Annotated in this window: 104 protein-coding genes, 1 tRNA gene, 2 pseudogenes and 1 riboswitch (2 of these 108 running past the window's edge); of the genes and pseudogenes, 69 read left to right on the top strand and 38 right to left on the bottom strand. The window is 62.6% G+C overall.

Translation table 11 applies throughout. The features are described 5' to 3' along the window. A protein-coding gene (locus HB375_RS10780; protein WP_167672985.1) for a DHA2 family efflux MFS transporter permease subunit crosses the window boundary here: on the top strand, positions 1 to 980 show its 3' portion. Its footprint begins 619 nt before the window's first position; only the last 980 of its 1,599 coding nucleotides appear in the window; the start codon falls outside the window, past its left edge; the stop codon is at positions 978 to 980. Positions 981 to 990: 10 nt separating this feature from the next. Here HB375_RS10780 and HB375_RS10785 read toward each other — a convergent pair whose 3' ends face one another. Further along, positions 991 to 1,422, bottom strand: coding sequence for a DUF1801 domain-containing protein (locus tag HB375_RS10785; protein ID WP_167672986.1), 432 nt, complete (start codon positions 1,420 to 1,422; stop codon positions 991 to 993). A 45-nt stretch (positions 1,423 to 1,467) separates the two neighbouring features. Then, complete coding sequence (locus tag HB375_RS10790) at positions 1,468 to 2,145, bottom strand: methyltransferase family protein (RefSeq protein WP_167672987.1); 678 nt, start codon at positions 2,143 to 2,145, stop codon at positions 1,468 to 1,470. Between the two features lie 232 nt (positions 2,146 to 2,377). Here HB375_RS10790 and HB375_RS10795 point away from each other — a divergent pair, with 232 nt between their 5' ends. From HB375_RS10795 to HB375_RS10805, 3 genes are all read left to right on the top strand, one after another. After that, positions 2,378 to 3,607 carry a hypothetical protein gene (locus HB375_RS10795; RefSeq protein WP_167672988.1) on the top strand — a complete coding sequence of 410 codons (1,230 nt, stop codon included), beginning with the start codon at positions 2,378 to 2,380 and terminating at the stop codon, positions 3,605 to 3,607. Further along, positions 3,607 to 4,191: a protein-S-isoprenylcysteine O-methyltransferase gene (locus HB375_RS10800; protein ID WP_167672989.1), complete on the top strand. Its 585-nt coding sequence runs from the start codon at positions 3,607 to 3,609 to the stop codon at positions 4,189 to 4,191. The genes HB375_RS10795 and HB375_RS10800 overlap by 1 nt, the downstream gene beginning before the upstream one ends. A gap of 521 nt (positions 4,192 to 4,712) precedes the next feature. Beyond that, positions 4,713 to 5,354: a hypothetical protein gene (locus HB375_RS10805; protein ID WP_167672990.1), complete on the top strand. Its 642-nt coding sequence runs from the start codon at positions 4,713 to 4,715 to the stop codon at positions 5,352 to 5,354. Between the two features lie 47 nt (positions 5,355 to 5,401). On the opposite strand, the gene HB375_RS10810 is transcribed toward HB375_RS10805, so the two are convergent. Then, positions 5,402 to 5,899, bottom strand: a complete 498-nt coding sequence (locus HB375_RS10810) for a 6,7-dimethyl-8-ribityllumazine synthase (RefSeq protein WP_167672991.1) — start codon at positions 5,897 to 5,899, stop codon at positions 5,402 to 5,404. Positions 5,900 to 5,986: 87 nt separating this feature from the next. Then, positions 5,987 to 6,138: riboswitch (FMN riboswitch) on the bottom strand. A 138-nt stretch (positions 6,139 to 6,276) separates the two neighbouring features. Between HB375_RS10810 and HB375_RS10815 the strand changes: the two genes are divergently transcribed. The 4 genes from HB375_RS10815 to HB375_RS10830 all read left to right on the top strand — a co-directional run bounded on the left by HB375_RS10815 (position 6,277) and on the right by HB375_RS10830 (position 9,656). Beyond that, entirely contained in the window at positions 6,277 to 6,642 is a 366-nt protein-coding gene (locus HB375_RS10815) for a hypothetical protein (RefSeq protein WP_167672992.1), read from the top strand. A 175-nt stretch (positions 6,643 to 6,817) separates the two neighbouring features. Further along, positions 6,818 to 7,948 carry an ABC transporter ATP-binding protein gene (locus tag HB375_RS10820; RefSeq protein ID WP_343232392.1) on the top strand — a complete coding sequence of 377 codons (1,131 nt, stop codon included), beginning with the start codon at positions 6,818 to 6,820 and terminating at the stop codon, positions 7,946 to 7,948. A gap of 2 nt (positions 7,949 to 7,950) precedes the next feature. Next, a complete protein-coding gene (locus HB375_RS10825; protein ID WP_167672994.1) occupies positions 7,951 to 8,856 on the top strand; it encodes an ABC transporter permease in 906 nt (301 codons plus the stop codon). Next, the gene (locus HB375_RS10830; RefSeq protein ID WP_167672995.1) at positions 8,853 to 9,656 is read left to right on the top strand and encodes an ABC transporter permease; all 804 of its coding nucleotides are present in this window, start codon (positions 8,853 to 8,855) and stop codon (positions 9,654 to 9,656) included. Before HB375_RS10825 ends, HB375_RS10830 begins: the two co-directional genes overlap by 4 nt. Here the strand turns inward: HB375_RS10830 and HB375_RS10835 are convergent. Then, positions 9,650 to 11,461 (bottom strand): AsmA family protein, encoded by a 1,812-nt coding sequence (locus HB375_RS10835; RefSeq protein ID WP_167672996.1) that lies wholly within the window; start codon positions 11,459 to 11,461, stop codon positions 9,650 to 9,652. The two genes, HB375_RS10830 and HB375_RS10835, sit on opposite strands and share 7 nt — an antisense overlap. 208 nt (positions 11,462 to 11,669) lie before the next feature. Between HB375_RS10835 and HB375_RS10840 the strand changes: the two genes are divergently transcribed. Continuing rightward, entirely contained in the window at positions 11,670 to 12,401 is a 732-nt protein-coding gene (locus tag HB375_RS10840) for a CoA transferase subunit A (protein ID WP_167672997.1), read from the top strand. 1 nt (position 12,402) lies between these two features. Further along, on the top strand, positions 12,403 to 13,065 hold the full coding sequence (locus HB375_RS10845) for a 3-oxoacid CoA-transferase subunit B (RefSeq protein WP_167672998.1): 663 nt from the start codon (positions 12,403 to 12,405) through the stop codon (positions 13,063 to 13,065). Between the two features lie 59 nt (positions 13,066 to 13,124). On the opposite strand, the gene HB375_RS10850 is transcribed toward HB375_RS10845, so the two are convergent. From HB375_RS10850 to HB375_RS10860, 3 genes are all read right to left on the bottom strand, one after another. Then, positions 13,125 to 14,849 (bottom strand): ABC transporter permease, encoded by a 1,725-nt coding sequence (locus tag HB375_RS10850; protein WP_167672999.1) that lies wholly within the window; start codon positions 14,847 to 14,849, stop codon positions 13,125 to 13,127. 64 nt (positions 14,850 to 14,913) lie between these two features. After that, the gene (locus HB375_RS10855; protein ID WP_167673000.1) at positions 14,914 to 15,954 is read right to left on the bottom strand and encodes a Fe(3+) ABC transporter substrate-binding protein; all 1,041 of its coding nucleotides are present in this window, start codon (positions 15,952 to 15,954) and stop codon (positions 14,914 to 14,916) included. A gap of 143 nt (positions 15,955 to 16,097) precedes the next feature. Next, positions 16,098 to 16,760, bottom strand: a complete 663-nt coding sequence (locus HB375_RS10860; RefSeq protein WP_167673001.1) for a Crp/Fnr family transcriptional regulator — start codon at positions 16,758 to 16,760, stop codon at positions 16,098 to 16,100. A 321-nt stretch (positions 16,761 to 17,081) separates the two neighbouring features. Between HB375_RS10860 and HB375_RS10865 the strand changes: the two genes are divergently transcribed. From HB375_RS10865 to HB375_RS10910, 10 genes are all read left to right on the top strand, one after another. Continuing rightward, on the top strand, positions 17,082 to 17,993 hold the full coding sequence (locus HB375_RS10865; protein WP_205800139.1) for a LysR family transcriptional regulator: 912 nt from the start codon (positions 17,082 to 17,084) through the stop codon (positions 17,991 to 17,993). 137 nt (positions 17,994 to 18,130) lie between these two features. Next, on the top strand, positions 18,131 to 18,937 hold the full coding sequence (locus HB375_RS10870; RefSeq protein ID WP_167673003.1) for a nitrilase-related carbon-nitrogen hydrolase: 807 nt from the start codon (positions 18,131 to 18,133) through the stop codon (positions 18,935 to 18,937). Positions 18,938 to 18,948: 11 nt separating this feature from the next. Then, positions 18,949 to 19,623 (top strand): RraA family protein, encoded by a 675-nt coding sequence (locus HB375_RS10875; RefSeq protein ID WP_167673004.1) that lies wholly within the window; start codon positions 18,949 to 18,951, stop codon positions 19,621 to 19,623. A gap of 48 nt (positions 19,624 to 19,671) precedes the next feature. After that, positions 19,672 to 20,691: an ABC transporter substrate-binding protein gene (locus tag HB375_RS10880; protein WP_167673005.1), complete on the top strand. Its 1,020-nt coding sequence runs from the start codon at positions 19,672 to 19,674 to the stop codon at positions 20,689 to 20,691. Positions 20,692 to 20,816: 125 nt separating this feature from the next. After that, a complete protein-coding gene (locus HB375_RS10885; protein ID WP_167673006.1) occupies positions 20,817 to 21,935 on the top strand; it encodes an ABC transporter ATP-binding protein in 1,119 nt (372 codons plus the stop codon). Positions 21,936 to 21,967: 32 nt separating this feature from the next. Further along, positions 21,968 to 22,816, top strand: a complete 849-nt coding sequence (locus HB375_RS10890; protein WP_246728471.1) for an ABC transporter permease — start codon at positions 21,968 to 21,970, stop codon at positions 22,814 to 22,816. 10 nt (positions 22,817 to 22,826) lie between these two features. After that, entirely contained in the window at positions 22,827 to 23,621 is a 795-nt protein-coding gene (locus HB375_RS10895) for an ABC transporter permease (protein WP_167673008.1), read from the top strand. A 468-nt stretch (positions 23,622 to 24,089) separates the two neighbouring features. Continuing rightward, complete coding sequence (locus HB375_RS10900; RefSeq protein WP_167673009.1) at positions 24,090 to 24,863, top strand: pentapeptide repeat-containing protein; 774 nt, start codon at positions 24,090 to 24,092, stop codon at positions 24,861 to 24,863. Positions 24,864 to 24,950: 87 nt separating this feature from the next. After that, the gene (locus HB375_RS10905) at positions 24,951 to 25,145 is read left to right on the top strand and encodes a DUF1059 domain-containing protein (protein ID WP_167673010.1); all 195 of its coding nucleotides are present in this window, start codon (positions 24,951 to 24,953) and stop codon (positions 25,143 to 25,145) included. A 64-nt stretch (positions 25,146 to 25,209) separates the two neighbouring features. Further along, positions 25,210 to 25,434, top strand: a complete 225-nt coding sequence (locus HB375_RS10910) for a hypothetical protein (RefSeq protein ID WP_167673011.1) — start codon at positions 25,210 to 25,212, stop codon at positions 25,432 to 25,434. A gap of 21 nt (positions 25,435 to 25,455) precedes the next feature. Here the strand turns inward: HB375_RS10910 and HB375_RS10915 are convergent, their stop codons facing one another. The 5 genes from HB375_RS10915 to HB375_RS10935 all read right to left on the bottom strand — a co-directional run bounded on the left by HB375_RS10915 (position 25,456) and on the right by HB375_RS10935 (position 30,368). Then, entirely contained in the window at positions 25,456 to 26,256 is an 801-nt protein-coding gene (locus tag HB375_RS10915; RefSeq protein ID WP_167673012.1) for a calcium-binding protein, read from the bottom strand. Continuing rightward, positions 26,202 to 26,750, bottom strand: a complete 549-nt coding sequence (locus HB375_RS10920; protein ID WP_167673013.1) for a hypothetical protein — start codon at positions 26,748 to 26,750, stop codon at positions 26,202 to 26,204. The genes HB375_RS10915 and HB375_RS10920 overlap by 55 nt, the downstream gene beginning before the upstream one ends. Positions 26,751 to 27,162: 412 nt before the next feature. Beyond that, positions 27,163 to 28,308, bottom strand: a complete 1,146-nt coding sequence (locus HB375_RS18410) for a calcium-binding protein (RefSeq protein ID WP_167673014.1) — start codon at positions 28,306 to 28,308, stop codon at positions 27,163 to 27,165. A gap of 317 nt (positions 28,309 to 28,625) precedes the next feature. Then, positions 28,626 to 29,567, bottom strand: a complete 942-nt coding sequence (locus tag HB375_RS10930) for an FkbM family methyltransferase (protein WP_167673015.1) — start codon at positions 29,565 to 29,567, stop codon at positions 28,626 to 28,628. Positions 29,568 to 29,873: 306 nt separating this feature from the next. Continuing rightward, positions 29,874 to 30,368: a GNAT family N-acetyltransferase gene (locus tag HB375_RS10935; RefSeq protein WP_205800140.1), complete on the bottom strand. Its 495-nt coding sequence runs from the start codon at positions 30,366 to 30,368 to the stop codon at positions 29,874 to 29,876. A 600-nt stretch (positions 30,369 to 30,968) separates the two neighbouring features. Here HB375_RS10935 and HB375_RS10940 point away from each other — a divergent pair. Continuing rightward, positions 30,969 to 34,109: pseudogene (locus HB375_RS10940) on the top strand (DUF4082 domain-containing protein); the annotation flags it as partial. Between the two features lie 357 nt (positions 34,110 to 34,466). Here the strand turns inward: HB375_RS10940 and HB375_RS10945 are convergent. The 3 genes from HB375_RS10945 to HB375_RS10955 form a co-directional block, all read right to left on the bottom strand. Continuing rightward, on the bottom strand, positions 34,467 to 34,889 hold the full coding sequence (locus HB375_RS10945) for a VOC family protein (RefSeq protein WP_167673017.1): 423 nt from the start codon (positions 34,887 to 34,889) through the stop codon (positions 34,467 to 34,469). Positions 34,890 to 34,984: 95 nt separating this feature from the next. Beyond that, complete coding sequence (locus HB375_RS10950) at positions 34,985 to 35,767, bottom strand: helix-turn-helix domain-containing protein (RefSeq protein WP_343232394.1); 783 nt, start codon at positions 35,765 to 35,767, stop codon at positions 34,985 to 34,987. Positions 35,768 to 36,317: 550 nt separating this feature from the next. Continuing rightward, a tRNA-Gln gene (locus HB375_RS10955) sits at positions 36,318 to 36,391 on the bottom strand. 221 nt (positions 36,392 to 36,612) lie between these two features. Here HB375_RS10955 and folP point away from each other — a divergent pair. The 4 genes from folP to HB375_RS10975 all read left to right on the top strand — a co-directional run bounded on the left by folP (position 36,613) and on the right by HB375_RS10975 (position 38,767). After that, positions 36,613 to 37,440, top strand: coding sequence for a dihydropteroate synthase (gene folP, locus HB375_RS10960; protein WP_167673268.1), 828 nt, complete (start codon positions 36,613 to 36,615; stop codon positions 37,438 to 37,440). After that, entirely contained in the window at positions 37,437 to 37,805 is a 369-nt protein-coding gene (gene folB, locus HB375_RS10965; protein ID WP_167673019.1) for a dihydroneopterin aldolase, read from the top strand. The genes folP and folB overlap by 4 nt, the downstream gene beginning before the upstream one ends. Further along, a complete protein-coding gene (gene folK, locus HB375_RS10970; protein ID WP_167673020.1) occupies positions 37,798 to 38,271 on the top strand; it encodes a 2-amino-4-hydroxy-6-hydroxymethyldihydropteridine diphosphokinase in 474 nt (157 codons plus the stop codon). Before folB ends, folK begins: the two co-directional genes overlap by 8 nt. Positions 38,272 to 38,374: 103 nt before the next feature. After that, positions 38,375 to 38,767: a hypothetical protein gene (locus HB375_RS10975; protein WP_167672551.1), complete on the top strand. Its 393-nt coding sequence runs from the start codon at positions 38,375 to 38,377 to the stop codon at positions 38,765 to 38,767. Between the two features lie 16 nt (positions 38,768 to 38,783). Here HB375_RS10975 and ruvX read toward each other — a convergent pair whose 3' ends face one another. Next, positions 38,784 to 39,311, bottom strand: coding sequence for a Holliday junction resolvase RuvX (gene ruvX / locus HB375_RS10980; protein ID WP_167673269.1), 528 nt, complete (start codon positions 39,309 to 39,311; stop codon positions 38,784 to 38,786). 122 nt (positions 39,312 to 39,433) lie between these two features. Between ruvX and HB375_RS10985 the strand changes: the two genes are divergently transcribed. From HB375_RS10985 to HB375_RS11075, 19 genes are all read left to right on the top strand, one after another. Then, positions 39,434 to 40,132 (top strand): metal-dependent hydrolase, encoded by a 699-nt coding sequence (locus HB375_RS10985; RefSeq protein ID WP_167673021.1) that lies wholly within the window; start codon positions 39,434 to 39,436, stop codon positions 40,130 to 40,132. 421 nt (positions 40,133 to 40,553) lie between these two features. Then, positions 40,554 to 44,027, top strand: coding sequence for a DNA polymerase III subunit alpha (gene dnaE / locus HB375_RS10990; protein WP_167673022.1), 3,474 nt, complete (start codon positions 40,554 to 40,556; stop codon positions 44,025 to 44,027). 109 nt (positions 44,028 to 44,136) lie between these two features. After that, the gene (locus tag HB375_RS10995; RefSeq protein ID WP_167673023.1) at positions 44,137 to 45,108 is read left to right on the top strand and encodes an ABC transporter ATP-binding protein; all 972 of its coding nucleotides are present in this window, start codon (positions 44,137 to 44,139) and stop codon (positions 45,106 to 45,108) included. Beyond that, positions 45,105 to 45,866, top strand: a complete 762-nt coding sequence (locus HB375_RS11000) for an ABC transporter permease (protein ID WP_167673024.1) — start codon at positions 45,105 to 45,107, stop codon at positions 45,864 to 45,866. The genes HB375_RS10995 and HB375_RS11000 overlap by 4 nt, the downstream gene beginning before the upstream one ends. A gap of 159 nt (positions 45,867 to 46,025) precedes the next feature. After that, on the top strand, positions 46,026 to 47,039 hold the full coding sequence (locus HB375_RS11005) for a 30S ribosomal protein S2 (protein WP_167673025.1): 1,014 nt from the start codon (positions 46,026 to 46,028) through the stop codon (positions 47,037 to 47,039). 110 nt (positions 47,040 to 47,149) lie between these two features. Beyond that, positions 47,150 to 48,079, top strand: coding sequence for a translation elongation factor Ts (gene tsf, locus HB375_RS11010; protein WP_167673026.1), 930 nt, complete (start codon positions 47,150 to 47,152; stop codon positions 48,077 to 48,079). Between the two features lie 70 nt (positions 48,080 to 48,149). Further along, complete coding sequence (gene pyrH / locus HB375_RS11015; protein ID WP_167673027.1) at positions 48,150 to 48,863, top strand: UMP kinase; 714 nt, start codon at positions 48,150 to 48,152, stop codon at positions 48,861 to 48,863. A 68-nt stretch (positions 48,864 to 48,931) separates the two neighbouring features. Further along, positions 48,932 to 49,492 (top strand): ribosome recycling factor, encoded by a 561-nt coding sequence (frr, locus tag HB375_RS11020; RefSeq protein WP_167673028.1) that lies wholly within the window; start codon positions 48,932 to 48,934, stop codon positions 49,490 to 49,492. A 27-nt stretch (positions 49,493 to 49,519) separates the two neighbouring features. Further along, on the top strand, positions 49,520 to 50,287 hold the full coding sequence (locus tag HB375_RS11025; RefSeq protein ID WP_167673029.1) for an isoprenyl transferase: 768 nt from the start codon (positions 49,520 to 49,522) through the stop codon (positions 50,285 to 50,287). A gap of 2 nt (positions 50,288 to 50,289) precedes the next feature. Next, the gene (locus tag HB375_RS11030) at positions 50,290 to 51,147 is read left to right on the top strand and encodes a phosphatidate cytidylyltransferase (RefSeq protein WP_167673030.1); all 858 of its coding nucleotides are present in this window, start codon (positions 50,290 to 50,292) and stop codon (positions 51,145 to 51,147) included. Positions 51,148 to 51,157: 10 nt separating this feature from the next. Beyond that, a complete protein-coding gene (dxr, locus tag HB375_RS11035; RefSeq protein ID WP_167673031.1) occupies positions 51,158 to 52,324 on the top strand; it encodes a 1-deoxy-D-xylulose-5-phosphate reductoisomerase in 1,167 nt (388 codons plus the stop codon). A 36-nt stretch (positions 52,325 to 52,360) separates the two neighbouring features. Next, complete coding sequence (rseP, locus tag HB375_RS11040; RefSeq protein WP_167673032.1) at positions 52,361 to 53,524, top strand: RIP metalloprotease RseP; 1,164 nt, start codon at positions 52,361 to 52,363, stop codon at positions 53,522 to 53,524. 170 nt (positions 53,525 to 53,694) lie between these two features. Continuing rightward, the gene (gene bamA, locus HB375_RS11045) at positions 53,695 to 56,091 is read left to right on the top strand and encodes an outer membrane protein assembly factor BamA (protein WP_167673033.1); all 2,397 of its coding nucleotides are present in this window, start codon (positions 53,695 to 53,697) and stop codon (positions 56,089 to 56,091) included. 39 nt (positions 56,092 to 56,130) lie between these two features. Continuing rightward, positions 56,131 to 57,210 (top strand): UDP-3-O-(3-hydroxymyristoyl)glucosamine N-acyltransferase, encoded by a 1,080-nt coding sequence (gene lpxD / locus HB375_RS11050; RefSeq protein ID WP_167673034.1) that lies wholly within the window; start codon positions 56,131 to 56,133, stop codon positions 57,208 to 57,210. A 27-nt stretch (positions 57,211 to 57,237) separates the two neighbouring features. Next, the gene (gene fabZ, locus HB375_RS11055; protein WP_167673035.1) at positions 57,238 to 57,702 is read left to right on the top strand and encodes a 3-hydroxyacyl-ACP dehydratase FabZ; all 465 of its coding nucleotides are present in this window, start codon (positions 57,238 to 57,240) and stop codon (positions 57,700 to 57,702) included. Then, complete coding sequence (lpxA, locus tag HB375_RS11060; RefSeq protein ID WP_167673036.1) at positions 57,702 to 58,508, top strand: acyl-ACP--UDP-N-acetylglucosamine O-acyltransferase; 807 nt, start codon at positions 57,702 to 57,704, stop codon at positions 58,506 to 58,508. The genes fabZ and lpxA overlap by 1 nt, the downstream gene beginning before the upstream one ends. A 1-nt stretch (position 58,509) precedes the next feature. Beyond that, a complete protein-coding gene (locus HB375_RS11065) occupies positions 58,510 to 59,355 on the top strand; it encodes an LpxI family protein (RefSeq protein WP_167673037.1) in 846 nt (281 codons plus the stop codon). Between the two features lie 7 nt (positions 59,356 to 59,362). Continuing rightward, entirely contained in the window at positions 59,363 to 60,541 is a 1,179-nt protein-coding gene (gene lpxB / locus HB375_RS11070) for a lipid-A-disaccharide synthase (RefSeq protein WP_167673038.1), read from the top strand. 11 nt (positions 60,542 to 60,552) lie between these two features. Then, positions 60,553 to 61,161 (top strand): hypothetical protein, encoded by a 609-nt coding sequence (locus HB375_RS11075; RefSeq protein WP_167673039.1) that lies wholly within the window; start codon positions 60,553 to 60,555, stop codon positions 61,159 to 61,161. A gap of 77 nt (positions 61,162 to 61,238) precedes the next feature. Here the strand turns inward: HB375_RS11075 and gltA are convergent, their stop codons facing one another. Both gltA and gltX read right to left on the bottom strand, forming a co-directional pair. After that, positions 61,239 to 62,531 (bottom strand): citrate synthase, encoded by a 1,293-nt coding sequence (gene gltA / locus HB375_RS11080; RefSeq protein ID WP_167673040.1) that lies wholly within the window; start codon positions 62,529 to 62,531, stop codon positions 61,239 to 61,241. A 176-nt stretch (positions 62,532 to 62,707) separates the two neighbouring features. Continuing rightward, positions 62,708 to 64,135, bottom strand: a complete 1,428-nt coding sequence (gene gltX / locus HB375_RS11085) for a glutamate--tRNA ligase (protein WP_167673041.1) — start codon at positions 64,133 to 64,135, stop codon at positions 62,708 to 62,710. Positions 64,136 to 64,272: 137 nt separating this feature from the next. Between gltX and HB375_RS11090 the strand changes: the two genes are divergently transcribed. After that, a complete protein-coding gene (locus tag HB375_RS11090) occupies positions 64,273 to 66,549 on the top strand; it encodes a ComEC/Rec2 family competence protein (RefSeq protein WP_167673042.1) in 2,277 nt (758 codons plus the stop codon). Here the strand turns inward: HB375_RS11090 and lexA are convergent. Further along, the gene (gene lexA / locus HB375_RS11095) at positions 66,527 to 67,231 is read right to left on the bottom strand and encodes a transcriptional repressor LexA (protein ID WP_167673043.1); all 705 of its coding nucleotides are present in this window, start codon (positions 67,229 to 67,231) and stop codon (positions 66,527 to 66,529) included. The genes HB375_RS11090 and lexA overlap by 23 nt on opposite strands. A 556-nt stretch (positions 67,232 to 67,787) precedes the next feature. On the opposite strand from lexA, the gene HB375_RS18415 reads away from it, so the two are divergent. Then, complete coding sequence (locus tag HB375_RS18415) at positions 67,788 to 71,987, top strand: calcium-binding protein (RefSeq protein WP_281409342.1); 4,200 nt, start codon at positions 67,788 to 67,790, stop codon at positions 71,985 to 71,987. Positions 71,988 to 72,067: 80 nt separating this feature from the next. Next, positions 72,068 to 75,352 carry a cadherin domain-containing protein gene (locus HB375_RS11130; RefSeq protein ID WP_167673044.1) on the top strand — a complete coding sequence of 1,095 codons (3,285 nt, stop codon included), beginning with the start codon at positions 72,068 to 72,070 and terminating at the stop codon, positions 75,350 to 75,352. Between the two features lie 350 nt (positions 75,353 to 75,702). Here the strand turns inward: HB375_RS11130 and HB375_RS11135 are convergent, their stop codons facing one another. The 7 genes from HB375_RS11135 to HB375_RS11165 are packed head-to-tail and all read right to left on the bottom strand — an operon-like array spanning position 75,703 to position 83,336. Continuing rightward, positions 75,703 to 76,950 carry a molybdopterin molybdotransferase MoeA gene (locus HB375_RS11135; protein ID WP_167673045.1) on the bottom strand — a complete coding sequence of 416 codons (1,248 nt, stop codon included), beginning with the start codon at positions 76,948 to 76,950 and terminating at the stop codon, positions 75,703 to 75,705. Next, positions 76,947 to 77,423, bottom strand: coding sequence for a cyclic pyranopterin monophosphate synthase MoaC (gene moaC / locus HB375_RS11140; RefSeq protein WP_167673046.1), 477 nt, complete (start codon positions 77,421 to 77,423; stop codon positions 76,947 to 76,949). The genes HB375_RS11135 and moaC overlap by 4 nt, the downstream gene beginning before the upstream one ends. Next, a complete protein-coding gene (gene trpC / locus HB375_RS11145) occupies positions 77,420 to 78,220 on the bottom strand; it encodes an indole-3-glycerol phosphate synthase TrpC (RefSeq protein ID WP_167673047.1) in 801 nt (266 codons plus the stop codon). The genes moaC and trpC overlap by 4 nt, the downstream gene beginning before the upstream one ends. Before the next feature lie 14 nt (positions 78,221 to 78,234). After that, positions 78,235 to 79,248: an anthranilate phosphoribosyltransferase gene (gene trpD / locus HB375_RS11150; RefSeq protein WP_167673048.1), complete on the bottom strand. Its 1,014-nt coding sequence runs from the start codon at positions 79,246 to 79,248 to the stop codon at positions 78,235 to 78,237. A 13-nt stretch (positions 79,249 to 79,261) separates the two neighbouring features. Beyond that, complete coding sequence (locus tag HB375_RS11155) at positions 79,262 to 79,870, bottom strand: anthranilate synthase component II (RefSeq protein ID WP_167673049.1); 609 nt, start codon at positions 79,868 to 79,870, stop codon at positions 79,262 to 79,264. Positions 79,871 to 79,913: 43 nt separating this feature from the next. Beyond that, positions 79,914 to 81,434, bottom strand: coding sequence for an anthranilate synthase component I (trpE, locus tag HB375_RS11160; RefSeq protein ID WP_167673050.1), 1,521 nt, complete (start codon positions 81,432 to 81,434; stop codon positions 79,914 to 79,916). 3 nt (positions 81,435 to 81,437) lie between these two features. Continuing rightward, positions 81,438 to 83,336 carry a SurA N-terminal domain-containing protein gene (locus tag HB375_RS11165; protein WP_167673051.1) on the bottom strand — a complete coding sequence of 633 codons (1,899 nt, stop codon included), beginning with the start codon at positions 83,334 to 83,336 and terminating at the stop codon, positions 81,438 to 81,440. A gap of 137 nt (positions 83,337 to 83,473) precedes the next feature. Between HB375_RS11165 and tpiA the strand changes: the two genes are divergently transcribed. From tpiA to HB375_RS11190, 5 genes are all read left to right on the top strand, one after another. After that, positions 83,474 to 84,241 (top strand): triose-phosphate isomerase, encoded by a 768-nt coding sequence (gene tpiA, locus HB375_RS11170; RefSeq protein ID WP_167673052.1) that lies wholly within the window; start codon positions 83,474 to 83,476, stop codon positions 84,239 to 84,241. 159 nt (positions 84,242 to 84,400) lie between these two features. After that, complete coding sequence (gene secG / locus HB375_RS11175; protein WP_167673053.1) at positions 84,401 to 84,814, top strand: preprotein translocase subunit SecG; 414 nt, start codon at positions 84,401 to 84,403, stop codon at positions 84,812 to 84,814. Positions 84,815 to 84,920: 106 nt separating this feature from the next. After that, positions 84,921 to 86,549 (top strand): CTP synthase, encoded by a 1,629-nt coding sequence (gene pyrG, locus HB375_RS11180; protein WP_167673054.1) that lies wholly within the window; start codon positions 84,921 to 84,923, stop codon positions 86,547 to 86,549. A gap of 117 nt (positions 86,550 to 86,666) precedes the next feature. Next, a complete protein-coding gene (locus tag HB375_RS11185) occupies positions 86,667 to 87,530 on the top strand; it encodes a VOC family protein (RefSeq protein ID WP_167673055.1) in 864 nt (287 codons plus the stop codon). 39 nt (positions 87,531 to 87,569) lie between these two features. Further along, positions 87,570 to 87,971, top strand: coding sequence for a DUF350 domain-containing protein (locus HB375_RS11190; RefSeq protein ID WP_167673056.1), 402 nt, complete (start codon positions 87,570 to 87,572; stop codon positions 87,969 to 87,971). A gap of 10 nt (positions 87,972 to 87,981) precedes the next feature. On the opposite strand, the gene HB375_RS11195 is transcribed toward HB375_RS11190, so the two are convergent. Continuing rightward, the gene (locus HB375_RS11195) at positions 87,982 to 88,299 is read right to left on the bottom strand and encodes a porin (RefSeq protein WP_167673057.1); all 318 of its coding nucleotides are present in this window, start codon (positions 88,297 to 88,299) and stop codon (positions 87,982 to 87,984) included. A gap of 154 nt (positions 88,300 to 88,453) precedes the next feature. Here HB375_RS11195 and HB375_RS11200 point away from each other — a divergent pair, with 154 nt between their 5' ends. Continuing rightward, entirely contained in the window at positions 88,454 to 88,954 is a 501-nt protein-coding gene (locus HB375_RS11200; protein ID WP_167673058.1) for a hypothetical protein, read from the top strand. A 95-nt stretch (positions 88,955 to 89,049) separates the two neighbouring features. Further along, positions 89,050 to 89,820 (top strand): polyphosphate kinase 2, encoded by a 771-nt coding sequence (gene ppk2 / locus HB375_RS11205; RefSeq protein ID WP_167673270.1) that lies wholly within the window; start codon positions 89,050 to 89,052, stop codon positions 89,818 to 89,820. A gap of 101 nt (positions 89,821 to 89,921) precedes the next feature. Here ppk2 and HB375_RS11210 read toward each other — a convergent pair whose 3' ends face one another. From HB375_RS11210 to HB375_RS18585, 3 genes and pseudogenes are all read right to left on the bottom strand, one after another. Continuing rightward, complete coding sequence (locus tag HB375_RS11210) at positions 89,922 to 90,731, bottom strand: class I SAM-dependent methyltransferase (protein WP_167673059.1); 810 nt, start codon at positions 90,729 to 90,731, stop codon at positions 89,922 to 89,924. A gap of 198 nt (positions 90,732 to 90,929) precedes the next feature. Continuing rightward, positions 90,930 to 91,610: a LysR substrate-binding domain-containing protein gene (locus HB375_RS11215; protein WP_343232395.1), complete on the bottom strand. Its 681-nt coding sequence runs from the start codon at positions 91,608 to 91,610 to the stop codon at positions 90,930 to 90,932. 18 nt (positions 91,611 to 91,628) lie between these two features. Then, positions 91,629 to 91,931 (bottom strand): annotated as a pseudogene (locus tag HB375_RS18585) (helix-turn-helix domain-containing protein); the annotation flags it as partial. On the opposite strand from HB375_RS18585, the gene HB375_RS11220 reads away from it, so the two are divergent. Then, the gene (locus HB375_RS11220) at positions 91,894 to 92,187 is read left to right on the top strand and encodes a putative quinol monooxygenase (protein WP_167673060.1); all 294 of its coding nucleotides are present in this window, start codon (positions 91,894 to 91,896) and stop codon (positions 92,185 to 92,187) included. The pseudogene HB375_RS18585 and the gene HB375_RS11220 sit on opposite strands and share 38 nt — an antisense overlap. Next, positions 92,184 to 92,474, top strand: a complete 291-nt coding sequence (locus HB375_RS11225; protein ID WP_343232396.1) for a DUF2798 domain-containing protein — start codon at positions 92,184 to 92,186, stop codon at positions 92,472 to 92,474. Before HB375_RS11220 ends, HB375_RS11225 begins: the two co-directional genes overlap by 4 nt. A 67-nt stretch (positions 92,475 to 92,541) precedes the next feature. Here the strand turns inward: HB375_RS11225 and uvrA are convergent, their stop codons facing one another. Further along, positions 92,542 to 95,490, bottom strand: a complete 2,949-nt coding sequence (gene uvrA / locus HB375_RS11230; RefSeq protein ID WP_167673061.1) for an excinuclease ABC subunit UvrA — start codon at positions 95,488 to 95,490, stop codon at positions 92,542 to 92,544. A gap of 206 nt (positions 95,491 to 95,696) precedes the next feature. On the opposite strand from uvrA, the gene HB375_RS11235 reads away from it, so the two are divergent. Together HB375_RS11235 and HB375_RS11240 are read left to right on the top strand one after the other, a co-directional pair. Further along, positions 95,697 to 97,079: a calcium-binding protein gene (locus HB375_RS11235; protein WP_205800142.1), complete on the top strand. Its 1,383-nt coding sequence runs from the start codon at positions 95,697 to 95,699 to the stop codon at positions 97,077 to 97,079. A gap of 110 nt (positions 97,080 to 97,189) precedes the next feature. Continuing rightward, positions 97,190 to 97,537: a hypothetical protein gene (locus tag HB375_RS11240; RefSeq protein WP_167673063.1), complete on the top strand. Its 348-nt coding sequence runs from the start codon at positions 97,190 to 97,192 to the stop codon at positions 97,535 to 97,537. 6 nt (positions 97,538 to 97,543) lie between these two features. On the opposite strand, the gene HB375_RS11245 is transcribed toward HB375_RS11240, so the two are convergent. Continuing rightward, a complete protein-coding gene (locus HB375_RS11245) occupies positions 97,544 to 99,022 on the bottom strand; it encodes a DUF1254 domain-containing protein (protein WP_167673064.1) in 1,479 nt (492 codons plus the stop codon). Positions 99,023 to 99,338: 316 nt separating this feature from the next. Between HB375_RS11245 and HB375_RS11250 the strand changes: the two genes are divergently transcribed. Together HB375_RS11250 and HB375_RS18420 are read left to right on the top strand one after the other, a co-directional pair. Continuing rightward, positions 99,339 to 99,860 (top strand): single-stranded DNA-binding protein, encoded by a 522-nt coding sequence (locus HB375_RS11250; RefSeq protein WP_167673065.1) that lies wholly within the window; start codon positions 99,339 to 99,341, stop codon positions 99,858 to 99,860. A 357-nt stretch (positions 99,861 to 100,217) separates the two neighbouring features. After that, positions 100,218 to 102,239 (top strand): PD40 domain-containing protein, encoded by a 2,022-nt coding sequence (locus HB375_RS18420; protein WP_167673066.1) that lies wholly within the window; start codon positions 100,218 to 100,220, stop codon positions 102,237 to 102,239. 22 nt (positions 102,240 to 102,261) lie between these two features. Here HB375_RS18420 and HB375_RS11260 read toward each other — a convergent pair whose 3' ends face one another. Next, the gene (locus tag HB375_RS11260) at positions 102,262 to 102,939 is read right to left on the bottom strand and encodes a hypothetical protein (RefSeq protein WP_167673067.1); all 678 of its coding nucleotides are present in this window, start codon (positions 102,937 to 102,939) and stop codon (positions 102,262 to 102,264) included. A 165-nt stretch (positions 102,940 to 103,104) separates the two neighbouring features. On the opposite strand from HB375_RS11260, the gene HB375_RS11265 reads away from it, so the two are divergent. The 3 genes from HB375_RS11265 (at position 103,105) to HB375_RS11275 (ending at position 105,239) form a co-directional block, all read left to right on the top strand. Beyond that, positions 103,105 to 104,220, top strand: coding sequence for a M20 family metallopeptidase (locus HB375_RS11265; protein ID WP_167673068.1), 1,116 nt, complete (start codon positions 103,105 to 103,107; stop codon positions 104,218 to 104,220). A 146-nt stretch (positions 104,221 to 104,366) separates the two neighbouring features. Then, positions 104,367 to 104,684, top strand: a complete 318-nt coding sequence (locus tag HB375_RS11270; protein WP_343232406.1) for a GNAT family N-acetyltransferase — start codon at positions 104,367 to 104,369, stop codon at positions 104,682 to 104,684. A 9-nt stretch (positions 104,685 to 104,693) separates the two neighbouring features. Further along, a complete protein-coding gene (locus tag HB375_RS11275; RefSeq protein WP_205800143.1) occupies positions 104,694 to 105,239 on the top strand; it encodes a GNAT family N-acetyltransferase in 546 nt (181 codons plus the stop codon). On the opposite strand, the gene HB375_RS11280 is transcribed toward HB375_RS11275, so the two are convergent. Beyond that, entirely contained in the window at positions 105,236 to 105,874 is a 639-nt protein-coding gene (locus HB375_RS11280; RefSeq protein ID WP_167673069.1) for a MarC family protein, read from the bottom strand. The two genes, HB375_RS11275 and HB375_RS11280, sit on opposite strands and share 4 nt — an antisense overlap. A 131-nt stretch (positions 105,875 to 106,005) precedes the next feature. Here HB375_RS11280 and HB375_RS11285 point away from each other — a divergent pair, with 131 nt between their 5' ends. From HB375_RS11285 to HB375_RS11295, 3 genes are all read left to right on the top strand, one after another. Continuing rightward, the gene (locus HB375_RS11285; protein ID WP_167673070.1) at positions 106,006 to 106,857 is read left to right on the top strand and encodes a SpoIIE family protein phosphatase; all 852 of its coding nucleotides are present in this window, start codon (positions 106,006 to 106,008) and stop codon (positions 106,855 to 106,857) included. A gap of 120 nt (positions 106,858 to 106,977) precedes the next feature. Further along, positions 106,978 to 107,727: an SIMPL domain-containing protein gene (locus HB375_RS11290; RefSeq protein WP_167673071.1), complete on the top strand. Its 750-nt coding sequence runs from the start codon at positions 106,978 to 106,980 to the stop codon at positions 107,725 to 107,727. A gap of 62 nt (positions 107,728 to 107,789) precedes the next feature. Beyond that, a complete protein-coding gene (locus HB375_RS11295; RefSeq protein ID WP_167673072.1) occupies positions 107,790 to 108,944 on the top strand; it encodes an amidohydrolase in 1,155 nt (384 codons plus the stop codon). 14 nt (positions 108,945 to 108,958) lie between these two features. On the opposite strand, the gene HB375_RS11300 is transcribed toward HB375_RS11295, so the two are convergent. Continuing rightward, complete coding sequence (locus HB375_RS11300) at positions 108,959 to 109,951, bottom strand: M48 family metalloprotease (protein ID WP_167673073.1); 993 nt, start codon at positions 109,949 to 109,951, stop codon at positions 108,959 to 108,961. 4 nt (positions 109,952 to 109,955) lie between these two features. Then, entirely contained in the window at positions 109,956 to 110,519 is a 564-nt protein-coding gene (locus tag HB375_RS11305) for a LemA family protein (RefSeq protein WP_167673275.1), read from the bottom strand. Positions 110,520 to 110,698: 179 nt separating this feature from the next. Between HB375_RS11305 and gatC the strand changes: the two genes are divergently transcribed. The 3 genes from gatC (at position 110,699) to HB375_RS11320 (ending at position 112,894) form a co-directional block, all read left to right on the top strand. Further along, entirely contained in the window at positions 110,699 to 110,986 is a 288-nt protein-coding gene (gene gatC / locus HB375_RS11310; RefSeq protein WP_167673074.1) for an Asp-tRNA(Asn)/Glu-tRNA(Gln) amidotransferase subunit GatC, read from the top strand. 93 nt (positions 110,987 to 111,079) lie between these two features. Beyond that, positions 111,080 to 112,594, top strand: coding sequence for an Asp-tRNA(Asn)/Glu-tRNA(Gln) amidotransferase subunit GatA (gene gatA, locus HB375_RS11315; RefSeq protein ID WP_167673075.1), 1,515 nt, complete (start codon positions 111,080 to 111,082; stop codon positions 112,592 to 112,594). A 6-nt stretch (positions 112,595 to 112,600) separates the two neighbouring features. Continuing rightward, a complete protein-coding gene (locus HB375_RS11320) occupies positions 112,601 to 112,894 on the top strand; it encodes a hypothetical protein (RefSeq protein ID WP_167673076.1) in 294 nt (97 codons plus the stop codon). A gap of 9 nt (positions 112,895 to 112,903) precedes the next feature. Here HB375_RS11320 and HB375_RS11325 read toward each other — a convergent pair whose 3' ends face one another. Together HB375_RS11325 and HB375_RS11330 are read right to left on the bottom strand one after the other, a co-directional pair. Then, positions 112,904 to 113,413, bottom strand: a complete 510-nt coding sequence (locus tag HB375_RS11325; RefSeq protein WP_167673077.1) for a hypothetical protein — start codon at positions 113,411 to 113,413, stop codon at positions 112,904 to 112,906. A gap of 50 nt (positions 113,414 to 113,463) precedes the next feature. Next, positions 113,464 to 114,167 carry the 3' portion of an ArsR/SmtB family transcription factor gene (locus HB375_RS11330; protein ID WP_246728445.1) on the bottom strand. Its footprint extends 1 nt past the window's final position, so the window shows 704 of its 705 coding nt (coding positions 2-705); the start codon is cut by the window's right edge — 2 of its three bases fall inside, at positions 114,166 to 114,167; its stop codon occupies positions 113,464 to 113,466.

The raw sequence follows: 114,167 nt of genomic DNA on the forward strand, positions 1-114,167 counted from the left end.
ACGAGCCGAATTTCGATCTGTTCAAGACCTTCGACTGGGCGGGTCTTGGCTTCATGGCGCTCTTCCTCGGCAGTCTCGAATACGTGCTGGAAGAGGGGCCGATCAACGACTGGTTCCAGGACGATATGGTGCTGGTGCTGACCGTTTTGTGTGTGGTGGCGGCACTGGCCTTCTTCTATCGCGTCTTCACCGCAAGGCACCCGATCGTGGACCTGCGCGCTTTCGCCGACCGCAACTTCATGGCCGGTTCCGGATTCAGTTTCATCATGGGTATCGGCCTTTACGGCCTGACCTATCTCTACCCGGTCTATCTCGGACGAGTGCGCGGATATTCATCGCTGCAGATCGGCGAGACCATGTTCGTGTCGGGCGCGTGCATGTTCCTCACCGCACCCATCGCGGGCATGCTATCGCGCAAACTCGATCCGCGCGTCATGATGGCGATGGGCTTTACGTCGTTCGCCATCGGCACCTGGATCATGTCCGGGCTGACGAAGGACTGGGACTTTTGGGAACTCTTCCTGCCGCAGATCTTCCGCGGCGTTGGCCTGATGATCTGCATGGTGCCGATCAACAACATCGCGCTCGGCACTTTGCCGCCGGAGCGCATCAAGAACGCGTCGGGTCTCTACAATCTCACCCGCAATCTCGGTGGTGCAGTTGGGCTGGCGTTGATCAACACCATGATCAACGACCGTTGGGACCTCCACCTCACACGCCTGCGCGAGAACGTGAGCTGGGACCGCTGGACGGCCGTCGAGACCCTGAACAACATGACCACGAAGTTTCAGAGTCTCGGCTCGGACGCGCAAGCGGCGGCGATCAAGACCATGTCGAACATGTTGCGCAAGCAGGCGCTCGTGATGTCGTTCGCGGACGTGTTCCTGCTGCTGACGGTTCTCTTCCTCGGCCTGCTCCTGGCGCTGCCCTTCATCAAGAAACCCCGCGCCGCGCCTGCGGGAGGCGGCGGCGGGCACTAATGGCCCGCTGCTACCGTTTGCCCGCCGACCGCTTTGCGGCTGAGGACGTGTTCAGGGCCGCGGCGGCGCGAATGAGCGTCATTAATGCCTTTTCATCGATCTCGTCGCTCTCATGAAGGTCGATGGCGCGTCTGGTGTTGCCTTCAAGGCTGGAGTTGAAGAGGCGCGAAGGGTCCTCCAACGAGGCGCCCTTGGCAAAGGTCAGCTTCACGACATTCTTATACGTCTCACCGGTGCAGATGATTCCGGCGTGTGACCACACCGGAATCCCTCTCCACTTCCACTCCTCGACCACTTCGGGATCAGCTTGCTTGATGAGAGCGCGGACCCGGGCGAGCGTCTCGCCCCGCCAATCACCCAACTCCTTGATTCTCGCATTGATCAGCTGAGAGGGAGAGTCTCCTCCGGTTCCTTCTGCCGAGCCGCTCTTCGCCTTCTGCATGGTCGTTGTCGCTCCCCGTCATTTGAGTATCGTCTAGGCCCAATCTTACCACAGGCCCGGGATGAACCGCGACGTGCGGCGGCAATAGGCGTCGTATTCCGCTCCGAACTGCTGCCGCAGCAATCGCTCCTCAGCGCGGATGCGCGCCAGAAGCGGCACAAGCAAAAGCGCGGTGAGCAGCACGCCGACGCCTGAGCGGAAGGCCAGTGCCCATCCGAGCGAATTGATCAAAAGTCCCAGATAGCTCGGATGACGGATGATTCCGTAGATGCCGGTCGTGACTAGCTCATGCCCCGGCTGGATGGCCACAAGCCCGCTGAAACGGCGACCGAGCACGAAGACCGGCCAGATCCGCAAAACGCCGCCGAGCGCGAAGAGAACGACGCCGACCCAACGGACGGCTTCTCCATCCAGAACCCAAAAGTCCTTCTGGTCCGTATAGGCGGGGAGAATGGCGATCAGCAGGCCGAGCACCCCAAACGCCGCGAGCACCCCAAACGCCGCGAGCACCCAGCGATTGGCGCGGTCCTCACACACGCCGGGGCTGAGATTCCCGCTCGTAAACAGAGCTGCGATGGTCAGCGCGAAGAGAACGACGGTGAGGGCGATGAGGGGAGGGTGCGAGAAGAAGGCTCCGAGGCCGCCTGCGCCGAGGATGGCAAGCCCGAGATAGGCCAGCGTTCCGACGATGGCCAAAAGGGCCATTCCGGGTGTGAGCTGCATCGGTCGCCTCACTCAAGACACATCTGTCGTCCTGATATCGGCCTCTCGGCGGAGCGGCTCAAGGGAGACCCTTGGCCGAGTTTCCACAGCCGTGGCTTGCCGATAAAATTTTTGGTGTCACACTTGCCGGACGGTGCATCATCACCGTTCGACTACTCTGGCGTGTCCTCCAAACAACATTAGAACAATCGCGCCGGAGCCCATCGTGGCGGGCCTGCAATCTGGGGAAGGAATGGCGGAGCCTTCGATCACCAAGCGTCTCGTCTACCATGTGGGCGGATATGACCCCACCGAGCCTCGCGCGGTCCATCAGCGATTCGCGCGGGAGTTGAGTCGTTTTCGGACGACATGGTCCGTGACCGCGACCCTGTCCGAGCCCGTCGTTCAGGACGACACCGCCTCCTGGCAGGTGGCGACCTGGGGGCCGAACTGGCGCGTCGAAACAGAATATCGCCTGTTGCGATGGGATGATGTCATCAAGCAAGCCGAGCACCGGCCCATGTGGCGGCGCATCCCGCTTGCGCTCCTAGCCTTCGCGGATTTCGTCGCTTCCGGCGCGCTGTGGGGGTATTTTCGCTTCAATTGGCGCTATGCGGGGTTTTTCCTCTATCCGTTCGTGCTGTTTGCGATGCTCGCGGCCCTGGCCTTCGTTACCGGGCGGCTCGCGGGCGATGCCGCCGGTTCGGTCCTCGTCGGCTGGGGCGTGGGTCTTGCCGCCTTCGCCCTGCTGATGGTCTGGCCCGCGCGGCAGTTCTATCTGCCGCTTCTCTTCGACGACTGGATTTTCTCACGAGGCTACATCCGCGGGCATGAGAAGCTGCTCGAAGCGCGGCTCGACAGGGTCGCCCGCGACCTCGTCACCAGCGCGCGGGACAGTGATGTGGACGAGATTTTGGTGATCGGCCACAGCCTCGGCGCGGTGCTCGCGGTCGATCTGGTCGACCGGGCTCTCCCGCTCGATCCCGCCCTCGGCAAGGGCCGCGCGCGCCTTGCCCTCGCATCGGTCGGCTCGTCGCTCCTGAAGATCGGACTGCATGGGGGCGCCACGCGGTTCCGCGCGGCGGTAGGGCGCGTGGCCTCGGCCTCCCAGGTTTTCTGGGCGGAGTATCAGGCGCTGACCGACGTGATGAATTTCTATAAGACCAACCCGGTCACCGCGATGGGGCTCGCCGTGCCGGGGCGGCCCGTGGTGCGGGTGGCGCGCATCCGCCGCATGGTGCTGCCAGCGCGCTATCGGCGCATGCGTCGTAACTTCTTCAAGGTCCATTGCCAGTTCGTCGCCGGCAACGATCAGCGGGCGTCTTACGACTACTTCATGCTTCTGTGCGGGCCGCTTTCCGTGGAGCGTCAGGTGAGTTATGCGGACGGAGCGGTCTCGGCGATCAACGACGACGGAGCCCTCCGTGAGAGTGCCGATGTCGAACCGCTTGTTTTCGAAGGCACCGTGGAGATGAGCCGTTGATGACGCCGACGATTGCCAAGACTGCGTTCGTTCTGCTCGCGGTCGGCTGGTGGGTGATGCGCATCCCGCATGTCCGGCGCTCGCGGCGTACGCCGGTCGCCCGAAGCGCGCGCGGCTGGCGTGAGATAACGCTTCTGACCATCTCGACGACGGGCCTCGGCATCATTCCGTTTCTCTACATCGCGACGGGCTTTCCGAAAGTCGCCGCCTATCCGTTTCAGCCTGTGCAGGCATCCATCGGCATCGCGGTCGCCATCGCGGCGCTGGTGATGTTCCGCCTCACGCACAAGGCGCTGGGGCGCAATTGGTCGGTCTCTCTCGAAGTCCGCGAGAACCATAAGCTCGTGACCGACGGCATCTATCGGTATGTGCGCCATCCGATGTACACCGCCTTCTGGCTCTGGGCGGTCGCGCAGGCGCTGCTTCTGCCGAATTTTGTGGCGGGTTTTTCGGGCATCGTCGGCTTCGGCACGCTCTACCTCTTCCGGGTGGCGCAGGAGGAGCGCCTCATGATCGAGGCCTTCGGCGAGCCCTATCGCACCTACATGGCCCGGACCTCCCGGCTGATCCCCTGGCTCATCTGAAAACGGCCGCTGGATAGGACAAGAGGGCTCGATCTCGAAGCTCGGCCCCTAGACTTTTCGCAAAGTGACCTATCTTAGAGGAAATACCAGCATTCCTTGAGTTATGACCAAGTGATGGCAGAGTTGCTGCGTATACTATATTCATACTCCAAAGAGTAAATATAGTAATAAGAATAACCTCTTTTTTGATACTAGTGAAAGCTTAGCGTTTATGATAGACTTCGCAAGTTAAAGGAGAGGTGTCGCGATGCAAAAAGTCGCTCTGATCACAGTTGCAACTCTTGTCGTTCTCTCGTCCACCGCTTGCGCAGGTGGTTGGTTAGGTAAGGGAAAGGCCCCGCCGCCGGCGCCCATCGCGCCCGTCATCACGAAGGGTTAATCCCAGCTTGAAGGGTCGGCGAAAGCCGACCCTCTTGCTCTCGCAAATACTAAAATTACTTCGGACTGCTTCTTCGATTATTTGTGCGTCGAGGGGCAAGGCTTGTTATCCGCGGCGCACGCTTCAATAATGGGAGCGAACCTTGCGGTACATCACGAATAAACTGACCTGGATCTTTGCCATATCCGCCGTATTCGCGGTTTCGACAACGACCGCGCAAGCTTCCAACACGAGCAGCGGCCGCATCGAGGTGGCCAGCGCGCAAAACGGCAAGGTCAAGAAACCTGCCCGCGCGGCGACAGGGCAATATTTCATCGAGTTCCGCTCGCGATATGCCCTCAGCTACGGACACACCTTCGCGATGTTCGGACGGCTGAACGCCAAGGGCAGCATCGTCGAGCGCGAAGTGGCCGGCCTTCATCCCAAGGGTGACAGTCCGGTGCCCTGGATGATCGGCCATGTCGTGCCCGTCGCCTCGGAGACGGGCCCGAGCGACGGCGATCTCGAGGAACAATATGTCTCCGCGCGCTATCGCGTGCTGCTCAACGACGCTGAATACGCGAAGGTCATTGCGTTCATCAGGAAATTGCAGGCGAACTCGCCGCTGTGGAGCGCGGTGGCCTACAACTGCAATGCCTTCGTTGCCGATATCGCCCGGTACATGGGGCTGGGAACGCCGTCCTCGACGCTGCTCTATCCGGCGGATTTCATCAACGAGTTGCGCAAAATAAACGGCGGCCGGGACCGCGCGTCGCTCGCCGATACGACTCAGCCCGTGCAGTAGAACGGGCAGGGGAGGACCGTCGCGCGACGCGGCGATCCTCCTCGCGGTTAGCCTTTTACCGGCTGTCCATAGGACGCGTCCGTGACCGCCAAACACGCGGCTGCCGCCTCGCGGCCCTTCACGTCGAAATGCGCCGTGAAGAATTCGCGGTGCGTGTCGTGCTCGTGGAAGTGCTGCGGCGTCAGGACGGCGGAGAGAACGGGGACATCCGTCTCAAGCTGCACGCGCATGAGCGCCGAGATCACCGCATCGGCCACGAATTCATGGCGATAGATGCCGCCGTCCACCACAAGCCCTGAGGCGACGATGGCGTCATATCGGCCGCTTGTTGCGAGCCGCTTCGCGAGAAGCGGGATCTCGAACGCGCCGGGCACCTGATAAAGGTCGATGGCACGGTCTGCGCCGTCTTCCGCCATCGCGGCGAGAAACGCGTCCCGGCAGCGGTCGACGATGTCCTTGTGCCAGCACGATTGAACGAAGGCGATCCGCCCCTGGCGCGCCTGCGCCCCGGAGGAGGTTTTCGAGGGTTGGTTGAGCTGATCCACGTTGGCTTCCTTATCTATGGCCTGAACATGAATCAGGGCATGCGGAAGCAGCGACGGGCCGCGGGTTGAGCGCGCGCGGGTCGCAACGACCAATCTCTTTCATCCGGACTGTGACCGTCGGCTTCGGATTTTCACCGAATCTGCTGACCTCCCCATCGGGTATGGGGAGCGCTCGCGGGCTTGTGGGATCTCGCCCACTTACCGCCGGTGGGGACTTCCACCCCGCCCTGAGATCATCACCCGCCCGGAATGGGCGAGCGGGTTTAAAGTAAGGCGTTGCGCGGGCGGTTTGCAAGCCATAGCGGCAAGCGTTGTTCGGCCTGTGTTGCAGATTAAAACCCCATGATAGGCTAGTCGCACTGAGAGAGCGAAGCGCAATGGCCGAACCGTATTCTCCATTTTCGAAGGACCTCCAGGACGTAGTCGGCCAGCGCCTAAGTATGGTGGTTTTCGTCATGGATTACTGGCAATTGGGTTTCAACGAGCACCACTTCAACGTCTATTCCAGCATCGCGGTCGCGGGGCCGGGTTGGCGGGTTCGCGATGGCGAACCTGGGTTTCGTGACCGCCTTTGCGAGCGGCTGACCTATATTGTCGCCGCTGTGTCTCGCTGTGCCGACGGCCTAACCTTTTCCTTCGATGATGGGTCTCTCATCGAGATCTCTATGCGCGAGGCCGACTATGTAGGGCCGGAGGCTTTTGAATACCGCTCCCCGAACTCAGGTAGGATGTACGTAGGCTAACAGTGGAAGGCGGCTTCTCGCCCTATCCAGTATCCGATTTTATCCATAGGGGATGGGGGTTTTAGACTGTTGTTCTCTTGCGCGGTTCATCCTAGTTTGCGAGCCAGTTTCCTGCTCAGGTTGAAGTGCCGCTACCTTGCCTCCTCCTTCCCGACAATCTGCCTCCGTCGGCGCCGTGCGCCGGTCCTTTGCGCCCTGGGCCGATTCCAGCGCCAGGCCCCTAATCCGTTTCGAGAATATCACGAAGCGGTTTGGCGACGCCGTCGCCGTGGACAACCTGTCCCTGGATATCTTCGAGGGGGAATTCTTCTGCTTGCTTGGCCCTTCAGGCTGCGGCAAGACCACCCTCATGCGGATGCTCGCCGGTTTCGAGCAGCCGACGGCCGGCCGCATTACGCTCGGCAGCGCTGACCTCGCAGGTGTGCCGCCCTACCGCCGGCCCGTGAACATGATGTTCCAGTCCTACGCGCTCTTTCCGCACATGAACGTGGAAAAGAACATCGCCTTCGGCCTGAAGCAGGACGGGCTGCCCAGGGGTGAAATTGCCTCGCGCGTGGAGGAAATGCTCCGCCTCGTGCAGTTGGAGCGCCTCGCCAAGCGTTATCCGAGCCAGCTCTCCGGCGGCCAGCGCCAGCGCGTGGCGCTCGCTCGCGCGCTCGCCAAGCGTCCGAAGCTGCTGCTTCTCGACGAACCCCTCGGCGCGCTCGACAAGAAGCTGCGCGAGGAGACCCAGTTCGAGCTGATGGATATTCAGCACGAACTCGGCATGACCTTCGTCGTCGTCACCCACGACCAGGAAGAGGCCATGACCATGGCCGACCGCATCGCGGTCATGGACCATGGGCATCTGGTGCAGGTCGCGACGCCGGGTGAGATCTACGAGCAGCCGAAGACACGCTTCATCGCGGAATTCGTCGGCGACGTGAACATTCTCGAAGGCAATGTCATGGGCCAGGAAAACGGCCTGTGGCGCGTCGCGACGCCCTCGGCGCAGGCGCCGCTGACCATCGACGACCCCGACGAGGTGCTGAATTCCGGCCAGGCGGTCGCCATCGCCGTGCGGCCGGAAAAAATGCTGATCCAGCGCGATCCTCCGCCCGCCAATGTGCCCAACGTGCTCACCGGCGAGGTGTGGGACATCGGCTATCTCGGCGATTGGACGGTCTACCGCGTCAAGCTCGCCTCGGGCGCCATCGTGCGTGTGACCCGTGCCAACGCCTCGCGCTTCGTCGAGAACCCCATCGACTGGGATGAGCAGGTCTATGTCACCTTCGCGCCGGATGCGGCGGTGATCCTGGCGGAATAGCCATGGCCGGGCGCTCCCTCTCGCGGAAATGGTTGGCCGCTCTCGTCCCCGCCGTGCCTTATCTCTGGCTCGGCGTGTTCTTTCTCGTGCCGTTTCTGATCGTCCTCAAGATCAGCCTGTCGGACACGGCGGTGGCGCAGCCGCCCTACAAGCCGGTGTTCGACTGGAACGACATTGTGGGCTTCTTCTCGCAGCTCGATGTCGAGAATTTCGAGCTGCTCGTCGGAGACGATCTGTACCTGCGCGCGACGCTTTCCTCCGTGCGGATCGCGGCGATCTCGACGATCCTGCTGCTGCTCGTCGGCTTTCCCATCGCCTATGGCATGGCGCGCGCGCCGGAGCGGCACCGCTCGCTGCTGGTTGCTCTCGTCATCCTGCCGTTCTGGACGAGCTTCCTGATCCGCATCTATGCCTGGATCGCGATCCTGAAGCCTGAAGGGTTGCTGACGCAGACGCTGATGGGGCTTGGGCTCATCTCCGAGCCGCTGAACATTCTCAACACCGAAACGGCGGTCTATATCGGCATCGTCTATGCCTATCTGCCGTTCATGGTGCTGCCGCTCTATGCGACGCTGGAGAAGATGGACGACACGCTGCTCGAAGCAGCCCTCGACCTCGGCTCGACGCCCTGGCGCTCCTTCTGGACCATCACCGTGCCGCTTGCCATGCCCGGCATCATCGCGGGCTCGCTTCTCTGCTTCATTCCGGCGGTGGGCGAGTTCGTGATTCCGGATCTGCTCGGCGGGTCGGAAACGCTGATGATCGGGCGTCAGCTGTGGAGCGAGTTCTTCTCGAACCGCGATTGGCCGCTGGCATCCGCCGTCGCCATTCTGCTTCTCATCATTCTGGTGATGCCCATCGTGATCTATCGCGACGTCGAGGCACGGCGGCTGGAGACGGAACGATGACCCGCCGCCTGAGCCTGTTCAATGTCACCTCGCTGGTTTTCGGCTTCGCGTTTCTCTACCTGCCGATCCTGCTGCTGGTCGTTTATTCGTTCAACGCCTCGCGTCTCGTCACCGTGTGGGGCGGATTTTCGACGCAATGGTATGGCGCGCTGTTCCGCAACGAGGCGCTGATGGAGGCGGCCTGGGTGACGCTGCGCATCGCGCTGCTTTCGGCCGGCCTCTCGACCGTCCTCGGCACGCTGGCCGCGCTGGCGCTGACCCGCTATGGGCGGTTCCTCGGGCGTACGCTGTTCACCGGCATGATCTATGCGCCCATGGTCATGCCGGAGGTCATCACCGGCCTGTCGCTGCTCTTGTTCTTTGTCGCCATTGGCCTCGACCGCGGATTCTGGACCGTCGCGCTCGCGCACACCACGCTCACCATGTGCTTTGTCACGGTGGTGGTGCAGTCGCGGCTCATGACATTTGACCGCTCGCTTGAAGAAGCTGCGATGGATCTCGGCGCTCCGCCGCTGCGCACCTTCTTCGCGGTGACGCTGCCGCTGATCGCGCCGTCTATTGTCGCCGGGTTTTTGCTCGCCTTCACGCTGTCGCTCGACGATCTCGTCATCGCGAGCTTCAACACGGGGCCGGGCGCGACGACGCTGCCGATCAAGATCTACAGTCAAGTGCGCTTAGGATTGTCGCCGGAGGTCAACGCGGCGTCGGCTATTCTCATCGGCATCGTGACGCTGGGCGTGATCGTCGCCACCGTGCTGACCAAGCGTTCAGCAGCGCGCGCGCAACGACAGAGTCACTGAACGACGGCGAGGGGAAGCGGTTCGCTCTGCGGCAGGCCGTTGGGCCCGAAGAGGGGCTTGGCTGCGCCCGAACGCTGGATCAGCGAGCGGGCGTCCGGCGTGACGATCACGTTGTCCCAGCCGCCGTTGACATCGAAGACCATAGCGGGGGCGGCAGCCGGAGCGGGGGTGACGGCCGAAACATCCGCCTTCAGGTTCAGCGTCCGCTCGATCAGCGAAATCTCACCGTTCAGGTTGGTCACGAGGCTCGGTGAACTGAGGCGCGCTTCCGAAACCTCGCCGATCCCATCCTTCACGCTGAGGGTAAACAGGGCCAGATCGAACGGCGTGCGCCCGCCTTTCCAGTTCAACGAGGCGAGGAGAGGGCGCTTTTCCACCCGGCGCAGGGCATCGTTGAGCGCGAGGCCGACAAGTTCGCCCTCCTTCACCGTGATCGAGGTGCGGCCGTGCGACTGGCGGATCACGTCGGCCGGGCTCGTGCCCGTGCCTTCAAACTGGAACTGCCCCTGCGCACGCCCCGTGAGCCAGCGCGGCTCGCCCATGGCGGGCAGGTAGGTCGAGACATCGACGGCGTCGAAGGTGCCCTGCGTCTTGAATTCGCTCACGCCGTTGACGGAGCTGAGGAGAAGGCGGCCCTTCAGCGTGCCGTCGTGGAAACTAGCGCGTCCGATGGATGCTTCGATCCGGCCCGGCCTGACGAGGACGCTCGCCGCCATGTCGTCGAGGCGCACGAGTCCAAGCCGTGCCGCGGTGGCGGAAAGACGCAGGTCGAGGTCGTGCCCCGTCGTGCGCGACAAGTCGATGGCGTCGTCACTCCAGGTGCCCGATGACGTCCGCGTCTGTGCCAGCGGGCGGAAGAAGTCCGACAGGTTCAGGTCGCCCGCCGCCAGCGTCCCGCTGATGACAGGGCGCTCGGCGTCGAAACGCACGGCAAGCGTGCCCTCAAGCTTGTCCGTTCCCAGAGTGACGGCGACCGTCGGCCAAGTGAGGCGGCGGCGGTTCAGCGTCGCGTCGCCCTTGATCGCGAGGGCCTGCATCAGCGAGCCGAAGGGCAGGTCCATCCGGCTCCATCGTGTGAGGTCCCGCACCGACGTCGCCTCGATCAGCGTCTCGCCGGACAGGCGGGGATCGATGCCCCACAGCGCCTCGCCGGTGAGGCTCAGGTGTCCGAACGGCGCCGACAGGGTGAGCGAAACCGGGCTGATCCGGTCAGCCGCCAGGAGGGCGGGATGAAACGACGCCCGATCCAGTGTCACCGGCTCGTTGCGCCAGAAGGCGGAGCCGGCGGCATGAAGCGGCTGATCCGCGCCCGCCCAATTGACGAGGAGGTTGATCTTTTCGAGATCGGCCTCCTTGAAGTCCGTCCAGTGCAGGGACGAGGACATGATGATGAGGCGGCGCGCCTGCCGGGTGTGGGGGCGATCCGCCAGCAGGTCGGCCCAGTTAAGAGCCTGCAGGGCCTGAGAGGACGCGGTGATCGCCGCGTCGCTGAGCGCGATTTCAGAAATTTCGAAGCGCCCCAGGATCAGGGGCAGGATACGCAGTTCGCCGCGCAACGTGCCGCCATCGACGGAAACCGCCCTATTGGAAGCCGTCAGCTTCACATTCTCGAATTTTACGCGCGGCGTTGGCAGCATCGCGAAGGTGCTGCGGCCCTCGACGTTCAACTGCAAGCCGTAACGCTCTCCCAAATGCTCACTGACCGCGCTCGAGAGCCCGGTGCTCGACAGCGTCCAGGGAGCGGCTGCCGCGCCGAGAATGGCGAGCGATATCAGAGCTATGAGAAGAACGACGCGGCGAGACATGAGTTGAAATCGTGACCTTTTGTCCCGCGGCGCGAGCAAAAATGAATGGGACGTCCCCGGACGCCGCCCGGGTACGCTTGAGCTTCGTCATATATCCATACGGAGGGATTGTCTAAAGTAGGGCGAAATTGCAGGGTGCCGCCCAGTCCCATTTTGAGACTTTGAAACAGGTACGATGGTCGATTGAAGAGGCCCGAGAGAGGGGTTGATGGACAAGGTTTATAAAGATGCAGGCACGGCGATGGCCGCGCTTGTGAAGGATGGCATGACCATTATGGCCGGCGGGTTCGGCCTGTGCGGCATCCCCGAGGCGCTGATCGAAGCGATTCGCGAGTCGGGTGCGAAGGACCTGACCTTCATTTCAAACAATGCCGGTGTAGACGGCGTCGGCCTCGGCCGCCTGCTGGAGACGCGCCAGATCCGCAAGATGATTTCGTCCTATGTCGGCGAGAACAAGCTTTTTGCGCAGCAATACCTCTCCGGCGAGCTCGAGCTGGAATTCAATCCTCAAGGCACGCTCGCCGAGCGCATTCGCGCGGGCGGCGCGGGCATTCCGGCGTTCTTCACCAAGACTGGCGTCGGCACCCTGATCGCCGAAGGCAAGGAAGTGCGCGAATTCGACGGCGAGAAATACGTCATGGAGCGCGGCCTTTTTGCCGACATCGCCGTGGTGCACGCCTACAAGGGCGACACGGAAGGCAACCTCGTTTACCGCAAGACCGCCCGCAACTTTAACCCGATGATGGCGACCGCCGCGAAGATCACCATCGCCGAGGTCGAGCATCTGGTTCAGGCGGGCGAGATCGACCCGGATCACATCCACACGCCGGGCATTTTCGTGCAGCGCATCGTGCATGTGCTGAACCCGATGAAGCGCATCGAGCAGCGCACCACCCGCAAGCGCGAAACGGCGTCCGCGGGCGCCGGGGAGGAGAAATAAGATGGCCTGGACCCGTGAACAGATGGCCGCCCGCGCTGCGAAGGAACTGCGCGACGGCTTTTACGTGAACCTCGGCATCGGCATCCCGACGCTGGTGTCCAACTTCATCCCCACTGGCATGCGCGTGCAGCTCCAGTCGGAAAACGGCATGCTCGGCATGGGACCGTTCCCGTATGAGGGCGAGGAAGACGCCGACCTCATCAACGCCGGCAAGCAGACCATCACCGAACTGCCGACGACGAGCTATTTCTCGTCCGCCGATTCCTTCGGCATGATCCGCGGCGGTCACATCGATCTCTCGATCCTCGGCGCGATGCAGGTGGCGCAGAACGGCGACCTCGCCAACTGGATGATCCCCGGCAAGATGGTGAAGGGCATGGGCGGCGCCATGGACCTCGTGGCGGGCGTCAAGCGCGTCGTCGTGGTCATGGAGCATACCGCCAAGGACGAGCCGAAGCTTCTGAAGGCGTGCAACCTGCCGCTGACCGGCCAGGGCGTCGTCGACATGGTCATCACCGATCTCGGCGTCTTCACCATCGACAAGAAGGGCGGCACCGGCATGACCCTGATCGAGCTCGCCGACGGCGTCACGCTCGATGAGATCAAGACCAAGACAGAAGCGGACTTCAAGGTGGCGTTGAACGCGCGGCAATCGGCTGCGTGATCCAGCCGTCATTCCGGGACGGCCTCCGGGCCGTCCCGGCCATTGTCTCTTTGAAAAGCTCAGGAAGACACCGACGCGCTCGCTGACGAAACGCGCGTCGTCTGCCGCCCCTCGGCGCTCCGCACGAGCTGGATTACCGGCACCAATCCGACAAGCACGATGACGAGGGCGGCCAGCGAGCCGTCTTCGAACGCGCCTCGTGACGCGTGACCGTAAACGAGCGTGGCGAGCGTTTCCGTGTTGAGGGGGCGCAGCAGCAGCGTCGCCGACAATTCCTTGATGCAATCGACGAAGACGAGAAGCGCGGCGCTCGCGAGCGCCGGGCGCAGTAGCGGGATCTGGATTTTCAAAACCAGCTCGCGCGGCTTCGCACCAAGGATGCGGCCTGCATCCTCGAGGCCGGGGGAGACGCGATCGAGACCGGCGGAGATGGAGCCCGTTGCGATCGGCAGAAAGCGGATGACATAGGCGACAACGATGCCTGCCGCCGATCCCATGATGATCAGGCCGAGGTGCTGTCCGGTCAGCCAGCGCCAGATGCCGCCGATGACGGAGTCGATGCCGACGAGCGGCGTCAGGAGGCCAAGCGCCAGCACCGTGCCGGGAATTGCATAGCCGATGCCGCTGACCGCCAGCGCGCCGCGGGTCAGGCGCGTGCGCGCCAGGCGTGAGGCCGTCACCAGAACGATGCCGAGGGCGAGTGTTGTCAGGGTGGCCGCGCCCGAGAGCCCAATGGTCGTCAGGAGGTGCGTCAGGAACGCTTCGTCGAGCTGTGCGAACAAGCCACCGCTCGCCACTTCGCGGATCAGAAATGCGAGCGGAAGGATGAAGCCCATCAGCACCGGCACGGCGCAGATGACAGCCGCGAGCCAGCCGCCCGCCGCCGAAAGCCGCACAGGCTGTGTCGTGCGAGGGCGGCGGGTGGAGAGAGCATAACGCCGGTCGCGCCGTCCGCGCCGCTCCAACATGATGAGCAGGATCACGACGGCCAGCATGACGCAGGCGATCTGCGCCGCGCCTGCGAGGCTGCCGCGATTGAGCCAAGTGTTGAACACTGAGACGGTGAGGGTGCGAACGCCGAGATATTCGCTCGCGCCGATGTCATTCAGCGCTTCGAGCAAGGCGAGCGACAGGCCGACCGCCAGGGCGGGGCGGGCCAGCGGAATGGCGATGACGCGAAAGAGCTTGAAGCGGCTGGCGCCGAGCGTACGCGCCACCTCGATCATGCTCGCGCTCTGGGTCAAAAACATCGCTCGCGACGCGATGTAAACATAAGGATAGAGCACGGCGGACATCACGAAGATGCAGCCGTAGATCGAGCGGATTTCGGGGAACCAGTAATCGGCGCGCGAGGTCCAGCCCATCAGGCCGCGCAGGCCCATCTGCACCGGGCCAGCCGCGTCGAAAATCTCTACGTAGATGTAAGCCGTGATGTAGGTCGGCACAGCAAGAGGCAGGGGCAGAAGCCACGCGAGCACATCGCGACCCGGAAAGCGATGAGCGGTGACGAGCCATGCGGTGCCGATACCGATGGTGCCCGCAAGGATCGCGACGCCCGCGAGGAGCATGCCGGTGTCGAGAAGGGCGGCGGGCAGAACGTCCGCAATCAGTTTCGCCCAGAGAGTCGCTTCGCCCTGCGCTGCGATGTGCAGCAGGCTGACAAGGGGAGCGAGCACCAAAGCCGCGACGCCCACCACCACCGCGACAGACCAAAGCGGCGCGCCGTTGAGGGCACGCCGCAGGGCTGTTGCGGAGAAATGGGACGGAAGGGCGATGGTGCTCATGGACCGCGACCGAAACAAAATGAAACGCGCTCCCTGCCGGGGGAAGACTGGGAGCGCTCTCGCCTTAGCGGTCGAAGCCGACCTTGTCGACGAGTTCGCTGGCCTTGGCGCGCGCCTTGCCGACGGCGGAGATGGCCATGGCATCGGGCTTCAGTGCGCCGAAGGACTGGATCAGCGGATTGACCGCGACGCCCGGGCGGATCGGATATTCATAGTTCACATCCGCGAAGACGTGCTGCGCTTCCGGCGTGGTCATGAATTCGATCAGCTTGATGGCGTTGTCCTTGTTCGGCGCATGCTTCATCAGCGCCGCGCCGGAGACGTTCACGTGGGAACCGCCGCCCTGGAAAGTCGGCAGAATGACGTGGATCGCCTCGGCCCACTTCTTCTGCTCGGCGTTCGTGCCGTTGGTCATGAGGCCGACATAGTAGGTGTTGCCGAGGCCGATGTCGCAGACGCCCGCCATGATGTCCTTGGCGACATCGCGGTCGCCGCCGGAGGGCTTCTTGGCGAGATTGGCCTTCACGCCCTTCAGCCATTCCTCGGTCTTGGCCTCACCGTGCTTCACGATCATCGCAGCGGTCAGCGCGAGGTTATACTGGTGCTGGAACGAGCGGGTGCAGATCTTGCCCTTCCACTTGGGGTCGGCAAGGTCTTCATAGGTGATCGCGGTGTCCTTCACCCTGTCCTTCGAGGCATAGACCGCGCGGGCGCGCATGGAGAGGGCAAACCAGCGGCCCTCCGGATCGCGCAGCTGCGCGGGGACAGCGGATTCGATCGCCTGCGACTTCAACGGCTGGGTGATGCCGAGATCGAGCGCTTCCTGCAGACGACCGACATCGACGGTGATGAGAACGTCGGCGGGGCTGTTCTCGCCCTCGGCCTTGATGCGCTCGGCCAGCCCCTGTTCGGAAAAGATGGCGTTGACCTTGATGCCCGTCGCCTTGGTGAACTCGTCGAGGGTCGAGGAATAGAGGCCAGGCTCGCGGTTCGTATAGACGTTCACAACGCCCTGCGCAGAGGCCGAAAAGGCCGACCCGGCCAGCGCTCCGAGAGCGGCGGCGCCGAGAAGCAGGCCGCGAGTCAAATTGGCGTTCACCATCATCAGATCCTTCGCAATTGATCAGGCGCGCGGAATAGCTTTCCGCATGGGAGCCATGAAACACGGCGAGGATCGTGCGTCAATGAAAAAGCGAATTATTTCAATGACTTATAAGAATTCTAAAGTAGGCTTTCCTTGTAATAATTCTAAGCTGAAACCGCGTCTTCGAGCTGGCGCGCGGCGGGGGCTTCGCTTCGCAGGCGGACAATCTCCGCTTCCATCCGCTCCATGTTGTGAAACAGCCGCTCGCTGGCCAAGCGCAGGAAATAGAAGCCGAATTCGGGGTTCTGGAAGTAGAGCTGGCGCACCTCGTCATAGGTGATGCTCAACACCTCGCCGCCCTCCACGCATTCGAGGGTCTGGGTGCGTTTGTTGTCGGGGGACATGAAGCCCATCTCCCCGACCACATGGCCCTGCGGCAGTTCGATGCCGAGTTCCCTCAGGCGATAGTGCCCGGACAGGGTGTAGAACATGCAGGTCGCGGCATCGCCCTTGGCGAACAGTATCTCGCCCGCGGCAACCTTGCGCCGGGCCATAAAGGGCTTGAGCCAGCTCATCGACAGGTCGCTGTTGGAGGCGCGCTTCACCTTGCGGATCAGGCCGAGCATCTCGTAGAGCCGCACGCCGTTGAGCGGCAGCAGGATCAGGTTGACGACCATGCTGGGGTAGAGCCCCATGGAAGTCGCGTAGGTCAGCGATACGATGTTCGTCGCAATGCCGATGCAGCGCAGCGGGATGATGGTCTTCATCGCGCTGCCGGTAATGGCCAGCACCGCGCCCAGCCATCCGATCGCTTCAACCCAAGTCATGAGGTCCCGCCCGTTTATTGGTGCATTCCGTAACGGCACATATACATCAGTTGTTCGGATGTAGCAGATATGCGCCAGCGCACCTTTTCAAGGGCCGCCGACGCTCATCTTCCGGATCGAGTCAGTTCTTGGCAACCGGACCGGATTGCGGCTGGGCGTTCTTGAGAGCCGCTTGATGTCGGTCCGGTTCCCGGCGAGCTCGCCGTTGAAGACCTTGCTTCAAAGTCACGTTTATTTTCGTGGATTCCGCTTCCCCCAGGTCCTATGGTTGGCCGGAACAAAGGCCGAACACTGTTTCGGTCGCGGGAGGATATGCCTCGGATGAACCTGCGCTTTGTGGAGACGTTCATTTGGGTCGCCCGCCTGGGCAGCTTCAGCGCCGCTGCGGAAAAGCTCAACACGACGCAGGCCGCCATCTCAAACCGGATTGCGACGTTGGAGCGCGACCTCGGCATCAGGCTTTTCGAGCGCGACGTGCGCAGTGTGCGGCTGACCATGGTCGGTCAGCAGGCCATCGCGAAGGCCGAGGAGCTGGTGCGCGTCTCCAACGAGTTCCGTGAGGCGGTGAGCGACCCAGGCAGCCTGCGCGGATCCATCCGCATCGGCACTATCGATTCCATTGTGCATGCGTGGCTGCCGCAATTCATCGACAAGTTCCGCAGTCGCTACCCGAGTGTCGCCATCGACCTCAATACCGATACCAGCCTCAACATCGCGCGCGACGTCTCCGACAGGAGGATCGATCTGGCGCTCATCATGGGGCCGGTGATCGCGCCGGATCTCGTCAATCTCGACCTCTGCACCTTCCAATGCACGTGGCTGGCAAGCCCCAAGCTCGGTTTCCCCGACAGGCCGCTGACGCTCGCCGAAATCGCGGACCAGCCGATCCTTGCCTATTCCAAGGACAGCCAGCCCCATCATCGCCTCCTGCGCCAATTGGCGGAGGCAGGGATCGAGGATCCGACGATCTACAATTCCAATTCGCTCGCCACCATCATGCGGCTTGCGCAGGACGGCGTCGGCATCACGCCGCTGCCCAAGGTCATCGTGCGCGACAGGCTTGCTTCAGGGGCGCTGGTGGAACTGGACGTAGCACCCGTTTTCCCGCCTCTGACCTTTCAGGCGGTCTATTACGACCACCCCGACAACCTCATTTCGGCTGTTGCAGCGCAAATGGCGCAGGAGGTCGCACACAAATTTTCGCTCGCCCAACCGGACAAAGCGTCCTGGTAGGAGAAAAATTCCTTGTAAACCCTCATTGTGCAATGCCGAACAAGCAAAACTTGCTCTCCATAAAAAGTATTTCGCGTTTGTGCTGACTTGCCTCCGTCGCCCAACCTGCAGGCCTTAGTTCCAACGGAGGCCGGGACGTGAAAGTCAGTCTAGTCCAAATGAATTCCGGGGATGACAAGGCGGCAAACCTAAAAGCTGCCGCTGCCCTGATCGAGAAAGCCGTGAACGAGGAGGCGCCTGACCTCATCGTTTTGCCTGAATACTTCGCCTACCTCGGGGAAGGGCGTGACAATGTTCACGGCAGCGCGGAGGAGTTTCCGAATGGCGACGCTTATCGCCTGATCTCCCAGCTGGCGGCCAAGCACGGCGTGACGATCCACGCGGGCAGCATGGTCGAGCGCTCGGGCAACAACCACTACAACGCCACCGTGGTCTTCGACCCGAAGGGCAAGGAAATCGCGAAGTACCGCAAGATCCATCTGTTCGATGTCGACACCCCCGGCGGCGTCAGCTACCGCGAGTCCGACACGATCAGCCGCGGCGAGGATGTCGTGACCTACAAGGTCGGCGATGTGACGGTTGGCGCTGCCATCTGCTACGACATTCGCTTCCCCGAGCTCTTTCGCAAGCTACGCGACAAGGGTGCGGACGTGATCGTGCTGCCCGCCGCCTTCACGCTCATGACCGGCAAGGATCACTGGGAAGTGCTGGCTCGCGCCCGCGCCATCGAGACGCAGACCTACTTCCTCGCTGTCGGCCAGGTTGGCGCCCATGCAGGCGGCAAGAAGTGGTGCTGGGGCCATTCCATGGTCATCGATCCGTGGGGTCACATCGTCGCGCAGTGCTCCGACCGCGTGTCCAACACCACCGCCCGTCTCGACCTTTCTTACAACGGCGTTGTGCGCGGCAACGTGCCTGTCGCCAAGCACCACGTTCTTGCTTGAGGATATTGCCGATGTTCACTGTAAACCCCATGCCGAAGCAGATTTCTCAGGAGCTTGTCACGCTGCTTGAGAAGGTCGAAACGGCAACCGTCGGCCACTTCCTCCATTCCGGCTTCCTCGACCGCGAATTGCGCGCCGTGCTGCCGGAGAAGCGTATCGCCGGAACGGCTGTCACCGTGCGCCTGCCGCATGCGGACAGCACGATCCTGCACTATCTGACGAAGCTCGTCCGCCCGGGCGACATCGTGGTGGTGGATCGCTGCGGCGACGACAAGCATGCGTGCTGGGGCGGCGTCGTCACCCACGCCATGAAGATCGCGGGCGTGAAAGCCGGCATCATCGACGGCCCGGCCACCGACTTCTCGGAAATCCGCAAGGTCGAGATGGGCATGTGGTGCCGCGGTCCTTCGCCGATCACCACCAAGATCCTCGGCCTCGAGGGCGCGATCAACGTGCCCGTCACGGTCGGCGGACAGGTGATCGAGCCGGGTGATGCGGTCCTCGCCGACGAGAGCGGCGTGATAGTGCTCAATCCCGCCGACGCCAAGGCCGTGGCCGAGCGCGCTATCGGTATGCAGGAAGCCGAGATCAAGACGCTGGAGCGTCTGCGCAACGGCGAAAAGCTGCCGGACCTGTCTGGCGCGACCCGCATCGTGGAAGAGAAACTCCTCCGCCGCGTCGCCTGACGCGGCGGTCCTGAAGATTAGCAGCACAACTCAGAGGGAACTGAAGTAATGACGAAACTGCAAACTCTTCTCGGCGTGTCGGCGCTGGCTTTCGCTGCGTCGACACCCGCTTTCGCCGAAACGGTGACGCTCGCCGCCTATAGCGGCATCTTCCAGGACCATTACATGAAGGCCGTCGTCGAGCCCTTCATGAAGGCGCATCCGGACATCAAGGTCGAGTTCTACGGCATGCCGAACTCGGCCCAGATGCTCGGCACGCTGCGTGCGCAGAAGGCCGCGCCGCAGATCGACGTGGTCATCATGGACGTGTCGGTGGCGAAGGCCGGGACGGATGAAGGCCTGTTCGACAAGGTGGACGAAAGCGTCTCGAAGAACGTCGCGGATCTCTATCCGGCCGCCCACGCGCAGGGCGTCAACGGCGTCGGCGTGACCTTCGACAACCTCGTTCTGCTCTACAACAAGGATCAGGTGACGACGGAGCCCACCTCCTGGAACGTCCTTTGGGACAAGCAATATGCGGGCAAGGTCGCCATTCCGGCCGTTCCCGACATTCAGGGCACGACGCTGACCATCATCGCCAACAAGATGGCGGGTGGCGGCGACTACAAGAAGAGCGTGGAAGCCGGCATCAAGAAGCTCACCGAACTCGCGCCGAACGTGCAGACCTGGGACCCGAAGCCGGACGTCTATGCGCCCATCGCCAACGGCCAGGCGGCGCTCGGCATCGGCTGGAATGCCCGCGCGCAGGTTTACGCCAAGAGCACCGGCAAGCTCGGCGTGGTGATGCCGCAGGAGGGGAGTGGCTTTCAGATCAACACGATTAACCTCGTGAAGAGCTCGCCCAGCAATAAGGCGGCAAAGACCTTCATCGACTATGCGCTGAGCCCCGAGGCACAGACCGCGTTCAATGAAGAGATGTTCTACGGCCCGACGAACTCCAAGGCGAAGATCGCGAAGACCTCGCGTTCCATGGACAAGATGATCGACATCGACTGGATCGCCGTCGCGGGCATCCGCGATGGCATCACCGAGCAGTGGCGCCGCCGCGTCATCCCGCTCAGCCGCTAAAGCAGGCGTTGCGCCGACCACAGGTCGGCGCAACCGTTTGATCCGATCATCATTCTCCGCATGACCGGGAAGCCGCCTTCGCTCTCCCGGTCATGCCTTCGCCGAAGGCTCGCTTGGAACACGTCATGATGCATCAGAAGATCCTTTCCGGGACCCCGACCGCCTCGACCGACCGCGATGTGCATCTGCGCCTCGACGGGCTCACGAAACGCTATGGCGACTCGGTCGCCGTCGCCGCTTTGGACCTCGCCGTGCCGAAAGGCGAACTGGTCGCGCTCCTCGGCCCCTCAGGCTGCGGCAAGACCACGACCCTGCGCATGATCGCAGGCCTCATCACCCCCAGCGACGGCCGCATTATCGTTGGCGGTAGCGACATCACCGCGTCGCCGACCTACAAGCGCGACATGGGCCTGGTCTTCCAGAGCTACGCGCTGTTCCCGCACATGACGGTGGCGAAGAACGTCGCCTTCGGTCTCGAGATGCGCTCGGTGCCGAAGCACGAAATCGAAAAGCGCGTGAAGGAAGCGCTCGCCATGGTGCGGCTCGAAGCGCTGTCCGAGCGCAAGCCGCGCGAACTTTCCGGCGGCCAGCAGCAGCGGGTGGCGCTGGCACGCGCCCTCGTGATCCGCCCCTCGATCCTGCTTCTCGACGAGCCGCTGTCGAATCTCGACGCGAAGCTGCGCGACGAGATGCGCAATGAAATCCGCGACATTCAGCAGAGCCTCGGCATCACCGCCGTTTTCGTGACGCACGATCAGGTCGAAGCGCTCAGCATGTGCGACAAGGTCGTGGTCATGAAGGGCGGCCAGCTCGAACAGATTGGCACGCCCGTCGATGTGTACGAGACCCCCGCGACGCCGTTCGTGGCCTCGTTCGTCGGCCGCACCAACCGGCTCGAGGGCATGGCGAACGGAGACGGGACCGTGATCGTCGGAACCGGCGGCTTACGCGTGCCGGGCCGCCCCGGCGGCAAGGTGGAAATCTTGATGCGTCCGCATCGCCTCAAGCTCGTCGATGCGAACGCCGCGCCGGAGGGCTCTGCCGAGCGCTTCAATCGCCTCGCCGGAACCCTGACGCGCATCACCTTCGTCGGCGATCTGTTGCAATACCACGTCGATGTGGCGGGTTCGGAAGTCATCGTCGAGGCCGCCTCCGATCATGGGCGCGGATTCTGGCGGGCGGGCGCTCCGGTCGCGATCACCTGGCGCGTGGAGGACACGATGGTGTTCGGGAGGGGCGCATGACCGCCTCCACCACCATCGACGCCGCGCCGGCGATGCCGCGCTTCGCGCTGGGCCGCGCGGGCACGGCTACCGCGCTGCTTCTGCCCATCGCGCTCATCAACGCCATCGGCTTTCTTCTGCCCGTTTTGAACCTGCTGCGTATGTCGTTCAACGAGGCGCTGGCGGGCGGCGGCATACGCGAGACCTTCATTCTCGACAACTGGACCGGGCTGTTCGGGGATTCGTTTTATCTCGAACTCATCATGAACTCGGTCTCGGTGAGCCTCGGCATCACCTTCCTCACCCTCGTGGTGTCATACCCCATCGCCCTTTATCTCCACCGCAGTTCCGGGCGCTGGCGGACTTTTCTCACGGTGCTGGTGATCTCGCCGCTTCTTACCTCGGCGGTCGTGCGCACCTATGGCTGGATCGCGCTGCTCGCCGACCAGGGGCCCATCGTCAAGACCATCGCAGCGCTCGGCATCACACCGCCGCGACTGATGTTCAACACAACCGGCGTCGTGATCGGGCTCACCGAAATTCTCATGCCCTACATGATCCTGTCGCTGCTCGCCGGGTTCGGGCGTCTCGATCCGCGCGTGGAGGAGGCCGCCATGACCCTCGGCGCGCCGCCGTCCAAGACGTTCTGGCGGGTCATCCTGCCCCTGACTCTTCCGGGCATCGCGCTCGGTTGCCTGCTCTGCTTCGTGCTGGCGGTATCGTCCTTCATCACCCCGAAGCTGCTCGGGGGAGGGCGCGTCTTCCTGCTCGCGACGGAAATCTACGACCAAGCCATCGTCACCCTGAACTGGCCGCTCGCCGCGACGCTCTCGATCCTCGTGCTCGTGATCTTCGGTGCGGCGCTCGCCGTCTATGCCCGCGTGCTGCGCGTGATCGAGTAGGAGAGGGACCATGGAAACCAACACCACATCCCTGCCGATGAAGATACTCGTGGCGGTGCTGTTTCTCTTCCTGCTCGGGCCGGTCATCCTCGTGGTGCCGATTTCGTTCAGCGGCGAGCAGATCCTCTCGTTCCCGCCTGCGAGCTGGTCGTTCCGCTGGTACACGGCGCTCTTCAACAACACGCCGATGATCTCCGCCTTCTGGACGAGCCTGCTGCTCGGGGCCATCGTCACCGCGATCTCCCTCGCGGCGGCGATCCCGGCTGCCTATGTCATCGTGCGCATGAGGACGGCGGGCTCAGGGTTCCTCTACAACTTCTTCACCGCGCCGCTGCTGCTGCCGACCATCGTGCTGGGTCTCGCGATCCTCATCGTCTTCGCGTCGATGGGCTTCCTGGGCACCTTTACGGGGCTGGTGATCGGGCATCTTGTCATCACCCTGCCTTATGCGCTGCGCGTGCTGGCGACGACGCTGGGCAACTTGCCGCTTGCCTGCGAGGAAGCCGCATCCACCCTCGGCGGGCGTCCGTTCACGGTGTTTCGCCGCGTGACCCTGCCGATGATGGCGCCCGGCATCGTGGCCGCGACGGCGCTGTGCTTCCTCGTGTCCTTCGATGAGGTGGTGATTACGCTCTTCCTGACGGGGCCGCGCCTGAGCACCTTGCCGGTGCAGCTCTTCCACCACGTGGAAAGCCGGGCCGATCCGCTGGTGGCGAGCGTGTCCGTGCTTTTGATCTTCCTCACCCTCGCGGTGGTGATAATCGTCGACCGCACGGTCGGATTGTCCAAGACCTTCGTGAAGTGACCCGATCCGGGGCGGTGAGACTGCCCCGGAGGCCCGCCTAGAAGCGGAAACCCACGCCGGCGCCGCTGCCGGTCATGACCGGCTCGAAAGCGGGACGTGGCGCCGACATACGCTCGGGCACGCTGAGCGCCCGGCGCGGTGACGGCGCTGTCGATTCCGAGGTCCGGCGTGGTGCTTGCTTAGTCAGATGAGGCGGGGGCGGCACCCCCTCGCGCGGGAGAACGCCGGGCGCTGCGCCGGAACTGCACGCGCCGAGAGTGGTCCCGACAAGGGCGAGGGCGGATAGGAACGCCAACAAACGCATAGAGAGACTCCGCTGGTGACGCAGGGGACCTAGGCCATAAGGCGCAGAAGTCGAGTCTCAGCGGATAGTGTTTCTACTCAGATCGCACCGCCCGCGCCGTGGATCTGCCACGGGCCTGACCTATCATCGAGGGCATCGTGCGGATCGAACGGAGCGTCGGGCCCATGCGGTTTCAAGCAATCTCAAAGAGTGGCCGCGCCGCCGCTCTGGCCCTCGCGACACTTTTAGCGGGTGGCCTTGCCGGTGCAGCGCAGGCCGGGTGCCAGGATGCGCCAGGGCCGGGGGTGGACTGGTCGAATTGCTCAAAGGCGCGGCTCCTGCTGACCAATGACGATCTGACGAAGAGCATTTTTAGCCGGTCGCTCCTGACGCTCAGCGACTTCTCCGGTTCCCTGATGACGGGCGCAAAACTGGAAGAGGCCGAGGTCAGTCGGGCGCGTTTCGATGGCGTCGACCTGGCCCGTGCGGACCTCTCCCGCGCCATCGGCTGGCGAGCGAGTTTCGCGCAGGCCAATCTCTCCGGCGCCAGCTTCGTCTCCGCCGACATGAACCGCTCGGATTTCTCGCAAGCGAAAGCGATGGGCGCGAACTTCACAAAGTCGGAGCTGAACCGGTCCGACTTTTCAGGCGCGGACCTAACCGGAGCAGACATCTCGAAGGCCGAACTGGCGCGGGTGATCTTTCAGAACACCAAGCTGACCGGTGTGAACTTTAGCTACTCGAACCTCTCCCGCGCGAAGCTGATCGACGCGGACCTGCAGGGCGTGAACCTGGCCGGGGCTTATCTCTACCTCACGCAGGTCGGCGGTGCGGATTTGCGAGGAGCGGTCGGCCTGACCCAGACGCAGCTCGACATTGCCTGTGGCACATCGGGGACGCGGTTGCCTCCTGGGCTGGTCAAGCCGCAAGGCTGGCCCTGCACCGAGGATACGGACTGAAGCCGCGACGGCCATGCCGCATTGCCCCGATGGGGGCAGCATTCCAAATAAATGGCGTTGAGGCTCTGTCGCAGTATGGAGGGAGACATGGGACGCAAGTTCATTGATTGCCGTGAAGTTCCCAGTGAAACGCATTGCTCGCTCGCCCTGATGGCAGACACCGAGAGTGAGCTTGTGGAAGCCGCCGTGCAGCACGCTGTGGCGGTCCACAAGCATCAGGACACGCCCGAACTGCGAGAAAACATCAAGCGGGCCATCAAGGACGGCATGCCGCCGGCCTGACCGCGCCGCCTCGCGGAAATGAGGCGCGCTTGCATTTCGGCGCGACACATGAGGTAACAGCCTCATGTACGAGATCTACCACATCGAATCCGTCGGCCCGGAGGCCGAAGGCGGCCACATCATCCGGCGTATTCTCGTCCGGACGGACAGGGTCGAGGTCGCGAAAGAACGCGCGCTCAAGGTGATGCAGAAGGCGAGCCTTCCCCAATCCACCGGCCCGAAGGTGGAGGTGGTGCGGGTGAGGAACGGCGCCGGTCACGAGGTGTTCTCGGTCAGCGCGCGTGACTAAGCGGCGGGGGCGCTTCTTGGCCTAAATGACGAGGAAGTCAGCCGCCGTCAGCTTCAAGCCTTTCTGAAGCTTCGCGATCTCCACTGCCTTGGCTTTCCCCGGGCCATCGGGGTCGTAAGAGAGAATGCCTGTCTTGTTGTTGTAGATCAGGTAGTCGTTTGTATCCTTCGCCTTGTCGCCGACGGTGAAGAAGTTTTTGTTGAGCTTGGCTGGGCTGGCGAGCGTGCCCTTCGCGCCGAGCGATTTGAACACGGCGTTGTCGAGCCAGATGCTGTCGCCGGGTACGGAGAAATCCGTGATGGTATCGAAGTTGGTCTTCTTGTTCGGCTTCGTGTCGAAGATGAAGATGTCGTTTCCTGCGCCGCCGGTAAGCGTGTCATTGCCGAGGCCGCCCTGGAGCCGGTCGTCGCCCGCGTTGCCATTGATGAGATCGTTGCCCGTCCCGCCACTCAAGGTGTCGTTGTTGTCGCCGCCCGAGAGGCTATCGTTTCCGTCGTCGCCCTGAACCCAATCATTGCCCGCGTCACCATTGACGAGATCGTTGCCTGCTCCGCCGCTCACGGTGTCGTTGTTGGTGCTGCCTGAGAGAGTGTCATTGCCGGCATTGCCCTGAAGGAGATCGTCGCCGCTGCCGCCGTTCATCCCTTCGCTGTCCGTTCCGCCGATCAGCGTGTCGTTACCGCTCCCACCCGAGATGCTGCCCTGAACGTGCCCATTGGCTCCGTTATAGAAATCGTTGCCGTTTCCGAGAGAAATGCCGCCCACCATCATCCCGTTATTGGTGACAAGGTCGATGCCTTCGGCAAAGCCATATAGGCCCATTGCCCGCCGCGAGCCGTGCCGTTGTTCACAAAGACGACGGTTTCCATGTTGGTGGTTGAAAAATTGCGGCCGACGGCCGCCCAATCGCTCTCGATGAGCCCATCATTTGTCAGGGTCGATTGACCGGTCGCCGCTACTCCTAAGAAGTTGACGCCGCCGATAATCGTCCCCTTGTTGATGAGCGTCGCTTTTGTGCCCCCGACCTGGATCGCCATGCTGAGGTCGTTGAAGTTCTGCACCAGGGCGCCTGCTTCGATCACGAGGCGGTTGTAGGTATCCATGCTGCCCACGCCGACCCCGATTGCCAAGAAATTGGCAACGACGGTGCCGTAGACGTGCATAGTATGAGCGCTGCCGGAGACTCTGATGGTGTATTGATAATCGTCCGTGGTGCCGACGATGACGTCCGGCGCGATCCAGAGATTTTCTCCAAGCGCGAGATCGACGCGAATACCGGCGCCGACCGAGTCGAAGTTCACGATACGCAGAGTCATTCCCAGTCCCTCTCGTCGTACCCCCCGGAGCCGAAAGACGGCTCAGTATAAGGCCGTCTCAATTCTTTCCTGTCGTATGGGAATATTGACCGAAATGGCCCTTCACTCAAGAGGCGGCGATGGCGCTGCTGTGAGGGGAGGCTCAATGCTTAGGCGGTTAGCGAGAGATGTTCTCGGTTGGCGCGCGACGGTGCGCCGGTGCGGTTGAAAGTCCAAGCCGCACCGCAGCGCTCAGATGACGAAAAAGTCCGCCGCCGTGGCACAGGAAGACGCTCGTAACGCTCCTTCCAGATTGGCCAGTGAATCGTCGGCGAGAGAGCGGGAGGCCGCTACACCTTCTCGCCTTCGCCGCCCGTTCTATCTGTCCTTCCGCGGTGGCTCATATGACCAGCGGACAGTGGAGCATTTATCCTTATACCAACAGGAAGTCGTTGTAGGCGAGATTGGCCGGTTTGTTGGTCAGTGTGGCGAACTTGATTTGCGCCCTCGATCCCGTCCCGTCGGGGTCGTAATAGAGTGCGCCCGTCGCCTTGTCGTAGATGATGCGATCATCGACATCGTGCGCCTTGGTCCCCTTATAGAAGAATTTCGACTGCAGGGCGCCGGTACCTGCCCCCTTAAAGATCCCCTTCGAAAGCCAGATCGTGTCGTCCGCGTGGCTGAAGTCGATGATCTTGTCGACGTTGGTAGTCTTGTTGAGAGCGGTATTGAAGACGAAGATGTCCTTGCCGACTCCACCGGTCAGCAGATCGTTCCCGGCGCCGCCATAGAGAGTGTCGTTGTCGCCGCCGCCGTCTAGCGAGTCGTTGCCCGCATCGCCATAAAGCTTATCGTTTCCCGCTCCGCCAAACACCGTATCGGTCCCGACCCCGCCATAAAGCACATCGTCGCCAAGGCCGCCGTCGAACCAGTCGTTGTCGATGCCACCCATGATCTTGTCGTTGCCGCCAGCGGCAAAGAGCTTTCCGGAGAGGCGCCCCGATGCGCCATTGTAAACATCACTGCCGCTGCCGAGATTGACGGTTCCGGCCATTGTCCCCGTATTGGTGATTGCGATGACGCCCGTGGTGGGGGAGTCGAAGGCATATTGGCCCTGAATGACACCGCTATTGATGATATTCAGGTTGCCGAAGTTGAGTTGGTATACCCCCCTTTGGGTGGCGGAGATCGAGCCTGAATTTGTGAGGGTTGAAGTGGAGCTCGGATCCGAAGCGGAGAAGGCGACGCCCGCGTTAGATCCGAAGATGTTCCCGCCATTGGTAAATTGGGTGCCGTAGCCGGCGGCAAAGAAACCGCTATCCCCGTAGCCGCGAATGAACGCTCCTGCATGGACATCGATCGTATGCCCCTTGCCTGCCGGATCTGCACCGAACCGGATCGCGGTCAAACTTGTACTGACGACGGTGCCGTAAATGTCGGCCACGTCCCCAGCCCCTTCGAAATAAGCGGCACGGGAGCCGGTGACGCTGAGGGTGACGGTGGGACCGATGAAGAGGCTGTCGCCATTGGCGGTGCTATTGACTGCCGTCGTGCCGGAGATGGGAGCGTACCAGACCATGATCTTTCCTCCTTGTGCATCGCCGCGCGGATCGCGGATGCCGTTAGGAAAAAACGACACGGCAGGCGGCAGCTTAGCAGTTGGATCGACCTCGGCGGTCGTCAAGTGGCCGGGCAAGTGCGGTGGCGATCAGTCTGAAGCCGGCTTAGCAGCGTCCCTCCAGAGTACGAAGGTTCCTCGATTAGCGGCAGTAGCTTGCGTACCTAGCCCGCAGTTTGTCCGAAGACGCGACTAACTTCTCCTGGCTCGCCTGTGTCGTGCTTGCGTGAGCCTTGAGCAGCAGGGCTATCTCGCGAGCGGCAGGCCCATCACGACATCTAAACGTTCTGCGTCGGCAAGGGGCAGCAAATCTCAACGCCAGACGTAATGCATGCAGCGATCGCTGAACTGTGAATTGCAATAATGTGACGTGCCGGCCACGGGCGATGGTACAAGACCGACCGCTCATCGAACGATTTTATCTCGTAGAGCTTTTTCTCGAGTGGATGGTAGTAGAAGAACCGGTAACCAGAGGAGGCAATCCTCTCGTACCATTGAAGTGACGGCAGCCCTAGCAGCAGGACAAGAATGTCCACGCGGCCTTCAGCCAAGAACGGCAAAGCTCCCTCTAGCACCTTCGGCTCGAAGCCCGCGACGTTGATCTTGAGAACGGATAGATGGGAAATGCCCGATCGTTCGAGTTCTCCTGTCAATGTGCGAACGGGCACGATTTCCCCGCCTGCCGAACCCGCGCTACTCAGTTGGCTCATCCACGTTTGCTCAGCCGTCTCGAAGACGGCTGAGCCGTCTTCATTCGATAGCGCCATTTGGTTCACGGTGACCTTGCCAGCGACATGATTGCGCTCGATGTTCCGCTTTAGCGTGGCGATATTAGCTCCGCTGGGCTCGTAAGCATGCACGACGGCACAGGGCAGTGTTGCTGCAAAGATCGTAAATTGCCCTATTGCCGCTCCGACGTCGACAACGACCCAGTCCGGACGCGAAACCTGTCGCAAAAAGGAAAATTCGGGATCGATGAAATCGCCGAACATGACTAGGACTGGGGGGGACTGACTCGGGTAGTCAAATTCCAGAACGGGACCAGACCGAAGAGAAACCTCGGAGCGCTTCGGATGCTGTAAACGAAGCTTCATCAACCTTGCCGAGCCGTGGATCGTCTCCGCGATTCCTACGCTGCGGATACCCCAGCGCAGTTTGTGCGCAACTGATTGCACTCTCGCGGACATCCTTTTGAGCGACCCGGAGTTCATGGACACCATTGGAGTGGCTCCTAAGGAGACGGAAAATAGCCAGACCCGAAATTGTTGCCGAGCGTCGCAGGCGCGACCGGTGAGCTTCCTCTGCTGCGCCCATGCAAGGGCTAGATGTGAGGCGGCTGTCTTGTCGACATTCCCTAAAGCGCACTCTCGCAGTTTTGCTTTTCTAGAACGCTCTGCCCCACTGTACGTCATAATGGGGGAATACGTCACTTAACCCGACGTGGGTAACGCTCTCTGGCCCCTGAACGTAAAGGGAGTACAGATATACGGTAGGCGGATCAAAGGCTGAACGGAGCGACCGGGTGGCTAGCGTGGAGGGCCATCTGAGCAGCCCAGATGCTTCTCGAAGAAGACTCGCTTAAAGCCGTCTTCAGTACGACGCTCAACCTCTCTGTATCCGAGATAAGGATACATCGAGAGATTATCTGTCATCTTTTCGTTTGTGTAGAGATGCACGGTGCCAAGACTCAAACGCCGTGCTTCATCCTCGCAGAATGCGATTAGAGACTTGCCGATCCCCCGCCCAGTCGCCGCAGGCTGCACCGCGATATTCTCAAGAAACATATGATCCTCTCGCGGAAAGAATACGATGAAGCCTTGCACGTTGTCCCCGTCATCCGTCGCCAGATAAACCTGACTGGCAGCAATTTGTGATGCGAAGTCGGCGACCATGGGGGCCGGTTTGCGACCGATTGCGGCGACGTAACGGCCATAGGCTTTTTCAGCGCATGCCCGGATAGCCGCTTCATCACTCTTGACTGCTTTGCGGATCATTTCTTCTCTCCGGATCGTGCTCGCCATAAGAGATCTCTCACTTACGGAAAGCGGACGTCTCGTGCTGAGCTTATCGATTATTCTCGCCGCTTAGCTGCCAACGCCGCAAGAGCCGCCTGCCGTTCTCGGCAAGGCCGGCTGGTCTCGAGGGCTATTGGCGTTCTACTAGCCCAGCCCTCTCAAGACACTCCTGAAAATTGCTCCTCATCGATAACCTCGGACTCACGCCCAAGTGGAATCGATGGCGGCCTGATGCGACCTTTGGTTGGGGTCCTCTACCTACTAAGGGTTACAAATTACCTACTAAGAGTTATGTCGTAGGAATGTCCCCTCATTCAATTGCCGTTCTCGTTATGAGAGGCTGAAAGCTAGACGATTAGCCAACCTCCTCTTTCTAAGGAGCCAGCAATGCTTGGGTCGAGCTATCAGTTTTTCCAAAGAATCATAAATCGTCTTCGGATCCTCAAGGGAAGATATGCGGTGGGTCGACAGGGGCCGAGCCTCGCCAATGATCCGCGCTCCGAGACGGCGCCCGGAGCAGTGGATCGCCCGCTCCCGGGTGGCGGACCGGAGATCCCGCAAGCCGGAATTGCCGGCACCATGCAACCTGGCGTCCTTAAGGGGCCGGTGACCACGAGCCGACCGACGACGGCTCTGCGAACCGCAGCGACTGCTTCGGCGTCGAACGCCATTGTTGTCGAAAACCAGAAGCTCGGAAATCCTGAGAGCGAATGGGGCATCGTGGGAGCGGGCAGTTCGAACATCGAGGGTTTCGCGACTGAGATCAGTATCAATCGCGGGCAAAGGGTTGATTTCAAAATCAACACCGACTCGACCAACTACAGGATCGATATCTACCGTCTCGGCTATTACGGCGGGATGGGTGCCAGGAAAGTCGACACGATCCCGCATACGGGACTCCAGGTCCAACCCACTCCCTTACCGGACGGCGCGACGGGAGCCACGGACGCCGGCAATTGGGCCGTCTCGGCGTTCTGGAATATCCCGGCCGATGCGACGTCAGGCATCTACATCGCCAAACTCGTTCGACAGGACGGCGTCACCGGGACAAACCATGTCCCGTTTGTCGTCCGCGACGACAGCAGCACCAGCGACATCATCTTCCAAACCTCCGACATGACGTGGCACGCCTATAACCCTTGGGGCGGTGCGAATTTCTATGGCGGCAACGGCCCAGGGACGGGCCCTTTGGGGAACGGCCGCGCCTACGCGGTGAGCTACAACCGTCCGATCACCACCCGCGGGGGCGGCCTCGCCTCAGGGCCGCAGGATTTCATTTTCGGAGTCGAGTACCCGGCGCTCCTGTGGCTCGAGAAGAACGGCTACGATGTGTCGTACATGGCCGGCGTCGACACGCATCGTTTCGGAAGCTTGCTGACGAACCACAAGATGTTCTTGTCGGTCGGTCACGACGAGTACTGGACAGGCCCGCAGCGCGCGAATGTCGAGGCCGCTCGCGACGCGGGGGTGCATCTCTCGTTCTGGAGCGGCAATGAGATCTACTGGCGGACCAGATGGGCACCGAGTTTCAGCGCTGACGGGACGCCCTATCGCACTCTCGTCTGCTATAAGGAAACCTGGGCCAACGGCGACATCGATCCGAGCAATGAATGGACGGGAACTTTCCGCGATCCGCGTTTCGTGTCGCCAACGGCTCAAGGTGGAGGGCAACCCGAGAACGCGCTGACGGGGACGATCTTCCAGGTCGACTCGTATCGCCGTGACTCCATCACTGTTGGCTCGGAATTCGCCGATCTCCGATTCTGGCGCAACACGAGTATCGCCAACCTGCAACCGGGCGAGACGGCGACGCTGCCAGCGGGCTATCTCGGCTACGAATGGGACGAATCCCCTGACAACGGCTTCCGGCCGGCCGGGCTCATCATGCTTTCCTCGACGACGCTCGCGGTCACGCAATACCTGCTGGACTACGGCAATACGGTCGGGAATGGGGTCGCCACCCATAACCTGACGCTGTATCGCGCGCCGAGCGGCGCCTTGGTGTTTGGCGCCGGCACCGTCTATTGGGCGTGGGCACTTGACGACAATCATGACAACGAAACGACGCCCGTGGATCCCCGGGTCAAGCAGGCGATGGTCAACCTGTTCGCCGATATGGGCATTCAACCCGGCACGCTCGAGGCCGGCCTCGTCCCGGCAACGCAATCGACCGACACCATAAAGCCGGTCTCCACGATCACCTCTCCCAATGTCGGTGCGTCCATTACCGTGGGCCAGACTGTCACGATCACTGGAACAGCCTCCGACAGCGGAGGCGGCGTCGTCGTCGCGGTCGACGTGTCGACGGATTCCGGCGTGACCTGGCACCGGGCGATTGGCCGTGGAAGCTGGACCTACAACTGGATTCCGCTGGCCGCCGGCACCTTCACGATCAAGACCAGAGCCGTGGACGACAGCGTCAACGTGGAGATCCCGGGAGTCGGACGAACGTTTACGGTCTCGGGTCCCAATTTTACGTCGCTTTTCTCACCCACGGCGACGCCCGCAACCCCCTCCGTCGCCGATAACAAAGCGGTCGAAGTCGGAATGAAATTCCAGGTGTCGGTCGCAGGGACGATTGCTGGTGTCCGTTTCTACAAGGGGCTTAACAACACCGGTATTCACACCGGGTCGCTCTGGTCGAGTACAGGAACTTTGCTGGCGACGGTCACCTTCTCGGGAGAGAGCGTCAGCGGATGGCAGACGGCGACGTTCGCCACGCCGGTCTCGGTCTTGCCGGGGGCGACATACGTGGTCTCCTATCACGCCAACGCTGGCAATTATTCGAGCACCGCGAACTATTTCGCAGCGGCGGTCACGACCGGCCAACTGACGGCGCCCTCGAGCGCTGCCGCAGGCGGCAACGGCGTCTTCGCTTATGGAGCGACCAGCACGTTCCCGACCAACACCTACGACGCAACGAACTATTGGGTCGACGTATTGTTCGCCGCGTCCGGCAGCGGGACCAACCAGCCGCCCGTGGCCAACAACGACGCAGACTTCGTGATGAACCAGGATACGTCCCTCACGATTGCTGCAGCGACCCTTCTCGCCAACGACACCGACCCGGACGGCGATCCGTTGACAATCACGGGCGTCAGCGCAGCAACCCATGGCTCGGTCGTGTTCAACGCGAGTACGAACACCATCACGTTCACGCCCGCCGCGGGTTACACCGGTCAAGCAGGCTTCACCTATTCCATCAGCGACGGTCGCGGCGGCACGTCCTCCGCGAATGTGAGCCTTAACGTCATACCGCCTTCGGTCAGCCTGTTCCCGCCATCGGCGACACCGGCGATCCTGTCCGATCCCGACACCAGCTCGGTCGAACTCGGGATGAAGTTTCAATCGTCTGTCGCGGGTACGATTATCGGCATAAAGTTCTACAAGGGTACGGGCGATACCGGCACGCACCAGGGCAGCCTATGGACGGCGACCGGAATGCTGCTCGCCACCGTGACCTTCGCCAACGAAACTGCGAGCGGATGGCAGACTGCGATCCTCTCCACCCCCGTTACACTTAACGCGGGAACAACCTACGTGGTCTCCTATCACAGCAACGGTCACTATGCTGCAACGAGCAGCTACTTCACGGCGGCCACCACGAACGGGCCGCTGACTGCTCCGTCCAGCAGTGCGGCGGGCGGCAACGGCGTCTACAGCTACGGATCGTCCAGTTCGTTCCCGACGAGCTCCTATGGTGCAACGAACTACTGGGTGGACGTGTTGTTTAACCCCTCGAGCGCCTCGTTCGACACGCTCGGCGCTCCCAACAATGAGACCGAGCTCGCGACGAGCCGGGATATGACCCGGGGGGCCGCCGAGTTGGCTCTCAGTGAAGATTCTGACCCATAAGCATGTCGCAGTAGCGGTTGTGTAAAGTTGCATCCCCGGCACACGAGTGCCGGGGACCCATCAATTCACATCCGCATGGCCAGCGCGGATGAGACTGCACTGGCAGCAGCCGACGCTGACAACGTCGGGCTATTGCTGGGCGACCTCCGACATCAAAGGCATGCATGCTCAATAGCAGGGCAACAAGCCGCCAGAGCTGATCTGGGAGGGCGATGCGGCGGCGGTTGCTCGCTAGGACGGGGGCCAGGCTCAGTCCACGGGAATGAAGGCAGGGTTCCACACGATCTCCCAGACGTGCCCGTCGAGATCCTGGAAGTAGCCAGCGTAGCCGCCCCAAAACGTGTCCCAGGCTGGCTTGAGAATCTTGGCTCCGGCCTTGCGGCCTTGCTCCATAATCAGGTCCACCTCGTCCTTGTGGGGGACGTTGTGCCCGATCGTGAAGCCCGTCGGGCACGGGGCCGTCTTCGGCAGGCCTGTGTCATGGGCAAGGTCGTCACGAGCCCACACTGCCAGCTTCACCTGGGACTGGAGGTCGAAGAAGGCAACGGCTCCGTGCTCGAACTCCTTGCCGACGATGCCCTCGGTCGGCAGCCCGAGACCATCGCGGTAGAACGCGACGGCGCGCTCCAGATCCTCGACCCCAAGCGTCAACACCGAAATACGTGGTCTCATTCGTCCTCCGCTCCATGCACGGCCGCCATCGAGACGGCCACTCCAGATCACATCATGGCCGTGTCGGAGGAAGCCGTCTTGAACAAAACGGCCAGTCAGGCTGCCAACTGGTGCACGAACTCGCCTGCCGTCATCCCGCAGAGGGATTGGACCTCACGCGTGAGGTGAGCCTGATCAGCATACCCGGCGCGGAGCGCGAGGAGGGCAAGACCCTCACCCGCTTCCGTTCGCGCAAGAGACTGGAACCTCTGGAAGCGCAGGATCCGGTCGAGGGTCTTCGGGCCGTAGCCGAAGAGCTCATCGCATTGGCGGCGCAAGGTTCGCTCGCTGACCCCAAGGCGTTCCCGCAGCGCCTTGATCTTGTGTCCCTCGGCATTCGCGTCGGCCCTGAGAAACTCGAAGATCATTGTTGCCTCCTGGCGCGGGTGCTCCACCTTCGGCGCCTCGGCGGCCAAAAGCTCCTGGAAGACGCGGAGCTTACCACTCGCCGAGCTCGCCGCTCCAATCCTGTCCGCAACACGGTCGGCCGTGCTGCCCCAGAACTCTGCCATCGGAACTTCACGTCCGACGATCTCCGTCAGGGGCTGTCCCAGCCACTTGGCTGCGGCTCCCGGCATGAAACGAATGCCGAGAACGATGGAGCCGGGTCTCAATTCCGGGGTCGCAGCAGTGATGTCGGGCCCCACGACCGTGAACCGATCTTCCCGCCAGAGGAGATCGACACAGCCATCGGGAACGACGGCAACAGGTCCTGAATGGTTCGGGGAGACTGAGCTCATCCACACACGCTGGAAATGCGGAAGCAGCCGGAGTATCGGAGAGGCCTCGACATATCGCCCGACCCGGCTGGCCAGGATTGGCGCGTGTTTACTCGGCATGACAGCTCAATCCTCCTGAACGGTTCCGGACCCATCGAAAAATGCCATTCGGGACGATCGTCTTCAATGGGCCGAAACCTAGCCCTCCAAAGGAGCGGCCGCTCGATCTTCTGTCCATAAGCGATGCATCGCTACGTTGCGATCTCCCAGAGGTGCCTACGACCATTAACGGTGCCGACCTGGCGCACGCGTTTGCGCTTCTTCAGCGCGTTCAATGCTGCCGAGACATGCGTCACGAAACGGGGAAGGGCTAGGTCATGGGGCACTCGTCGATCACGGTGATCTACGACGTTTACGGGCATCTTTTCGCGGATGAGGAGGCTGATCAAAAGGCCATGCGAGCGATCGAGGCTCGACTTTTAAGCTGAGCCTTTACGGCCGGAAAAGCGCCCATGGACGTGTTGCATCCGTGTTGCATGGAGCCGCCGGGACCCGTTTGTAACTTGTTGTAAAATAAGGGAATGTGTTGCAGAGCGTTGCAACAAATTTTAGAGGCGTTTCGGGCATCAAAAAACCCACTAAGTCGTTGACCTAGCGGGCGAATTTCGATTGGCTGGGGGACCTGGATTCGAACCAAGACTAACGGAGTCAGAGTCCGCTGTTCTACCATTAAACTATCCCCCACCGTAAGTTCTTGAAGCCGCTTACTTTTCCGAAAGGCGTTGCCCGGAGCGCGGCGGCGAACTTGAGTGAGTGGCGGTCAGATAGGCCGCTTTTCCGGGGGCGTCAACCCCATTCGTCGCTATTCCGGGCACCAAGGCCGACGGGGAAGGGCTCTGCCCTGGACTTGGGCTCCCGATTGCGGGAGAACGGCGCGGTTTCTGGCGGGAGTTCGGCCGTTGAGCATGATCGAACGTTTGAAGGATCTTGTGAGGAACCTGGGCTCACGCACCTATGTGATGGGTGTCCTGAACGTCACGCCCGACTCGTTCTCCGATGGCGGTCTGTTTGCCGATCATGCGGCTGCGCTTGAGCACGCGCAGGATATGGAGCGGGAAGGGGCCGACATCATCGATATCGGCGGGGAATCGACGAGACCCGGCTATGTGCCGGTCGGGGTGGAGGAGGAGCAGCGGCGCGTGCTGCCGATCATTCGCGATCTGGCCCCGCTGCTGAACGTGCCGATCTCCATCGACTCCTACCGCGCGGAGACCGCGCGGGCGGCCCTTCAAGCCGGCGCGACGATCGTCAACGACATCTGGGGGCTGCAGCGCGATTCCGACATGGCGGCTGTCGTCGCGGATCACGGTGCTCTCGCAGTGGTGATGCACAACCGGGCAGAGGTCGATCCCAGCCTCGATATCGTTGCCGATATGCTGCGCTTCTTCGATCACTCTCTCGCGCTGGCGCGGCGGGCGGGCATTCCCGACCATCATGTCATTCTCGATCCCGGTATCGGCTTCGGCAAAACGGCGGATCAGAATTTGGAGGCGTTGCGGCGACTTCCCGAATTGAAGGCGCTCGGTTTTCCGTTGCTGGTCGGCGCGTCGCGCAAATCCGTGCTCAGCCGTTTCTACGATCCCGGTGTTCCGCCGCGTGACCGGTTGTTCGGCACGCTCGGCGCACATGTTGCGGCGGTGAGCCGGGGTGCCGACATTATCCGTGCGCACGATGTGCGGGCCCATGTGGAAGCCTGCCGCGTCGCGGACATTCTGCTGAGAGGCCAGCCTTGACCGACACCATCACGCTCACGCGCCTCGCGCTCTACGCGCATCACGGCGTCTTTGCCGAAGAAGCGCGTCTCGGTCAGCGCTTCTATGTCAGCCTGCGCTGCCTGCTTGATTTGAGGGCGGCCGGGCAGGCGGATGACTACCATCAGTCGGTTTGCTACGCGAGGCTTGCCAAGCTGGTTCACACGCTTGGTACCACGCGCCGTTTCCACACCATCGAAGGGTTGGCAGAAGCCATCGCCGCCGGCGTGCTCGAGGGTTTCCCGCCGGTTGAAACCGTCGTCGTGCGAGTGGAAAAGCCCGAGGCTCCGGTTCCATTCATCCTCGACAGCGTGGCGGTTGAAATCGAACGCTCGCGCAATGGCTAAAGTCGCCCTTAGTCTCGGCAGCAATTTGGGCGACAAGAGCGGTACCATTCAAAAGGCGCTCGCGTTGCTGGACGAAGGGGGCGCAACAGTTCTCGCGCGCTCATCCGACTACCGGACGCCGCCCTGGGGGCCTGTGCCGCAGGATTGGTTCGTCAATGCTTGCGCGATTGCGGAAACGGATCTTGCGTCGCGAGATTTCCTGGCGCTGTGCCACCGTGTCGAGCGCGCACTCGGGCGCGTCCGCGAGGTCCGCTGGGGGCCGCGGATCATCGATATCGATATTCTCGCTTACGACGATCTCGCGCTGGAGAGTCCGGAGTTGATGCTGCCGCATCCGCATCTGCACGAGCGCGCCTTTGTCCTTGTACCACTTGCTGAAATCGCCCCGGATCTGATGGTGCGCGGGCGGCGCGTGGCGGATTGGCTTGCACGGGTGGACACCGCCGGCATTGTGAGGATTGACTAGGCCACGCCGAACCAAGCTTGTCAGTTCAGGTGTCATTCAACTATGTCATGACATAGTGACATCATGTCGGCGGGAGAATCACGCCGGTCAGGAGATGACTGAGATGACTTTCGGTAAGTGGGTTCTTGGTGCGGTGGCTGGAGGCTTGGCCCTCGGCGCCGTTAGCGCGCAGGCCGCGCCCTTGCCCTTCGTGGCCGTCGACGCCCCGGCTTCGGTCCAAAACGTGCAGTTCTACTTTTACGCGGAAGATCCGCCTCCGCCGCCGGTCGTCTATTACGATCCGCCGCCGCCGCGGTATTACGCTCCTCCGCCGCGCTATTACCGCCCGGCTCCTCCGCCGCCCCCGACGCCGTTCTATGGCCGGGAGTACGGTCCGCCGCGCTATGGCTACTACAACAAGGAGGCGGCGAAGAACTACGTGAAGGACTATCGCCGCGCGGAGAAGGAAATCTACAAGGAGCGCGTGCGCGCCTGGAACAAGGCCAACGGCTTCTAAAGCTTTCTCGCAGATTTTATTCGTCGAGCGCGCCGCCTCCGGGCGGCGTGTCCTTTTGGAAGTCGGCGCGCAGTTCGGCCTCGTCCTCCGCTTCGGCTGCTTCGAAGGCTAAGCGCTCATAGCGGTCGAGTGCGCCTTGCAGAATGTAGGCCGCCGCCATCTTGTCCACTACATCGGCACGTTTGGCGCGCGAGGTGTCGGCATCGAGCAAGGTGCGCGTCACGACGGCTGTTGAGAGGCGCTCGTCCCAGAACAACACCGGCAGGGCAATCAGAGGCTTGAGGTTGCGCACGAAGGCTCGTGTGGCCTGCGCGCGGGGGCCTTCAGTGCCGTCCATGTTGAGCGGCAGGCCGAAAACGAATCCGCCGACGTCGTATTGCGCCACAAGGTCCTTGATGCGTGCCACATCGGGCGTGAACTTCACCCGTTTGATGGTCTCCAGCGGCGTTGCGATTCGCCGCTCCACATCGGAGAGCGCGAGCCCGATGGTCTTGGTGCCGAGGTCCAGACCCATCAGACGCGCGCGCGGCGGCAATCCGTCCATCAGGGTTAGCAGGTCTTTGTCGCTTTCGTTCACGCGGGGCGTTTCCTTCCGGTTTGTTCCCTTATAGCCAAGAAGCGCGCAATGCCCTAGCTGATGGGTGTCATCGCAGAGAGACCGCCCCCATGAAGATCACTTGGTTCGGCCATTCCGCTTTCCGGCTCGATTTCGCCGACAAGGTCGTGCTCATCGACCCGTTCTTTTCCGGCAACCCGGCGTTCGAGGGCAGCGTGGAAAAGGCCGCCGAGGGCACAACGCACATCCTCATCACCCACGCTCATGGGGATCATGTGGGCGACACGCTCCAGATCGCAAAGGCCACAGGCGCGAAGGTCGTCACCAATTACGACCTGTGCATGTATCTCGTCTCTCAGGGGCTCGAGAATTTCGACCCCATGAACACGGGCGGCACCACCGACCAGGGCGGGTTCACCGTCACCCTCGTGCATGCCGACCATTCCGCCGGGCTCGGCGAGATGGGCGTCAATGTCCCGCTCGGCAGCGCCAACGGCGTCATCGTCAAGGCGCAAGGAGAGCCGACCGTCTATCACATGGGCGATACGGACATCTTCGGCGACATGGCCTTGATCGCTGAAATCCACCGCCCCGACGTGGCGATGGTCCCCATCGGCGACCGCTTCACCATGGGGCCGGAGGTCGCTGCGCTGGCGGTGGACCGCTATTTCAAGCTCAAGGCCGCTATCCCCTGCCACTACGGCTCCTTCCCCGTGCTCGAACCCACCGCCGACAAGTTCGTCGCAGCGCTGGACGGGAAGGGGACGCAAGTGATCGTGCCGCATAAGACGGTGGGGGTGAGGATCTAACGGCCGTTCCGCACTTTTCGCCCCTCGCATTCTCCGAGCCGAGCCGGTTCTCATCGGCCTCGGTTCGGACTGCCGCGTAAGCCGAACGAGACCTGTCGCTGCTGTCGTCTTAATCCTTTATTGACTCCACACTCACCGTACGGCATCCCCACACTTTACACAGAACATACAATGAACAATGATGAACATGTCAGGAACATGGAGATCCGACATGGTTCGCGTCCTTCTTGAAACCACAGCCGAAATCACCTCCCTTGCTCTCTTCGGAAGCATGGTGGCCATATGGGCTCTCGCGTTTTATCCCATGGCATAATTCCCACACTTCACAGGCAAGGGGCCTTGTGCCCCCATGCGGCCCCGTTTGCCGTGGTGAGGAGGGGACGACTCGTGCGAAACTGCGCCATCCCTTGAGTCGAGATTCATGTCGCGCATTCTTCAAGAAATCGGGTTCGTCCACCTGCATGTGCACTCCTCCTATTCGCTGCTCGAGGGGTCGCTGAAGATTGCGCAACTGGCGAAGCTGGCAGCGGCGGACAAGCAGCCGGCGCTCGCTTTGACCGACACCAACAACCTGTTCGGCGCGCTGGAATTTTCCGAAAAGCTCGCAGGCTCCGGCATGCAGCCGATTGCAGGCGTCCAGCTTTCCGTCCTTTTCGAGGAGCCGGACCCGGTGGCGCGCGTCCAGCCGCAGCCGAGTAACATCGTGCTGCTGGCGCAGAACGAAGAGGGCTATCGCAACCTCATGCGGCTCGTGAGCCACGCCTATTTCGGCGTGCCGCTCGGGGAACCGCCGCGCGCCGCGGCATCGCTTTTGGCCAAGCACTGTGAGGGGCTGATTGCGCTGACCGGCGGCTATTCCGGTCCGCTGGACAGCGCCCTGCGCGAGGGCGCGCGGGGAGAACTGGCGCAGGCGCGGCTCGATGTTCTCAAACATGCTTTTGGCCATCAGCTCTATGTCGAAATCCAGCGCCACGGCCTGCCCGACCAGCGGGTCGTCGAGGGTGAGTTGATTGCGCTCGCCGACCGCAACGGCCTGCCCATCGTCGCGGCCAACGAACCGTTCTTCGCCGCGGGGGCGGATTACGAGTCCCATGACGCGCTGCTCGCGATTGCGGACGGGCGCATCGTCTCCGACGACAACCGCCGCCGGCTGACGCCGCAGCACGATTTCAAGACGCGCAAGCAGATGATGGAGCTGTTTGCCGATCTGCCGGATGCGCTTCATGCCAGCGTCGAAATCGCCATGCGCTGCGCGACACGTGTCAGAACGCGCAAGCCCATCCTGCCGAGCTTCGGCGTCGAAACGGATGCGGTGGCGATGGACGAGGGCGAGGAGCTGAAGCGCCAGGCGGAGGAGGGGCTCGCCAGACGCCTTGCCGCGCATGGCCCCGCGCCCGGCCTCACGGAACAGGATTATCACGACCGCCTCGCCTTCGAGGTCGAGGTTATTCGCCGGATGAAATATCCCGGCTACTTCCTCATCGTGTCCGACTTCATCAAATGGGCGAAAGACCACGACATTCCCGTCGGGCCGGGCCGTGGTTCGGGCGCGGGCTCGCTCGTCGCCTATGCGCTGACCATCACCGATCTCGACCCCTTGCGGTTCAGCCTGCTCTTCGAGCGCTTCCTCAACCCGGAACGCGTCTCGATGCCGGACTTCGATATCGACTTCTGCGTCGAGGGGCGCGAGCGCGTCATCGAATACGTGCAGCAGCGCTACGGCGAGGAGCAGGTCGCGCAGATCATCACCTTCGGTACGCTGCTCGCGCGCGGCGTGATGCGCGACGTCGGCCGCGTGCTCGAAATGCCTTATGGCCAGGTGGACAAGCTCACCAAGCTGGTGCCGCAGAACCCGGCGAACCCGGTGACGCTGGATCAGGCCATCGAGGGCGAGCCCAAGCTTCAGGCCGCGCGTGACGAAGAGCCCGTCGTCGCGCGGATGCTCGGCATCGCGCAGAAGTTGGAGGGCCTGCATCGACACGCCTCGACCCACGCGGCGGGCGTGGTGATCGGCGACCGGCCGTTGCAGGAACTGGTGCCGCTCTATCGAGACCCGAAGACCGGCATGCGCGTGACCCAGTTCAACATGAAATGGGTCGAGCAGGCGGGTCTGGTGAAGTTCGACTTCCTCGGCCTGAAAACGCTCACCGTGCTCAACACGGCGGTCTCGCTGATCCGGCGAAAGGGCATCGAGGTCGATCTCTCGGCGCTGCCGCTCGACGACAAGAAAACCTACGAAATGCTCTGCCGTGGTGAGACGGTCGGCGTGTTCCAGGTGGAAAGTGTCGGCATGCGCAAGGCGCTGGTCGAGATGGAGGCCGACCGTTTCGAGGACATCATCGCGCTTGTCGCGCTCTACCGTCCGGGCCCGATGGCGAACATTCCGGTCTATTGCGCGCGCAAGCTCGGCAAGGACGAGCACAACAAGAAGGATTGGTATCCGCACCCCAAGCTCGAGCCGATCCTGAAAGAGACCTTCGGCATCATCGTCTATCAGGAGCAGGTGATGGAGGTGGCAAAGGTCCTCTCCGGCTACTCGCTCGGCGACGCCGACCTTCTGCGCCGCGCTATGGGTAAGAAGATCAAGGCGGAGATGGACGCGCAGCGCGAGCGCTTCGTCTCCGGCGCGGTGGGTAGCGATCTCGACAAGGCGAAGGCCAACGAAATCTTCGACCTTCTGGCGAAGTTCGCGGATTACGGCTTCAACAAGAGCCACGCGGCGGCCTATGCGCTCGTCGCGTTCCAGACCGCTTACCTGAAGGCGAATTATCCGGTCGAGTTCATGGCGGCGTCGATGACGCTCGATCTCGACAACACGGACAAGCTCTCGGAATTTCGGCGCGAGGCTCAGCGCCTCGGCATCCGCGTCGAGCCGCCGTCGATCAACCGCTCCGGCGTCGTGTTCGACGTGAAATACGACGCGGAAGGAAACGGCGCGATCCTCTATGCGCTTGCCGCCGTCAAGGGCGTCGGGCGCCAGGCCATCGAGGCCCTGGTGGAGACACGCGGCGACAAGCCGTTCAAGGATCTTGGCGATTTCGCACGCCGCATCAATCCGCGCGCGGTCAACAAGCGCATTCTCGAAAACCTCGTGGCGGCGGGCGCGTTCGACGAGCTGGAGCCCGACCGCGCGAAGGCTGCGGCCTCCATCGACGCCATGATGAGCCTCGCGCAGCAATCGCATGAGGCGGCGAATGGCGGCATGGCCGATATGTTCGGCGGCGTTGCCTCGGCGGATGTGCAGTTGCGCATTCCGCACTACGAGCCCTGGCCGCCTTCCGAGAAACTGCAGAAGGAATACGACGCGGTCGGCTTCTTCCTTTCGGGCCATCCGCTCGACGAGTATGGCGATCTCTTGAAGAAGCTGCGCGTGCAGACCTGGGTCGATTTCGCGCGCTCGGTGAAGGCGGGCAACTCGGTCGGCCGTGTCGCCGCCACGGTGCTCGACCGGCAGGAGCGCCGGACCAAGACCGGCAACAAGATGGGCATTCTGACCCTCTCCGATCAGACCGGCCATTTCGAGGCAATCATCTTCTCGGAGGGGCTGCAACGTCTGCGCGACGTGCTGGAGCCCGGCAACGCCGTTGTGCTGATGCTTCAGGCGGGCGTTGAAGGCGAAGAAGTCCGCGCGCGCATCGGCATGGCCGAGCCGCTGGAGGAGGCGGTCGCGAAATACCAGAAGGGCATGCGCATCTTCCTGCGTGACGAGCGGCCCATCGCGAGTGTCTATGAACGCCTGCGGGCGCGCGGGGAGGGGGAAGTGTCCCTCGTCCTCATCCTCGACGAGGGCGACCGGGAGGTGGAAGTAAAGCTCCCCGGCAAATACCTCGCCACGCCCCAGATCGCAGGCGCACTCCGCGCTGTGCCGGGCGTGGTGGATGTGCAGATGAGTTGAGGCGGGGCGCAAACGCTTCCCTCGACATGGCCGGATCAAGCCCCGCCATGAAGGCGGGGCCCATCGGAAATGTTTCAGCACAACCGCATTTCATGCTACCAGCGCTTCCATGAAACCGCTCGACAGCTCTCACGCTTCGCCTCCCGCTGCCTCGGAAAGGGCGATCATTTCCGTCTCGGGGCTCAATAAGATTTATGGTTCCGGCTTCCAGGCGCTTCGCAACGTCGATCTGGAGATTAGCCGGGGCGAGATTTTCGCGCTTCTCGGCCCGAACGGGGCGGGGAAGACGACGCTCATCAGCATCATCTGCGGCATCGTCAATCCGAGCATGGGCATCGTGCTGGCCGACGGCCACGACATCGTGCGCGATTATCGGGGCGCCCGCTCCAAGATCGGCCTCGTGCCGCAGGAATTGTCGACGGATGCTTTCGAAAGCGTCTGGGACACGGTGACGTTCAGCCGAGGGCTTTTCGGCAAGGCGCCGAACCCGGCCTATATCGAAAAGATCCTGAAGGACCTCTCCCTCTGGGAGAAGAAGGACAACCGGATCATGACCCTGTCCGGCGGCATGAAGCGCCGGGTCATGATCGCCAAGGCGCTCTCGCACGAACCGACGATCCTCTTCCTCGACGAGCCGACCGCAGGCGTCGATGTGGAGTTGCGGCGCGACATGTGGGAGATGGTCCGGTCGTTGCGGGACAACGGCGTCACCATCATCTTGACCACCCATTACATCGAAGAGGCCGAGGAAATGGCCGACCGGATCGGGGTGATCAACAAGGGCGAGATCGTTCTGGTCGAGGACAAGACCGTGCTGATGCGCAAGCTTGGTCGCAAGCAACTCACGTTGCAGCTTCAGCACCCCTTAAACGCGGTGCCTGCGGCCTTATCCGGCTATGACCTGACGCTCTCGGAAGACGGCCTGCAGCTCATCTATGATTTCGATGCGCAGAGCGAGGAAACCGGCATCGCCGGACTGCTGCGGCTGCTTAGCGAGCAGGGTATCGACTTCAAGGACCTGCATACCTCGCAAAGCTCGCTGGAAGACATCTTTGTCGATCTCGTCAGGGGGCGCGCATGAATTTCTATGCCATCAAGTCCATCTACCTCTTCGAGATGGCGCGCACCTGGCGCACGCTGATGGAAAGCATCGCCTCGCCGGTCCTCTCCACCTCCCTCTATTTCATCGTCTTCGGCTCGGCGATCGGCTCTCGCATCGCCGATGTGGACGGGGTGAGCTACGGCGCATTCATCGTGCCGGGGCTCATCATGCTCTCGATTCTGACGGAGAGCATCTCGAATGCCGCTTTCGGCATCTACATGCCGAAATTCTCCGGCACGATCTACGAACTGCTCTCCGCCCCGGTCTCCGCCCTGGAGACGGTTTTGGGCTATGTGGGCGCGGCGGCCAGCAAGTCGATCATTCTCGGCACCATCATTCTGATCACGGCCCGGTTCTTCGTGGACTTCTCCATCGAGCATCCGGTCTGGATGGTGGCCTTCCTGATCCTGACCTCGGTCACGTTCAGCCTGTTCGGCTTCATCATCGGCATCTGGGCCGATAGCTTCCAGCGGCTCCAGCTCATCCCCCTGATGGTCGTGACGCCGCTCACCTTCCTCGGCGGGAGCTTCTATTCGATCAACATGCTGCCGCCGTTCTGGCAGAAGGTCGCCCTGTTCAACCCCGTGGTCTACCTCGTCAGCGGCTTCCGCTGGAGCTTTTTTGGGGTGGCGGACGTCAACGTGGCGGTGAGCCTCGGCATGACCCTGATCTTCATGGCGGCCTGCCTGACAGGCATCTGGTGGATTTTCCGTACCGGATACAGGCTGAAGGCTTGAGTTTCGCCCGGGGAGGGCCTCAGGCTTGCCATTCCCCGGCTTTTCCCCTATACGCGCGTCCATCCCACACGCGGAGCCTGCCTCATGACTGAATGAGGCGTCCCGGTGGCCGGCAAAGGCCGGTCCACTGCTCCGCGGAGGCTTAACCGGAGAAAAAAGATGGCTCTTCCTGACTTTTCGATGCGCTCGCTGCTGGAAGCCGGCGCTCACTTTGGCCACCAGGCCCACCGTTGGAACCCGAAGATGGGTCAATACATCTTCGGCACCCGCAACAACATCCACATTATCGACCTCGCCCAGACGGTCCCGATGCTGCACCGCGCCCTCCAGGCCGTCAGCGACACGGTGGCCAAGGGCGGTCGCGTGCTGTTCGTCGGCACGAAGCGCCAGGCGGCCGACTCGATCGCCGATGCGGCCAAGCGTTCGGCTCAGTACTACGTGAACGCCCGCTGGCTCGGCGGCATGCTGACCAACTGGAAGACGATTTCGGGCTCAATCTCGCGTCTGCGCAAGGTCGACGAAATCCTCGCCGGCGGCGGCCAGGGCCTGACGAAGAAAGAGCGCCTCATGCTCGCCCGCGAGAAGGACAAGCTCGAGCGCGCGCTGGGCGGCATCAAGGACATGGGCGGCACGCCCGACCTGATCTTCATCATCGACACCAACAAGGAGCAGCTGGCGATCCAGGAGGCCAAGCGCCTCGGCATCCCGGTGGCTGCCATCGTCGACACCAACTGCGATCCGGACGGCATCACCTTCCCGGTTCCGGCCAACGACGACGCCGGCCGCGCGATCCAGCTCTACTGCGACCTCGTCGCCCGCGCCGCTCTTGACGGCATCTCCCGCGGCGCCGGCGCCATGGGCATCGACATTGGCGAGTCCGAGAACCCGATGGCGGAAGAGCTTCCGGCTCCCGCCGCCGGTTCCACGGAGCTCGGCGAAGTGTTCGAGCGCCTGGCCGCTCCGCGTGGCGCGCCGGACGATCTGACCAAGCTCACGGGCGTCGGCCCGCAGCTCGAGAAGAAGCTCAACGAGGCTGGCGTGTTCCACTACTGGCAGCTCGCCGCCATGCAGGCTGGCGATGTCGCCCAGCTCGACAAGGACCTGAAGCTGAACGGCCGCCTCGAGCGCGACGGCTGGATCGCTCAGGCCCGGGCGATGATCGAAGCGGCCTAAGGCCTGCTCGGCGCCGCATGTTTCGCGGTGCTGTTCGAGTGACGTGATCGAGCCCGGCGTTCCTGGAACGCCGGGCTCCCTATATGAATGAACCTGCGAAAGGATAGGCCATGGCGAACATTACCGCTGCGATGGTGAAAGAGCTGCGCGAGACGACCAGCGCCGGCATGATGGACTGCAAGACCGCTCTTGCCGAGACCAACGGCGACCTCGAGGCCGCCATCGACTGGCTGCGCAAGAAGGGCCTCTCGAAGGCCGCCAAGAAGGCCGGCCGCGTTGCCGCCGAGGGCCTCGTCGCTGTCGAATCGTCGGGCCACACCGCGACGATCCTCGAGGTGAACTCCGAGACTGACTTCGTCGCCCGCAACGAGCAGTTCCAGGCTTTCGTCCGCGAGGCCGCCAAGATTGCCCTCATGGGCAAGGGCACGGTCGAAGATCTCGAAGCCGCGCACTTCCCCGGCTCGCAGACCACCGTCAAGGACCGCCTCCAGGAGCTCATCGCCACCATCGGTGAGAACATGACCCTGCGCCGCGTCTCCAAGCTCGAAGTCTCCAAGGGTGTGATCGCGTCCTACGTCCACAACGTGGTGACCGAAGGCCTCGGCAAGATCGGCGTTCTCGTGGCGCTGGAGTCGGAAGGCGACGTGACTTTCCTCAGCACGCTCGGCCGTCAGATCGCCATGCACGTCGCCGCGACCAACCCCGTTGCCGTCGATGCCTCGGGCGTCGATGCCGCCACCGTGGAGCGCGAGAGCAACATTCTGCGTGAGAAGAACGCCGGCAAGCCGGAGAACGTCATGCAGAAGATCATCGAAAGCGGCCTGAAGAGCTACTACAAGGAGGTCACCCTCCTCGAGCAGCCCTTCGTGCATGACGGTTCCAAGACCGTCGCCCAGGTGCTCAAGGAAGCCGAGTCGAAGGCCGGCAAGCCGGTGGCGCTCAAGGGCTTCGTCCGCTACGCCCTCGGCGAGGGCATCGAGAAGGAAGAAGCTCCCGACTTCGCCGCAGAGGTTGCTGCGGCGGCCGGTACGAAGGCCTAAATCGAACCCAACAAAACGGCGGCGCTTCAGCCGCCGTTTTCATGAGAAGGTTTGAAAAAGGGGTCTCACAGTGACAAAGTTTCGGCGCATCCTCGTGAAGCTCTCGGGTGAGGCTCTCATGGCCCCCGATGGTTATTGGCTCGATCCGCAGACTCTGTCGGGCCTAGCCGCGGATCTCGCCGAGGCGACCCGCGCCGGATTTGAAATCGCCCTCGTGATCGGCGGTGGCAACATCATCCGCGGCGCGCGCATGAGTGCCGCCGGCTGGATCGACCGCCCGACCGCCGATGCCATGGGCATGCTCGGCACCGTCATGAACTCGCTCGCCGTCGAGACCGCGCTCAATGCGGCGGGGGTTTCCGCCCGCACCATGTCGGCGGTGTCCATGCCGACGATCTGCGAGACTTACGCCCGCCAGCCCGCTTTGCATCACCTCGACAAGGGCCAAGTGCTGGTTCTCGCCGGCGGCACGGGCAACCCGTTCTTCACCACCGATACGGCGGCCGTGCTGCGCGCGGCGGAGCTGCGCTGCGACGCGGTGCTGAAGGCGACGCAGGTGGACGGCGTTTATTCCGCCGACCCCAAGAAGGATCCTAACGCGATCCGATTCGACCGCCTGACCCACGACGAGGCCATCGCCAAGGACCTGAAGGTGATGGATACGGCGGCCTTCGCGCTTGCCCGTGAGAGCCGGCTATCGATTATCGTGGGCTCGGTGCACGCGCCGAGTTCCGTGTCGGCGCTTCTCCAGGGTAAAGTGCATTCCACCGTGGTTGCCCCCTGAGGGGGCCTTGATGCCAGGGCTGCGGCGGCGTAAGCCCGTTTCAATTGTTCGCGTAAGGAAAAACACCGATGGCCACGACTTTTGACCTCGCTGATATCAAGCGCCGCATGCAAGGCGCGATCAACGCATTCAAGCACGATCTGGGCAGCCTGCGCACGGGCCGCGCCTCGCCGAACCTCCTCGATCCGATCCAGATCGACGCCTATGGCTCCCTGATGCCGATCGTCCAGGTGGCGACGGTGAGCGTGCCCGAGCCGCGCCTGCTCAGCGTGCAGGTCTGGGACAGGGGCATGGTTGCCGCCGTTGAAAAGGCGATCCGCGAATCCGATCTCGGTCTCAATCCACAGACGGAAGGCCAGGTCATCCGCCTGCGCATCCCTGAGATGAACGAGCAGCGCCGCAAGGAGATGGTGAAGGTCTCGCACAAATACGCGGAAGAGGCGCGTGTAGCCGTCCGCCACGTGCGCCGCGACGGTCTCGACCTGCTCAAGAAGCTCGAAAAGGACCACGCGATCAGCGAGGATGACAGCAAGCGCCACGGCGAACAGGTCCAGAAGGCGACCGACCAGTTTGTTGCCGAGATTGAGACCCTGCTGGTGGCCAAGGAAAAGGAAATCATGCAGGTCTAAGTCGGACCTGCATCGGAAAGTGCGCTCATGACCGGTGAAGCCAAGCGATCGGCCCCGATCCCAGCCTGCGAACAGCCAGGCGAGGGCGTGCCGACGCATGTCGCCATCATCATGGACGGCAACGGTCGCTGGGCGGCCCAGCGCGGGCTGCCCCGCTTCGAGGGACACCGGCGCGGGGTCGAGGCGATCCGGCGCGCCGTGCGCACCGCGGGCGATCTCGGCATTCGCTACCTGACGGTCTACAGCTTCTCGGCGGAAAACTGGCGGCGGCCGGCTCAGGAGGTTTCGGATCTCATGGGCCTCCTGAAGCGCTTCGTCCGGCACGATCTCGCCGATCTTCACGCCAACAACATCCGCGTCCGCATCATCGGCGAACGCGAGGGGCTGTCGCCGGACATCCGGAGCATTCTCGACGAGGCCGAGCAGCTGACCCGCTCCAATACCGGCCTGACCCTGGTCATCGCCTTCAACTATGGCGGCCGCCAAGAGATCGTCGGGGCCATCCGGGCGCTCGCCCGTCAGGTGAAGGCGGGGGCGCTCGACCCGGAGGCCATTGATCTCGAGACCGTGGAAGCCGGGCTCGATACTCACGGCATTCCCGATCCCGATCTCCTCATCCGCACCTCGGGCGAGCAACGGATTTCGAACTTCCTCACCTGGCAGACGGCTTATTCGGAATTTGTCTTCGTTCCGGCCTTCTGGCCCGATTTCGATGATGCGATCTTCCGCGCCGCCATCGAGGAATATAACAGGCGCGACCGCCGCTTCGGCGGATTGACTGCCCGGGCTGGCTAATCATGGCGTCGGATGGAGGCTCGTCTCTGCCGCAGGCCGCCAAGCCCAGCTCATCCAAGGAGCTAGGCGCGCGGGTCGCATCCGCTCTGGTACTGATCCCTGTCGCGCTCGTGGCCGCCTATTGGGGCGGCTGGCCCTTTGCCCTGTTCTGGTTCGCCGCCGGCATCGCCATGATGATCGAGTGGACCAACATGACCCGGGTCGAGCCCTTGCGCACGGTCCAAGCCGTTTTCGGCGTCGGCCTTGCGGTATTGACGGCGCTCTTTCTGGCCAATGCGGCGTTCGGTTTGGGCGTTCTCGCCTGCGTCATTTTCCTCGTGACAGGTACGTTTCTGGCGAAGGGGAGCGATGGCAGGCGCTGGGCGGCGTCGGGCTTTGCCTATGCCGTCATCATCGTGCTGGTTCCGCCTATCGTTCGCGCTCACCCGAATCTCGGGCTGATCGGCCTTCTGTGGATGTTCGCGGTGGTCTGGGCGACCGATATTGCCGCCTATTTCACCGGTCGGGCTCTTGGCGGACCGAAGCTGTGGCCCCAAGTGAGCCCTAAGAAGACCTGGTCTGGCTTTGCCGGAGGGCTTTTGGCGGGGACGCTCGGCGGATTTCTCGTGGCTTGGGGTGCGCAGCGCCTCGGCCTGATGCCGCCGTTCAGCCTTCGCAATACGGTGATGCTGTCGATGGTCGCTTCGGTCGCCAGCCAACTCGGCGATCTGGGCGAATCCGCCCTGAAGCGGCATTGCAACGTCAAGGATTCAAGCCACCTGATCCCTGGTCATGGCGGCGTGATGGACAGGCTCGACGGGTTCTGGGCCGTGTCTCTCATTCTCGGAATAGTTCTTCTGGCTATTCGATTAGCCGAATAGATAGTGAGTTATGGCGCGTTCTCTTACCATTCTCGGAGCGACCGGTTCGATTGGTCGCTCCGCAACCGACGTGATTTTGGCTCATAGGGCTGAGCTGAGCATCGAGGCCGTCGTTGGGGGGAGCAACGCCGAAGCGCTGGCCAATGTCGCCCGCAGACTTGGCGCTCGTTTCGCCGCCCTGGCCGATGAGAAGGGTGGAGCTGCGCTCAAAGAGGCGCTTTCCGGATCCGGCGTCGCGAGCGGGGCGGGGGAGAGCGCCGTTATCGAGGCGGCGCAGCGGGAATCCGACGTGGTTCTCGCCGCCATCAGCGGCACCGCGGGCCTGCGCCCGACCCACGCCGCCCTGAAGGCGGGGCGACGTATCGCGCTTGCCAACAAGGAAAGCCTCGTTTGCGCCGGGGCGGCCTTCATGGCCGATGCCAGCCGCCTCGGCGCGGAAATCATGCCGGTCGATTCCGAGCACAACGCGCTCGATCAGGCGCTCGCCGCCGGCGCGAACCGGGATGTCGAGAAGGCGATCATTACCGCGACCGGCGGGCCGTTCCGGACCTGGACGCGCGAGCGGATTGCGACCGCGAGCGCCCAGGAAGCCTCGGCCCATCCGGTCTGGTCCATGGGTTCGAAGATCAACATCGATTCCGCGACCCTGATGAACAAGGGCCTCGAACTCATCGAGGCGCATCATCTTTTCGGTCTGGAGGCCGGACGGCTCGATGTGATCGTGCATCCCGAGGCCATCGTCCACGGTCTGGTGCAGTGGCGGGACGGGGCGGTCACTGCCGGGCTTGCCCTGCCGGACATGAAAGTTCCCATCGCGAACGCCCTGCGGCATCGTGAACGCCTGCCCATGGACCTGCCACGTCTCGATCTCGCCGCGATTGGTCGTTTAAGTTTCGAGAAGCCGGATGAAACGCGCTTTCCCTGTCTGGCCCTCGCCAAGGCCGCGCTTGAAGCCGGTGGGGCGATGCCGACGGTGCTGAATGCGGCAAATGAGATCGCTGTCGCCGCCTATATGGCAGGACGCATCGGGTTTTACGATATATCCGAGAACGTTGAGCGCGTTTGCTCGAACTTTGCGCGAGGCAGTGTTGCGGCGCCGGCCTCCGTTCCTGACGCTCTTGTGATCGACAAGGAGGCACGGGAGGCGGCCCGGCGACTTATCCCTGCCTATGCTTAAACCAGTGCTGCCTTAAGGCGCGCGAGAGGAACGATTATGGATTGGGTTGCTACCATCACCGGCGTCACGGGCTCGGCGTTCCTGAACCTGATTGCCTTCGTGGCCGTTCTGAGCGTCGTCGTCTTCATTCACGAGTTCGGCCATTTCTGGGTCGGGCGGCGCTGCGGCGTTGGCGTGGTCGCGTTCTCCATCGGATTCGGCAAGGAACTGTTCGGCTGGACCGACAAGTATGGGACGCGTTGGAAGATCTCGGCGATTCCGCTTGGAGGTTACGTAAAGTTCGTCGGCGACCTCAACGCCGCCAGCGTGCCGGACCAGGGGCACCTCGCCCAGATGTCGGCGGCGGAACGGGCGATCAGCTTTCCCCACCAGAATGTGGCCAAGCGGGCGGCCATCGTCGCCGCGGGGCCGATTGCCAATTTCATCCTCGCGATCGCGATTTTCGCCGGCTTCAACTACTTCAGCGGCCGTCAGGTCATCGAGCCGCGCATCGAGGCGGTTCAACCGGGCAGCGCCGCTGAAAAGGCCGGCTTCCTGCCGAAGGACCTGATTGTGACCATCGACGGGAAGCGCATCGAGACCTTTGCCGATATGCAGCTCCTGGTCAGTTCAAGCGCCGGGGAAAGCCTGGCCTTCACCGTGGAGCGCGGCGGGCAGACCGTTGCCCTGAACGCCATTCCGAACTTCGTCGAGCGGACGACGCCGTTCGGGAAGCAGCGGATCGGTCTTCTGGGAGTCGAGGCTTCCCGCGATCCCAGCGCCATCAAGCGGATTTCCTACACGCCCCTCGGGGCCCTGAAGGCCGGGGCTGTGGAGACCTGGAATCAGGTCGACCGGACCCTGAACTTCCTGCGTCGGCTCATCTTGGGCCGGGAATCGGCGGATCAGCTGTCTGGGCCCCTCGGAATCGCCCGCGCGGCTGGCACCGCCTTCGAGATCGGCGGGGTCTATAGCCTCGTCAGCCTGATCGGATTTCTGTCCGTTTCGATAGGATTGATTAACCTTTTCCCCATCCCATTGTTGGATGGCGGACACCTTCTTTTCTACGCCATCGAGGCCCTCCGGGGGCGGCCTTTGAGCGAAAAGGCCCAGGAAATCGGCTTCCGGATCGGCTTTGCAATCGTTGCAATGCTTATGGTTTTTGCCACCTGGAATGATCTTGTTCACCTTGGTGCAACTTTTATGGCACGGGGAACGTGACAAGGACGACACGCCCGGTAAAAATGCTACGGTGTTGGGCAAACCGCCGTTTGCAATAACGGCGAAAGTTTGTACAAGCGTGACCGCACCGATAGGCTGGGGGCAATAGTCATCAGCCGGCGGGGGAAAACCCCCGTGATGGGAAAAAAGATAAAGAGACGGGCCAGTTGATGATGTCGACGACCACGCCGCGCCGGAGAAAGCCGGCAGCCACCGCCGTTATTGCGCTCAGTGCGCTGATGGCAGGTGTTACCGCCGCGGATACCGCTTTCGCTCAGCAGGCAGCGCAGGGAGGCCGCCGTGCTGCTGCGGCCGTGACCCAGCAGCCGCTCATCAACCGTGTGGTCATCGAGGGCAATAAGAAGCTCGAAAAGGCGCAGCTGGAAGGCGCGCTCGAGCTGAAGGCCCGTACGCCTTACAATCAGGCGGTCGTTGACGCCGACGTGCAGCGCATCCTTGAGGCCTACCGCCGTTCCGGCCGTGGTCTGGCCCAGGTGACGCCCCGCATCGTCGACCTGCCGAACGGCCGTGTGGACGTCGTCTATACGATCACCGAAGGCGAGAAGACCGGCGTTAAGGAAATCCGATTCGTCGGAAATACTCAGATTTCGTCGAGCCGCCTGCGCGGCATCATGCAGACGACGGAAACGAACTTCCTGAGCTTCCTCAAAAGCACGGACGTTTACGATCCGGATCGCATCACCGCCGATCTGGAGCTGGTCCGCCGTTACTACCTCAAGAACGGCTATGCCGATTTCCGCGTGCTTTCGAGCGATGTGACGTTCGATCCGGCCGGCGGCGGCTACATCATCACCATTTCCGTCCAGGAAGGTGAGCAGTACCGCATCGGCGCCGTTAACGTCGATTCCCGCATCCCCGAGATCAGCTCAGACTCTCTGCGCAGCGACGTCGCCACGTCCTCCGGGTCGGTTTATAACGCCGACGCCGTTGAGAAGACGCTTCAGGCCGTCACCACCAATGTCGCTCGTCGCGGCAATGCGTTCGCGCAGGTTCGTCCCGTGGGCAACCGCAACCCGGCCACCAACACCATCGACCTGAATTACGTCATCGAAGAAGGTCCGCGGATCTACATCGAGCGGATCAACGTGCGCGGCAACACCCGCACCCGCGACTACGTCGTTCGTCGCGAGTTCGACCTGGGCGAGGGCGATGCCTATAACAAGGTCCTCGTCGACCGCGCCGAGCGCCGCCTGAACAACCTCGGGTTCTTCAAGCGCGTCCGCATCTCGAACGAGCCGGGCTCTGCGCCCGACCGCGTCATCGTGAACGTGGATGTGGAGGATCAATCGACCGGTGCCTTCTCGATTGCCGGCGGTTACTCGACTTCCGACGGCTTCATCGGCGAAATCGCGGTCACCGAGTCGAACTTCCTGGGCCGCGGCCAGTTCGTCCGCGTCGCCGGTCAGCTCGGCCAACGCACCAACGGCGTCGATTTCTCGTTCACCGAGCCGTATTTCCTCGGCTACCGGATGGCGGCTGGTATTGATCTGTTCTCGAAGTTCACCGACCAGACCAAGTTCGCCCGCTACGAGAACCGCGTGACCGGCGGTCAGCTCCGCTTGGGTCTACCCTTCACGGAAGAGTTCTCGCTGACCCTGCGTTACTCGCTCTACCAGCAGGATCTGAGCATCCCGAACACCCTCAAGCAGCCCTTCAACGACTGCTCGGTGCCGATCCCTGGTTATACGCAGTTGAACCCCGATGGCACGCCGAGCCGCTTCTTCTGCGAAGGCAACGGTGAAGCCTCGCTCGCAATCAAGCAGTCGCGCGGTGACACGCTTACCTCGCTGGGCGGCCTGACCTTCAACTACAACACGCTCGACAACACCAAGGACCCGCGCAACGGCTTCTATGGTGAGGTGAAGACGGACTTCGCTGGCCTGGGCGGCGACTCGCGCTACTTCCGTGCGACCGGTGACGCTCGCTATTACTACGAGCTCATCGAAGACATCGTCGGTATCGCCCGCGTCCAGGGTGGTCACATCACTGGCTTCGCCGGCAACAAGGGCGTCGGAAACGGCGAACTACGCATCGTCGACCAGTTCTTCCTTGGCCCGTCGCTGGTGCGCGGCTTTGCCACCAACGGCATCGGTCCGCGTGACATTTCGAGCCTCGACACCAACGCCAACGCCATCGGCGGCACCACCTACTTCGGCGGTACGCTCGAAGTACAGTTCCCTATCTTCGGCCTGCCGCGTGAGCTGGGCCTGAAGGGCGCGATCTTCGCCGATGCCGGTACGCTCTTCGGCTACAAGGGCCCGACCCGGTTCGACGTGAACGGAAACGGCCTCATCGAAGGCTTCAGCCCGACGCTCGGCTGCGCGCGTGAAGCGAACGTGTCGCAGGAATGCATCGTGGTCCGCGACAGCAAGACCATCCGTTCGTCGGTCGGTGCTTCGATCTTGTGGAGCTCGCCTCTGGGTCCGATCCGCTTCGACTACGCTTTCGCCCTCTCGAAGGATGACGGCGTCGTAGCGTCGAACGGTGCCAAGATCGGCGGGGACCGTACCCAAGCCTTCCGGTTCTCGGGTGGCACTCGCTTCTAATCGGGGAGGGCGCCGCGAAGGCGCCCTCACTTTTTCTGCATGACCGAATCCAATTTCTTTCCGCCAACCCAGCCGCTGCGTCTGCGGCAGGTGGCGGAGATGGCGAAGGTAGCGCTCCCCGACGGTGTCGACGGGGAGTTTTTGCTTAAAGGTGTCGCGCCGCTGGAAAGCGCCGGCCCCAACGATCTCGCCTATATGGACAATGCTGCTTATGGCGACGCGCTGGCCGCAACGCAGGCCGGGGCGTGCCTCGTCACGCCGCGCTTTGCTGCGAAGGTCCCGGCCGGAACCGTCGCGCTCGTGACCCCGCTGGCCTATCGCGTCTTCGCGCAGGTCATGGGCGTGTTGTTCCCCTCTGCCCTTCGTCCGGAATCGTCCTTTGCGGCGACGGGCGTCTCGCCGGGCTCCTTCGTGCATCCGTCGGCCCGCCTTGAGCATGGCGTCAAGGTCGATCCCGGCGCAGTCATCGGGCCTTATGCCGAGATCGGCGCGGGAACCCTTATCGGCGCGCACACGGTCATCGGTCCGCATGTGAAGATCGGGCGGGATTGCTCGCTCGGTCCGCAGGCGGCTGTGTCCCATGCCTTCATCGGCAACCGGGTCATCCTGCATCCGGGCGTGCGTATCGGACAGGACGGCTTCGGCTTTGCCATGGGACCGCAGGGGCACCTCAAGGTCCCGCAGATCGGCCGAGTCATCATCCAGGATGATGTGGAAATCGGCGCGAACAGCACTGTCGACCGGGGCGCGAGCCGCGACACCGTGATCGGCGAAGGCACGAAGATCGATAACCTCGTCCAGATCGGCCACAATGTGGTGATCGGGCGCCATTGCGTGATCGTCGCACAGGTGGGCATCGCCGGCTCCTCGACCCTCGAGGATTACGTGGTGCTCGGTGGCAAGGTCGGCGTGAAGGGGCATGTGCGCATCGGGATGGGCGCGCAGATCGCCGCCACCGCTGCCATCGACGGCGACGTTCCCGCTGGCGCCCGGTGGGGCGGCATCCCCGCCCGGCCGATGCGCGAGTGGTTCCGCGAGATCACGCTCTTGAAGAAACTGGCGCAGCGGGGCATCCCCCGCGACGCCGCAAAAGACGACGGTATGTCTTCCGAAGCGTGAAGACAGCCTGCATCCGGAGTTCCAGACATGTCCGAAGCAACGACGACGCTTCAAACCGCCGATATCATGCAGATCCTCGATCTGCTGCCGCACCGCTATCCTTTCCTCCTCGTTGACAGGATCATCGAGATCGATGGCGACAATTCGTGCATCGGCATCAAGAACGTGACCTTCAATGAGCCGCAATTTACAGGCCATTTCCCCACGCGTCCGATCTTCCCGGGCGTGTTCCTGATCGAGGGGATGGCTCAGACGGCGGGGGCCATCTGCGTCGCGGCGAAACTCGCGCAGCAAACCAGGCCGAAGCAGGTCTTTTTCATGACCATCGACAAGGTGAAGTTCCGCAAGCCTGTCGAGCCGGGTGACCGGGTCGAGTTCCATCTGAAGAAGCTCAGCAACCGCCGTAACATGTGGTGGTACAAGGGCGAGGCGAAGGTAGACGGCAACCTCGTCTGCGAAGCAGAACTCAGCGCCATGCTGGTGCTCGAGTAATGGAAACGGTGATCCACCCGACAGCTGTCGTCGAGGACGGCGCGAAAATTGCTGCTGGCGTCAAGATCGGCCCTTTCTGCATGGTCGGCCCCGAGGTCGAGATTGGCGAGGGCTGTGAGCTCGTGAGCCATGCGGCGGTGGCAGGCCGGACGACGGTTGGCGCACGCACCCGCATTTTTCCGTTCGCTTCCATCGGCCATATCCCGCAGGATCTGAAATATCACGGCGAGCCTTCCACACTCACCATCGGGTCGGATTGCACCATCCGCGAAGGCGTGACGATGAATCCCGGCACCGAGGGCGGCGGCATGGCGACCATCGTCGGCAATAACTGCGCGTTCCTCGCCAATTCCCACGTGGGCCACGACACCAAGGTCGGCAACAACTGCATCCTGTCGAACAACGTGATGCTCGCGGGCCATGTGACGGTCGGCGATTTCGTGATCTTCGGCGGCGGTTCGGCGGTCATCCAGTTCGCACGCGTCGGCTCGCACGCTTTTGTTGGCGGCCTGTCGGGGCTTGAGAACGACCTCATTCCCTATGGCATGGCCATGGGCAACCGCGCGCATCTGGCCGGCCTCAACATCATCGGCCTGCGCCGTCGCGGCTTCACGCGCGAGCAGATCCACGAGATCCGCCGGGCTTATCGCCTGCTGTTCGCGGAAGAGGGCACGCTTGCCGAGCGCGTCGAGGATGTCGGCAGCGAATTCGCGGCGCATCCGTACGTGCAAGAAATCATCGACTTCATCCGCGCGGGCGGCGACCGCGCCATCTGCACGCCGCGCGACCCCGTCGGGTCCGCGTGACATGGCGGGGAACGGCCCGATCGCGATCCTGGCCGGGTCCGGTCAACTTCCCATTCAACTCGCCGACACTCTGAAAGCGAAGGGGCAGGATCATCGCATCCTGGCCTTTCGCGGTTTCGCCGAGCCGGAGCTGCGCCGCCGCGCGGATGCCGTTGTCGGCCTTCTCGATCTCAAAACCATCCTTGCGACGCTCGATGCGTGGCGGCCTTCCGCCGTCACGCTGGTAGGCGCGGTCCGGCGCCCCGGCTTCTCGGCGCTGCTCGGCGCGTATTCGCTCCTGCGGAACATGCAGGAGGTGAAGGATATCATTTCCCGCGGCGACGATCAGGTTCTACGCGGCGCGGTCATGATCATCGAAGAGCGCGGGCATCGGGTCGTCGGCGTGCGGGACCTCGCGCCCGAACTCATCGCGCCACTGACGTTGCGCGGAAAGCTCCAACCCAATGCCGAGGACCGCGAGGCTATTGCCATCGGCCTGTCGTTGCTTGGCTCATTGTCCGGTTTCGATATCGGGCAGGCGGCAGTGGTGGCGCAGCGCCATGTGCTCGCCATCGAAGGCCCAGAGGGAACCGATCGCATGTTGCGGCGGGTGAGGGGGCTTCGCCGCTCTCTCCTCGGCTTCAGCCCGCGCAGAGAGGGCGGCGTTCTTGTGAAGGCCGCCAAGAAGGGGCAGGACCTGAGGGTCGACATGCCCGCCGTCGGCCCGCGCAGCGTCATCGAAGCGGCGCGCGCGGGACTCTCGGGCATCGCCATTGGCGCGGGCTCGACGCTTGTTCTGAACGAGCAAGAAACCTTGCGCACCGCCGACAGGCTCGGCCTGTTCTTCACCGCCGTCGAACTGCCCTGAGGCTGACATGCAGGAAACGCCGCTCAACATCTGGATCGTGGCGGGCGAAGAATCCGGCGATCAGCTCGGCGCGAAGCTGATCCGCGCGCTGAAAAAGCGTCTCGGTGCGGATCGTCTGCGCTTCGGAGGTGTCGGCGGACACGCCATGGAGGCGGAGGGTGTCAAAAGCATCTTTCCGCTCGAAGACATTGCCGTCATGGGCATCATTGCGGTCATCGGCCGGTTGCCGACGGTACTCAACGGCATCCGCGTGACGGCGGATGCGGTGGTGGCGGCCAATCCCGACGTGCTCATCATCATCGACAGCCCCGATTTCACGCATCGCGTTGCAAAGGCGGTGCGCAAGCGCGCGCCGCACATCCCAATCGTCGATTATGTCAGCCCCTCTGTCTGGGCGTGGCGTCCCGGCCGCGCGAAAAAGATGCGCGCTTATGTCGATCATCTTTTGGCGCTGCTCCCCTTCGAGCAGGATGCGCACAAGCGTCTCGGCGGCCCGCCGACGACTTATGTGGGGCATCCGCTGATCGAGCGCGTGAGCGAGTTCAGGCCCGCTGCAGGCGAGCGCAATCTGGGACAAGAGGGGCCGGTCAATCTCCTTGTCCTGCCGGGCAGCCGCCGCTCGGAAGTGAGCCGCCTGCTCGACACGTTTGGAGAAACGTTGACTCTTCTCCAAAAGCGCTCGCCGCGTCCTTTCGAGGTGACGATCCCGGCCGTGCCGCATCTCGTGCAGGCAATCCGGAAGCGAACCGCTTCTTGGCCGGTGAAGCCGCGCATTGTGGAAGGCGAGGCCGCCAAGTGGCAGGCTTTCCGCAGCGCCGACGCGGCGCTTGCCGCCTCCGGCACGGTGACGCTCGAACTCGGCCTGTCCGGCATCCCGATGGTCGTGGCCTACAAGGTGTCGAAGATCGAGGAGATGATCCTGCGCCCGTTGATCAAGGCGCAGTCCATCGTTCTGACCAATCTCGTGCTCGGCGAAAACGTGATCCCCGAATTCATCCAGGACGATTGCACGCCGGAAACGCTCGCGACGACGCTTCTGCCGCTTCTCTCCGACACGCCAGAACGGCGTGCGCAGGAGGCTGCTCTCCAGCGTCTCGACGAACTGATGCGGATCGGCGACGAGATGCCGAGCGAGCGGGCTGCGCGGGTCGTAGATGATGCGTTGCAGGCGAGATCCTCCACATAATGGCTATGTCTATGGGAAAGGCCCATTCATCTCTGCTCTTCGCGGTTGCTTTCAGTCTTTCCTTTTACGGCCAAGCCACTGCTGATGAATTGAGATGCGAAGGGCCTTTCGCGCTGGATACCACTCACGCAAAACTCGTTACGGCGTTCGGCGCGAAGAATGTCTCGCGCGAAATCATCTATGGCCCGGAGGGCGTCACCTTCAAAGCAAGTGTGGTATTCGGCAAGGATACGGCTCGTCGTTTGGAAGTGATCTGGGACGATGAGAAGGCGGGCAAACGTCCAGCCCGCATTCATTTCTCAGGTACTGGCTGGTCTATCGGCAATAACCTCCACGTAGGATCTTTGCTGGCCGAAGTGGAGGCAGCGAATGCGCGGCCTTTCACTCTCTACGGCTTCGAATGGGATTTCGGAGGCATGGTCTCGAGCTGGAAAGGCGGTGCGCTCGAAAAGCTGCCTGGAGGCTGCGCCGCTGTTGCTCATTTTGAGGAGGACCAAAACTCCGCAGAAGAAGCTCTGACGAAGGCGGCTGGCGATCATGAGTTCAGCTCTCAGGACGCAGCCATGAAAGCCGTGCATCCGAAAGTCATGGTGCTCGGTGTGCAATACAGCCGCAAATGACTTCGCAATCTGAGATCATGTTAGTCGCATAAAAAGGGGCCTTTCGGCCCCTTTCTTGTAGCGGTTTCCGGATGATCTTATCCGCGCTGGGCGACCGTCACGTAGTCGCGCTTGGGCGAGCCGATATAGAGCTGGCGCGGGCGGCCGATGCGCTGGGACGGGTCTTCGATCATTTCGCTCCACTGGGCGATCCAGCCGACGGTGCGGGCGAGCGCGAAGAGCACCGTGAACATCGAGGTGGGGAAGCCCATCGCCTTGAGCGTGATGCCCGAATAGAAGTCGATGTTCGGGTAGAGCTTCTTCTCGACGAAATACTCGTCCTTGAGCGCGATCTGCTCGAGTTCCACCGCAACGTCGAGGAGCGGGTCGTCCTTGATGCCGAGTTCGTTCAGCACCTCGTGCGTGGTCTTCTGCATGATGCGGGCGCGCGGGTCGTAATTCTTGTAGACCCGGTGGCCGAAGCCCATGAGACGGAACGGATCGTTCTTGTCCTTGGCCTTGGCGATGTAGTGCGGAATGCGGTCGGGCGTGCCGATTTCTTCCAGCATCTTGAGCGCAGCTTCGTTCGCACCGCCGTGAGCAGGTCCCCACAGGCACGCGATGCCGGCCGCGATGCAAGCGAACGGGTTGGCACCGGAAGAGCCGGCGAGACGCACCGTCGAGGTCGAAGCGTTCTGCTCGTGATCCGCGTGCAGGATGAAGATGCGGTCGAGAGCGCGCGAGAGCACCGGATTGACCTTGTATTCCTCGCACGGCACCGCGAAGCACATGCGCAGGAAATTCGACGTGTAGTCGAGATCGTTTTGCGGATACACGAAGGGCTGGCCGATGGAGTACTTGTAGGCCATCGCGGCGAGCGTCGGCATCTTCGCGATCATGCGCATGGACGCGATCATGCGCTGCTGCGGATCGGAGATGTCGGTCGAGTCGTGGTAGAAGGCCGAGAGCGCGCCGACGCAAGCGACCATGATCGCCATGGGGTGCGCGTCGCGGCGGAAGCCCTGGAAGAAGCGGTTCATCTGGTCATGCACCATGGTGTGGCGCGTGACGCGGTAGTCGAAATCGGCCTTCTGCGCGGCGGTCGGCAGTTCTCCGTAGAGCAGCAGGTAGCAGGTTTCCAAAAAGTCGCCGTGCTCGGCGAGCTGCTCGATGGGGTAGCCACGATAGAGCAGGATGCCTTCGTCGCCGTCGATATAGGTGATCTTGGACTCGCAGGCCGCCGTCGAGGTGAAGCCGGGATCGTAGGTGAACATCCCGGTCTGGCCGTAGAGCTTCGAGATATCGACGACGCTCGGACCGATGGTGCCGGCTTTGACCGCCAGTTCAACCGACTTGCTGTCGACATTAAGCGTGCTGGTGGTGGAACTCATGCGTCGTAGCCCTTTCAACTGGAGGCCGGGCAGAACCTAGGGCAACCGAGGGGCCGGAGTAGACCTCCGGGCTGGGGTGCGGAACCGGGGTTCGCCGGTCGGAAGGATTTCAATGGGGGGTTCGGTAGCCCATCCGGGGGGAGGCGGCAAGCACGTCTAAAGGCGATGATCGCCCGCTATGCAACGGGCGCATCATTCACCTGGTGACGCAGGCGTGACAGGGTTTCGTCCTTGCCCAGCACTGCCATGACGTCAAAGAGGCCCGGCGAGGTCGCCCGGCCCGTCAGCGCGGCGCGAAGCGGCTGCGCAACCTGGCCGAGCTTGGCGCCGATGGCCTCCGCGTGACCGCGGACGACCGCCTCGACGCTGGCCGCGCTCCAGTCGGAAACCGCCTCCAGTTTCGGGGCAATGCCGACCAAACGGTCGCGGCCCTCAGTGAGCAGGGTCGTGGCCTTCTCATCCAGATGCATCGGATGTTGCGCGTAAAGATAGTAAGCGCTGTCCAGAAGCTCGACGAGGGTCTTGGCGCGCTCCTTCAGGCCCGGCATGGCGGCGATCAGCTTCTCACGCAGCACGGGGGCGAACTTGCGGCCGATGTGGCGTTCCTCACCCAGCTCGGGAAGAAGATCCTCCATGGCGTTCACGAGATCCTCGTCATTCGCCAGGCGCATGTAGTGCCCGTTGAGGTTCTCGAGCTTCGCGAAGTCGAAGCGCGCCGGGGAGCGGCCGATGCTCGACAGGTCGAAGGCGTCGATCATCTCCTGGGTGGAGAAGATTTCCTGGTCGCCATGGCTCCAGCCGAGGCGCACGAGATAGTTGCGCAAGGCCGCCGGCAGGTAGCCCATGCTGCGATAGGCCTCGACGCCCAGCGCCCCGTGACGCTTGGAGAGCTTTGCCCCGTCCGGTCCGTGGATGAGCGGGATATGCGCCATCTTCGGCACGCTCCAGCCGAGCGCCTGATAGATCTGCGTCTGGCGCGCGCCGTTGGTCAGGTGATCGTCGCCGCGGATGATGTGGGTGATGTCCATGTCGTGGTCGTCGACCACGACCGCGAGCATGTAGGTCGGCGTGCCGTCGGAGCGCAGCAGCACGAGATCGTCGAGATCCTTGTTCTGCCACACGACACGGCCCTGAACCTCGTCCTCGACCGCCGTCTCGCCTTCGAGCGGGGCCTTCAGGCGGATGACGGGCTTGACGCCCGCCGGGGCCTCGGACGGGTCGCGGTCGCGCCAGCGGCCGTCATAGCGCATGGGACGCCCCTCGCGCCGGGCGCTCTCGCGCATCTCGTCGAGTTCCTCTGGCGTCGCATAGCAGTAGTAGGCCCGACCCTGCGCGAGCAGGGACTCCGCGACTTCCTTGTGCCGAGCGGCGCGGGAGAACTGGTAGACGACGTCGCCGTCCCAATCGAGGCCGAGCCAGCGCAGGCCCTCTAGGATCGCCTGAATGGCGGCTTCGGTCGAGCGTTCCCGGTCCGTGTCCTCGATGCGCAGCAGCATCTTGCCACCATGCCGCTTGGCATAGAGCCAGTTGAAGAGGGCCGTGCGCCCACCGCCGATATGCAAGAAACCGGTGGGCGAAGGGGCGAAACGGGTGACAACGGTCATCGGCGGGGAACCTTACCTACAAAACTTGATGCCCGGCTTTGCGGGCGCGGCGGTCCGGCGACTCATCCACAAGTCGGTTTTGGCGCAGGACGCGCCGTCCTCTACCATGCAAAGGGACCCCGCGTTAAGCCGAAGAGATGGCCGAAGACAACAGACGAGACCCGCAACGGATCCCGCGCAGCGCTGCGCGGGCGCTGGCGTTGCCGTTGGCCGGCCAGATGGCGCTCGACTGGCGGCTTTTCCAAGGTCGGGAGTGGTTGGCGCGGAACCTGGCGCTTGAGATCGAGCAGCGGCGGCTTTTTCCCTGGATCGCCGTGTGCTTCGGCTTCGGGATCATCCTGTTCTTCCAGGCGGAGCGGCCCGCGCTCTGGGCGCCGCTGGGTGCCTTTATTGCCTGTGCGGCCATCGCTGTGCTGGTCCGCCGCAGCCTTGTGGCGCTGGCCGTCATGACAGGGCTCGCAGCGGCCTTTGGCGGGTTCTCGGCTGGCGTGATCCGCGAAAGGAGCGTCGCCGCGCCCGTTCTGGCGCGCATGACCATCGCGCCTATGACCGGCTTCATTGAGGCGGTGGAGGATCGCGAGGCGGGCAAGCGGCTTCTGCTACGCGTGGTCGAGATCAAAGGCCTGGCGGAGGCGGAGCGACCGCAGCTCGTGCGGGTCTCGGTCAAGAAAGGGGAGGGGCTCGTCGCCGGGCAATTCATCGGCGGAACCGCGCGCCTGCTGCCGCCGCCTCAGCCCGCATGGCCCGGCGGCTACGACTTTGCCCGCGATGCGTATTTCAAAGGTATCGGCGCGGTCGGGTCTTTCACCGGCGCAGTCAGGACACTCGACCCGCCGCGAGCACCGGACTGGAGCTTACGGCTTGCAGCTGGCATCGACGAGGCGCGCAACACGCTGACCCACCGCATCGCGTCCGCCATCGGCGGCTCCGCAGGCGGTGTCAGCGCGGCGCTGGTGACGGGCAAACGCGGCCTCATCGGCGAGCCCGCCAACGACGTGCTGCGCTCGGCGGGCATTTATCACATCGTATCGATTTCAGGCCTCCACATGGTGCTCGCGGCGGGCACCTTTTTCTGGATCGCGCGGGCGCTGTTGAGCCTCGCGCCTTCGCTCGCTCTGCTGTGGCCGGTGAAGAAAATTTCCGCTGTTGCAGCGATGATCGGCGCGACGGCCTATTGCATCTTCTCCGGCTCCGATGTCGCGACCGAGCGTTCGCTCATCATGACGCTCGTCATGTTTGGCGCGATTTTGGTGGACCGCCCCGCCTTGAGCGCTCGGAACCTCGCCATTGCAGCGCTGATCGTTCTCGCCCGCGAACCTGAGGCGCTTCTCGGCCCGAGTTTCCAGATGTCGTTCGGGGCTGTCGCCGCAATGATGGCGCTGGTGCCGATGATGCAACGGCAAAGGCCGGAAGGGCAGGCGAGTTCGCCTCTCGAACGAGGGCTGCGCGGCATCGGCCAAAGCGTTCTCGGTCTCATTACCACGACGCTGGTGGCAAGCTTCGCCACCGCTCCTTTCGCGGCCTATCATTTCCAGACCCTCAACCCCTACGGTTTGATCGGCAATGCGCTGGCGCTGCCGCTCGTCTCGCTCGTGGTCATGCCGTCCGCCTTGCTCGGCGTGCTGGCCTATCCCTTCGGTCTCGACCGTCCGGTCTGGCAGTTGATGGGGGTGGCGGTCTCGCAGGTGCTGGATGTGTCGGCTTGGGTCGGGAGCTTCAACGGCTCGACTGTCGTCATTCCGGCTTTGAGCATTGCCGCGCTCGCTTTGCTGAGCGCGGCGCTTCTCGTTGTTGCGCTGCCCGCCTCGTCCTTGCGGTGGCTCGCTCTTGTTCCGGCCGGCGCTGGATTGGCCTTGGCCGCAACGCCGAGCCGTGTCGATGTCTACGTGGATCGCGACGGTACCGGAGCCGCGATCCGCAGCCGTGGCGGGCAACTCACTCTTGTCGGCAAAACGTCGGATTTCGTGGCCGAGCAATGGTTACGCGCCGATGGGGATGGCCGAAGCGCGGATGATGATAGCCTGAGACGCGATGCGCATTGCGACAAAGCCGGGTGCGTTGTCGAAAGCGCTCCGCAACGCCACGTCGCCTTCGTTCAGGATCGGGCCGCCTTCGAGGAAGATTGCCGTCGGGCTGCCGTCGTTATTACGCGCCTCAAAGTCCCACCCACCTGTGGCGCGCCCCTTGTCCTCGACCGGGAGGCGCTTTCCACGCGGGGAGCGACGACAATCCGCTTCGAGGGCGACACCCTGGAAATACGATCGGCGCGGAAGGGGAGCGAGCGGCTTGCGTGGTCTGGCCGTCCTAATATCAAAGCCGAGGATCGCCCGTCGCAGAGCCCGCCGCGTCAGACGCGGCCGGTCCCTGAGCAGGATCTGCCGGAGGAAGAGGTCAGTAGCGGCGAACCAGACTGACGAGCTTGCCCTGGATCTTGACCCGGTCGGGCCCGAGCACACGCGTCTCATAAGCCTGGTTTGCAGCTTCCAACGCGATGGAGGAACCACGGCGGCGGAAGCGCTTGAGGGTCGCTTCCTCCTCGTCGATGAGCGCCACGATGATGTCGCCGGTGTTGGCGGTGTCCTGCTTGCGGATCACGACAAGATCGCCATCGAGAATGCCGGCTTCCACCATCGAATCGCCGCGCACTTCGAGCGCGTAATGCTCGCCCTGCGAGAGGAAATCGCTGGAAAGGGTGATCGAGTGGCTGCGATTCTGGATCGCGGAGATCGGCGTGCCGGCCGCGATGCGGCCCATGACGGGAATGGACAGGTCGCGATTGCGTTCCTCGGCCGCGGGCGGAGGGGCAGCTTTGGCGCGATTGGCCAGCCCGCCCTCAACGACGCTCGGAGTAAACCGCCGCTGACCGGCCGTGCCGCCGACCGTTTCCGGTAAACGCAAGACTTCCAGGGCGCGGGCGCGGTTAGGGAGGCGGCGAATGAAGCCTCGTTCCTCGAGTGCGGTGATGAGGCGGTGAATGCCCGATTTCGACTTGAGATCGAGGGCATCCTTCATCTCGTCGAATGATGGCGGAACGCCGGATTCCCGCAGCCGTTCATGGATGAAGCGGAGCAATTCGTGCTGTTTGCGCGTCAGCATGGCTAGCCTTACTGCTCCGCGACGGAGCGAATCTGAAAAACAAAGCAAGAACACGTTAGACGTTCTTGCTGTGTTCTGCAAGTCCAGGGCTAAGCTCGATATTCTTTGGGGAGCGAATCCCTATTTGTCGGCGCTCTGGAGGCGATATTTGTCGGAGTTTGAGCCGCAAGGCCTCGTGGTGTTTCCTTCCGAGGGTGCCGCTTGAAGACCTTCATCGAATTGCCGGAGCTTGCCCAACTCGCCGGGGTCTCCTGGCGGGCTATTGAAAAGGCGGTAGCCAAATTGTTCGGGGTGAAGTGACAACATGGCACGGCGCATCGCTGGTTGTCCGCAGCATGATCGACGGGATCAAGGGTTTCTTTAGCCTGGGGCCTCGCCGATCCGGTCGCACGCCGCTGCAAATCTCTGAGGCCTTTGCCCCTACGAGAGCCTGTTAATCAATCCGTCGCGAGTGCCGTCTACACCCCTTGCCTTCTTGTAAGAATGCATTAATGTATCGTTACTGAATAACGTGTCGCAAGTTGATTGCGGCCTTTGTAATCTAAGGGGAAGTATCATGGCGGGACCGGCGCTTTGGGGAGCAGAGCTCACTATCGAGGGTATGGGACAAGGACAAACGGTCACGGCCCTGGCCAACGGCACCTACTTGATTACGTGGACTGACGACGGCGGCAGTGCGATCAAGGAACATACCAAAGGCCTAATTTATAACGCGAACGGTTCTGCAAGGACGGGCATTTTCCAGATCGATCAGCACGACCCTAATAGCTCTACTCCCTACCAGGTGGGCCGCGTTGAGACTGCCGCTCTCAATAATGGCAACTTTGTTTGCACATGGGCTTACTCCGATGGGCGGACCATGGCTCGTGTTTATGACGCTTGGGGGAATCCGCTCGGCGCTGAATTTTCCGTAGGGGCGGATGGGGCCGCGCATAGCGGTTTTAATGTCGTGAGTATGTCGGCAGGCGGTTTTATCATTAATTCAGGCGCTACCGATTACGTCTTTGATAATTCGGGAAATCCTCTTTTGTCAGCTCCTGTTGCTGATGCCTCTTATAAAACCGTCAATATGAGCGATCTTGGAAATGGCTCTTATGTAACGTTTGGCGCGAGGTGGAGCACCGGCACCCAAACATATACTACCAGATTGTTCATTAAGGCAGAAAACGGGGCAATCCTCAAAACTATTCCCTTTACGGGCAGTAGTATCAAGAGTGTTGGTGAAGTCGCGACGCTATCCAATGGAAATTTTGTCGTCACATACGTTGATTCGGGTGGTCTCAGGGCGCGGACCTACAAGTCAGATGGAAGCGCGGCAACGACTACGTTGACACTCGACTCCGCCGCTACTACGGCCAATGGTGTTTCTATAGCGGCGCTGTCGAACGGCGGTTGGGCGGTCGTATACAGGGTTGGCAAAGAGATCTGGACAGCAAGCTTCAACGCTGCGGGCGGGCAGCTGACCGATGCAACCCTGGTTGCAACCACGGTGGGTAAAGCCGCGCCCCATATCGATGCCCTTACCGATGGCCGCTATTCCATTAGCTGGTCAGTCGGTTCGATCGGGACTAGCGGGGACATCACCTTCGCGACGGATGACGGCCCCCTCCATGTGCAAGTCTTCGATCCGCGGACTCCTGGTTTGACATGGGTCGGCACGGACGAGGGCGAGCAATTCGCGGGGACCTCCGGCAATGACACCTTCACCGATGGCGGAGGGGGTGATTACATCTTCGGCTATGACGGCGATGATCGTTTCTACGGCAGCTTGGGAGCCGACGGTTACGATGGCGGCAACGGCTGGGATATAGTTGATTATACCAACGCTTCCACGGGGTTGGTAATCAATGTCGCCAACACTTCCGCCAGCACAGGCGAAGCCAACGGTGACCTCTATGTCGGAATCGAGGCATTTATCGGTAGCACCCACGACGACATCATGCAGGGCGGCATCGGAGCTGATTACTTCTGGGCTGGTTATGGCAACGACATTCTTGTCGGAGGTTCCGGCAACGATCATCTCTATGGTCAGGCCGGCGATGACACCCTTGAAGGCGGCACGGGTGGCGACCAATTGGTGGGCGATGATGGCAATGACACTGTCTATTACGCTAACTCGGGTGCAGTTACCGTCAATCTGACGACCGGCAAAGGCTCCGGCGGCGAGGCCGAGGGTGACACCTATGTCTCGATTGAAAGTGTGATCGGGTCGAGTTTTGCCGATAATATCACCGGCAACGCAGAGGCCAATACGCTCGATGGGGGCCAGGGCGCCGATACGCTCACCGGCGGCGACGGCAACGATGTGTTCGTCGTCGACAGCTTTGGCGACGTGATCGTCGAGGGCAATACCGCAACCTCCGGCACCGACACGGTGATCGTCTCCGGCTTCGGTTGGGGCGATCGGTATTCGCTCGGTCAGAATGGCGCTAACGTCGAGAACCTGACCGCTCTCGATAGCGTCCGTTCAATCAGGCTGGTCGGCAACGATGGCAGCAACGTCATCGTCGGCAATAGCTTTGCCAATACGATCGAGGGCGGCAGAGGCAACGACACGCTCGACAGCGGAGTTGGGGCCGCCGACGTCCTGGACGGCGGAGAGGGCAACGACACCTACTACATTCGCAATGCCGGCGATAAGATCGTCGAGACCACCGATCCGAGCGGCGGCATCGACACGGCCATCGTATTCACCAATCGCTTCAAGCTGGAGGACACGGTCGGCGTCGAGACCATCAAGGTCGACAGCAGCGTTGGCTTTGGCGTCGCCCTGGGCGGCAACTCGCTGGCCAACACCCTGATCGGCGGAGCGGGCAACGACACGCTCGATGGCGGCGCTGGCGCGGCCGACAAGCTGGTTGGCGGCAACGGCAATGACACCTACTACATCCGCAGCCTGAACGACGTTGCGGTCGAGGACGTGACCGGCGGGACCAACGACAAGGCCATCGTGCTTGTCTCAGGTTATGACGTCAGCAAACTCGCGAATATCGAGAATGTCGTCTTCAGTCTTACTGGTGGGGACGGCAACGACACGCTAATCGGCGGCGTTGGCGACGACACGCTGATCGGGGGTGGCGGCGACGACTCGTTGGATGGCGGCAAGGGGCACGACTCCCTGGATGGCGGCGAGGGCAACGACACGCTGATCGGTGGCGAAGGCAACGACACGTTGACCGGCGGTGGCGGCGATGACTCGCTGGATGGCGGCGAGGGGCACGACTCCCTGGATGGTGGCGAGGGCAACGACACGCTGATCGGTGGCGAAGGCAACGACACGTTGATCGGCGGTGGCGGTAGCGACACGTTGATCGGCGGTGGCGGCGATGACTCGCTGGATGGCGGCGTGGGGAGCGATACGCTAATCGGCGGCGAGGGTAATGACACCCTCGACGGCGGGGCCGGCAACGACACGATCGATGGCGGCAATGGCGATGATGTCTACTACATCCGTGATGCCGGCGATAAGATCGTCGAGACCACCGATCCGAGCGGCGGCATCGATACGGCCATCGTGTTCATCGATCGCTTCAAACTGGAGGACACGGTCGGCGTCGAGATCATCAAGGTCGACAGCAGCGTCAGCTCTGGCGTCACCCTGGGCGGCAACATGCTGGCCAACACCCTGATCGGCGGAGCGGGCAACGACACGCTTTATGGCGGCGCTCCGGGCGGGGCGGCCGACAAGCTGGTCGGCGGCCAAGGCAACGACACCTACTTCATTTGCAACGTGAACGATGTGGTGGTCGAAGACCTCGATCCGCTCAAGGGCGGCAACGCCGACAAGGCCATTTTGTACCGCGGCCTGTATGAGGCGGCCAACCCTGGCAAAACCGTGGCAGAGATCGACCAGATCATCGAGAATGCCAAGACAGTGCTCAGGGCGGCGGGCGTCGAAAACTTCGATGTCCACGATGGTCTGCCGCCGATCGATGCACCAGGCGGCACCAATCAAGCTCCGACCAACATTCTCTTCTCGGATGCGATCACTCCCGAGAACCAGCTGTCCGGCTCCACCATCGGCTTTCTGTCGGCTACGGACGCGGACGGCGATGCGGTGTTCTTCACCCTGGAGGGCGACAGCACGGGCGGCGGTGTCAAGCTGGTCAACAAAAACGAGATCGTGGTCGGCGATCACACCAAGCTCGACTTTGAGAAATACGAGAACGGCGTCTTCACCATTGCGGTTCGGGCGCATGACGGCAAGGGCGGCGTCTCCGACGTGCAGGTGATCGAGATCACGCTCGAAAATCTCTTCAAGGAATCGGTGATCGGAAGTGACGATACCAATGATCTGATCCTTGGCGGCGCGACGCAGGACGTCCTCAGAGGCGGCGGCGGCAACGATACCTTGGCTGGCGGCTTCGAAATGGATCGCCTCTTCGGCGGCGCCGGCCAGGATGTGTTCCTGTTCGATACGGTTCTGACCACCACGAACCATGATCTGATCATGGACTTCAAGGTCGAGGAGCATGACCGGATTTATCTGAAGCAGTCGGTGTTCAACAAGCTTCTAGTCCCCACCACCCCGGGCGTGCCGGAGGCCTTGACCGCATCCGCGTTCGGTTTGGGCGCGACGGCCACGACGGCGGACCAGAGGATCCTGTACGACCGGGCGTCGGGGAACATTTATTACGATGCGGACGGCAATAAGGCCGGAGGTGTTTCGGCAAGACTTATGGCCACCATCAACAATAAGGAGGCAGACGGCATCAATAAGCCGCTGCTCGATCACACGATGTTCTTCATCGTCTAAGTTGAGGAAAATGTCTGGGGGGCTTCACAAGGGCCTCCCAGGCGCGGCATACGTAACGTTATTAACTTAAGGAGGCCGATATGGCTGTCGCATTAACGATTGATGTCTATAAAGCACCGGATAATACCGTCCCGAATGGCGGCGTGAAGCCGGCTGGATCGAATACTGTTATCCAGATTAACGAGAATATTATCCAGGGAACGAGGATTGGCGAAATCAAGGGTTGGGAAAGCACTGCTTTCACGGGCACCCCGGTGATTACGTTCACGAACAATCCCGGAGGTCTTTTTGACGTTGAGATGACCGTCGTCAACGGCACGCCGAAGTGGTTCCTCATCGCCAAGGTCGATCCGACATTGACCGAAACTTTCGACTACGAGGACGAAGATTGGTTCGGGATATATCCCCAGATTGCCTTTAAGGTCAGCAATCCTGGAGGTTCCACGACCCTCCACCAGGGTTCCTTCCAAGTTGAGCTGAATGACCTGCCCGAGACCCCGGGGAACACGAAGCCGAGCGCTCCGGGCGTGGTTGGTGTGGTGGCAACGGTTGACGAGAACAAGGCCGGCAGCACTGTCGTCGCTCAGGTTCAATCGACCGATCCTGAAGGCGATGCGCTCACCTACTCGCTGGTCGACACCTTCGGCGGCAAGTTCAGCATCAATGCCGCCACCGGCGCGATCACCCTGACCGGTGCGGTCGACTTCGAGACCGATGCCGGCCTCACCACCGAGGCGGGCACGGGCAAGAAGTACTTCAACGTCCAGGTCCGCGCCACCGACAACGGTGCCGGCAACCTGGTCTCCGATGTCGGCACCGTGAAGGTCTACATCAACGACATCAACGAGACCCCGGGCGGGAACACGAAGCCGAGCGCTCCGGCCGTGGTGACGGGCACGCTGCAGACCGTCGACGAGAACAAGGCCGGCAGCTCGACTGTCGCTCAGGTTCAGTCGACCGACCCTGAAGGCAATGCGCTCACCTACTCGCTGGTCGACACCTTCGGCGGCAAGTTCAGCATCAATGCCACCACCGGCGTGATCAGCCTGACCGGTGCGGTCGACTTCGAGACCGATGCCGGCCTCACCATCGAGGCGGGCACGGGCAAGAAGTACTTCAACGTCCAGGTCCGCGCCACCGACAACGGCACCGGCAACCTGGTCTCCGATGTCGGCACCGTGAAGGTCTACGTCAACGATATCAACGAGAAGCCGAGCGCTCCGGCCGTGGTGGCGGGCACGCTGCAGACCGTCGACGAGAACAAGGCCGGCAGCTCGACTGTCGCTCAGGTTCAATCGACCGATCAGGACGGCGGCCAGACCCTCACCTACTCGCTGGTCGACACCTTCGGCGGCAAGTTCAGCATCAATGCCACCACCGGCGCGATCACCCTGACCGGTGCGGTCGACTTCGAGACCGATGCCGGCCTCAACACCGAGGCGGGCACGGGCAAGAAGTACTTCAACGTCCAGGTCCGCGCCACCGACACCGGTGCCGGTAACCTGGTCTCGGATGTCAGCACCGTGAAGGTCTACATCAACAACATCAACGATAAGCCGAGCGCTCCGGCCGTGGTGGCGGGCACGCTGCAGACCGTCGACGAGAACAAGGCCGGCAACACGGTCGTCGCCACGGTTCAGTCGACCGATCAGGACGGCCATGCGCTCACCTACTCGCTGGTCGACACCTTCGGCGGCAGGTTCAGCATCAATACCGCCACCGGCGTGATCAGCCTGTCGGGCGCGGTCGACTTCGAGACCGATGCCGGCCTCACCATCGAGGCGGGCACGGGCAAGAAGTACTTCAACGTCCAGGTCCGCGCCACCGACAACGGCACCGGCAACTTGGTCTCCGATGTCGGCACCGTGAAGGTCTACATCAACGACATCAACGAGAATCCGGGGAACACGAAGCCGAGTGCTCCGACGCCGGTGGGTGTGGTGGCAACGGTTGACGAGAACAAGGCCGGCAGCACTGCCGTCGCTCAGGTTCAATCGACCGACCCTGAAGGCAATGCGCTCACCTACTCGCTGGTCGACACCTTCGGCGGCAAGTTCAGCATCAATGCCGCCACCGGCATGATCACCCTGGCGGGCGCGGTCGACTTCGAGACCGATGCCGGCCTCACCACCGAGGCGGGCACGGGCAAGAAGTACTTCAACATCCAGGTCCGCGCCACCGACAACGGCACCGGCAACCTGGTCTCCGATGTCGGCACCGTGAAGGTCTATATCAACGACGTCAACGACAAGCCGAGTGCTCCGACGCCGGTGGGTGTGGTGGCAACGGTTGACGAGAACAAGGCCGGCAGCACGGCCGTCGCTCAGGTTCAATCGACCGATCAGGACAGCGGCCAGACGCGCTCCTACTCGCTGGTCGACACCTTCGGCGGCAAGTTCAGCATCGATTCCGCCACCGGCGTGATCACCCTGACCGGTGCGGTCGACTTCGAGACCGATGCCGGCCTCACCACCGAGGCGGGCACGGGCAAGAAGTACTTCAACGTCCAGGTCCGCGCCACCGACACCGGTGCCGGTAACCTGGTCTCCGATGTCGGCACCGTGAAGGTCTACATCAACGATATCGATGAGACTCTGACAAACCAAGCGCCGACAGCGGTTTTCCTGTCCAATGCTTCCGTCAGCGAGTTGGCTCCCAACACGGCGGTGGTTGGCTCGCTCTCAGCACTGGACGCCAATACCGGCGAGACCTTCACCTACAGCCTTGTTGGTGATGGTGCCGGCGGCCGGTTCACGGTGGTTGGGAACCAGATTCTGGTTGCGGACGGCTTCAAGCTCGACTTCGAGCAGGCCAAGTCGCATCAGATCTTCGTCCAGGTCAAGGATAAGGCGGGTGCCGCGTTTACGCAGGCTCTGACCATCAATGTCGGCGATCTTGCTCGTGAAGTAACCAAGGGCAGTGGCGTCAACGACATCTTCAAGGCTGGCAAGGCCAATGACGTCCTGGGCGGCGGCAACGGCAACGACCAGCTCTGGGGCGGTCTCGGCAAGGATGTGCTTACCGGCGGCAAGGGCAAGGACATCTTCGTGTTCGACACCAAGCTGAACAAGAAGACCAACCTCGACAAGATCGTCGATTTTTCCGTCAAGGACGACACGATCTGGCTCGACAACGCGGTGTTCAAGAAGCTCGGCAAGGGCACGGCCGTGAAGCCGGGCAAGCTCAACAAGGCGTTCTTCACAATCGGCGACACAGCCAAGGACAATAACGACTACCTCGTCTACGACAGCAAGAAGGGAGTGCTGTATTACGATGCCGACGGCTCCGGCAGCGGCAAGCAGGTCGAGTTTGCGACCCTTAAGAAGGGTCTCAAGATGACCGCCGCTGACTTCTTCGTCATCTAACTGGTAGCTTCGACTGAAATCTGAGCCCCGGCAGTGTGACTGCCGGGGCTTTTCTGTTGGTGAGCTGCAGGCAGGTGCTGAAGCCCGATTCTTCCTGACACCTGCCGGACGAGTATGGCAAGCGGAACAGCGTCTTTCGCGCTGGGTTGAGATCGGCGTCTTCGAGGCCTTGATTGAGAGTTATCGCCTTTGGAAGTGTCTGAGTGCCGTATCTGCGTCAAGACGCTGGAGCTGCGCTCCCGAAAGGGGGCGTAACGGCAAGAAACGGCTCCGCTGCGAGAGGTTGACGCGAATTCTTGGGCCGTCAAAGGGGCACAGATTGAGTCCCACCCCCGGCTACCGATGAAATGTCAGCAGAACTGGCTGAGGCGAATGATCCGGCAAGGCTCGCCCGTCTTGGCTGAGGGGGCATGCGGGGGCCTGACCAGGAGCGCGTCCGAGCGCGCGAGAATACCCAACATAGATGAATCCTGAGCGCCGTGCGGGGTTGCGACGGTGATCTGCAAGCGACCGGCCGAGGGGAGATCAATCTCCCGCAACGCCAGGCTGGCACGCATGTAATCCTGCCGGGCCTGATTGGCGCCGACATCGCAGCCGAGTATCGCCGCCTCGGTCGGATCGCCGCCCGCGTTGAGATCGCCCAGAAGGGCGCGGATCGCAGGGACCAGAAAGAGGATGCCGCACACAAGCGTGGAAACCGGGTTGCCGGGGAGGCCGAGCAGAAGCATCGGGCCTAAACGGCCATGCATCAGCGGCTTTCCAGGGCGCAAGGCCACACGCCAGAAGCCGAGGTCCATTCCTTGGCCGACAAGCGCCGCCTGCACGAGATCGTGCTCGCCGACCGAAGCGCCGCCGAGCGTGACAAGAAGATCGGCCTCGGCATCCCGCGCAGCTTTGATGCGCTCTTCCAGCGAGGCGAGCGTATCTCCCGCGATGCCGAGGTCGATGGCAGTGCCGCCCGCCTTCTCGACCATGATCGCGGTGGCGGGCAGGCTGGAAGCGGTGATCTGATCCGGGCCGGGCGTTTGGCCCGCGCGCACCAATTCGTCGCCCGTAGCGAGAATGGCGATGCGCGGCCTGCGGTAAACGGGAAGCGTGCCGTGGCCCATGGCGGCGGCAAGCGCGATGTGGCGCGCATCGAGACGCTGGCCCGCCTTCAAAAACGCTTCACCGGCCTTGAAGTCGTTTCCGGCTCCGCGGATGTGCTGATGCAGGCGAGGCGCTTCTTTGATGATGACCTCGTCGCCGGCGCGATCCGTGTCTTCCTGAATGACCACAGCATCTGCGCCATCGGGCATTGGCGCGCCGGTGAAAATCCGCACCGCCTGCATCGCTCCGACCGAACCGGGAAAGCGCTTGCCCGCAGCGCTGGTGCCGATGAGCTTCAGTGTCTGTGGTACCCCCCCGATGTCGGCGCTGCGCACCGCATAGCCATCCATCGCGGAGGCAGGGAAGGGTGGTTGATCGCGCAAGGCCAGGACATCTTCGGCGAGCGTGCGCCCGGCGCAGGCGGCCAGCGGCGCGTGTTCCATTTCTACTGGCTTCTCGACACTGGCGAGCACAAGACGCAGCGCCTCTTCGACCGGGATCAGGCTCATGGGGCCTCGTATGTACCGGAGCGGCCGCCGCTTTTCATGCGCAGATGAATATTGTCGATCCGCATGCCACGGTCGGCGGCTTTCACCATGTCGTAGATGGTCAGGCAGGCGACGGAAACGGCGGTCAGTGCCTCCATCTCGACGCCGGTTTGACTCGCAACCTTCACCTCCGCCGTCACGCGTACGCCGGGGAGCGTGTCATCGAGTGCGCAATCGACCTTCACCTTGGAGATCATCAATGGATGGCAGAGGGGGATCAGTTCATGCGTGCGCTTCGCGGCCATGATGCCGGCAAGGCGCGCGGTGCCTAAAACATCGCCCTTCTTCGCATCACCCTGACGGATCAGGGCGACCGTCTCGGGCAGCATCACGACGCTTCCTTCGGCGATGGCGGTGCGGGTGGTGATGTCCTTCTCGGACACGTCGACCATGTTCGCCGCGCCGCTCGCGTCGAGATGCGTCAGCTTGCTCATGCGGCCTCGCCGAAAAGAAGACGGCGCGTCGCGGCAGCGACATCCGCCTGCCGCATCAGGCTCTCGCCGACGAGGAAGGTGCGGATATTCACCTTCGTCAGCCGCTCGATGTCAGAAAGCGTGAAGATGCCGCTCTCGCCGACGATGATGCGATCCGACGGGATGAGCGGAGCGAGTTCCTCGCTCACCGCCAGCGACACGTCGAAGGTGCGCAGATTGCGGTTGTTGATGCCCACAAGCTTCGTGCCGAGCGGGACCGCACGCTCTAGCTCAGCGCGGTCATGCACTTCGACCAGCACATCCATGCCGAGATCGTGCGCGGTATCGATGAGCGCGCGCGCTCCCGCGTCGGTGACGCTCGCCATGATGACGAGGATGCAATCCGCCCCCCAGCTTCGCGCCTCGTAAACCTGATACGGCTCGAACATGAAGTCTTTGCGCAGCGCCGGAAGACCCGAGGCTTCGCGGGCCTTCGTCAGATATTCCGGCCTGCCCTGGAAGGAGGGCTCGTCGGTGAGAACCGAGAGGCAGGTCGCGCCGCCCTCAGCGTAGGCCTTCGCCAGCGATGGCGGGTCGAAATCGGCGCGGATCAGGCCCTTGGAAGGGCTTGCCTTCTTCACCTCGGCGATCAGCGCCGGGCGACCTTCCATCAGATGCCGCTCGATGGCGGCGGCAAAGCCACGGGTGGGCGTAGCCGCGCGGGCGCGCTTTTCCATCTCTGCCGGAGACACCAGCGCTTTCGCAGCCGCGATTTCCTGGCGCTTATAGGCTTCGATGCGGGCGAGGACGTCGCTCATTCCGGGTTCCGACTTCAAGCGTTCGAGGCTTGGACGAGACGTTCAAGAGTAGCCTTTGCTGCGCCGCTGTCGAGAGCGCGCGACGCACGGTCGAGTCCTTCGCGCAGGTTGGCGGCTTCATCTGCCACCACGAGAGCGGCGGCAGCGTTGAGGAGTGCTACGTCGCGATAGGGGCTTTTCGCGCCTTCCAGCACGGCGCGAAGCTGCGCCGCGTTATGCGCAGGGTCACCGCCCTTCAGGTCCTCAAGCTTCGCGGTGGGAAGCCCAACCTCGTCCGGCGTCACGGTGAAGCGGCGGATAGTGCCGTTCTCCAGCGCCACGACATGGGTGACGCCGGTCGTGGTCATCTCGTCGAGGCCGTCCGAACCGTGCACAGTCCAGATCTTCTTCGAGCCCATTTCCTTCATGACTTTGGTCAGCGGTTCGAGCCAGGCTTCGGAAAACACGCCCAAAAGCTGCCGCTGCACGCCCGCGGGGTTCGACAGGGGGCCGAGGAGGTTGAAGATCGTCCGCGTCCCCAATTCCACGCGCACGGGGCCGACATGGCGCATGGCGGCGTGGTGCGTCTGGGCGAACATGAAGCACAGGCCCGCATTCTTCAGGCACTGTTCCAGGCCCTTCGGCTCGAGCCCTAGCTTCACGCCGAGCGCCGCCAGCACGTCCGCCGTGCCGGATTTGGAGGATGCTGCGCGGTTGCCGTGCTTGGCCACCGGCACGCCGCAGGCCGCCACAATGATCGAGGCGAGCGTCGAGATGTTGTAGCTGCCGGAATGGTCGCCGCCCGTGCCGACGATATCGACCGCGTTTTCCGGCGCCTTGACCTTCAACATGCGCCCGCGCATGGCGGACACCGCGCCAACGATCTCCTCCAGCGCTTCGCCACGCACGCGCAAAGCCATCAGAAACGCGCCGCTCTGTGCGGGCGTCACCTCACCGGAGAGAAGATCGTCGAAGGCGGCGCGAGCTTCATCGCGCGACAGCGATGCGCCGGTTGCGACCTTGGCGAGATAGGGCTTGAAGGATTCCATCGGTGCTCAATGCCTAGCTGGGGCGGTTTTGACGCTCGGCGTTCCACGCCGCCGCCAGATCGAAGAAATTGCGCATGATCGTGACCCCGTGCTCCGACAGGATGCTTTCGGGGTGAAACTGCACGCCATGGATCGGCAGGATGCGGTGGGAGAGGCCCATGACGAGCCCGTCCGCCGTCTCAGCGGTGACGGTGAGATCGACGGGGCAGGTCTCGCGATCCACGATCAGCGAGTGATAGCGCGTGGCCTTGAACGGGCCGTTGATACCGCGAAACACTGTCTGGCCGCGATGTTCCACTTCCGACACCTTGCCGTGCATCGGCAGCGGCGCGCGGGAGACGGTGCCGCCGAAGGCTTGTCCGATGGCCTGCAGGCCAAGGCAGACGCCGAAGGTCGGGATCTGGCGCGAGGCCCGGTCCACGAGGTCGAGGCAGATGCCCGCCTCGTTGGGAGTGCAGGGACCAGGCGAGAGCACAATGGCGTCGGGAGGCGAGGCCAGCACCTCGTTCGTCGTGATCGCATCGTTGCGCACTACGTCGACCGAGGTCGCCAGCGGCGCGAGCAGATGCACCAGGTTCCAGGTGAAGCTGTCGTAATTGTCGATAACAAGAACGCGGGTCATAGCGCACCGACGTTTGCGCAAGGGAGAAAGCGGGTCAAGCCGATCATTGCCCGATCCTCGCGCGGCTGGCGAAGCGCACAGCCTCCTCTGCCGCCTTGAACAGCGCCTTCGCCTTGTTGACGCATTCCTGCTGCTCGGAGGCCGGGTCTGAATCGTAAACGATGCCCGCGCCGGATTGTACCGCCATGCGCCCGTCTTTCACGACGGCGGTGCGCAGCACGATGCAGGTATCCATCTCGCCATTGGCGCCGAAATAGCCGATGCAGCCGGCGTAGGGTCCGCGCTTGTGCTTCTCCAGTTCGTCGATGATCTGCATCGCGCGCACCTTCGGCGCGCCAGAGACCGTGCCCGCCGGGAAGCCGGCGATGAGCGCGTCGAGCGCATCGAAGCAGGAATCGAGCCGGCCCTCCACGTTCGAGACGATGTGCATGACCTGGCTGTAATATTCCAGGAAGAAGGAGTCGGTGACCTGAACCGAACCCATTTCCGCGACACGGCCCACATCGTTGCGGCCGAGGTCGAGCAGCATGAGGTGTTCGGCGCGCTCCTTCTGGTCGGCCAAAAGGCTTTCCGCATGGGCGCGATCTTCCGCCGCCGTCGCGCCGCGCGGACGCGTGCCGGCGATGGGACGGATCGTGACCTTGCCGTCGCGCACTCGCACGAGAATTTCCGGCGAGGAGCAGACGATCTGAAAATCCTCGAAGTCGAGATAGCAGAGGAACGGCGCAGGGTTGACCCGCCGCAGCGAACGATAAAGCGCGAAAGCCGGGAGCGGAAAGGCCGACTCGAAACGCTGCGAGAGTACGACCTGAAAGATGTCGCCCGCGCGGATGTACTCCTTCGCCTTGGCGACCATCTCCCTGAATTCCTCGGGCGTGGTGTTCGACACCGGCGGTTCGAAGTCGATTGTCGTCGGATCGCTGCGATCCTCGAAGGGCAGGGGCCGTTCGAGTGCCCAGGTCACGGCCTCAAGCCGCGAAAGGGCGGATTCATAGGCCGCTTTGGCCGACACGCTTTCCAGCGGGCGCACGGGGGTGATGAGCGAAATCTCGTCCTTCACCGCATCGAACACCACCATGACGGTGGGGCGCACGAGAATGGCGTCCGGCACCTTCAGGACATCCGGATTGGGGGTGGGCAGACGCTCCATCTGCCGCACCATGTCGTAGCCGAGATAGCCGAACAGACCCGCCGCCATGGGCGGGAAATCGTCGCCGATGGGCAGAGCGCTCTCGGCGATGAGGGCGCGCAGGCTCTCCAAAGGCAAACGGCTCTCCGCCTTGAAGTCGCGGCTGTGGCTGAGCGCGTTGCGGTCGATTGCAGCAACACCGTCCTGGCAGCGCCAGACGAGATCCGGATCGAGGCCGATCATGGAAAAGCGGCCGCGAACGGCGCCGCCTTCCACCGATTCCAGCAGGAAGGCGTGACCCTTCCGATCATGCCGCAGCTTCATGAAAGCCGCGACAGGCGTCAGCAGGTCGCCGACGAGCGTGGTGCGAAGAACGCCCGCCTCGCCGGCAGAATAGGCCTTCGCGAAAGCGTCGAAATCCGGAGTGATGCTCATCGCTTACAATTCGCCGCCTGTCGCCTGACGTAGCGCCTGCTGGTTGATGGTGACGCCGAGATCCTGGCGAGCCTGGGCGATGTACTGGTTGATGAGATCGTCGCTCATGCTGTTGCGGAGCTGCGTTTCGAAACGCTGTGCTTCCTGGGTCGTCGTGACCAGCGGAGGCACGGTGGCCGAGGTGACCTTGAAGATCGCGCGCGCATCCGTCCCGTTCGCCGTGTTGCCGGCCTTGCCGACGGGAATGGAGAAGATGCGGTTCACCGCCTCACTGGTCAGGTCGTCCTTCGCCGCGTTGCGGGCAAGGTCCGTGACGGCTTTGACAGGCGCGCCGAGTTCCTGCGCGACGACCTCGAGGGTCTCGCCCTTCTCGACCCGTTCGGTGAGCTGGCGGGCCTTTTCCGACAGGCGCTGCGCGATCTCGTCCTCACGCCATAGGGTGGCGACCTGATCGCGCACCTCGTCGAGAGTCTTTGCGCGGGTCGGCTCGATGCCGGTCACGTCATACCAGACATAACCGCCCTTGGCGGCGCGGACAGGCTCGTTGTCGACGCCGATATCGGAGGCGTAGGCGGCCTTCAGGAGCGCATCGCGCTCCGGCAGGTCGACCGGCTTGCCGCTCTTGTCGAGGCCTTTGGAATCGGCAGCAGGGATCTGGACCAGGGTCAGGCCCTTTTCCTTCGCGATGTCGGCGAGCGGGCGCGCACCGGCGCGGGCATCCTCGATCGAGTCGTGCAGTTTCTCGATGGCTTCCTGGGCGCGTGACTGGGCGATCTCCTGGCGGATTTCGCCGGCCACTTCCTCGAAGGGGCGCACGGATTCCGGCTGAACCTTCGTCACGCGCACGATCACCGGGCCGAACCGGCCCGCGACGGGGCCGCTCGTCGCCCCTTCCGCCAGCGAGAAGGCGGCGTCCGCGACGGCAGGATCGAGCATTTCGGACTTGGTGAAGGTGCCGAGGTCGAGATCCGGCTGCGAGACGTTGCGCTCTGCCGCGATGGCGTCGAAGGTCGCACCTTCCTTGATCTTGCTGAACGCGGCTTCCGCCTCTTCCTGCGAGGGGAAGGCGATCTGCTGGATCGTGCGGCGCTCAGGGGTGCCGAACTTGGCCTTCTCCTGCTCGTAGCGCTGGCGCGCATCGGCATCGGACACGGTCTCGGGCTTCGCGACCGTCGAGGCGTCGATGGAGAACAGGGCGAGGGCGCGGTATTCGGGCGCCTGGAAGGAGCCCTTGCGCTCGTTGAAGAAGGTCTGAAGCTGATCGTTGGTTGGGGCCGGGATGTCACCAGCCATCGACGCGCTCAGAACGACGTACGACGCCGCGCGCTTCTCGTTGGTATAGCGATTCAGGGCCTCGCGCGCCGCAACTGGCACGTTCAGGTCGCCCGCGATCGCCTCGCCGAGATGGATGCGGGTCATGGCCGCGCGCTGCTCGTTGACGAAACCGGCTTCCGAGAGGGAGGCATTGCGCAGGACCTGATCGAACAGGGCGCGGTTGAACTGGCCGTCGGCGCCCTTGAAGTTCGGATCGTCCACGATTGCGCGCGCGACCGTCTGATCGGAGACGCTTAAGCCCAGCTTCTTGGCCTGCTCGGTCAGGACGGCCTCGCTGATGAGCGTGTTCAGGACCTGCTGGTCGATGCCGTAGAGGCGCGCCTGTTCCGGCGAGATGATGGTGCGGAACTGGCGGCCCAGGCGCTGCAACTCGTTGTTGAACGCGGTCCGGTACTGCTCGATGGTGATGTCGGTATGACCGATGCGGGCAACCGTGGAGCGCGGCGTGGCCCGGAAGATGTCGCCGATGCCCCAGATGGCGAAGCTGACGATCAGAATCCCGAAAAGGACCGTGAAGATGGTCTTGCCGATCAGGCTTTGCCCGATGTTGCGCATTCCTCGAAGCATCGTGAACCCGTTCACTAAAAAACACTTTGTCAACGGCGATAGCCGATCAGAGGCCCGGCGAAAAGGGCAAGTCTGGTTGAAAGAGCCCCTCGGCCTCTGCTAGTGCGGGTCGATCAAGCGTGACAGGAGTGCCGTTAATGAGCGTCGATCGGCCGCGCCCACTGGTGGCGGGGAACTGGAAAATGAATGGCCTGAAGGCTTCCGCCAAGATTCTGGCGGAGATCCAGGCAGGGTATTCGGCGGCTCTCAAGGCCAAGGTCGATCTGGCCATCTGCCCGCCCTCGACGCTGACCGCGATCTTCGCGGTGACCTCGGTGGGCAGCCGGGTCGCCATCGGCGGGCAAGATTGCCACGCCAAGGAATCAGGCGCCTATACGGGCGAGATTTCGGCCGAGATGCTGGCCGATGCCGGGGCTGATTACGTTATCGTCGGCCATTCGGAGCGCCGCCAGTACAATGGCGAGAAGGATGCGGATGTCGCGGCCAAGGCCGCCGCTGCCTATCGCGCCGGCCTCACGGCCATCGTCTGCGTCGGCGAAACCAAGGCTGAGCGCGAGGCGGGCAAGACCCTCGCCGTCGTCCGCAAGCAGCTTCGTGGTTCCGTTCCCGCCGGTTCGACGGCTCAGAACCTCGTTATTGCCTATGAACCCGTCTGGGCCATCGGCACCGGCCTGACCCCGACCGCCGCCGACGTGGCGGAGGTCCACGCGGCCATCCGCCAGGAGCTGCGGCGTCTTGTCGGCAAGGCGGAGCAAAGCAAGGTCCGGATCCTCTACGGCGGCTCCGTGAAGCCCTCGAATGCGGCCGAGTTGATGGCGGTGGACAACGTGGATGGCGCCCTCGTGGGCGGCGCGAGCCTCGTCGCGGCCGATTTCCTGGGGATCGCCGGGGCCTATCTCGGCTGAAGAGCGGCCCGGAGCGGCGGGGCGATTGCTACAAAGTGTCTGTCATAAAGGGTGCTTGCGGGTCTTTGATCCCGCACACACCTATGCTACAGCGCGCCTAACGAAAGAAATGCGAGCGGCTGACGCCCTTCGGCGCGGCCGCTTGAGGTTTTTGAATCGATGCAACAAGTTCTCATCATTATCCACCTGCTCATCGTGCTTGCGCTGATCGGCGTGGTTCTCCTGCAACGCTCCGAAGGCGGTGGCATGGGCCTCGGCGGCGGGGGAGGCGGAGGCGTTTCCGGTTTCATGACCGGCCGCGGGCAAGCCAACGCGCTGACCCGTGCGACGGCGATTCTGGCGGCTCTGTTCTTCGTGACGAGCCTGGCGCTTTCGATCATGGCGGGTCGTGGCTCTGCGCCGCGCTCGATCATCGATGGGGCTTCGCCCACGGCTCCGGCCGGCCAGCAGGCTCCGGCAGGCGGCAACATGCTTGAGCAGTTGCAGCGGCTCCAGGGCGAGCAGCCCGGCAGCCAGGCTCCGGCGGCTCCGCCGCCCGCGCCGACGGCGCCACAAGTGCCTCAGTCTCAGTAAGCCGAAGATCGGGCCGGTCTCTCCGGCCCTCTCTTTTTGTGGATGGTCATTGAGTGGCTCGATTCGCGATTGCGAATCGGCACTCCTTCTTTTTGGATAGGGGTCCATGACGCGGTACGTATTCATCACCGGCGGCGTGGTGTCTTCGCTCGGCAAGGGCTTGGCTTCGGCTGCCCTGGGAGCGCTTCTCCAGGCTCGCGGCTACAAGGTCCGGCTTCGCAAGCTCGACCCATATCTCAACGTCGATCCGGGGACGATGAGTCCCTATCAGCACGGCGAGGTCTTCGTGACCGACGACGGCGCCGAGACGGATCTCGACCTCGGCCATTACGAGCGCTTCACCGGCGTTCCGGCCACCAAGGCCGACAACATCACCACGGGCCGGATCTATCTCGACATCATCACCAAGGAACGTCGGGGCGATTATCTCGGCGCGACGATCCAGGTGATCCCGCACGTCACCAACGCGATCAAGGATTTCGTGCTGACCGGCAACGAGGGCTTCGATTTCGTCCTCGTCGAGATCGGCGGCACGGTGGGTGACATCGAGGGCCTGCCGTTCTTCGAAGCGATCCGCCAGCTCGGCAACGATCTGCCGCGCGGGCAGGCGATCTATGTCCACCTGACGCTTCTGCCGTTCATTCCCTCGGCGGGCGAACTCAAGACCAAGCCGACGCAGCACTCCGTCGCGGAGCTGCGCTCCATCGGTATCCAGCCCGACATCCTGCTCTGCCGCACGGATCGCGAGATCCCGAAGGACGAGCGCCGCAAGCTCGCCCTGTTCTGCAACGTGCGAGAGACGGCGGTGATCGAGGCGCGCGATGCGCCCTCCATCTACGACGTGCCGCTTGCCTATCACGAGGCCGGGCTCGACAGCGAAGTGCTGGCTGCCTTCGGCATCGACCATGCCCAGGGGCCGTCCCTGACCCGCTGGACCGACATTTCCGAGCGCGTCCACAACCCGGAGGGCGAGGTCAACATCGCCGTGGTCGGCAAGTACACCGGCCTGAAGGACGCCTATAAGTCGCTGATCGAGGCGCTGAACCACGGCGGCATCGCCAATCAGGTCAAGGTCAACCTGAACTGGATTGAGAGCGAGATCTTCGAGCGCGAGGACCCAGCTCCGTTCCTGGAAGGCATCCACGGCATTCTCGTTCCCGGCGGTTTCGGCCAGCGCGGGGCGGAGGGCAAGATCCGCGCCGCCCGCTTCGCGCGCGAGCGCAAGGTGCCGTATTTCGGCATCTGCTTCGGCATGCAGATGGCGGTGATCGAGGCCTGCCGCTCGCTGGCGGGCGTCGAAAGCGCCAGCTCCACCGAGTTCGGCCCGACCCCTGATCCGGTCGTCGGCCTGCTGACGGAGTGGCTACGCGGCAACGAGCTTGAGAAGCGCGCGGCCGGCGGCGATCTCGGCGGCACCATGCGTCTCGGTGCTTATCAAGCGAGCCTCGCGCCCGGTAGTAAGGTGGCTGAGATCTATGGCGGCACCGAAATCTCCGAGCGCCACCGCCACCGCTACGAGGTCAATATGGGCTATCGTGCGCGGCTCGAGGAGAAGGGCCTGCGCTTCTCCGGCGTCTCGCCGGACGGTGTACTGCCGGAGATCGTCGAATATGTGGACCATCCCTGGTTTATCGGCGTTCAATACCATCCGGAACTGAAGTCGCGTCCGTTCGATCCGCACCCGCTCTTCAAGAGCTTCATCCACGCGGCTGTGGAACAAAGCCGTCTGGTGTGACGGATTGCTCATCGCTCTCGATGGCCGGGCTTGACCCGGCCATTTGCGTTTCTAAGGCTCTGACATAGGGAGAACGGAAACGTCCGGCTCCGCGGGCAACAAGAGCATGGGTGCCACATGACACGTCGCATCGATCATCTGGTCGTCGCCGTGCACGATCTCGACAAGGCAGCAGGGTTCTATCAGCGGCTCGGCTTTCATGTCGGCGCGCGCAACCGGCACCCCTGGGGCACCGAGAACCGCATTGTCCAGCTCCACTCATCCTTCATCGAACTCATCACGGTGGGCGAGGGCGCTGAGATCGCGCCTCATGGCGCGCACAGTTTCAGCTTCGGAGCCTTCGTGCGGGACTATCTCGCGCGGCGCGAGGGTCTGGCGATGCTTGTCCTCGACAGTTCCGATGCGAAGGCGGATGCCGCGCTGTTTGCGCGCGAGGGCATCGGCTCTTTCGAGCCCTTCACCTTCGAGCGTCGCGGCCGCCGCCCGGATGGCGCGCCGGTCCACGTGGCCTTCTCGCTCGCCTTCGCGCGGGACGAGCAGGCTCCGGGCGCGGGCTTTTTCGTTTGCGAGCAGCATTTCCCCGAGAATTTCTGGAACCCCGATTTCCAGCGCCACGACAACAAGGCCATCGACATCGCGTCCGTGGCGCTCGTGTCACCGCGTCCCGAGCGTCATGAAACGTTTTTGGCGGCCCTTACCGGCGTCGAGCCGGGTTTTCCCGCCGATCATGACCTCTCGTTCCGCCTCGCGCAGGGGCGCGTGGATGTGCTGAACCCCGACGACGCCTTCGTCGTCTATGGCTCCATCGAGCTTGACGGGGACCGCCCGTGCTTCGTGGCCTATTCGGTCCGCGTCGAGGACATCGTAAGGCAGGCGCGATGGCTCGATGCGGCCGAAGTGCCGTATCACCATATCGGCAGCAGGCTTATTGTCCCAGCAAGTGCCGCTTTCGGCGTCGCGATTGCCTTCGAGGCGACGTAAGATCGCAAACGAATCAACAGCGTCTCCTGGGGGATCATCATGGCTTCATCGTTGGCGGGCTTGCCCAGCTTCCTTGTATTCTTCGGCATCGCCACGGTCCTCGTGGCGCTCTACCTGACCATCTACACGCTCGCGACGATGCATAATGAGTTCGCGCTGATCCGCCTGAATGTGATTTCAGCGGCCACCGCGCTCGGTTTCAGCCTCGTCGGCTTCGCCCTGCCGCTCGCCAGCGCCATCGTGCACGCGCAGACTATTGTGGACTGCCTCGTCTGGGGTCTCGTGGCCCTTGCGGTCCAAATCCTGGTCTATTGGCTGGTGCGCATCGTCATGCCGAACCTCTCGCAGCGCATCGCGGCGGGCGAGATGGCGGCGGCGCTCTTCCTCGGCGCAGCCTCTCTTTCGGCTGGCATCATCAACGCGGCGGCGATGACGTTCTAAAAGACGCGGCTTATCGCGTCTGGCCTTCTGCGCGGATGACAGCGCGCAGAGGGCCGTATTCCGTCTGCTTGCGAACGTCGAGCTGGACGCGTCCGCGCGCCTGCATTCCGACCGAACTGAAGCCGCGCGTAGGGGCTGACCCCATCACCGCGTCCGCCTGCACCCTGCCGCTGATGCGCACACAGGTGGTGCGGTCCTGAAGCACCGAGAAGCCGGGTGGGCAGGGTGAGAACTGTGGTGCCGCTTGAGGCGCGCGCTCCAGTGGAGCAGCCTCCGCCTGAGAGCCGAGGGCCAGGCTTGAGAGGCCGAGAGCAAGAAGACGCCGCATCGATAGCTTTCCGGGATCACTGTTCCGCTTTAGAATAGCGCACTTTTCGACGAAAGCGGGGCCATACTTTCGAGTGGTGCTTCCGTCGGCCGAGCGCTGAAACCAATCCCCGCTTTGCGAATTAGCCTTGGCAGGACGCTTCGGAGGCTTCGCCATGGTCACAACTCATCCGACCGAGTCCGTCGAGACATTGGGCGATGAATCGTTCATGTCCGCTGCTGACCTGCGCCAATACATGACCGAGATGCAGATGGCGCGTGCCTCGAAAGAGGTCGATGCCATGGATCGCGCCGGCAAGGCGCGGGCGGATCTGGTCAAAACCCTTTCGGCGCCGGTCGATCTGACGGGAGAGCGGCTGAAGGAGATCATCGAGAATCTTCTGTTCAAGCTGCGCGCCGCCGCCGCGCGCGGCGAGACGGAACTGATGGTCATGCGCTTTCCCGTCGATCTCTGCTCCGATCACGGCCGCGCGGTGAACAATGCAGATGAGGAATGGCCCGACATGCTGACCGGAAGGCCGCGCCAGGCGTACGAACTCTGGCGGGACCATCTCAAACCCGCCGGGTACAAGCTGAAAGCCATGATCATCGACTGGCCGCATGGCCTGCCGGGCGATGTCGGATTTTTCCTGAGTTGGGGCAAGGCGAAGGCTTGAGCCGCGCGAGCGGCGAGCAGGAGGAGCAACAGGTGACCCCCAAACGTTCCCCGAAGCAAGATTTGGACGAGGGCCGCCCCTCCGGCTCCGACAAGATGAAGCGCAAGGATTTCGAGGCCGAGCTCGCAAAGCTGCAGGTCGAGCTTGTGCGCCTGCAGACCTGGGTCAAGGAGACAGGCGCGCGGGTTATCGTCATTTTCGAGGGCAGGGATACGGCAGGCAAGGGCGGCGTCATTAGCCGGATCACGGAGCGCACGAGCCCGCGCGTTTTTCGCCATGTTGCTTTGCCGGCGCCGACGGAGCGCGAAAAGAGCCAGATCTACATCCAGCGCTATTTCGCTCACTTTCCGGCTGCGGGTGAAATCGTGCTGTTCGACCGCTCCTGGTACAATCGGGCGGGGGTTGAGCGCGTGATGGGGTTCTGCACACAGGACGAGTATGACCGCTTCATCCGTCTCGCACCGCCGATTGAACGCTTGATCGTGGAGAACGGCATCATTCTTCTCAAATACTTTTTGGACGTGAGCCAGGAGGAGCAGCTGAGGCGCTTCTCCGACCGCATCACCAATCCCGTCAAGCACTGGAAGCTCAGTCCGATGGATACCGAGTCAGTGCGGCGGTGGTGGGACTATACGCGCGCCTATCAGGAGATGCTGCGTTTGACCGATACGCCCCACGCGCCGTGGTATCTGGTTCCGGCCGACAGCAAGCGGCGCGCGCGGCTCAATCTCATCGCCCACATGCTCAGCATGATCCCTTACAAGAAGATCAAGGTGGACCTGCCGAAGGTGCCCAAGGTCGAACCCAGGCCCAAGGGGATGGAAGAGGGGCTCAACGCAAACCACGTGGTGCCGCAGCGCTATTGAGCTAGCTTGATCGTGTCTCTTTGAAGCATGATCAAGCTCTCGATTCCTGATTGCCGCATGATCCGGGCGAACAACCGGCTCCCACTTGTTCTGATCATGCTCTAGCGCCGCGCCGTCACGACGATGGCTCTCATGCGGTTCTCAATGGCCGATGAACCGAAACGCGCGGCAAGAGCCTCGGCGGTTTTTTCCGTAATCTCATCGAGACGTCCCGGCGCACGGGCCTCCAGCTCGTTGCGCAGCGGCGTTCCCTGACAGAGGCCGGTAGCAAGGTCCTGGGGGGATGGCGCGTAGGTGACCTTTTCAACTGCCTCGATCTTGATGTCCTCGAAACCCGCTTCCCCCATGTCGCCACGGATGCGGTCGGGATCGGAGTATCCGAAGGGTACGCGCTCGACGAAACGGGGCGGATTGTCGGGGAGAAGACCCGCAATAGCGTCGGCGACGGCCTTGCTGACGGGATTGGCGTCCAGCCGGTCCCAGACAGTGAAGACAAACACGCCGCCGGGTTTGAGCACACGCCGCACCTCGCGATGCGCGGCGATCTTATCGGGGAAAAACATGACGCCGAACTGGCACGCGACCGCGTCGAAGGTGGCGTCCTCGAACGGAAGATTCTGCGCATCCGCCTGCCGCCATGTCACGCGCGGAGAATTGAGCCGCTTCGCAGCAAGGTCGAGCATGGCCGGATTGAGGTCGGTAGCGACGATGGTGACCGAGGGCGGCAAGGCCTTGTCCATGGCGCGCGTAACGATGCCCGTGCCCGCGGCTGTCTCAAGAACTTTCTCCGGTGCGATAGCGGCGAGCCGCGCCGCAAGATCTTCGGCGTAGGGCTCGAAGAGAAGAGGGCCGAGATACTTTTCGTAAAGCGCGGGAATCGAGCCCGCAAACGTGACGTCGGTGACGCTCATGCTCGCCTCCACCGAGAACAGCGGATCATCGCGCCGGTGGGCGGCGGTGGGCAAGGGTTGTGGGGTGGGTCTTTTGGGTAGGCCGGTAACGAGGTGCTACCGTCTTCTGCTAGTTTGTCCCATTCGGGTCGGTGATATCAGGTACAATGTACAATGCCGCCCGTGCGACAGCGTCGTTTCGCGATGTGGGGCGTTTGTCTATGCCGCCGTTTGGTTTTCGGTCCGCTCCGGTCGCAAACAATCCGCGAGAAATCCTGCGACAGATGCAACGGCGAAATTATCTCGCAAATCCCGATGAAAGGTGAGCCAAACATCCCGGGAGATTGACGCCTTTTGCAGATCCGCTCTTTGCAGTCCGTATGAACAACCGACGAAGCCGGGCAAGGCGGCGATGCCGACATGCGCCTGCGCAGCGGTGCATTGAATGGCAAGGTCGTTCGTCCGAAACACAATAGGCCGTTCACCGGCGAGTTTCTTGAGCCAGACCTGCTGGGGAACGTCATCGAGACTTTCATCGAACGCAATAAACTCGAAATCCTCTTCCCTTCTGGATGCGAGATACTCCGAAGAAGCATACAATCCATAGGTTATCGTCCCGACCTTTCGCATGACGAGGCTCATGTCGTCGGGGCGGGTCAGGCGCAGGGCGATGTCGGCTTCCCGGCGCGGCAATGACACGGTTCGGCTCTCCCCAAGCAATCGCAATCGAAGGTGCGGGTAGGATTCCTTCAGAAGCTGGAGACGCGGCCCGATCAGCGATGTTGCGATGACCGGCGGTGCGCTTACGGACACTTCGGCGGCGACGTCCTCCTTACAGGCCAGAGCCACGCGCTCTATGGCAAAAGCCTCCGCCTCTATCCGCCGCGCGTATTCCGCCACGCGGTTCCCATCAGGGGTTAGGACATAACGCCCTGATCGTCGGTCGACCAGTTTGACACCGACAGCCGCTTCGAGTGCCGCAACTCTTCGGGAGACAGTTGCGTGTTCGACCCGGAGCCGACGCGCGGCTGCTGACAAGGACCCTTCGTAAGCGAGAGCCGCGAAGTGCCGAAGATCGTCCCAATCGAACATCCCCGATTCTTTCACATCCAATGGGAGAAGTTTGGGAATTTCGCACAGACGCAGCCGATTGCAAGGTGGCCGCCTATCAATGGAGGACCGAATGTCCAATTCATCAAATGTCCGCAAGATCGTTCGCATCGAAGCCAAACCGGGCCTCGCCGACTTGGCGCGTGCGGCTCTCGTCGAACTGCAGCGGGCGACTCAGACGGAGCCCGGCTGCCGAGAGTTTGTATTTTTCCAAGCACTTGGCGATGAAAGCTCGTTCCTGCTGATCGAGGACTTCGCCAACTTGAACGCTCTCGAACATCACATGAACCTGCCACACACCCAGGCTTTCTTCGCACGAGAACTGGTTGCCGCTATCAGACCCATTGAGCGCGGGTGGATGTCGTGATCCGGCGAGCATTCGTGATGCGCTGCTCGCCGCCTCTGCGCTTCAAAAAGCTCCCCGCCAAGGCGCAATTCGTGGTGTTTCCTCTGATCCTGACATTGCTGATGTCCGGTGTCGTTTCAACAATCGCGACACTCAAGGTGGCCGGATTCGAGCCCGGCATCTTATTGAAGATTCTTCAAGCGTGGGGCATTTCCTACGCCATCGCGTTTCCGACAGCGCTTGTCGTCATGCCCCTTGTAAGAAGAATCGTTGCGGCGCTTGTTGAGCTCCCGGCCAAGGGGCGATGAAGAGCGAGCTCTCTCGCGGAGTCGATTGCTGCGGTGAGACCATCTTTCGCTAGCGAAAGATGGCAACTCACTCTGCTGCCTGCTTAGCCACTTTCCCTTTGGCCCCGGCCTTCTTCAACGGCCTGCGCGCGAGAACCTCGCGCAAGAACCGCCCCGTATGGCTCGCTTCGACCTTGCACACATCTTCAGGGGTGCCTTGGGCGACGATCTGGCCGCCGCCGTCGCCGCCTTCCGGGCCCATGTCGATGATCCAGTCGGCGGTCTTGATGACCTCCAGGTTGTGCTCGATCACCACGACCGAATTGCCCTGGTCGACGAGTTCGTGCAGCACCTCCAGAAGCTTTGCCACATCGTGGAAGTGCAGGCCCGTGGTGGGCTCGTCGAGGATGTAGAGGGTGCGGCCGGTGGCGCGCTTGGAGAGCTCCTTCGAGAGCTTGACGCGTTGCGCCTCACCGCCTGAGAGCGTCGTCGCCTGTTGGCCCACATGGACGTAGTCGAGGCCGACGCGGGCGAGCGTCTGCATCTTTTCGCGGATCGACGGCACGGCCTTGAAGAGATCGCGCGCTTCCTCCACCGTCATGTCGAGCACATCGGCGATGGATTTTTCGCGGTATTTCACCTCCAGCGTCTCGCGGTCGTAGCGCTTGCCCTTGCAGACGTCGCAGGTGACATAAACGTCGGGCAAAAAATGCATCTCGATTTTGATGACGCCGTCGCCGGAGCACGCCTCGCAGCGACCGCCCTTCACGTTGAAGGAGAAGCGCCCCGCCTGATAGCCGCGCGCCTTCGCTTCGGGCAGCCCGGCGAACCATTCGCGGATCGGGGTGAACGCGCCGATATAGGTCGCGGGGTTCGAACGCGGCGTGCGGCCGATGGGGGACTGGTCGATGTCGATGACCTTGTCCAGATGCTCAAGACCCTCGATGCGGTCGAAGGGGGAGGGATGCTCCAGCGCACCGTTGAGCTTTTTTGCCACGGCCTTGTAGAGCGTGTCGATGACGAGCGTCGACTTGCCGCCGCCGGAGACGCCGGTGATGCAGGTGAAGGTCCCGAGAGGAATCTCCGCCGTCACGTTCTTCAGGTTGTTGCCCCGCGCGCCGACGACCTTCAACATGCGGCTCTTGGAGGGCTTTCTGCGCTTTTCCGGCACCTTCACGGACATCTCGCCGGTCAGATACTTGCCGGTGAGCGACTTCGGGTTCGCCATGATCTGCTTCGGCGTGCCCTCGGCGACGATCTTGCCGCCATGGATGCCCGCGCCCGGGCCGATGTCGAACACGTAGTCCGCTTGCAAAATCGCGTCCTCGTCGTGCTCGACCACGATCACCGTGTTGCCGAGGTCGCGCAGGCGCTTGAGCGTGACGAGCAGGCGCTCGTTGTCGCGCTGATGCAGGCCGATGGAGGGCTCGTCGAGCACGTAGAGAACGCCCGTCAGGCCGGAGCCGATTTGGCTGGCGAGGCGAATGCGCTGGCTCTCGCCGCCCGAAAGCGTGCCGGAGGCGCGCGCGAGCGTGAGATATTCCAGCCCCACATCGACCAGGAAGGTCAAGCGTTCGCGGATTTCCTTGAGAATGCGGCCCGCGATTTCGTTCTGTTTCTTGGTCAATTGGCCGGTCAGGCCGCCGAACCATGCATGCGCGTCGCGTACCGAGAGAGCGGTGGCATCGCCGATGTCGGAGCCTGCGATCTTCACCGCCAGGGCCTCAGGCTTCAGTCTCTTGCCGCCGCAGGCTTTGCACGGCGTTTCGCTCATGAAGCGGCTGATCTCGTCGCGCGCCCAATCGCTGTCAGTTTCCTTGTAGCGGCGTTCCAGGTTCGGGATCACACCCTCGAACGGTTTTTTGACCTCATAGGCGCGAAGCCCGTCGTCATAGGCCATGCGGATGGCGTCATCGCCCGAGCCGTAGAGAATGACGTCGCGCACCTTCTCCGACAGCTCGGCCCACGGCTTCGTCATCGAAGACTTGTAGTGCTTGGTGATGGCTTCCAGCGTCTGGCCGTAATAGGGCGAGGTGGATTTCGCCCACGGCGCGATGGCGCCGCGCTTCAGGGGGATGCTGTCATCCGGCACGACCATCGCGGGGTCGATGCGCATTTCATGCCCGATGCCGCCGCAGGTGGGGCAGGCGCCGAAGGGATTGTTGAACGAGAACAGGCGCGGCTCGATTTCCGGGATCGTGAAGCCGGAGACGGGGCAGGCGAACTTGGACGAGAAGACGATACGTTTCGGCTGACCCTTTTCATCCTTCTCGTCGGCATATTCGATCACGGCGATGCCGTCGGCGAGGTCGAGCGCAGTCTCAAAAGATTCCGACAGGCGCGCGGCGATGTCGGCGCGCACCACAATGCGGTCCACCACCACGTCGATGTCGTGCTTGAACTTCTTGTCGAGGGCAGGGGCCTCGTCGATTGCATAATATTCGCCGTCGATCTTCAGGCGTTGAAAGCCCTTCTTCTGAAACTCGGCGATTTCCTTGCGATACTCGCCCTTGCGGCCGCGCACCACGGGCGCGAGCAGAAAGAGCCGCGTCTTCTCCGGCAGATCCAGCACCCGGTCCACCATCTGGCTGACCGTCTGGCTTTCGATTGGGAGGCCGGTGGCGGGCGAATAGGGAATGCCCACGCGCGCCCAGAGCAGGCGCATGTAGTCATAAATCTCGGTGACGGTGCCGACCGTCGAGCGCGGGTTGCGCGAGGTCGTCTTCTGCTCGATGGAGATGGCGGGCGAGAGGCCGTCGATCTGGTCGACATCCGGCTTCTGCATCATCTCCAGGAACTGCCGGGCATAGGCCGAGAGCGACTCCACATAGCGGCGCTGGCCCTCGGCATAGATCGTGTCGAAGGCGAGCGACGATTTTCCTGAGCCCGACAGCCCGGTGAACACCACAAAATGGTCGCGCGGCACCATCAGGTCGACGTTCTTGAGGTTGTGCTCCCGCGCGCCGCGAACGGAGATCACCCGCGCATCCCGGTCGCCCGCCTTGGCGCGGTTGAACAGATCGTCGATTTTAGCCATTGCCGAATTCAAGCCTGTGATGGAGTCCGAGCCGCAGGACGGCGTATCGCATATGAGACGCCAACGCCTTCCGCACAACCAGGATGCCCGATGAGTCGCGGAGGATGTTAGAACAAAAAGGGTACGTCAGGCAACGGGCGATTGACGAGGCGAGGTTCTTGATTAAAAATGTTATTTTATTTCACGAAATAGAATGGAACATCCCGGTGGCTCAGTACGATCCGCTCTCCAACACCTACGTCATCGAGGCGACTGATCTTGACCCGTTCATCGTGCCAGAGAATGTGGGCGATGCGCATGTCATCGGCGATGGGCGCGACAACGTCATCCCTGGAAATGACGCCAATAACTGGATCGAGGGGGGCGATGGAAACGATTCCATCAACGGCGGCTTCGGAGACAACACGCTCGACGGCGGGAGCGGCAACGACACTCTACATGCTGGCAGCGGTCACGATCTCCTGAAGGGCGGTGACGGCGACGATACATATTATCTCTATTTCGACGAAGAGATTGTCGAACTCGACAGTGAGGGTATCGATACGGTCGTCGCCAATACGAACTACACGTTGCCGGATCATGTCGAAATTTTGCGGGCGAAAAGCGGGGAGACAGGGTTCAAACTCACCGGTAACAGCCTGAACAATCTCATTGTCGGCAACGACGGCATGAATACGCTCGATGGCAAGGCGGGCGCCGATACGCTCGAAGGCGGCGCGGGAACGGACTTCTACTATGTGGACGACATCCGTGATGTCGTCATTGAAGAGGTGGGCGGTGGCACCAGCGACACCGTCTATACGTCGGTCAGTTACACGTTGAGCGCCAATATCGAGGTGCTCCGCGCCATCGACGGCGCATCCAGCCTTTCGCTGAACGGTAACGCGTTGCAAAACCTCATCTATGCGACTTCGGGATCGAACACCCTGGACGGCGGCGCTGGGCCTGATCTGATGGTGAGTGGTGCTGGCAACGATGTCTATTACGTCGACGATTCCCATGATGCCATTACGGACTATGGTGGCGTAGACACCGTCATCACTAGTGCCAGCTATGTCTCGGAAGACGAGATCGAGATTCTCAAGGCCTCGGGATCCGCGTCGATCAGCATTGTTGGCAATGCGTTTGCCAACACGATCAGCGGCAACGCGGGCAGCAACAAGCTCTCCGGCAATGGCGGAAACGACAGCATGTCGGGAGCAGGCGGCAACGACAAGCTGTGGGGCGGCACCGGGAACGATACGCTGGCCGGCGGTTTAGGGCGAGATGTGTTCGTCTTCGACACGAAGCTGAGCAAGAAAACCAACCTCGACAAGGTGACGGACTTCAATGTCAAGGATGACACCATCTGGCTTGACAACAAGATCTTCACCAAACTCGGCAAGGGGACGGAGGCCAAGCCGGGCAAGCTGAACGCGGCATTCTTTGCGCTCGACAAGGCGAAGGATGCCAATGACTACCTGATCTACAACACCAAGACAGAGGCGCTGTCCTACGACGCCGACGGCTCCGGCAAAAAGGCTGCCATTGAGATCGCGGTCTTTAAGAAAGGACTTAAATTGACCGCGGCGGACTTTCTTATCATCTGATCTATGCCTGCGATGATTGGATGCGGCGAGGTCGACACACCCGCCGCATCCCCCGTCGGAGCCTGACGCGTTATCGATCTGAAAGAGCCCGCTTTTCGGGAGACAACGTCATGCATGATCATCGGATTTGGATCGCCAGCGCGGCAGCGCTTCTTCTTTCCTCGCTTCCAAGCTTCGCCGGCCCCTGCACGCAGGCCATCGATGCCGCGCAAGCACGGGTGGATGCGCGGATCGAGGCCGATGCCCGCCTCGGACGGACCGCGCCCGAGAGCACTGGAGCACTTCTGCACCATCAACCGACGCCGGGGTCGATTGCGCAGGCGGAGCAGAAGCTTGGTGAGGGTAGGCATGTCGAGGCCGCGTTGAGTTTGCTCTCGGAGGCACGCAAGGCCGACAAGGCCAACAACGCCGCCGGATGTCACGAGGCCCTCGACAAAATCAACGCACTGTTCCGCTAGGCAGCGCTACTGCGCGGTCACGCTCGGCAGCGCCTGCACCTTCATCACCGGAGGCGGATTCCATTTGCCCGTCAGGGCCTCGCTTCGCGGCGCATAAAGCCGCATGGTCAGGTTGAAGGGGCCTTTTGGAGTGGGCAGCCAGTTGGCGTCCTTGTCCGCGCCGGGGCTGACGTTCTGGACATACAGCGTCAGCGAACCGTCGCCGTTGGGTTTCAGCGGCATCCAGCTGCTGAGAGCGAAGCGGTTCAGGCTGTTGGCGACCTGAAATCCCTCGCTGTCGTAGAGCGTGATGGACCAGAACGCATCGGCGGGCGGCGTCAGGCCCTTGTCGAAATGCAGCGTGTACTTGTTCGCGCCGTCGAGGGGTTGCCCGGCCTCGTCGCCGAGGTTCAGCGGATAGATCGCGTCCTCGGGCACATTGGCTCCAAGGCCCAACTGGGCGACAATGGCGCGCTTGAGATAGTAATTGCCGTAAACTCCCATGGTGTTCGTGTTCATCGACCAATGATCGACGACGCCGGCGAGAGTCGAGACCTTCCAGGCCATGAGTTGCTGCGCCGCTGCCGGGGCGCCGTCGAGCGCCTTGATCACCGTCGGCTCCAGCTTCGTTGCATCGAAACGCTTGCCCGGCTCCAGGCCGATCCGCTTCATCCGCGCGATGATCGGCTGGTCGGTGATGTGCGGCGGGTGCAGCTTCATCAGTTCCGCCGCATAGGCGAAAAATTTTTCCCCCGGCATGGTGTCGACCTGCACCTTCGGCGGTGTTTTCATGTCGATGCTGGGGTCTATCTTCACCTCCGGAGCTTTGGGCGTCTTGCCCCATTCGGACAGCGGCGTGATCTTGTAGCCGGCCTGGATCTTATGGACCGCATCGTAGTCCGCCGGTCCGTCCGTCTTGGTACGGCCGATGATCCAGATGTAGGGCGTCGGCGCATCGATGCGCTGCGTCTCCTTCGGCAGCTTGAACTCATCGACGAGGCGCTCGCGCAGATCCGGCCGCCAGCCGGGCGGCGTGACGAGGAAGTTGCCGGCCTGTGTGCCGGTGGTGCGCCAGCCCGGCGAAGCGAACACATCCGTCCACATGTCGAGCATCGGCAAAAGGTAATAGCGTCCGTTGGTGTCGGGCGCGGAGACGACCATCGGCTCCTTCGTCAAGTCGAGCCACGCGGCCGAGTACAGCGTGTCGAAGTTCGGCCGCACCACCGCTCTGAAATCGGCGGGCGGAAAGGTCGGCACGTTTGTGAAGGCGTTCATCGGTCCGCCAAGGGCGTCGCCCTTGCCGGGCTCCACGTTCGTGAGCTGCTTGCGCGTCAGGTCCATCGTCACCAGCGGGTAGAGGTAAAGATAGGCCTCGACGCCGATGGCCTGCGCCTCCGTCACCGAGATCGGGTCGTCGGCTAGCGCCGGGGTGAGGGTGGTAAGCGCGAGCGCCGCGGCGATAGAGGAGGCGTGGAGGGAGCGGGCAAGGCAAAAGCGCGACGACATGATGATCTTCCCTGTGGCGATGGACCCCTGGGTTAACGCATCAGACCCGCGTCGTTGCCGCGGCGATAGCGGGGCGGGAGGAGTACTCATGACGGCGGAGCTTCCCGCTATGGGCGCAAAGTCCTGGCCGAGGATTTAAGGCCGGGCGGAACGCCTCTTCGTCGCCCGGCCTTGCGGATTGGTCGGAACAAAGATAGAACATTTGAAAAGTCCCTTTTATTGGGGACAGGCCTGTGATGGATTGATCGCCGGCTTGTCCCTGAGGCTCCGGGGCTTCAAAAACACGGCCTTGAATCTGAACGTATGGAGAGGCTCGATGGCGGGCAGCGTGAACAAAGTCATCCTGGTGGGCAATCTGGGTCGCGACCCGGAGGTGCGTCGCCTCAATTCGGGCGAGCCGGTGGTGAACCTGCGCATCGCGACCTCCGAGACCTGGAAGGACAAGGCGACCGGCGAGCGCAAGGAAAAGACCGAGTGGCACTCGGTCGTGATCTTCAACGAGAACCTCGCCCGCGTGGCCGAGCAGTATCTCAAGAAGGGCTCGAAGGTTTACATCGAGGGCCAGCTCCAGACCCGCAAATGGCAGGACCAGTCCGGCCAGGAGAAGTACACGACCGAGATCGTGCTGCAGCGTTTCCGCGGCGAGCTGACGATTCTCGACAGCCGTGGTGGCGGCGCGGGCGAATACGGTGACGAAGAGGGCGGCGGCCAGATCAGCCGCGGCGGCGACTTCGGCCGTTCGTCACCCATGGAGCGCCGCCCGGCTCCCGCCAGCAGCAGCAGCGGCGGCGGAGGCGGCTCGCGCTACAGCGACCTCGACGACGACATCCCGTTCTAGTCCACCCGTTTCTGCCTCCCGTCGGGGCGCGGGCACATGACGATTGCTGGCATGGACGCCGCCGACACGGCGTCCAAAAGCTGCTGACGCACCTGACGGGATCGCTCTATTTCGTCTATCCGTCGTCGTGGATACCTCGGCCTTCGGCCACAGCCTGCATCTCGCCCAATTGATTGGAGCTGCCGCCATTTCTTGTCGCGGTAGCAGGCATGAATCTCGGTTGGTCGTTCCGGAAAGCGAAAGCCGGTGAGAATGCCCCTCCAGCCATCGAGTAAGGCAGAGGAGGTCTTGTCAAAATGATTTTGAACTATATAACGTTTACGCTACGTTATATACTTAAAATCCGGATGCCGCACCATGACGTTGACCCTGACCCTGCAGAATTTTTCTCGGCCGACCGCCTCGTCTCTCATCAAGCTCATCTCGGCCGATGCCGCAGGAGTGCAGGGCAATTCCATTAGTGGGCAGCCGACTTTCAGCCCTGACGGCCGTTACGTCTTCTTCACCAGTGATGCCGGAAATCTGGTCGGCAATGACGAGCTTGGATACGGGGATATTTTTCGTAAGGATCTGCTGACCGGCGCCATTACCCGCTTTGTGAGCACGGCGAGCGGAGGAGAGCCTCATGGCTCCAGCGGCTATAGCAGCGTGAGCGCCAACGGGAACTATCTCGTCTTCAGCAGCGTCGCTAAGGATTTGACGGAAGGCGGCACTGCCGGCCTCCACAACCAGATTTACGTGAAAAACTTGACGACTGGCGCGATCACCTTGGCCTCGACCGTTGACGGCCTGGAGGGCAATGGATCCAGCTATCGCGGCCAGATCAGCAATGACGGGCGTTATGTCCTCTTCGATGGCGAGGCAACGAATCTTGTCGAAGGGGACACAAACGGAGTCTGGGACGTCTTTGTCAAGGATCTCGAGACCGGCACGATCAGCCGTGTCTCGACGGATGCCACGGGCGCACAGGGCAACGGTACCAGTGTGCGCGCCCAGCTCACCGCCGATGGTCGCTATGCCCTGTTCGACAGCTCGGCCAGCAATCTCATTGACAACGACAAAAACGGACAATTCGATATCTTCCTCAAGGATCTGAAAACCAGAGAGGTTACTCGCGTCTCGACAGGGGGCGACGGCCAGGAGGCGAATGGCGACAGTCACTATGGAAATCTCAGCGCCAACGGGCAATACGTCGTGTTCACCAGTTCGGCCAGCAATCTTGTCGATGGCGATACCAACGGCATGGCCGATGTGTTTCGGAAGGATCTTCGGACGGGGGAGGTGGTCCGGGTTTCAACGGCTTCGGACAACGCTCAATCCACGGGCCAGTGTGATTATTCGAAGATCAGTGCCGATGGGCGGTACATCGCCTTCGCCAGCGATGCGGGCGATCTCGTGTCCGGGGATGGCAACGGCAAGCAAGACGTCTTCGTCAAGGATATGCTGACTGGCAAGATTGCGCGCGTATCGGCGTCGACCGGTGATGGTGACGATGATAGTGGCTCCGACGGCTTCGCGTTCTCGCCCGATGGGAGGCACGTCATCTTCGCTAGCGATGCGAGCAATCTCGTCGTCGGGGATACGAACAATGACGGCGACATCTTCTTCGTCGACATGGCGCTGATGTGGCAGGCCGATGCCATCCGCGCGGGGCGCTATGTCGAGGCCAAGCTCGGCGTCGGCCTGGCCTCCTCCGTCAGCCTCGATTGGGGAGACGGCACCGTCGACACCCTGATGCCGACCGGCGGCAGCGCCAGCTTCAGCCATGCCTATACCACGACCGGCGTCAAAGCGGCGCTTGCGACGGTGAAGGAGGGCCGCCAGACCTGGGTCGTTCCCTATCTCGTCGATCTTGCCGCCGGCACCATGAGCCGCAACACCGCCAAGGCAGATACCGTGACGGGTAGCGCAGCGGTGGACAAGCTCTACGGCGACAGCTTCAACAACGTGCTCGTCGGTGGAGCTGGCAACGACGTCCTTTCGAGCGGGGTCGGCAACGACACGCTCTATGGCGGCCTCGGCAACGACACGCTCAAGGGCGGCGCAGGCAAGGATGTCTTCGTCTTCGACACCAAGTCGCACAAGACGAAGAACTTCGACCGGATCGCCGACTTCATCGTGAAGGACGACACGATCTGGCTCGATAATGCGGCGTTCGGGAAACTTGGCAGCGGGTCGCTCGCCAAGCCGGGCAAGCTGAACAAGGGCTTTTTCGTCATCGGCGATCACGCCAAGGACAAGAACGACTACCTGATCTACAACAACAAGACCGGTGTTCTTTACTACGACGCCGACGGGTCGGGCAGCGGTAAGGCGGTCGAGGTTGCGGTTCTGTCGAAGGGCCTCAAGATGACCTATGCCGATTTTCTCGTGATCTAGTATGCTTGTCGCGTGCCCGCTCTCAAGTCAGGGCGCGCTTCCAGCTCAACACCGCCAAGGCGATCAGCCATGCCATCAAAGCCAAGTTGGCCGGCATGCCGATGGCCATGGCGGGAGCTGAAAATCCGGTATAGGCGATGACAATTCCGGAGGCCGTGGTCGCGATGCCTCCGGCGATGCCGATCAATCCGGTCCATCGGGGAAGACGTCCGTCGATCGCAACGGCGGTCCCCACAATTGCGGCCATAAAACCCAGAAGCAAGCTGTTCATGCTTGCAAGGCCGATCTCGATCTGACGCACGCCGAAAGCGGCCGCGAAAAGCGCGGTCTTCTCGGGTTCCGGGGCGGCTGTCCAGCGGTCGACCATCGCTTTCAAGGCAACGCCGTCGACCGCCTGCAGAGCCGCCGCCGTCGCCATGCTGGCGATGGCGACAGCCGCTCCCAGGCGCGCCCAGGATCTCGCGGGTCCTTCTTCCAACCGTCGTGCTAGAAGCACCAGCGCTCCAATCATGGCCCAGAGGCCCGCAAGCTGCAGCAGGTGGCTTACGACCCAATGCCTGTCCGCAGCATACTCGGCAAAGGCCTCCGCCGCGATGTTGGGATCGGCATGCATGGGGTGCAGCAAGGTCCCTGCGAACAGAAGCCCGGTGCCGAGAAAGGCGAGAACCGAAAAAAGCGGAAGTGTCGATTGGTGCTGCATGGCATGCCCCGAATGGTCGAGCCTGTGCGGATCCTCGGGGAGAAAATGATTCTTTTCCCTTAGCAGGCCGGATATGCGCTCAGTGTTAGTGACTTCATGGAATGACGGGACTATGACGATTTCCGGCGGCGCAAGGCCGCTTTTCGATTGGTTTGCACCCCCATCATGTCAGTCCCTTCACTCGACACGCTTCTCACCTGGATCAAGACCGAAAGCCCCACCGACTCTCCTGCCGGAGTCAACATGATGATGGACCTCGTGGTGGCCCAGATGTCCGGGGCGCCGGTCACAGTAGAGCGGATCGCGGGCGAGCTGCACGGTCTCGGCGACGTGCTGATCCTGCGTGCGGGACCGCGGACGGACGAAAAGCCCATTCTGGTCATGTCGCATCTCGACACGGTGCATCCCATTGGGACGGCTAGGGCCGACCTGCCGATCCGCATCGAAGGCGACCGCCTCTATGGTCCGGGCGTCTATGACATGAAGGGCGGCGCATGGTTCGCGCTGGAGGCTTTCAAGGAAGTCGCGAGCAAGGGCACGGCGGCGCGGCCTATCGTCTTCCTGGTGACGCCGGACGAGGAAATCGGCAGTCCGCTGACCCGCCCGATGATCGAAGACCTTGGCCGCCGTTCGGCCTACACGCTCGTTACGGAGCCCGCTCGCGACAACGGCCTCATCGTCACCGCGCGCAAGGGCGTGGGCCGCTTCGACGTGCATGTGGAAGGCCGCCCGGCTCATGCGGGTTCGCGCCACAAGGATGGGCGCAATGCTATCCACGAGGCGGCGCGGCATGTTCTCGCCATCGAGGCGATGACCGATTATGCGCGCGGCATCACCACGACGGTCGGCATGATTTCCGGCGGCACGGCGGTGAATGTGGTGCCGCAGCATTGCCGCTTCCCGGTCGATATCCGCGTCGAGACAGTGGCGGATGGCGAAGCGCTGAAGGCCGCGATCCTCGGGCTGAAGCCGCACAATCCCGACATGAAGGTCACCGTCAGCGGCGACATGAACCGGCCGCCCTATGAGCGCACGGAAGGCGTCGAAAAGCTCTTCGAGCACGCCAAGGGCCTCGCCGCCGAGATCGGCTTCGAGCTGATCTCCGCGCCGCGCGTCGGCGGCGGCTCTGATGGCAACTTCACCGCGGCCATCGGCACGCCCACCCTCGACGGCCTCGGCATCGACGGCGATGGCGCGCACACGCTGCAGGAATACGGCGTGATTTCCTCCATCGCGCCCCGGCAGGCACTGATGAAGCGCCTTCTGGAGACGCTCAACTGAGTGCGGTCGCGATCAGCGATCTGCGTTGGCGGCCCGATTTCGTCGATACGGTCGCGGATCGGATCTGGCGCGCGTTCTGGAAGAAGGATGGGCATCCGCTGGAGCTGCTCACTGGCCTCGTTCGACAGAGCCTCGGCCCCGATGCGATTCCGACCGCGCTCGTCGCACATGAAGGGGATCGCTTTCTCGGCACCGTCTCCGTGATCGCTTGTGACGAGGAGAGCCGTCCGCAATATACGCCCTGGATCGCCGCGCTCTGGGTCGAGCCGGAGGCGAGACAGCGTGGGATTGGCGCGGCGCTCGTCGAGAAAGCGGCGGAGATGGCTTTCGCAACCGGCGCGGAACGTCTTTACCTCCTCGCCGGCGCTCATCGGCGCGCCTTTTATGAAGCGCGCGGTTGGGCCATTCTAGAAGAGGATGTGCCGAAGCCCGGTATGTTCATCCTCACCCGCAGCCCCGTTTGAAGGACCGTCATGAACGCTCGGCTTCACCCCGTCATGCAAGTTCCCGTTCTCGAAACCGAGCGCCTTGTGCTTCGTGGCCACCGGGCCGGCGACTTTGAAGCCTGCGCTGCTCTGTGGGCCGATCCAGAGGTCACGCGGTTCATCAGCGGAAAGCCGTCCATGTCGGAAGAGTCGTGGGGGCGGCTTGTCCGCTATGTCGGCCATTGGGCGCTTCTAGGCTTCGGCTATTGGGCGGTCGAGGAAAAGGCGAGCGGCGGGTTCGTCGGTGAAATCGGCTTTGCCGACTACAAGCGCGACATCGAGCCTTCGCTCGCGGGCGTGCCGGAACTTGGCTGGGTGATCTCTCCGCGCGTCCATGGGCGGGGTTACGCCACCGAGGCAGTCCGCGCCGCCATCGCGTGGGGCGACAAGCACTTCGGCGCCATCCGAACCGCGTGCATCATCAGCCCGGAGAACACCGCATCGCTTCGTGTTGCGGAGAAATGCGGTTTTCGGCAATTGCTGGCGACGACCTACAAGGACAAGCCGACGGTCATGTTCACGCGAGGCGCTTAAACCGGCGCCCCTTTGATCAGCGCGTCGACGCCGTTGATGATGAACTGAACCGCAAGCCCGGCGAGGATCACGCCAAGCAGGCGGCTCAGCACGATGTTGCCGGTGACGCCGAGAAGGCGCGAGACACGCTCTGCCCCGAGGAAGACGTAGAAACAGCTGACGACGCCGAGCGCGATGAGGATGAGGAGCGAGCTGAGATAGATCACGTTCCCATTCGCGCGTCCTGCCAGCAGGATCACGGCGGTGATCGCGCCCGGGCCCGCCATGAGCGGAATCGCAAGTGGGAAGGCGGCGACGTTGCGGATGTGATCTTCGGTAATCGCTACATCCGCCGTGTGCTGCTTGCGCTCATTGCGGCGCTCGAACACCATCTCGAACGCGATCCAGAACAAGAGCAGGCCGCCTGAAATACGGAAGGCCGGAATGCCGACGCCGAGGAGCCGCAGCAGCAATTCCCCGCCCAGTCCGAAGAAGGCCAGAATGCCGAAGGCGATGATCGAGGCTCGCAAGGCCACGCGCTTGCGCTCCTCGGCGTTCATGCCGCGCGTGAGCGAAATGAAGATCGGCGCAAGCGCGGGGGGATCGAGGGTCACGAGGAGCGTGACGAGCGCGGCGGAAATGAAGTCGAAGAGCATGGGCTGGACCTGATCGGGCTCAAAGGCTTTATTGTTCGCATTCCCTCGCACGAAGCCGGACCCACTTTTGCGGAGGATGCTCTAGGTTTATGGCCTTGTCCGAATGATTTGGCGAGAGGCTAAGTGAAACGATGTTCACGGTTTTGGATCGCGTCAGCTGGCCGGGCTCGCCGGAAAAGCCGAACGAGGATTCCTGCGGGGCCTCCGGCGATTGGGCCTGGGTCATCGACACCTCGATCTTTCCTGGCACGTCTGCCCTCATGGGCAAGGGCAGCGATGCGACGTGGCTTGCGGGCTTTGTCAGCGAGCGCCTGTCCGATCTTGCTCCCAACGCGGAGAGCGGTGTCGATCTCCTGCGGCACGTCATGGCGGAGGCCCACACCACCTTCATGGCCGTCGCTCCGCAAGAGCGGCATGATTTCGTCACCTGGCCCGTAGGAGCCATGACACTCGTGCGCCGCCGGGGCGCTGAGCTTGACGTGTGGACCTTTGCCGACACGACCGCCTTCGTCCACCACCCTGACGGCACCGTGCTGACTGTCGGGGAAGCGCCCGAGTTGCGTCAGTTCGAGATGGCGAAGGCACGCGAACTGCTCGATGCGAGCGGCGCAACGCCGAAAAACATTACGGAAGCTCCGCTGTTCCAAGCCTGGCTTGCCGAGCGCCGCCAGCGCCAGAAACAGGGCAGGGGGCTTGCCCTCCTCGGTCTCGACCCGACCGCCGCCGACCGCGTGCGGCACCAGACGGTGCCATGCCCGGAAGGCTCGACCATCCTTCTCACCAGCGACGGCTTTTCGGCACTGGTCGATCTGTATCAGCAGATGGACGCCAAGGAATTGGTGGAAACGGCCATGACCTTCGGCCTGGAGCGCCTCGCCGAAACCGCGCGGAAAATCGAAACCGAGGTCGATCCGGCTGGAAAGCTTTATCCGCGCTTCAAAGTCAGCGACGACACGACGGCGCTGCTGCTGCGGGCCGCCTAATGCAGAAATCGCGCCAGTGGTCCCTAAAGGATCATATTCTTGCCGGATTTGACATCGTACAAAGTTACGTTGTCACTTTCTCCGCATCTATCCTTCTCGCGATAAAGTCCGGACCCTATCATGTTTGCTTCTCGTCTCTTTGCAGCCCTCTTCGGCCTTTGCGTCGCTTTGCCAGCTTCAGCTGCTGAAGCAACGGTTCAGGGGCGAGACCCCGTCATAACCGTCCTCGGAAAGGGGACATATGAGATCAAGCCCGATCTGGCTCGTTTCAATGTAGTATTGACGACGGAGGAAAAGGCCATCGATGCGGCCGGAAAGGCGCACGAGGTGCGTGCAACGCAAGCTCTCGCATTGCTTCAGGGCCTCAAGGCAAGCGGCGTTGAAATCGAAAAGAGCAGCTTCCGAATCGATGAAAAGCGAGTGCAGCAGGCATTGACGGAGACGCAAATTCGCCAAGGTCGGAGGCCCGAAACCGTTGTGGCAGGGTATGTCGCGAAAAGTGTCTTCTCGCTTAAGACCGCGGCTCTCGACAATCTGAATACTCTCGTCAGCAAGCTTGCGGAGTCGGGGCTTTTCGAGATCGACAGCGTCCGGTTCCACGTCGTTCAGGATCGTGCAGCGCTCAACCAAGCGCGCCGTTTGGCCATGCTCGACGCCCGGGAACAGGCGCGAGCCTATGTGGAGCCCGTCGATCTAGAACTCGGATCCATTGTGGCGATCACGGATGGCGAGGCTGCGCCACTCATGGGGGAGGCTGACCTGCCGGCCCGAAGGGCCCCCTCGGGGAGTTACTCCCTCCAGATCCTTCCGCCAGCTACGGTTTCCTTCATCGCGACCGTCAATGTGACGTGGCGGATCACGCCTCGATAAGGCAATCCGTTGCCGCTATTCTGTACTTCAGGTGACTCCCAGAATTTTGGACGCGCACGCTGATGCCTCTCAACGACACCGATTTTGCCGAAATCACCGCGTGGCGGCGGGAGTTGCATCGCTATCCCGAGGTCTCGGGGCGGGAGGCGGCAACGGCCCGCCGCGTGCAGGATTTTCTCGCGCCGAGCGCGCCCGATCAGGTGCTGAGTGGCCTCGGCGGGCATGGGGTTGCGGCGGTCTTTGCAGGCCAAGCGCCGGGGCCGACACTGCTCGTCCGCTCCGAACTCGATGCGCTGCCCATCGAGGAGCTGACAGGCGCGCCGCACAGCTCGACTGTTCCGGGCGTGGCGCATCTGTGCGGGCATGACGGGCATAGCGCCATTCTGGCGGCTGTGGCACGGGATCTGGGACGGAAGCGTCCCCAGCGGGGCCGGGTCGTTCTGCTCTTCCAGCCGGCTGAGGAGACCGGCGCGGGCGCGGAGGCTGTCGTCACCGATCCGCGCTATGCCGAAATCCGGCCCGACATGGCCTTCTCGCTTCACAATGCGCCGGGTCTTCCGTTCGGCCATGCCGCCATCGCCCCCGGACCTTTTGCCTGCGCGTCGCGCGGCATGCGCATCATGCTGACCGGCAAGACCGCTCACGCCTCCATGCCGGAAACCGGCATTTCGCCTATGCGCGCCATTACGAGGCTGATGCCTGAGTTGACGGATCTTGGGCGCGGCGGACCACTCGATGCCGGGTTCACCATGGTCACGATCACCCATTCTCGCATGGGCGAGCCGGCTTTCGGCGTTGCGCCGGGCTATGCGGAGATTTTCGCCACCTTACGCACCATCACCGATGCCGGGATGGAAAAGCTTCGCGAGGAGGCAGAAGCGCTCGCACACGAGGCGGCCGAGGAGGCCGGCCTCGATATCGACATTACCTATGAGGACGTTTTCGCAGCCAGCATGAACGCGCCGGAGGCGGTCGAGGCTCTTCGCGCGGCGCTGCTCACGGAAGGCGTTCCGGTGACCGCAGAGGGCCTTCCCATGCGCGCTTCGGAGGACTTTGGGCGCATCGGCCAGACCGCGCCTGCGGCGATGTTTCTGCTTGGAGCCGGAGAGACCTATCCGCGCGTGCACAACCCGGACTACGATTTTCCCGATGCGTTGATCCCCATCGGAACGAAGGTTTTTCTGCGGGCGATCCGCGATCAGCTGGGGCAGGAATAGCGCGGCAATCCGCGCTACGAGGTCGACTCGACCGGCAGGCTTTCCTGGGTCGCAGGCAGACGTCCTCCGGCCTTCACGAGAGCCGCGATCCGCTGCTCGATGCTGGGATGCGTTGCGAACAAGTTCGATGCGCTGGTGCGGGGATTGTCGAGGCACATCTCCATCACGCCGGACGGCGCGCCTTCGATGTCGCTATGTGCCTCAATCTTCAAAAGCGCCGAGATCATCGCGTCGGGATTGCGGGTGAGCTCCACCGCGCCCCCATCCGCGAGATATTCCCGTTGCCGCGACAGCGTAAAACGGATCACACGGGAAAGTCCCCAGGAGATGGCAACGCACGCGAGAGCCACGAGCACAAGGATTCCCCCGCCTTTGCTTTTGCCTGAGCTGCTGTCTCGGCTCGAGCCGCTCCCGAGGCCGCGAAAGATCAGCTCCCCAACGAACGATAGGATGCCGACGACGAACACCGCGATGATCATCATGCGCACATCGCCGTTGCGGATATGCGTCAGTTCGTGAGCGAGAACCGCTTCGAGTTCTGCATCGTCGAGCGTATCGAGCAGGCCGCGCGTGATAGTGATGGTGTATTGGTCGGGTCTCACGCCGCTGGCAAAAGCGTTCAGGGCAGGGGTTTCGATGATCCGCAGATGCGGCATGCTCAGGCCGCGCGACAGGCAGAGATTTTCGAGCAGATTGTAGAGCCTCGGATTCGTCGATCGCTCCACATGCGCAGCGCCCGTCACGAGCGCGAGGGCGAAGGTGTTGATGCGAAGGCCGATCCACACCCAGCCGGCTGCCACCGCCGTCGTGAACGGCATCAGCCACAGGCTGTCGATAAAGGCCCGGCGGATCGCCTCCTCATAGCTGCCGAAAGCCTCCTCCGCCCGCAGCAACAGCGCGAGAGCGAAGGCCATGAGGTAAAACAGAAGGACCAGGCCGACGATCAGAAAGGCCGAACGGCGGCGGTTCCGGGCAATCTGCGTATAAAGGCCGAAAGCGGGCAGCACGGCCTTAGAAGGCTACCTTGGGAGGTGCGTCCAGCGTTTGGCGTTGTGCCTCGCCGAGGTCGAAGAACTCCCTCGGAGCAAAGCCCATGGCTCCGGCGAAGAGGACGGCGGGGAAGGACTGGATCGCGGCGTTGTATTCCGCCACGCCGTTGTTGAAGAACCGCCGCGCCGCGGCCAGCTTGTTCTCGATATCCGACAGGTCCATCTGCAATTGCTGGAAATTGGCGCTGGCCTTGAGGTCGGGATAGGCCTCGCCGAGAGCCAGCAGCCGCCCGAGCGCGCCGGAGAGAGCGCCTTCCGCGGCCGCCTGTTCGGTCGGATTGCGGGCCTGAAGGGCCGCGTTGCGGGTCTGCACCACGGCTTCCAGTGTCCCGCGCTCGTGGGCGGCGTAGCCCTTCACGGTTTCAACCAGATTGGGAACAAGATCGTGCCGCTGCTTCAGCTGTACGTCGATATCGGCGAAGGCCTGAGTGACGCGCTGCCGCAGAGTCACGAGGCCGTTATAGACCCCGATCCCGTAGAGCAGGACGAGGACGACGATGCCAGCAATCACCCATTCCAAAGCCAGACCCTCCAACGATTTTTCGAGACATCGCACGGCTTGGCCGTTTGACTCAAGGGCCAAGTTTCCTAGGTCAACCTGTTGGAGGGGGGATCGCCACGTCGCGTCCGACACATCCGACATTGCCCCCCTGGGCGGCCGGGTGTTATAGCCCGCCAGACAGCATTCAAAGGGTTTGGCCATTCATGTCGGTCGATCAGAAGACGGTTCGGCGCATTGCGCATCTGGCGCGTATTGCCGTGACGGACGAGGAGGTGCCGCACCTCCAGGGCGAGCTTAACGCCATTCTTTCCTTCGTGGAGCAACTCAACGAGGTGAATGTGGACGGCGTGGAGCCCATGACCTCCGTGACGCCCATGACCATGAAGAAGCGCCAGGATGGCGTGACCGACGGCGGCTACGCGAACAAGGTCGTCCAAAACGCCCCCTCGACGGAAGATAGCTTCTTCCTCGTGCCCAAGGTGATCGAGTAGGCCTTAGAGCCCCTTTGACCCGTCCCGGAGCGATCCGGGGATCGCCTGAGATTTGAGGGCGTCGAAGCGACGCCAATTGAGAGATCAAGTCCCGTGACCGAACTGACCCATCTCACCATTGCCGAAGCCCGCGACGGATTGAAGGCCAAGAGCTTCTCCGCAACGGAACTGGCCAAGGCCCACATCGCCGCCGTCGAGAAGGCGAGGGCGCTCAACGCCTATGTGCTCGAGACGCCGGAGCACGCGCTTTCCATGGCCAAGGCTTCTGACGAGAAGATCGCCAAGGGCGAGGCACGGGCGCTGGAAGGCATTCCGCTCGGCATCAAGGATCTGTTCTGCACCGAGGGCGTCGTTTCGACCGCGGGCTCGAAGATTTTGGGCAATTTCAACCCGCCCTACGAATCCACTGTCACCAAAAACCTCTGGAATGACGGCGCGGTGATGCTCGGCAAGCTCAACATGGACGAGTTCGCCATGGGCTCCTCCAACGAGACCAGCGCCTTCGGCCCCGTGGTGTCGCCCTGGCGACGCGAGGGCTCGAATGTGAGCGCGGGCGCATCCGGTGCGATCGAGGGCACACATCTCGTGCCCGGCGGCTCGTCGGGCGGTTCGGCGGCGGCGGTGGCGGCGCATCTCTGCCTCGGCGCAACCGCGACCGATACCGGCGGCTCGATCCGCCAGCCGGCGGCGTTCACCGGCACGGTCGGTATCAAGCCGACCTATGGCCGCGTGTCCCGCTGGGGCACGGTGGCTTTCGCGTCGTCGCTCGATCAGGCCGGACCGATCACCCGCACGGTGCGCGATGCTGCGATCATGCTGCGCTCCATGTCCGGGCCGGATGCCAAGGACACCACTTGCGTCGATCTGCCGGTGCCGGATTACGAGGCTGCCGTCACGCGCGGCGTGAAGGGCCTGAAGATCGGCATTCCGAAGGAATACCGTGTCGACGGCATGTCGCCGGAGATCGATGCCCTCTGGGCCAAGGGCGTCGAGTGGCTGCGTCAGGCGGGCGCCGAAATCGTCGAAGTTTCGTTGCCGCACACCAAGTATGCGCTGCCCGCCTACTACATCGTGGCGCCAGCAGAAGCCTCCTCGAACCTCGCCCGTTATGACGGCGTGCGCTATGGCCTGCGCGTTCCGGGCAAGGACATCGTCGACATGTACGAGAAGACCCGCGCCGCCGGTTTCGGCCGCGAGGTCAAGCGCCGCATCATGATCGGCACCTATGTGCTCTCGGCCGGCTATTACGATGCCTACTACGTCCGCGCGCAGAAAATCCGCACGCTGATCAAGCAGGACTTTGAGAAGGTCTATGCGTCCGGTGTCCACGCCATCCTCACCCCCGCGACCCCGTCGGCGGCCTTCGGCATCGGCGAGAAAGGTTCGGGCGATCCGGTCGAGATGTATCTGAACGACATCTTCACCGTGACCGTGAACATGGCGGGCCTGCCGGGCATCGCCGTTCCGGCGGGTCTCGACTCACAGGGGCTGCCGCTTGGGCTCCAGCTCATCGGCCGCGCCTTCGACGAAGAGACCCTTTTTGCCGTCGGTCAGGTGATCGAGGACGCAGCGGGCCGCATCAAGCTGCCGCAGCCCTGGTGGGCTTAAAAAGCGGTGGCGCCTCCCGTCATCCCGCTCTCGGTCTGGCTCCTCGGAGCCTTCGACCCGGTGCTGATCGTGATTGCTGTCTGGCTCGGCTGGAAGGCCGATCAGATCGGCAAGGTGTTCATCGCCGCCATCGCCGCGCTGGCGGTGTCGGTCATCACCTCTTGGCTGATCCACAGCATCGGTCTGCCGTGGATCGCTCCCATCGGTCAGGACGCGCCGACGCTTCTACCGATCCGCTCAGTGGCGGCGGTGGTCTGGGCCTTGGTCGGGTATTTCGCCCGGCGATGGTCCAAGCGATGAGGCGAGGGCTCAGGCCGTCACGTGGCCGAGTCCCAGGATGTTCGCGATTTCATCCAACGTGGTCTTCTCGGCGTCGCTGACGGCGACGCCGCCGATGCCGAGAAAGCCGCCCTCCGTGCTCGCCTCGGCGGTCTTTTGAGCGACGGTCAACAGCCATCTCTTGAAGGCCGGTGCGTCATCCGGTGCTTTCTGGTCGAGGATTTCCGCGACGGCCTGAAGCTCGCTTTCCGCCTTCGCTTTCGCATCGGGAAGTGTGCTCCCTTTGAAGCGTTCCTGAAACGCGTTCTTGATGGCGTCTCGCGTCGCGGGGTCGGCAATGTCGTCGGCGACCGCTTTCACGAGCGGGTTGGCGCTCTCGTCATGCTGCGCTTCCAGCACCGCCCATCCGCCCGCCATGGATTCCTTCAAAAGACCCCAGATGCCGCTGGGTTCTGCGGCGGTGATCGCGATGCCCGCGACCATGGGGCTGCCTGCCACGTGCGCCCATTCCTCAGGCGTGAAATTGGCTTTCGTGGACATGTCGAAAGCTCCTCGATGCGATCAAGATTTCCTCCTGGGCGAACCGGTCGCTAGGAGCTTTGTTCCGTAATACCGAAAAACTCTTCAAGACCGCTTTTGCCGGTGGGCGTGACGGCAAGCGCCCGGCTGTCCTTGATGCGCTCCACCCAACCTAATTCGAACATCCGCGCACAGAGCGCCGCGCCGAGACGTCCGGCGAGGTGAGGGCGGCGCTCGCTCCAGTCGAGGCAGGTGCGGCAGAGTGCGCGGTGGTGGCCACGTCGCTCTTGGAGATCTATGCCGAGATCGCACAGGAAGCGTTGGCCCTCGTTCGTCACCGCGCCTGCGCTCTCCGACAACACGATGTAATTCTTCTCCGTCAGCGCATCCGCGACGGCGATGCCGAGACGGCCAGCGAGATGATCGTAGCAGGTGCGGGCGTTGCGCAGGGCCTCGTCCTTGGGACCAAGCGGGCGATGGCGCTTGGGGCCAAAGGAGGCGACCGACATCAGTGCCTCGATAGCCTGCGCCACTTCCGGCGAAGCTAGCCTGTAATAGCGATGGCGGCCCTGTCGCGTCATCGCGATCAGGTTCGCTTCGCTCAGCTTGGCGAGATGTCCACTCGTCGTTTGCGGACTGACGCCGCTGTGCCAGGCGAGTTCGCTCGCAGTGAGCGCCCGTCCGTCCATGAGGGCGGAGAGAATGTTCGCGCGGGCGACATCGCCGATCAGGGCGGCGATTTCCGCGAGCGTGTTGCCTGAAACCATGGATGCCA

The organism is Microvirga terricola (assembly GCF_011777495.1).
Taxonomy (GTDB): Bacteria; Pseudomonadota; Alphaproteobacteria; order Rhizobiales; family Beijerinckiaceae; genus Microvirga; species Microvirga terricola.

Coding starts and splice junctions, on each gene's coding strand:
- HB375_RS10845 (WP_167672998.1), top strand. CDS start 12,403: ATGGCCTGGACCCGTGAACAGATGGCCGCCCGCGCTGCGAAGGAACTG.
- lpxB (WP_167673038.1), top strand. CDS start 59,363: ATGCAGGAAACGCCGCTCAACATCTGGATCGTGGCGGGCGAAGAATCC.
- HB375_RS18420 (WP_167673066.1), top strand. CDS start 100,218: ATGACGTTGACCCTGACCCTGCAGAATTTTTCTCGGCCGACCGCCTCG.
- HB375_RS10895 (WP_167673008.1), top strand. CDS start 22,827: ATGGAAACCAACACCACATCCCTGCCGATGAAGATACTCGTGGCGGTG.
- HB375_RS11025 (WP_167673029.1), top strand. CDS start 49,520: ATGACCGGTGAAGCCAAGCGATCGGCCCCGATCCCAGCCTGCGAACAG.
- HB375_RS10985 (WP_167673021.1), top strand. CDS start 39,434: ATGAAGATCACTTGGTTCGGCCATTCCGCTTTCCGGCTCGATTTCGCC.
- trpC (WP_167673047.1), bottom strand. CDS start 78,220: ATGAGCGACGTCCTCGCCCGCATCGAAGCCTATAAGCGCCAGGAAATC.
- HB375_RS10840 (WP_167672997.1), top strand. CDS start 11,670: ATGGACAAGGTTTATAAAGATGCAGGCACGGCGATGGCCGCGCTTGTG.
- HB375_RS11155 (WP_167673049.1), bottom strand. CDS start 79,870: ATGACCCGCGTTCTTGTTATCGACAATTACGACAGCTTCACCTGGAAC.
- HB375_RS11135 (WP_167673045.1), bottom strand. CDS start 76,950: ATGAGCCTGATCCCGGTCGAAGAGGCGCTGCGTCTTGTGCTCGCCAGT.
- HB375_RS11240 (WP_167673063.1), top strand. CDS start 97,190: ATGCATGATCATCGGATTTGGATCGCCAGCGCGGCAGCGCTTCTTCTT.
- fabZ (WP_167673035.1), top strand. CDS start 57,238: ATGTCCGAAGCAACGACGACGCTTCAAACCGCCGATATCATGCAGATC.
- HB375_RS11030 (WP_167673030.1), top strand. CDS start 50,290: ATGGCGTCGGATGGAGGCTCGTCTCTGCCGCAGGCCGCCAAGCCCAGC.
- HB375_RS11165 (WP_167673051.1), bottom strand. CDS start 83,336: ATGCTTCGAGGAATGCGCAACATCGGGCAAAGCCTGATCGGCAAGACC.
- HB375_RS18410 (WP_167673014.1), bottom strand. CDS start 28,308: ATGGTCTGGTACGCTCCCATCTCCGGCACGACGGCAGTCAATAGCACC.
- uvrA (WP_167673061.1), bottom strand. CDS start 95,490: ATGGCTAAAATCGACGATCTGTTCAACCGCGCCAAGGCGGGCGACCGG.
- HB375_RS10915 (WP_167673012.1), bottom strand. CDS start 26,256: ATGGGCCTATATGGCTTTGCCGAAGGCATCGACCTTGTCACCAATAAC.
- pyrG (WP_167673054.1), top strand. CDS start 84,921: ATGACGCGGTACGTATTCATCACCGGCGGCGTGGTGTCTTCGCTCGGC.
- HB375_RS11185 (WP_167673055.1), top strand. CDS start 86,667: ATGACACGTCGCATCGATCATCTGGTCGTCGCCGTGCACGATCTCGAC.
- HB375_RS10910 (WP_167673011.1), top strand. CDS start 25,210: ATGTACGAGATCTACCACATCGAATCCGTCGGCCCGGAGGCCGAAGGC.
- HB375_RS10905 (WP_167673010.1), top strand. CDS start 24,951: ATGGGACGCAAGTTCATTGATTGCCGTGAAGTTCCCAGTGAAACGCAT.
- HB375_RS18415 (WP_281409342.1), top strand. CDS start 67,788: ATGGCGGGACCGGCGCTTTGGGGAGCAGAGCTCACTATCGAGGGTATG.
- secG (WP_167673053.1), top strand. CDS start 84,401: ATGCAACAAGTTCTCATCATTATCCACCTGCTCATCGTGCTTGCGCTG.
- HB375_RS11275 (WP_205800143.1), top strand. CDS start 104,694: ATGAACGCTCGGCTTCACCCCGTCATGCAAGTTCCCGTTCTCGAAACC.
- HB375_RS10795 (WP_167672988.1), top strand. CDS start 2,378: ATGGCGGAGCCTTCGATCACCAAGCGTCTCGTCTACCATGTGGGCGGA.
- HB375_RS11005 (WP_167673025.1), top strand. CDS start 46,026: ATGGCTCTTCCTGACTTTTCGATGCGCTCGCTGCTGGAAGCCGGCGCT.
- HB375_RS10835 (WP_167672996.1), bottom strand. CDS start 11,461: ATGTCTCGCCGCGTCGTTCTTCTCATAGCTCTGATATCGCTCGCCATT.
- HB375_RS10900 (WP_167673009.1), top strand. CDS start 24,090: ATGCGGTTTCAAGCAATCTCAAAGAGTGGCCGCGCCGCCGCTCTGGCC.
- HB375_RS10930 (WP_167673015.1), bottom strand. CDS start 29,567: ATGGTGTCCATGAACTCCGGGTCGCTCAAAAGGATGTCCGCGAGAGTG.
- HB375_RS10935 (WP_205800140.1), bottom strand. CDS start 30,368: ATGGCGAGCACGATCCGGAGAGAAGAAATGATCCGCAAAGCAGTCAAG.
- gltX (WP_167673041.1), bottom strand. CDS start 64,135: ATGACCGTTGTCACCCGTTTCGCCCCTTCGCCCACCGGTTTCTTGCAT.
- dxr (WP_167673031.1), top strand. CDS start 51,158: ATGGCGCGTTCTCTTACCATTCTCGGAGCGACCGGTTCGATTGGTCGC.
- HB375_RS11090 (WP_167673042.1), top strand. CDS start 64,273: ATGGCCGAAGACAACAGACGAGACCCGCAACGGATCCCGCGCAGCGCT.
- HB375_RS11130 (WP_167673044.1), top strand. CDS start 72,068: ATGGCTGTCGCATTAACGATTGATGTCTATAAAGCACCGGATAATACC.
- HB375_RS11065 (WP_167673037.1), top strand. CDS start 58,510: ATGGCGGGGAACGGCCCGATCGCGATCCTGGCCGGGTCCGGTCAACTT.
- HB375_RS11260 (WP_167673067.1), bottom strand. CDS start 102,939: ATGCAGCACCAATCGACACTTCCGCTTTTTTCGGTTCTCGCCTTTCTC.
- HB375_RS11290 (WP_167673071.1), top strand. CDS start 106,978: ATGTTTGCTTCTCGTCTCTTTGCAGCCCTCTTCGGCCTTTGCGTCGCT.
- HB375_RS11190 (WP_167673056.1), top strand. CDS start 87,570: ATGGCTTCATCGTTGGCGGGCTTGCCCAGCTTCCTTGTATTCTTCGGC.
- HB375_RS10975 (WP_167672551.1), top strand. CDS start 38,375: ATGACTTTCGGTAAGTGGGTTCTTGGTGCGGTGGCTGGAGGCTTGGCC.
- HB375_RS10875 (WP_167673004.1), top strand. CDS start 18,949: ATGTTCACTGTAAACCCCATGCCGAAGCAGATTTCTCAGGAGCTTGTC.
- HB375_RS10920 (WP_167673013.1), bottom strand. CDS start 26,750: ATGACTCTGCGTATCGTGAACTTCGACTCGGTCGGCGCCGGTATTCGC.
- ruvX (WP_167673269.1), bottom strand. CDS start 39,311: ATGGACGGATTGCCGCCGCGCGCGCGTCTGATGGGTCTGGACCTCGGC.
- HB375_RS11285 (WP_167673070.1), top strand. CDS start 106,006: ATGTTCACGGTTTTGGATCGCGTCAGCTGGCCGGGCTCGCCGGAAAAG.
- gltA (WP_167673040.1), bottom strand. CDS start 62,531: ATGAGTTCCACCACCAGCACGCTTAATGTCGACAGCAAGTCGGTTGAA.
- lpxD (WP_167673034.1), top strand. CDS start 56,131: ATGACCGAATCCAATTTCTTTCCGCCAACCCAGCCGCTGCGTCTGCGG.
- tpiA (WP_167673052.1), top strand. CDS start 83,474: ATGAGCGTCGATCGGCCGCGCCCACTGGTGGCGGGGAACTGGAAAATG.
- frr (WP_167673028.1), top strand. CDS start 48,932: ATGGCCACGACTTTTGACCTCGCTGATATCAAGCGCCGCATGCAAGGC.
- HB375_RS10950 (WP_343232394.1), bottom strand. CDS start 35,767: ATGCCGAGTAAACACGCGCCAATCCTGGCCAGCCGGGTCGGGCGATAT.
- HB375_RS10890 (WP_246728471.1), top strand. CDS start 21,968: ATGCCGCGCTTCGCGCTGGGCCGCGCGGGCACGGCTACCGCGCTGCTT.
- HB375_RS11250 (WP_167673065.1), top strand. CDS start 99,339: ATGGCGGGCAGCGTGAACAAAGTCATCCTGGTGGGCAATCTGGGTCGC.
- HB375_RS10855 (WP_167673000.1), bottom strand. CDS start 15,954: ATGATGGTGAACGCCAATTTGACTCGCGGCCTGCTTCTCGGCGCCGCC.
- lexA (WP_167673043.1), bottom strand. CDS start 67,231: ATGCTGACGCGCAAACAGCACGAATTGCTCCGCTTCATCCATGAACGG.
- HB375_RS11000 (WP_167673024.1), top strand. CDS start 45,105: ATGAATTTCTATGCCATCAAGTCCATCTACCTCTTCGAGATGGCGCGC.
- HB375_RS11295 (WP_167673072.1), top strand. CDS start 107,790: ATGCCTCTCAACGACACCGATTTTGCCGAAATCACCGCGTGGCGGCGG.
- trpD (WP_167673048.1), bottom strand. CDS start 79,248: ATGGAATCCTTCAAGCCCTATCTCGCCAAGGTCGCAACCGGCGCATCG.
- rseP (WP_167673032.1), top strand. CDS start 52,361: ATGGATTGGGTTGCTACCATCACCGGCGTCACGGGCTCGGCGTTCCTG.
- gatC (WP_167673074.1), top strand. CDS start 110,699: ATGTCGGTCGATCAGAAGACGGTTCGGCGCATTGCGCATCTGGCGCGT.
- dnaE (WP_167673022.1), top strand. CDS start 40,554: ATGTCGCGCATTCTTCAAGAAATCGGGTTCGTCCACCTGCATGTGCAC.
- HB375_RS11325 (WP_167673077.1), bottom strand. CDS start 113,413: ATGTCCACGAAAGCCAATTTCACGCCTGAGGAATGGGCGCACGTGGCA.
- HB375_RS10995 (WP_167673023.1), top strand. CDS start 44,137: ATGAAACCGCTCGACAGCTCTCACGCTTCGCCTCCCGCTGCCTCGGAA.
- tsf (WP_167673026.1), top strand. CDS start 47,150: ATGGCGAACATTACCGCTGCGATGGTGAAAGAGCTGCGCGAGACGACC.
- folP (WP_167673268.1), top strand. CDS start 36,613: ATGATCGAACGTTTGAAGGATCTTGTGAGGAACCTGGGCTCACGCACC.
- HB375_RS10815 (WP_167672992.1), top strand. CDS start 6,277: ATGGCCGAACCGTATTCTCCATTTTCGAAGGACCTCCAGGACGTAGTC.
- moaC (WP_167673046.1), bottom strand. CDS start 77,423: ATGAGCAAGCTGACGCATCTCGACGCGAGCGGCGCGGCGAACATGGTC.
- HB375_RS10885 (WP_167673006.1), top strand. CDS start 20,817: ATGATGCATCAGAAGATCCTTTCCGGGACCCCGACCGCCTCGACCGAC.
- HB375_RS11200 (WP_167673058.1), top strand. CDS start 88,454: ATGGTCACAACTCATCCGACCGAGTCCGTCGAGACATTGGGCGATGAA.
- HB375_RS10790 (WP_167672987.1), bottom strand. CDS start 2,145: ATGCAGCTCACACCCGGAATGGCCCTTTTGGCCATCGTCGGAACGCTG.
- HB375_RS10785 (WP_167672986.1), bottom strand. CDS start 1,422: ATGCAGAAGGCGAAGAGCGGCTCGGCAGAAGGAACCGGAGGAGACTCT.
- HB375_RS11245 (WP_167673064.1), bottom strand. CDS start 99,022: ATGTCGTCGCGCTTTTGCCTTGCCCGCTCCCTCCACGCCTCCTCTATC.
- trpE (WP_167673050.1), bottom strand. CDS start 81,434: ATGAGCATCACTCCGGATTTCGACGCTTTCGCGAAGGCCTATTCTGCC.
- ppk2 (WP_167673270.1), top strand. CDS start 89,050: ATGAAGCGCAAGGATTTCGAGGCCGAGCTCGCAAAGCTGCAGGTCGAG.
- HB375_RS10850 (WP_167672999.1), bottom strand. CDS start 14,849: ATGAGCACCATCGCCCTTCCGTCCCATTTCTCCGCAACAGCCCTGCGG.
- HB375_RS11280 (WP_167673069.1), bottom strand. CDS start 105,874: ATGCTCTTCGACTTCATTTCCGCCGCGCTCGTCACGCTCCTCGTGACC.
- HB375_RS10865 (WP_205800139.1), top strand. CDS start 17,082: ATGAACCTGCGCTTTGTGGAGACGTTCATTTGGGTCGCCCGCCTGGGC.
- folK (WP_167673020.1), top strand. CDS start 37,798: ATGGCTAAAGTCGCCCTTAGTCTCGGCAGCAATTTGGGCGACAAGAGC.
- HB375_RS11195 (WP_167673057.1), bottom strand. CDS start 88,299: ATGCGGCGTCTTCTTGCTCTCGGCCTCTCAAGCCTGGCCCTCGGCTCT.
- HB375_RS10830 (WP_167672995.1), top strand. CDS start 8,853: ATGACCCGCCGCCTGAGCCTGTTCAATGTCACCTCGCTGGTTTTCGGC.
- HB375_RS10945 (WP_167673017.1), bottom strand. CDS start 34,889: ATGAGACCACGTATTTCGGTGTTGACGCTTGGGGTCGAGGATCTGGAG.
- HB375_RS11075 (WP_167673039.1), top strand. CDS start 60,553: ATGGGAAAGGCCCATTCATCTCTGCTCTTCGCGGTTGCTTTCAGTCTT.
- lpxA (WP_167673036.1), top strand. CDS start 57,702: ATGGAAACGGTGATCCACCCGACAGCTGTCGTCGAGGACGGCGCGAAA.
- HB375_RS11265 (WP_167673068.1), top strand. CDS start 103,105: ATGTCAGTCCCTTCACTCGACACGCTTCTCACCTGGATCAAGACCGAA.
- HB375_RS11220 (WP_167673060.1), top strand. CDS start 91,894: ATGTCCAATTCATCAAATGTCCGCAAGATCGTTCGCATCGAAGCCAAA.
- HB375_RS10860 (WP_167673001.1), bottom strand. CDS start 16,760: ATGACTTGGGTTGAAGCGATCGGATGGCTGGGCGCGGTGCTGGCCATT.
- HB375_RS11210 (WP_167673059.1), bottom strand. CDS start 90,731: ATGAGCGTCACCGACGTCACGTTTGCGGGCTCGATTCCCGCGCTTTAC.
- HB375_RS10880 (WP_167673005.1), top strand. CDS start 19,672: ATGACGAAACTGCAAACTCTTCTCGGCGTGTCGGCGCTGGCTTTCGCT.
- HB375_RS10800 (WP_167672989.1), top strand. CDS start 3,607: ATGACGCCGACGATTGCCAAGACTGCGTTCGTTCTGCTCGCGGTCGGC.
- bamA (WP_167673033.1), top strand. CDS start 53,695: ATGATGTCGACGACCACGCCGCGCCGGAGAAAGCCGGCAGCCACCGCC.
- HB375_RS10825 (WP_167672994.1), top strand. CDS start 7,951: ATGGCCGGGCGCTCCCTCTCGCGGAAATGGTTGGCCGCTCTCGTCCCC.